The following is a 115,343-nucleotide window of genomic DNA, read 5'->3' on the forward strand; positions in this document are numbered from 1 at the left end:
TCCAGCCACCCAAGTAAGCGACCTGCTCGCCGACACGCCCAACCACAAGCTACCTGGGTCAGTTTACGTGAGCATGGATGGGTCAATTTATGTGAGCGGCGTAGCGTTTGATGACTCCATGCGGACACTGCCAGGGACGTGGGCATGTACGCAGTGTATCCACGGAAACTTTTGACCTTATTCGTGAAATCCGCCGATGCGCCGTGATGACTGGACAAAAATCACTTACCGTTAAACTTCGTGACGATTTACTTGCCTATCTACAGACCGAAGAGGCTGAGTTGATGAGACAAGTGGTCGATCAGCTCAATTTAAAAATCGAATTTAAACCAACGTCTTTAAAAACAGAAATGCTGCACGAAGCAGCATTTGAGGTCATATTAAACTAGATACCGACAGTTACTGGGCGCTTACGCTCCCAGCTTTTGGCACCCACACATCTCCCTCAAGCTTCTCCGGAGCAAAAAACACTGGCTTAGTGGGCTTAAAAGTAGCGCCTTCGGCCTTAATTTTGACCTTCGACCCTGATTTAACCTCAGCCACGTTCGACTCGTTAACCCGGGCCACTATCACGCCGGATTGAATGCTGATCACAGTCGCTTTGACCTCACCCTCCTTAGGATGACGATTGCCTGGATTAGCACGGATACCCCCCTCGGAGGTGGAGCTCTCTAAGGCTAATTGTGCGTTCTGAGCCGCCCGAATTTTCGTCTTTGCTACAGCTGCCAGAAAAGCTGTCTCATCGCCCGTGTACGTGACCGAAACAGATGTTGCGGACTCCTCTTTGACTTTTAAGCCCAAGGAGGCCCCCAGCTTAGTCTCCAGGGAATCTTTGACGGCTGCCGCGGAAAGTTTGTTGCCCTTGCCAATTTCCTTAGATGTATCAAGAGTAAACTGATACTCCCCGTCCTTGGTCTTCTTCCAAGCGCTGGCAAGACCTGCAGATGGTTTATCCCCATTTAACTCTATCAATGTACGAACCTCGGCCAGACCGGTAGACGAAAATGCTGCAATGACAAAACCAATGACTACACGACGCATTGAGGACCAAAACATCACCATACCTCCAAGAAATATTTATTAAGGGCTGACAAAAATGACTTTCTAAGGAAACTCTAAATAATAAACTGCTTCGTATCTCGCGCCGGTTAAAGTATTTTGCGGCCTGATATCCAAAACAACTTTCTTACCGATCATGCTCCGAAGTCCGTCTGGGACGTCAGACAGCGGCAGAGTACGACCATCGTCAGCTAAGAGAAAAAAAACGCCCTCCTTTTGCTGCAATTGTCCGACCACGGCAGTATTACCCGCTGGCGTCTTCAGGACGGTAAACGATCCCATTTCGAAGCACTTGGTTGCGCCTACCGTCTTTTCTCCGCCATAAATCTTCACAACCAAACTCTCAAGATTCATGATGCGCTTCGCCTTATCGCCCGGACAAAGAGGGACGCCAGAAAACTCACGCGGCTTGGTAATAGTCACTTGCTTAAATGGGGGATTACCCGTAACCCTCACTAATCCTTGCATCTGATCCGCCATTGCGGCCGGTGAACAAATGACGGTGATAAGTAAAGGTAGCAAGTTCGAAAACCTCATGGGTAATCTCCTTCACTTAATGCGTACGACAGAAGCCGCGATATTTTTTCTGTCACCACCGCAATCACATTGAAATATAATTTTATCAGCTGGATTTGTGACTGAGACATGGAGTGGGGCGGTCATGTAGTAGCTCATAGGATTCGGGACTGCCGGATCATTTTTAAGACTACCGTAATCTCCGGACTGATGTGTCGTCAATTCGGCGTAATTATTAAAGCGCATACCGTATGTCTGACCGGTCTTCCCGCCTAGATTAGTCACAGCTTCCACCGGGGCTTGCACCGTAAACTTGCTTGCCACCGTGCCACCTACGCTGACATTATCTAGGGCAAGGGAACCCAAAAAATTGCCGACCGTGATAGCCCAATCACCGCCGAACTGCTGCGCTAAATTTGCTGGTCCCGTTAGTGTGCTGCTCTTCACGACATCCTTAACAAACTTAAGTCCGTCACCACCGCTCGGCTCGCCGTTTTTATCAAAACTGACTCCACCTTTTTGGCTAGCGAGATAGTAAAGTAATGTGTGAGCAGCACTTCGCGCTAAAGGGGCACTGACGCCATCACCATAGTCGTTACTGCCAACCAAAAAAGGCGTTACACCATCGGTGTACCCTTGGAGAAATGGTAGCGCCCAAAATTTAAACCCGTCGGCACCGTAGCCAAAGAGATCCTCCATATAATGGGCTAGCCCCTCGTCAATCGAGACAGATTCTCCGTTTACAACAGCCGTACCCGCTGCGTTCATGCGATAATAGTGCAGAATCGCGTGCTGAAGCTCATGCGCCATAACCGAGTAGAACTGCCCCTTGAGCACCTCAGTCTGAGCGCTCTCACCAAATGAAGTCACCTTGGTAAAATCTGCCGCCACATAAATGATCGGATTACCCGCCGCTAATGATGTGTAGGAGACAAAAACTCCTGCCAAATTTAATGCAGTGTTTTGATCCCACACATCTTCATCACTCACGTCCACAAACGCAAATATCGGACGAAATTTGTAATTACCCTTAGTCGGGAAGTTGTCGGCATAAATCGCGGATGAAAATACGCGGACAATTTTTGAAGCTGCTGACTCAATGGCCTTCTTATCGGGGATAGTGACAGGATTTGAAATGTAAGCGATACAGAACTTACCATCTGGATCGCTGTAGTTTCCGACAAGGGGAACGGATTCAGTCGTTATACCATCAGATTTGGGGACTGCAATCGTGTTAACTGGACAATTGCCATCACTGAGATTGAAATCAGGTGCGAATCCCGAGGAACGGTGTTTTGCCATGTTTACGTAAAACGACGTAAGCTCACTATCGCTCTCACCGCCAACAAATCCAGACTTGGATGAGGCTTCTTTATCAAGTCGTTCAGCAAGCGCCCAAAACCAAGGCTCCTGGTTTAACCCTTTATTGGGGTCAAAATGATTGGCTAACGTGCGCTTATCGTGATCGCGCACAACACCCATGCGGGAATCATCACTAACGTCGATATCAGGGTCCCGCCCCATATCCGGTAGCAACCTAAGTGCAGCACCGGATGATACGCTCATCTTAAAGTTAAAGGACCGTGATTTTAGCGATCCGGAAACAGTATTTGGATCTCCCAGAATAAAAGGAGCAATCACAAATTCCTGACCAATAGCGCCCCTAGATAGATCAATGGTTACAGTGTCATTTGTAGCCTTCACGACACAGCCCTGACCCGCAGTAGCGAAGTCACAACTATTCACGTCCTGGGCGACCTCAGTCTTGGCGGAATCCTTCTTGCAGGCCCCAAAACCCGCGTAAATTACGAGTGAGAATACCAATCGATAAACTGCTATGGGACTAGCCGGTCGACTCATAAAACAGGCCTCCTACTGGATCAGCCTCCTATTGTCGCCTGCGTCTTAGCTAAAATCTACCGTGATCAGCAGATTAGCCCCAAATAGACTCTACTCAGGGCATTGGCCGAAACGACACAACCACTTTCAATGCTTCTGCATTGCTAGAGCTGGCTATCGACTTGACATCAAAAATCACCTTCCGTCCAAGAAGGTCTCTAGCCCCGCTTGGTAGTTCAGCCAACACTACTTCGGCACCGTCGTCGTCGGTAATGATGAACTGCCCCCTGCGACTTGTTAGTACACCCGTTATGATGGGACGCCCACTTGAAGCCTTCAGTACTCTGAAAGTATTGACCTGTAAACAATCGGCCTGTCCCGTAGTGGTCACCTTCCATTCACCATCAATCTGAATCTGAAGATCTGTTAGATGTCGGATTTTTTGTTCAAGGTCTGACTGGCAGATCACCGTGGTTGCCTGCTGAGGATCTGTGGTTTCGAGCAACGTTCTCGAGCGTAGAGCTGAACCAACTAAATGCACTGTGCCTTGAAGCGTTAGTGCAAACGCATCAGAACAAACAAAAAGGGCCAATACGGTTAAAAAAAGCCGACGAAATTTAGCAATCATTTGACCGCTTTCCCATACCGGCAACTGATATCCCCTAATTGGGTTGGATCAAGATTCTCGCGGCACGCTACCATCTGCAACTCTAATCTGGCTAAGCACTCATTTGCGGCGTCTGCAGTTAGTTTTAGGTCATCACTTAGTCCGTGGCCCGCATATGTGGCCGCTATACAACTTGCTGGCTTACCTCCCGGCTTGCATTCACCTGCGGCAATCGGACAATGCCCACCGGTTGCATCCGGGAAACACTGCAATTTTTTGAGTTTTGATGGTGGAAACTTCCGCGCGCAAGACTCTCTATGTAGCTTCAGTCGTCCAGCGCAATTATTCGTTGCCCAAACAACCAAGCGATCACTGGCCTCAGTCTTCTTTCCTTCGCCCGCAAGTGCGGCGCACATTACTGGTGCAAAATTCATAGGACAAACCGTATCCGAAGGCGGACACTCAGCATCTACCATATTTTTCGTGGCCAGAATGGTGTTAACGTCCTGTAAAACTATCTTTTCTACGACCTGCTGCTCGGACACGGGATCGGCCACAACCTCGGTATCAGGTGATGCGGTGCACGAACTAAATATCAATGCCGCAGAAATAATTAGCACTGGTGATTGCTTTGACATGGTTCTCTATGCCTCTTTTTTCAGCGGCGTCTTAGTAATGTTCTTTTCGGCGACTTTATCGTCAGACTTATCAGCTGGTTTTTTCTCTACCGGACTGCCCTTACCACCAAGATTCATGGGGAGTTCCATTAGAGGCTTAGCATCACTGATTGGTTGTGGTGCTTTTGTGGTCTCATTGCTTTTACCAACATCGATAGTTTCGGCTTTTTTAGCCACCGACCTGCGCGCCTGCTCATTGTGAGACTGCGACGTACCAACTGACGCCACATCACGCACACCCACTTTACCGATCGGCGTATGAAATGCTCCTCCAACATCATGGAGGTCTACACCTGTGACCTGGAGGGTACTTGTAATTTTTGTCGGAATAGGTTGGTTATTACGATCAGCTGCTACTATGTTGAATGTATAGGCACCATTGCTTAGTTTCTTACCATCCTTAGATAGCCCCTCCCACTCAAGCTTATTGTCCCCGGCTTGCATCGGCCCCAAATCCTTTTGAACTATAACTGCACCAGCAGAATCACGAATCTCAAGAGATGTTGTGATCGAATCCTGCTCAAGGCTCAAATTCGCATCCGTTACCATCCGCCCATTTTCAATCTGCAATTTACCATTGTTCAACTTAACTTCTTTGCCAACGAAGTTGATCAAATTAACAGCCCGACCAACCGCCTCGTCGGACTGCATTTTTTCAAGATTTTTATTTACATTCATCATCTGCTCGAGGCCGTGGAATTGAGCTAATTGAGCGGCCATTTCGGAGCTATCGTCTGGGTTCAGCGGATCCTGATTGCGCATTTGCGTCACAAAAAGTTTCAAAAAGGCGTCTTTATCCAGCTCATTTTGCGGCTTACGTAAATTCTGTGGATTTGACTTGTCCCGCATCATTTTAGCGAACTCTTCATCACTCTTTGCTGCGCGAAGATTATCACCATTTTTTTGGGCAGCTCGTTCGCGAGCTGTCTCATCATTCGAGTTGAGGAGTAAGTCACGGAAGCTTACTTTGTCCTTACTGCTCCCATCGGCAATCGACTCGTTGGGGTCTTTGACTGTGGCGTCGCTAAAATCCCGTGCCGCCGGTGATTCAAACGGTTTAATTCTCGCTTCTAGAGCCCCATTCATAACTGGCATACCCCCCGTGACCCAAGGATCACTCAGACTTAATCAAGCTCTTACTGCTATTTTTCCGCCATTGGCATTGAATAAACCACCCACTCCAGCGGTGTCCATGCGGATCGGTCCGGAAAATTGGCGACGCGTCAGCCCTTTAATCCCCTTGATGCCACGATCATCGGAACCGCGATCGCGATCACCAGTGCTCCTGCCACGTCCCTGATTCGCATTGCTATCAAACGCAGCGAACCCTCCAGATTGTCGACCGCTGACACCCACCTCAACATTACCTAAACGCACATTTTGTACAGATAAAGCGTTTTTAAGCTGATTCAACTCAGCCATCATTACTTCGCGGACACGGTCAGAACTGGTAATCACGCGCATATCGACCTGATCTCTATTCATATTTATAGCCATCTGCAGGGACCCGAGCTCCGACGAGCCCAAATCAAGCCTCACGGTACCGCCTCCCTCCTTGACCATCATGGTCGCGTGATTGAGGACTTTCTGCATGATTTGCGTTCGCTGCTGGGGACTCAGACCAGCTTCAGCTTGTTCGGTACGTTGTGTAAAAGCCGATGAGCCCTGTTGCGTACGCAAGGGCTGGGACTGATTACGTGCTGGCTGCACATCACCGATCGAATTCTCTTGCCCCGCCTGATTCTGAGATTGATTGTTGCTTGAACCATTTTCCTGACGACTTGAAGAATCACCACGATTCTGTAGAGCGACATTACCGATCGTTGACTGCAGGGGATCTTTGATCGTCGATGCGGGAATAGAATGATCTTTGTTTCCTGTGATTGTTACTAAGAGATCTTTGGCCACATCGGGACCGTTTGGTTTGTCAGCGAAAGATAACTGAGACAGTGTCGCACCTAGATTGCCAATCGACTGACCCGCGAGACTCTGCGGGGATTTGATGCCATATAAAATTGCATTTTCAATGGCTGATTTATCGGCCGCCTGCGTTGCCATTTTGGCAACATCGAAGCGGACCGTATCCATACCCTTCAGCTGATCACCCATCGTGGCAAATGCGTCAAAAGTGGCTCGCTTCAGTGCTGCAGGAGCATCACTCACGATGGCTTCTGGACGCCAATCACGCGGCAATTCCAATGGTTGATCTAGCACAATCCCATCCCGAGGTTCCGCGCTAATTTGTGCAAAGCGATCCGCACTGAGACTTGGGGTTCCTAACTGCGCAGCACCCGACTGTGCCGCCATTTGCATTTCAGCAAGAGCCACGCCAGGGTCCTCAGCCAAATCCTGGCCATTAAGCTGACGAACAAGATTTGCGATGACCGCGGTTTCTAGTTTAGGTCCCTCGATTTTAATCATCGGAGTTGATCCTGTGCCCTGCTCCTTTAGATCCGTAATCGGAATTGGCAGTGCAGTCTGCGCTTGCTGACCAGCTATAAGATTCGCAGCGTTCATAAGCGCGGCGGCTTGAAAACTCATTTCATCGATAACGGGGCGATCTTTGTTAAAGTCATTAAATTGACCCACTATTGATGTCGGTGCCCATTCGTTTGAAAATTGCGTCGTAAGATTCAAGTTATCTAAATTCATCGCCTCTAAAGGAAGCTTGGAAGCTACAGCTTTGATGGGAGCATTATCAGTTGTTTTTGGCATCTTAGGAGTCAAGGCCTGAGCTCGGTTCAAATATGGGAGCATGCCCTCTGTGAGCAGGTTTCCTTTCAATTGATTCAGCTCGGCAGCGACTTGCTGAGGATCAACACCTATCGCTTTAAGAAAATCGGCAGGTGCCATCATCTGGTCAGGTTCGATACCTAATTTCTGTACCTCAGTGATCAGGGTAACGGGCAAGCCTAAATTTCTCACGAGATTGAGTATCGAGGTCGGTTGAGCCATGAACTGGCCGATATCGTCTTGAACCAATGCCTGATTTAAAAACGGTGTGTCCGCCACTATAGTCGGAATCTGAGCTGGATCCATTGCATCTAGGCGTCCTGAAATAAAAGCCACCCCTGGAGCGGCAGCTATCGCGTCCTTTGTCGCCTCAGCCGCCTTCTTGACCGTCTGCGTCATTTTCTTCGGCTGGTCTGCACCTAAAGTTTTTTCTTTTTCACCCGATTCCTTCGATACGCGTGGATTTTTCACCTCTCGTTGATCGCGGCCAGTGTCACGTACTGGGGAACGGGCGAGCTCTTCTGCAAAACTGCGACCACCGTTGTCCTCTCTCCTTGGTGCTGGTGTTCCTTGTGGTGTTTTCGGAGCGGCACGCGCGATGTCCGCTGCTGAGGTTGAAAGGACTGATAAAGCAAGTGAGGGATTGCCGATGTCGTTGGCCACGATAGATCACTCCGGGTTAGAGGAGAGAGAACGGGTGAGAACACGTCACTGTGGTAGGAAAAAACTATGGTAGGTGGCTGATACAGAGCACGAACTGTGCCATGACCTGATAGTAATAAAATTGGGGACTTATAGAATAGAGAGATCCTTAAATACGGCAAAAAAGACTTAGACCAAGCTGTTTTTGCCTACCCAGTCACTGATGACTGCGGTCAATTCATCGGGTTTATCCGCCGGAATTTCGTGTCCGGCCCCCTCAATCTCAATCACTTCAGCCATCGGCAGCAACTTAGCTAATTTTTGGCTGTTTATGTTGGGTACAAACTGATCGTCGGATCCATAAACCACCAGAGTTGGGATCGAGAGTTTTTTCAGGCGCCTCTTCACCAAGAATCGCCCCGCCCCAAGCAACTGCTTTATGACGGTAACCGCGCCAAATCCATGCATCTCGGCAATTTCTGCATAAGCTTTCGAAAGTTCGGATTTATGTGCAGGATCTGAGGAAGGAGACACCAAGACATCGACGAGTGCCGCATGAAACCTCTCATCGCGATAACGCACTATTTGCGAAAGAACCAGAACACCCTTAGGCGAAAGGCGCAAGGTCCGCTGGCCCGCGATGCTCGTGTTCATCACAATCAGGGACTGGACTCTCTCGGGAAATTTTAGGCCAGCTGCTAACGCAACCATCCCACCAAGCGAAATCCCTGCCACATGCGCTTTATCGATTTGTAGATGATCTAAAACCTTAATGACATCATCAGCATTCGCAAAGAGGTCATCCCGCCATCTGTAGCGTTGATTTGACAATCCCATCCCGCGCAACTCAATAGTGATCACGCGAGCATGTTTGGCCAACTGTTGTTCGTATCCGAGCCAGTGCTTTACTGTGCGTCCGAGGCCACGCAGCAACACAACCGGCTGTCCGGACCCATGCACCTCGTAATAAAGTGAACCATCGCCAGATGCTACGATTCCCACAACGTTTACCTCTTGTCCTCGAGGAACTGAATTCGCTCAGATAACTTTCTCAGTTTAACCTGAAGTTCCTCCACTTGTCGCTGCGTCTGAGTTAAAGCAGACTCTTCCGCCTTTTTAATATCGGCCAGAATTCTATCTACTGCTACTTTTTGCTGAAGAGGCAAAGTCGCACGCAGCGCTTCGAGGTAGGCAATACTTTCCTGGGCACGAGCTAGACCCAAGGATTTCGCTGCTTCAAGACGAATATTAAGTTCACTGTCACGCAGTAGCTCATTGAGACGCTCTACGATGCGCGAGCGCTTAGCCTTTTCGACGTGAGGGGCTAACTTACCAAGACCCTGAACAGCTCCTGCACGGGCTCGGTAGGGCGCTTTTCCCTTCATGCTGTGCTCCAGCAAAAACTCGAGGTTTTCGGAAGATCTGGTTGCACCTAGACTGCGCAATGCGGCCGCCTGTTCTTGACCGTTTGTGCGTTCAACTTTCGTCGCAGCGATCTCGAGAGTTTTCATCGGTGCATCCTCACGTTGAGACGCAAGAGTACCGTAAGCCGCAGCAGTGGACTGTGGCCCCAAATCAGCGCGACCCAGACGCGATATCACGGCCTCCCGAATACGCTCATCACGGTAACAAGAAGCCGCCTCAAAGACGTCTGGCAACACTAAAGCGTCACGCTCACTGCCGATGATATCGATGATCGCCATCAGTGCTGTTTCCGAATTGGTATCCGCAAGTGCCCGCAGCATCTCTTTGCGCACCCCCCAGAAGTGCTCGGCACTGTATGCGTTGATTACGTCGGCTATGTGAGATCTTTTTCCCGATGCACACAGCTGCACACTCGCATGAATGCGACCTACAACATCATGCGCCGCCACCAGTTGCTTCTTTAGTAGTTTTTCGCCTGGGTCGAATTCCAACTTATGGAGAATCCTCGCCCTGGGATCAAAGCGGACCTGTTCGGGCTCCTCCGCCATAGGGACATCAAAACTATGCCTTGCTGCGGTGATTTTCACTTCACGCAGGTGAAGTTCGCCTTTCGTAACCCAGCCTAACTCCGTCGTTAGGGTAAACGGTGCCGTATCCTTTTGTGCCTCGACCTGCTTTTGCGTGATGTCAAAAGTTCCTAACTTCTTGTCAGCGTCGTAATTGAAGCTGACTTTGATGTCTGGATATCCGGGTCGGTAAATCCACTGGTCGAATAATTGCTGTAATGATCGACCGGAGTGCTTTTCCAGGATGCGCTGCCAGTCACTGGTTTCGACAACTTGCTCGCGGTGGGTCTCGAGGTAATCCGTCACGGCACGCCAAAATATTTGGTCGCCTACCTCCCAACGCAGCGTATGCAGCCGACAGGCCCCCCCAGGATAGAGGTGGCGATCATACATTTGCCATGACGAGGTGAAATGACGGGTCACAATCGGTCTAGTGTAGTGGTCGTCGGCTTCTGTGAAGTAAGATCTGGCGCTGCAGTAGAGGTCGTATAATTGCTCGTCACTACCACGTTTATCCTCAAGCCAGCATGTTTCCATGTAGGTGGCCCAAGACTCCTTCAGCCAAGCATGGGCAAAATCGCGACACACCACTAGATCGCCAAAGTAGGCGTGAGCCATTTCGTGGATGTTGACCTGGTCAACTAACCAAGCACCCTCGGCGGCTGTGCGTTCAGTCAGCATGAACTGATCGCTCCAACTCACCAGCGAGATGTTTTCCATGGCCCCGCCAAACTCGGGTAGTGCAAATTGGTAATACTTAGGGAACGGAAAAGGCACGCCCAGCTTGCCTGCGATCCATGTCAGCATCTCAACGGTGCGGCCAAATGTGCGTTCAAGATCCCGCGCAGTGAAGTCTTTGCACGCAAAATAAGCTACCGGAATCCCTTGAAAATCTCTATCTTGGAAGCGCAGAAGATCGCCAACGACAAAACAGATTAGGTAGCTTGGGCAACGCTCTTCAAGCCGCCATATCGCCGTTTTTTGGCCATGCTCACCTATTTCTTCGCTTACGAGCTTGCCGTTCGCTAAGATCGTGAACTGCGCCGCCGCTGTAATGGTGAATTCCAGAGATGTCCGTACGTTAGGCAGGTCCACACAGGCCAACCAATAACGCGCCAGTTCGGTCTCATGATCAGTAGCCGCAAAGTATGGCTTGAGAGGGTCCTCGGGGGACGGCTTCATGAAAAACAGGCCACTCGCCGGCTTATCTATCCGGTACTTAACCTCGACCATCCGGTGTTCGCCAACAACGAATGCATCGCTCCAGGTGACGCTGATCTTCGACCGATCGTACGTCCACCTTAGAGGATTGTTCGCTAGATCTCGGACCTCGATATCCAAGAAATCCACCCCGTCAAGCACCAGGCTCTTAACGCCGTCGACCCGGCCAAGTACGGTATGGACCACCCGAAACATACCTTGTTGCCCCTCGAGATCAAGGGTGGCCCAAATCTTTGTCGCAATCGGTTCGAGCTCCAGGCTAGGCGGATAGTGGGGCCTTGCCTCTTCACCTCCAAAGGCGCCCGCTGCTGCCAAATGTCCTAATCCGCGTCGGCAATGACAGTTGCCTTGATGGCCGAAACCCCGCGTGACGCCGTATGAAATTGACATCGACCCCGTGCTCCCAGATTTTGTTAAGGTAACCTTACTTTCTATCTGCTATACCGCGGCTATTGCGCGGGTGTCCATGCTTGGGTACTCGAATGCGGTACTGTCATGGGATTCCAGTTGACAGAACCGGCTTGATTAGTCAAATATGTGACCCTTCGCGAGGGGTATCCAGTTTCGGAGGAAGTTTCCTTATGTACGCGGTGATCGTCGCCGGCTCCCGGCAGTTTAAAGTAGAGCAAGGTCAGACTCTGACCATCGACCGGGTCCCTGGTAACCCTGGCGACAACTATAAATTTGACCAAGTCCTGATGGTCGGTGGTGAGACTGTTAAAGTCGGCTCTCCCACAGTGGCTGGCGCTTCGGTAGAAGCAACCATCAAGAGCCAAGGCAAGGGCGAAAAGGTTACTGTGTTCAAATACAAGCGCCGTAAGAATTACAAGCGTACGCATGGTCATCGGCAGCCGATCACCGTGCTCGAGATCAAAGCTATTCACGCTTAAGCGGGACGAATTAAGAGGGCGAGACCATGGCACATAAGAAAGCCGGTGGCAGTACAAAGAACGGTCGTGATTCCAATCCCCAGTATCGGGGCATCAAGGTTTACGGTGGCCAAAGTGTTACCGCAGGTAGCGTGTTAGTGCGCCAAGTAGGCGCTACTTTCAAGCACGGCGTTAACGTAGGTGTCGGCCGTGACTTCACGCTCTTCGCACTGGTTGATGGCACCGTTAAGTACGAGACCATCGCCGGTAACCGTAAGCGCGTAAGTGTGCATCCCCACGCCTAATGGGCTGGGGTCTTTGAGACAGCTACGATAGGCCTAGCCTGAGTTTCTTATGAACATGATGGCTGGGCCTTTTTATAAGCAGACAGAAATTCCCGCCGTTTTTACCGCTGACTTCCCACTGGCCAGACCCTTAACCTAGTAATCCCGCAAGCGACAAACATTATGAAGTTTATCGATAGCATTGAAATTCGGGTAAAAGCCGGCCGCGGCGGTGATGGTATCGTGAGCTTTCTGCGCTCCAAAGGAAAACCCAAGCTGGGCCCTGATGGTGGTGACGGTGGCACCGGCGGTGATGTTGTTATGGTGGGCACAAGACGCCTCAACACGCTGAGCTCACTGCGCTTCAGGGCCATTTACAGCGCGCAGGACGGTGGTAAGGGTGGTAGTAATCGCTGTCGCGGTAAATGCGGCGAGGACCTTGTGATTCCAGTTCCAGTGGGAACTGTGGTTTTTGATGATGCTACTGGTGAAAAAATTGGTGAGCTTCTCGATGAAGGCGAGGAGCTTCGCGTGGCTAACGGTGGCCGTCACGGACTCGGTAACGTACATTGGGTGAAGTCAACCCACCAAGCCCCTGAGGAGTTCCGTCCAGGTGGACCCGGTGAAGAACGCGACCTGAAACTTGAACTCAAACTCTTAGCTGATGTGGGTTTGGCTGGATTCCCAAATGCTGGCAAATCAACCCTACTCAGTCGCGTAAGTGCTGCGCGCCCTAAGATTGCTGATTATCCATTTACCACCCTGGTTCCGAATCTTGGTGTTGTAGAACTCACGAGTGACGACTATCAGCAGCGCGCCTTTGTTATGGCTGACGTACCGGGACTCATCGAGGGTGCGAGTGAGGGTCGTGGACTCGGCCTTCAGTTTCTAAAACACCTGGAGCGCACCAGCGTCATCGCCTACATGATTGACGTCTCTGATGAAGCAAGATTGCCAGCTGAAGCGCTAGCGATTCTCCAAGATGAATTGAGTAACTTCGGACCGGATTTGGCCACTAAACACAGCTTAGTTATTCTTACTAAATGTGAACTAATTGATGCGGAAGCTTTGCGGCGGGCGCGAGACGAGATAGTGGCTCTGGGACACGAGGCTCTGGCCATTTCAGCCGTCACTGGACAAGGACTAACCGAACTTAAAGATCGCCTTTATCGGTTAGTGAGCGAGATCAAGTTGCAACGCGCCCTAACTGCGGAACCGGCAGAATCCTATGTGTCCCCAAGCAACTTGCACTAACAAATCGCCAGAACTGATTGTGTACGGTGGATCGTTCGACCCGCCGCACAATGGGCATGTGCAGATGATTGAGGTTGCCCTGGGACGATTTCCCGAGGCTCAAATAGTCGTCGTGCCAGCCTATGCACCGGCGATCGCAGGTCAGGGATCCAAGACAGTCATAGCTCCATTTGCCACTAGGGTCGCGATGGCAAAACTCGCTTTTGCAATGATCGCTCCGCGGAGAGTCAAAGTCTCCTCCATTGAGGAGGAATTACCTACGCCAAGCTATACGATCCATACAATCCGGTTATTGGCGACAAATAACGACGACAAGCGACTAGCACTGTTAATAGGTCAGGATCAATTCGAAGCGCTGCCACGTTGGCATGAGCCTCAATCTATAGTCAGTATGGCTGATGTTATCGTGATTCCACGAGAGCATCAAAGCTCCGACCATCAACAACCCTTGGCCGACGTTGCGGCTACGGTCGGCGCGTCCTTGAACTTAGGATTAATATGGAATAGTAGCCGCGACTTAGCTACGACCGCAGACGGCACCCACATTTACCTTTTGCCCCATCCTGTTTGCGCGGCAACCAGCTCCGTTATTCGTCAGCAACTGCAGGCTAGTGAGCAGGTCACAGCGCACTGGCTCCCCGACGCAGTACAAACTTATATTGAAAAAAATCAACTCTATCGCCTTACCGAGGTTAACAAATGAACTCTCTTGAAATTGCACGGCAAGCCGCAGATGCCGCATTAGACAAAAAAGCTCAGCGCTTAGTGCTCCAAGACTTGAAGGGTTTATCGGATCTGTGTGAATACCAGCTCGTATGCTCAGGTGACAACGATCGCCAGACGCGTGCTATCGCCGACGGCATCGAAGAGCGTTGCAAAAAACTTGGTATTCGTCCTGTAGCAGTGGAAGGTAAACAAACAGGCAACTGGATTTTAATCGATTTTGGTTCGGTACTGATCCACGTATTTCTTGAAGGCCTCAGGGATTTTTACGCGCTGGAGAGCCTGTTCCCGAAGGCCAAATTTGTCCAACTACCCAGTATGGTTGTGCCAGCTTTGCCCAAAACCCCAATGGATGAACCTTCAGGTGATGACCGCGAGGACTTAGTTTGAAGGTTCGAGTCATTAAACTCGGACGTATCGCCTATCCGGAGATCAAGCAGCTTGGTGACATGTTCATTAAGCGTTCGGGCCCACTTGCAAGACCTATACACATCGAAAACGTTGAGCTGAAAGATGACGCTCAGGTTGAGGCAGCGCTAGAAAAACCGGCTACCTGTCATCCTGTGATTGCTTTGGACGAAGGTGGCCAGCAGTGGACATCGCAGGGGCTCTCTAATCGCCTGCAACAGCTTTTCGATGATCCTGCGATTAAGTCCGTCACGTTTCTAATCGGTGCGCCCCATGGACTCACGCCAGAACAGCGACGGCTCGCTAAATTCACATGGAGTTTATCTCAGGTGACGATGACCAGCGACATGGCTTGGTTACTCCTGTGGGAGCAAATTTACCGCGCTCTAAATATTCAAAAGGGTACGGGCTACCACCACGTTTGACTTCGTTAAATGGACGGAAACCTTTCCAGCAGTGACTTATGCTTGGCGATCAGGTCTTGAACACGCTTGAGTTCAACCTTGTTCTCCGGGCGCCCGTCGTGCTTCAAAGAGGTACCGACAATGAACCCGGAAGCATAAGGCATTAAGCCCTCAATGGTATCGACCGAGACTCCGCTCCCAATCAGCACCGGCGCTTTTTGGGCCGCTTGACGGACCAATTTGAGTTTATTGACGTCTACCGCCGCACCAGTTCCACTCCCGGAAACGATAACGGCGTCAGCAAGGCCTCGCAGTAGCGTATCCTTCACTTCGTCTGTGAGTGATCTCTCTGCAAGCGGAGCCGAGTGCTTCACATCGACATCTGCTAGAATTTTAATTCGTTGTGCGCCCGTGGCTGCCTGCTCGCGAAGGAGTACGTCTGCTATACCCCCGATGACTCCTTGATCAGTGACTCTAGCACCCGTGAGCACGTTCACACGGATAAAGTCGGAACCGGTTGCTAAAGCTATCCCTAGGGCACTCAATCCATCATTGCGCAGGACATTGATACCGAGTGGCAGGGCAACTTTTCTTTTAACCTCGACGGCAACTTTGGTCATCGCCGCCACGACAGTAGCTGACACTCGTCCGGGGAGAAAGGGGACATCCCCAAAATTCTCCATCATAAGTGCATGACATCCGCCAGTAGCCAAGGTTTCAGCATCCTCGATCGCACGCCCAACTATCTGATCAAATACTGAATGAGCCCGCGGAGAACCCGGTAAAGCACCAAGGTGAATCATGCCGACGATCGGTTTTAATCTTAGGAGATCATCAAACGACTTTAGTTTTGAGCTCATGTCATGCACCGCATTAAAGAACTAATTTAGACCTTCAGATCGCTAACCAAAAGTCACCGCCAGAGTCACAGTCGCGGTCGGATGCTATAGGCTAAATTTCTTGATGAAGCAACGGCTGCTAAAGCAAAGGGCGTACTACCGGTGGCAACCATCGCCCTTCAAGTATTGCCTCGGATGGCCAATAAGCTCTCAAAATTAGATTGAAATTCGCTTTTGGTGCCGGCAACCAGTTGGACTCAGGCGTCCCTGGAGGCACCTCGCTCGCGATATAGATATCGAGGGAACCATCCGCATTGTAGGCCAGAGCGTCCCGCCCGCCCAGGGCATACCTTGACAGTCGATTGGGAGCGAAGAAATGGGAGCTGTCATAGAGAGTTAAAGACCAAAAAGCATAAACTGGCGGAGTTTGGCCAGGCGTAAAATGAATGACATAGGCCCGCTCCCCGGTCAGAGGAACCCCATGACTATCCACCTCTGTGTATGGATAAAACGTATCAGCTGCAACACTGGCGCCCAGGCCCATTCTTGCCGCCACGGCACGCTCCAAATAGCGCGAACCGTAGGAACCTAGAAGATAACTAATTACCCATCCGTTGTTTTCACTACCACTGGCAGACAGAGCAGCTCGGTCAATGGATGCCAGACCTTGCTGCCGCCCCTTTTCGATAGCTGCCCATTTGTCCGCGTCTAGGGCGGTAGGATCAAAGTCGTGCCCCACAACGATTCCAAGAGGCTCAAGTCGCCGCACGATCGTAGCGTCCGAGGCTGCAGGTGGATTGGCTCGTATCGCTTTCGCTAAACGCTCGAGAAAAGCGGGAGCATCCATCCTTGCCAAGGCCTCAACAGGTGGCACATCAGGCAGAGAGACCATGGATGATGGCCAATTGCCACGTCCCGGCCTACCCCCAGCAAGCCAGGCGCTCAATTTGGTTAGCCCAAACCCATCTTGGATCTCATTTACGGCAGGTGTGTCAGCAGCGCCGTCACATTGGGTCCGCCCAACGATCCAGACCGTGTTGGTTGGTGCCTGAATCGCCTCAGTGTCCAAAGGCAGATCTCCAGCCCAGCCGGGCCCCACGATCGCGTACGCTCCTGTCTTTGTCCCTGTCGTGCGTTTACCAATAGTGGCGAAAACATTGGTCCAAGCGTCCATTATGGGCATCAGATAGTAACGATTATTGGTGTCAGGGACGCTCAAGATGATGGGTTCCTGGCGCAAATCCAGCCATGCCAATGAATACAAGGTGTCCACATTTGGGCTGACGATATCGCTCATTGCGTTGTCGGGCAATTGGCGGACATGGGCAAACTCGTTGATCGGTGCTCGTCCTTTTGTTGGGTGAGCCACAGAAGTCATCAGCTCCTTGGTCAACTCCATGAGGACCAATGGATAGGCATAGACGACCGCATCTTCCATGAGTCGAGCTGCTTCTTGGTTCTCCAATGAGCGCGTGGCGATGCTGGTCGTGGAGCCATACGCTGGTAATTGAGCGCCCGCCAAGATGGATAACAGCCAGTACTTCCCTAGTTCGAGGGACCAACCTCGCATGAGACTACCCTTCAAGCACAGACCTTAGTCATGCTAAATGATTCTTATATCTAGCGGTACATCGACTTTCGCTCGGTGGCAATAGAGAGTGTCAATCGACCGGAATCACCGCCCGCACAACGAGAGCCAAGTTAAACTGGAGGTAATCCCGGTCGACGACTTACTTTTAGCGAAAAGACGCAAGCGTAGCCAGTGACATGCACCTGCTACGCTTGATGTCATCCTTTTTGCTTGCGCGACAACCCAAATTAACGCGGTAAATCCTTGGTGGTCTCGATAATCTTGCTGACCAACCCGTACTCTACCGCCTCTTGAGCATTCATCCAGTAATCGCGAATGGTATCCTTCTCAACTTTATCAAGCGAGGTGCCGGTCTCCTTAGAAAGGAGCTTGTTGATCTTCTCGCGAGTCTTCAGAATCTCACGAGCAGTGATTTCAAGATCTGATGCCTGACCGTACACCTGACCGGGAATCAATGGTTGGTGAATCAGGAATTTGGCATTCGGCATTGAGAAACGTCGCTCTTTCTTGGCAGCAACATTGATCACAGTGGCGATACTTGCACAGAGTCCGGTGTTTATAATGGTGACGGGAGAGCTGATAAATCGAATGGTATCAAAAATGGCGAATCCGCTATTTACCTCGCCACCAGGGCTGTTTAGGTAAAGAGTGATGGGCTCTCCTGGCTTGTCATGCTCTAATGCGAGAAAATCTGAAATATAGCGTTTGGCAGTCTTTGCCGTAATGGCCTCGGAAATGAAGATGCAGCGTCGCTCGAGCAACTTAACTTCAGTGAACTGATCGGCCATGGCATCTGGCAACCCAGCCATAGAGTTAGGATCCGTGGAGCTACCGCCTGAAGTGACTATGTTGGACATTCGGCAATCCTCTTGTTGGCTATGGTTGATCACGGAGGTGCCAGAGCAGCGCCCCCTCATGCATAGGTAACTAGTTTAGAACGAAAAGGAAATTAAGGTAAAGTCCTGACGAGGAAGCGGCATCAAATCAGGCTTTGGGGGTCAACATCAATACGCATCCTGAGATCCCCGCCTAATTTTTGGAAGTCTCGGAGGAACCAACCCACCATGGTCCTCAGTGGACTCACTTGGGGGCTGCTGAAGATCAACTGCCGTCGATGCCTGCCTCTAATCGTCTCTATAGGGGGAACAGCTGGGCCCAACATCCGCACCTGAGCGAATAGCTCTGGCCTCCGAGCAGCGCCTTGCTCCAACCAGGATTCTATCTCAAAGGCCAGCTTGTTAAGACGAAGGAGATTAGCTGAATTCACCTCTACCGCAATCATCCGCACAAAGGGTGGGTACGCGTGGTTTTTACGAAAATCCAACTCATGTTTAACAAAGGCCGCATAGTCCTGGTTGATTGCTGCAGCGAGAACTGCGTGGCTAGGACGCATCGTCTGCATGATGACATGCCCAGAGAGTGCGGCACGGCCAGCTCTCCCTGCGCTCTGCACTAATAACTGAAACGCACGTTCACCCGCTCGAAAATCCGGAAGACCAAGTAGTTGATCAACTTCGAGCACCACGATCAGCGTTACATTTGGAAAATCGTGGCCTTTGGCTAAAATTTGCGTGCCGACTAGAATATCGATCTCGCCTGCACGGAATCTTTCCAGTGTCTGGGGTAGCAAATCTCGATCCACTACTGCATCTGAATCCAGGCGAACTACGCGCGCTTCGGGCACGTACTTTTTCAAGGCGTCCTCCGCCTTTTGGCTACCGTATCCTATAGCGACGTATTTTTGCTCAGGATGCTCTGCCATCAGAGCAGCAACCGCCTGGCTGGAATCACAGTAGTGACAGCGAAGCACAGTGCTTCGGGCATGCAGCGTCATGCTGATGCTACAGTGGGGACAAACTACGGGCTTTTTCTCGTAAACTGAGTACAGGTAGTAGGCGTACCCGCGGCGATTGACCAGGACGATAGCTTGCCGACCCGCCGCTAAATTCTCCTGCAAGGCTTTTACCACTGCAGGATGCATCGGAATTTCAGCATCATGGGCGGTTATGGGCGACGTGGACTGGCGACTGTCACCACTACTGACCAATATGCCACCTCGGCGTTGGCCCGTCTGCTCGGGGATGACCACACTAACTGTGGGTAAAGGTCGACCAGTTGCACGCTCTAGCATCTCGATTAAGGTGTACCGCCCACTCAATGCATTTTGATAGCTCTCAAGCGAAGGTGTCGCGCTACCCAACACAACAACCGCCTTTTCCATACGAGCACGGAGCACAGCAACATCACGTCCATTGTATGCAAGTCCGCTACTCTGCTTGTAGCTGGCATCGTGCTCTTCATCGACGATAATGAGATCAAGATTTTTGAAGGGACCAAATACGGCAGATCTTGGCCCAATAAGAATGCTTGCGGTACCATTTCTCACGCGATTTAGCTGAGCCCAACGCTCTCCGTCAGCCATGGCTGAGTGCACGACGGCAACGCGCCCCGGAAAACGCCTCGTAAAAATACGAGTCATCTGGGGAGTCAATGAAATTTCAGGTACAAGCACAAGAACCTGGCGCGGGACTGAAGTATCGCTGAGGATTTCATGAATCAGATGTAAATAAACTTCGGTCTTACCTGCGCCGGTGATACCGTGCAGCAAAAACGGCTGAGCCTTGCTAGGCTCGTGTAACGCATCCCTCATTGTCGCGACAGCTTTTTGCTGCAAAGGCGTCAACTCTGGGATGATTGCTTGCTCGCAATTCGCATCTGTGGGTTCGTTGTCCTGGTGGACAGTGTCTGTTTTACGTGCGGATATCGACGTGCCGGTGTCGAGCGTTATCAAACCACGACGTTTCAAAACCGAGATTTTTGCCATCTTAGTATCGATGTGGGGCTCGGTAAGCAGCCTTTTAAGGCGCGACTTGGCAGTGATCGCGGCCACCTCTGATTTTTTTGCGCCAAATAAGCTCAGCAAAATTTGACCTGACTGAGACGTTAGGTCTGCTCGCTCTTGAACACCGAGATCAGTGAGTCGCAATCTTTCACGCTTGGTCTTTTTATTTGCTGCGGGCAGCATGCCGCGCAAAACCTCACCAATTGGATGCATGTAGTACTGCGACATCCATTTGGCGATATCGATCACGATCTCGCTGTAGACTGGCTCAGAGTCAACAATTTCAGCCACTTCCTTGAGAGCAAAGTCACGAGATTGATCGGCTTCATAAGGACATGATGATAAGACTACCCCTACGACCTTCCGAACCCCGAATGGGACTAAGACACGGCAACCAGCAACAACGTGTATCGGTGCTTTATAGGTAAACGTTTGTGCCAGGGGGCTTGGGACCGCCACCTCTATCTGAAACATAATTGCCCGCAATCCTTGATTAATCGAGAATCTTAGCGGTTCAGGTGTGTGCCATCAGTCGGCCTCAAGCAGTTTACTCGCCTAAGTTTATAAAGCTAGGGACATTCGCTCTTGCTCCTTTGTCACTTCTGTTGTAGGTTTCCCGACTCTCGCAGGGTTTATCAGCGTGTGGTGCAGACCTTTATTCGGACGGCCCAGAAACCCTAACAAACAGAGTTCCATTAGTTGCTGGAGGCTGCATGGCTCCGAAGACAGGTAAGAAAAAACGTCGCCGCTTTATGTTGCGTAGAAAGCGCACACTCGATCCGACTACTCCGATCGATTTCAAGAAGCCTGATACGCTCAAGCGCTTCATAACAGATCGCGGCAAGATCATCCCACGTCGCATCTCTGGTGCGACCGCAAGCCAACAGCGCGCTATTACGACCGCTATCAAGCGGGCACGCTACTTGGCGCTGCTACCAAGCTCGGTCTCACACCGTCCTGAGCGCGGCTTCTCTGGTGAGATGGCTGCCGCTAATGCGGGTGGCGGATTCCGCGATGGCGGCCGTGGCCCAGGTGGCCCAGGAGGTCGTTTCGGTGATCGTGGTGGACGCGACTTTGATCGTGGTGGACGCGACTTTGACGGCGAAGGTCTAGAAGGCCGGGACGGCAAAGATGATGATGATTTTGGCGGCCGGGAGGACTGAGCCATGTCGAGGAAGTGCCTGAGTGGCAAAGGAATTCAAGTGGGTCACAGGGTGTCCCACTCCAATCGCAAGACCAACCACCGCTTTTTGCCTAACCTGCAAAAAAAGCGCTTCTGGTCGGACGAGCAAAAGAAGTTTGTGACGCTGCGCGTCAGTACAGCTGCGATTCGGACGATTGACAAGATCGGCCTAGACGCATTTCTGCGCCGCGTTACTCCAGCAGTTGCTGGTTAAGGAGGGATAGTCATGGGTCGTGGAGACAGTCGCCGCAGTCCACTAGCACGTCGCCGTAAGGCTTGGCGCCGCAAGAAACTGCGCCTTCGCGCAAAGCTCGAAGCTGCTAGCAAGGCAAGCAGCCCAGCCGCTAAAGCGAAGAAAAAGTAATCATTCGATTCTAATCTTATTAGACACCTGCCGATGGCAGGTGTCTTTTTTTACGACAAATCGACGACAATCGATTGCTAGCCCGTCTTAAAAGACCTGTGCTGACGCCACGATTTGATCTGATGCGCTGCTCCCTGACCTAGCACGGCGTGAAAACTTGCCCAAGAGAAGGCAGCTAGGGTCACCCCATTTGTACTCAAATGGCGCAGCCGTTCCATGCGCCGCCTCAGATACCCAGCATTGGCGGCAAGTGGCTGATTTTTAAACTCACTTAGGGCTACAGCTGCGGTCATGACGCATGCCACAAACATATTCCCCATGGCATGAGTGTTCACTCTTTTGTCCTCGAGAGCTTGGAGAAAATTTTTAGTTGCATGGCTGTCGAAGCCGAGCATCTGCGCCTGAACTTGAGCGTAAGTCTCTACGACCCTTTGGGGCTCAATCTTAGCCAACTTCATCAAGGCTTCGTTAGTTGCCGCTACGGCCTTCTCAATTTTTCGCGCTAGCTCTTCGACTTGAGCAAATGCTGGGTCGTTTTCCCAGGGAGTCATAGGGAAGGTTCCTCATCATCCGATTCAGTCCACACCGCTGTTCACAGCCTAGCAAATTGTACCGACTTAGACAGGCAGGTTTTGCAGTGTTAAGTCCGGAGCCGAGGAGCCGATGAGTGTTTAAGCGTGCCTGTACGACAAGGAGGTCTCAGGATGCATAACTTTACTGCGCTTCCCCGTTTTACCCTACTACTCGCGATCTGGATGTCACTAGCGGCCACCCCAACCTTAGCAGACTCACTTGGTATGACCTCCAAGTCAGAGCCATGGGTGACGGCGACTCACCTCGGATTTTCGGTGAACGATCAGTCATCCACTGGCTTTAAACTGACTGGCGGTACCATGGTCATGCTGGATCTGTCGCGCCCTATAGGCCGCCGTATGGACTTAGGAATCCGTACAATAGCCAGCGGGGCTAAAGCGAAAAATCAAGAATTCTATAGGCTTGGAGCTGGACCGATGGCTGCTTGGCGCGTGCACAACAATTGGAGTGTGCATGGTGCCATTACCAACTTTAATGAGACGGGCCTAAGACCTGGGGCAGATCTGAGTTATCGCTCAAGTGGCTTACAATGCTTGCTGGGCTGGGAGAGAATTTGGCAGCTGGAAAAACGCGTCGAACTGGTGGCAGGAAACTTTATAAGCTACCACACCGGAACTGTCTCGGAGACAGCGTCTATCTCGGCTCTCAAATCCGATCGGGCGACCTTCGGGCCACTACCCACGAAGAACTTTGGTATCGCGCACGGCGCTGAAATTGCTATCCGCCTCAGTATGTGAGGACTGCTCTTGACAGTGCGGGGGCGTCTTGCTAGAAGCAGACACTTCGCAAATGGGGACCGGCATGATGAATTAGCCGGCCTTTGGAGCAGTTATCTTAGCGTAGCCGAGAGGGAATCTGTGGCACATCATAAGTCAGCTATTAAGCGTATCCGTCGCAACGGCCGGGCAAAAGTCCGCAACAGCCAGTATCTTTCCGCAGTTAAAACTGCCGTCAAAAAGTTCCGCCAGGCAGTACTTGGTGCGGGTCAGGGTACTTTCGACAAGACTGAAGTAAGGCCGCTCTTTGTTAAAGCACAATCAGCTCTGAGCAAAGCCGCAACCAAAGGTGTACTACACGGCAACAACGCATCGCGTAGAATCGGCCGTTTAGCTGCAATGCTCCGTAGTGCTGAAGCAGGCCAAGTGGCTCAAGCTAACGTCAAGGCGACTAAGAAATCTGCGGCTGCACGACGTGCAGAGGCATCCTCTGATGCACCTGCAAAGGCTCCAGCTGCTAAGGCTAAGACCAAAGCAAGCTCAACTGCCGCAAAAAAACCGGCAGCTAAAACTAAAAAGTAATCCATAGTCCTCTCAGGGCCCTACCCGTGATCACCCTTTGGTTTCGGATTGGCCCTGAGTCAAAGCGAGTAGCCAAGCCGGGCAACAAGTCAAGGCTTGGCTTTTTCCGTTGCTTTTGCAGCCACCCAAAGGGCTTCAAGCTCGTTGCGTGTGGCGTGGCGAACATCGACCCCCTGCCTTGACGCTTCCGCCTCCAAAACGGCAAATCTCCGAAGAAACTTGCGATTGGCATCAAGCGTCACGACTTCGGGGTCTAAATCAAGATGACGCGCTAGTTGCACCATTGAAAAGTAAACATCGCCTAGCTCCTCGGCCACCTTATCTCGATCAACTTTTGCTTGCAGCAACTCTTGTTGTAGCTCATCGAGCTCGGCACGGACTTGGCCCAGCACCTCTCGCGGTGAGTCCCAGTCAAAATTGATTTTGCCAGCGAGCTTCCCTATTTTAGTGGCTTGAGAGAGAGCGGGTTGATGCGTCCAGGCCTCGGCGAAAAGTCCACGACTCTCACCCTTGTCGATCAACTTATTTTCGTCTCGCTTGATCTCTTCCCAGGCTTGACGGACCCCGCTTGCTGTCATGCCCTCATGCGAGGATTTACGTGCAAATACATGGGGGTGACGTCGACGCATCTTGGCATCGATCGCCTGGATGACTTCTACTAAGGAAAATTTGCCAGAATCCAAAGCAACCTGAGCGTTCAACACCACCTGAAGTAAGACATCGCCAAGCTCATCACAAAGTGCAGGGCTCTGGCCATCGCCCATGGCCTGAGCAGCCTCGTAGGCCTCCTCAATCATGTAGCGTCGTAAACTCTCGTGATTTTGCTGTAAATCCCAGGGACATCCACCTTCGGGATCCCGAAGTTTGGCAATTGTGAGGCAAAACTGACTGATCGCTTGCTGCACGGCCACTAGATCAGGTGCTTGAGCCTTGACAGAAAGCTGTATGTCCTCGGTCATTGATGGCCTACCTCGCGTTTGGTTATGAGGCTTGGTAAGTATTCCGGATTAGTTGGTAGGCCCAACAGAGTTATCACCGTATTTGCCACATTAGCCAACGTACGCTGACTAGACTCAGTCAATTGCCATGCGTCCGTGCCATGACCATATATTACCAACGGCACTGGAGCTAGGGTGTGAGAGGTCTTAGCTTTTGGACGCTTGCAACCTGGCTCTTGCCACTGGGGATAATCCGCCTCTTTACCATCAAACATCTCGTCAGCATTGCCATGATCAGCGGTGATAACCAGGATAGTGCCAGATGCGTCGGCTGCTGCCATCAAACGGGCGAGCTGGGTATCCACTGTTTCCACCGCGCTGATGGCTGCCGCAAGATCACCCGTATGTCCAACCATATCCCCATTGGCAAAGTTGATGCGACCGAAGTCAAAGCTACCAGCAGCCATCTTGGCGATAGTAACGTCGGCAATGGCGACCGCCTTCATCTCGGGCTTAGCAGCGAACTCACTTGCCGGATCCGAAGGTATTTCAACATAATCTTCTCGTGAAGGGTCAAATAGTCCACTGCGATTGCCATTCCAGAAATACGTGACATGCCCAAATTTTTGCGTCTCGCTGCATGCGAACTGGCGCACCCCAAACTTCAGTAGATACTCGGTCAAGGGGTGGTCAATAGCGGGCGGAGCAACAAGAAAATGCTCAGGTATATGCAGATCACCATCGTACTCCATCATCCCTGCATAGAAAACTTTGGGGACCCGTCCACGATCAAAATAGTGGAAATCCGACTCTGTGAAAGCCCGAGATATCTCAATAGCTCGATCACCACGGAAGTTAAAAAAGATGACAGCATCCCCATCCTTGATTACGCCCACAGGTTGCTGATCTTTCGCAACGACGAATGCCGGCAGATTTTGATCTGTTAGCTTTGAGTCCAGCCTAAATGTGGCGATGGCCTCCTCAATCGACTCAAAGGTCGGACCTTTACCGTGGACGTGGGTCTCCCACCCGCGCCGAACCATATCCCAGTCGGCGTTGTAGCGGTCCATCGTTATGGTCATACGCCCCCCTCCGGAGGCAACCTGCACATCGAACAGACTATCACGCAACTCATCCATAACTTGCCGCAATCGTTCGATATAGATCTCAGCAGTGGTGGCGCCAACGTCCCGTCCATCGAGCAAGCAGTGGATGCGCACCCGTCGGATGCCATCGGCTTTGGCCTGCCGCAACATGGCAAAGAGGTGTCGCTCATGAGAGTGAACGTTGCCGTCCGACAGCAGTCCCAAAAAATGAAGCGTATGGTCACCAGATGTTACCTGTGCGACTGCTTGGCGCCAAGTCTCACCGCGAAAAACTGTGCCGTCGGCCATTGCCATATTTACGAGTTTGGCCCCCTGAGCAAAGATGCGTCCTGCGCCTAGAGCGTTGTGACCCACCTCGCTGTTCCCGATGTCATCCTCTGAAGGTAAACCAACAGCAGTACCATGGGCCTTGAGTGTGGTGCTCAGTGGCATCGCTAACAGACGCCTGAGAGTAGGCGTCTGCGCCAAGGCCACGGCGTTACCGAACTGACTGTTTCTAAGTCCAATACCGTCCATGACCACACAGAGTACACGATGCTTGACCGCCGCCATCGCTAACTACCTCTCGTAAGCATTTTATTTTTGGCACAAGGTCTGCGCCCTCGCGTACAATAGCGAACAAGCTAATCTTGCTCCACATAAGGATGGTGTCCTCATGCTCAAAGAGCCAATCTTGATCGCCCTTAGTGTAGTCACGCTGTCAGCTTGTCGCACCACGGATAGAAAATCGCCAGCTCCCATTAGCGCTCCAGAGCGCCCGCGCAGCCTAGAGCTAGCTCACAGCGAGCCGACCAAATTTTATGCTCTCAACAAAGATGAGTCTCAAGCGACCTACCTCACCATGCTCAAGATCGAAATGGAGGCCGGTACCGAAGTACCCGCCGCCAAGCAGCATTCCGTGCGGGGAGTTGTTGAATGTCGCCAAATGGGCACCATACAAAATTGTCTACTAAGAGTCTCCCTAGCCGGCGACGAGTCTGCCCCGGTACAGCCACTCGACGCAAAGATGACGTCCCGAGCGCTGAATTTTGCTCTCGAACGGCGCCCCGACATCAAGGACGAGGGCGTCATCGTTTCTGACCTGATCTGTGATTATATAGGTAAGAAAAGCCCACCCTTTCAACTGGAGGACGTGCGCTGCTATTTCGATCAGCCCCGACTGCCAAACGAGGCCGTATTTGAGGGGAAAATTGCCCAGGAGTTGGGCGAAGCTATTCGCGGCGACGCCGTTTATGGCACCAACATAGTTCAGTTGAACGGCGCCCTTTTCTGCCACTGGCTGGCGGTATCAAAGCGTAGCGTTTGCATCACCAGAACTAACGTCAACGGGGTGCTTCAGGAGTCAGTGGTCGAGCTTAGTGCAGCTGCATCGTATACCGCGTCCCGCCGGCTGCGTCAGGCCGTGATAGATCAAAGCCACATTGGTAGTGTGGTCGTAGCTAAAGATCCGTCAATTGACGACAAATCTGCTATGCCACGTGAGTTAATGAGCTCTCTCGTATGCGTAGTCGACAACACGCGTATTGAGCTAGATGGCGAGCGTACCTATCTATGTCGTGCCCGCATTTGAGGAGTGGCCGCACTTGATTTAACGAAAGGCCCGTACCTCATCGATGACCCAGGTCAGCGACTCGGGCGGTGTGTGCGGCAGTAGTCCATGCCCAACATTAAAAATATGGCCCTTCAGTTTCAGTTCGCGAGCTTCCTGCAGAATTCTGCGAACACGCTCTCGCACGGTGGATTCTGGCGCGATCAAAATCTGAGGATCTAAGTTGCCTTGAACTGCGACGTCTAGACCTACATCCCGCAGCGTTTTACTCGCCGCGGTCAACGTGGTCCGCCAATCCACTGAGATCACATCAACGTCGAGACCGGCCAGATTAAACATACGGTCCGTACCCTGCCCTGGGAAGTAGGTCACCGGCACACCGAGAGTGCGAGCGTAAGCCGTCACCTTATTCGTCACGGGGAATACAAGATTACGGTAGTCAAAGCCGGTCAACTGGCCAGCCCATGTATCAAAAAGCATCAGTGCATCAGCACCACTCTTAACCTGCATAGCCAAATAGTCGCAGGTAACATCGGCGATAAGGTCAAGTAGTCCGGCAAAAACTGCCGGCTCTCTAAAAAGTAGGCGTTTCACCTCTGTGAAGGTCTTACTACCCCCACCCTCGATCATGTAGCTAGCCACTGTAAATGGAGCCCCGGCAAACCCAATCATGGTCTGGTCGGAACGCAAACCAGCTTTTGTTTTTGCAATGGCTTCACCGACATAGCCTAAATCCCTCACTGCGTCAGCCCGCTTCAGGCGGCCTAAATCGGTAGCCGATCTCACCGGCTGCGATAAAACCGGACCCTCGCCCTTATCAAAGGTCAAAGTTTGACCCATGGCAGTGCAGGGAATCAAAATATCGGAAAAAATAATTGCCGCATCAAGATCATAACGACGCAAGGGCTGCAGCGTCACCTCAGCAGCCAACTCCGGACTACGACATAAATCGACAAAAGCGACCTTGGATCTAACCTCCCTATATTCCGGTAGGTAGCGACCAGCCTGGCGCATGAACCAAATCGGTTGGCGCGTTGGAGTCAGGCCTCGAGCGGCAGCAACAAGTGGCTTCACAGTTGAGTTACTCATAATCAAGTCATCCGCAGGTTAGACAGCTGCATCCTAGCATGAGAAAATCATACTAGTATACCCTGTCCTCACCCCGCGCAGCCGCGCACTGCCTAAAGAATTCACCCGCTAAATGTCACAAAAACATCAAGCCATCGCTGCCGATGTGCCGGAAGATCAGTTGATTCAGCTGGTCGAGGCATATCAACATCGTGTCTTCAGTCTCGAGGCTGAACTACACGAGCATGCGCGAGGCGGTGCACTGAGCGAAGGTGATTATAAGCGACGCCTAAAAGCAGTGCATGATCTTCATGCCGACCTCCGAGAACTAGTGGGTTGGGCGCGCTCAGCAGTTGATAGCGACGTCACGCATCGTGATATCGGCTTGCCTATCATAGGTTCGTGTACGCCTGCTGAGGCCCGGGTCTGCGCGGTTTATCTCAAAGAAAAGGGCGCTCAGTTGAAATCTCTCCGCACCAAAGTGGAGCGAGTACATAAGTGGCTCGAGGATGCCCTGCGCGGGAACGTTGGCTCCGTCCGTCTAACGCTACGCTTGAGCAAATTACGACAAATGACCCTACAGACTGAGCAAAACACGACCGATCTGCGTGAACGCAGTGTCGTCTTAGCGCGCCAAGTGACCGAACTCGCCAACCAGACACCCAGGGGACGCGATCACGGACTGACCACGCTGAAGGCGCTTCAGTCTCTATTCAGGCGCATCGACACCTCCACGCAAAGGGTGGCTAAGCTCACGACGTCGATCAAGCGAGAGGAGCTCAAGACCCAGGAGATGCGCGCCTGGCTTCAAAAGGAAAGATCCGAACGTGCGGAGCGATGGCCGGCGATGGAGCCTCCGACACCACTTGCTATGTCCCAGTCCATAACCGGTTGCGGCATAGACCCCGCAAGCTGGCGAGTAAAAGGCCGTAAAGAGCTTGCCGTCGTTGAACAGTTTCACGCGACAGAAGTCATGCCAGTGAGCGGTGGAGCCCAAAAGGAAGCCGCTGCCATGGCCACGCGCATCCTGGCGGAGGTGCAGCAGTGAACCTCACGAGCTGGGATCAACAATTTGACAAACTCGCCGACGAGTGTGACCAGCTGCTCGATCAGCAAAGCCGCTCGCGCGTCGGTCATGATCGAGCTTTTACGCTGCGTAAAATAAGCATTATGCAAGAGCAAGATCTGCTTGAAGAGCAGATTGATCGCCTACGTCAGTTGGCCGGTCGCGATGCTTTTTTGCTCCCTCGCGAAAAAGCCCTCATGCACGGGGCACGGATCTTCGTGGATCGCATCACGGAATATGACTGCCTCAGATCCGATCTCTTGGCTCAGGGGCTTTGGTTTAACCTGCTGAAAACGCGGCTGCTCGGGAAAACAGTAACCCGGTCACAAGACTTTGACAACCTGGCCAGCGCTGACATTGTTGCTCTTTCCGTTCGCCAGCGCAGCCTGACCGCTACAGAAAACTACCTCGAAGCGAGGCTCGTACAGTTGGATCAAAGGCGGCGTGATTTGATGATTAGTTATCAACAGCTTGATATCGAGGATGCAAATCGTTGTGCCTCTGTCACCTATGCTACGCGCCTCGGCCCAGATCCAGTCTCTGCCTCCTCGAGCCCCCTGATGACTCAATTAAAGTTTTTCCTGGCAGCGGTCAAAGCTGATTCAGTAGCTAGGCCTGGCATTCATCAGCGCCTATTACAGCAAAAGGAGCGCCTTGAAGAGCGCACCTCTGGCATTTTGGCGCTTTGCCGTTCTTTCATCTTCAGATGTCTAAAGTTAGCCTCTCCAGCTCCCAAAGACCGGCCCCTAGACCAGGAAATCCTGAGTATAGGCCGTCGGCTTGGTCGTATAGATCGCCTTGCCACACGAACTGCAGAAGAACTTGCGGCCGCCTTGACCCTACCGGTGGACACAGCCAAGACGCCAATCCGCGTGCAAAAAACTCTGAAAACGAATAAAAAGAAGAAATAGACAAGTCAGTCCCTTAAAACCCGACTGACGCAGAATCGTCGTGATACTGCGCCTATTACACTTTACGGAGAATCGATTCCATGAGCATAGCGCCACTAACCACATTGACCAGTGATGAAGAACTATTTGTCAACGAGGTCGACAAATTTGCTCACACGCAAATTAAACCTCTGGTTCACAGCATGGACGAGACCGAGACGGCTGATAAAAAATTGCTAGGACAGCTATTTGAAATGGGGCTCATGGGCATCGAGGTCCCTACCGAATATGGTGGTGCTGGCGGCACCTTCATGATGGCAATCCTTGCCGTTGAAGCGCTCGCAAAGGTAGACCCGTCAATTTCTGTGGTGTGTGACGTACAGAACACCTTGGTCAATAATATCTTTCTGCGCTGGGGTAATCAGGAGCAAAAACAGAAATATTTACCAAGACTAACCAGTCGCGATATTGGTTCCTACTGTCTCACGGAGGCAAACAGTGGCTCGGATGCATTCGCCATGCAGGCGCGTGCCGTCGACCAAGGCGACCACTTCCGCCTAACCGGCAAGAAGGTGTTTATCACCAATGCCAAAGAGGCCAACATTTTCGTGGTATTTGCCAACGCCAAACCGGAGCTTGGTTACAAAGGCATTACTGGTTTCATCGTCGAAAAAGATATGCCGGGATTTGCCCTGGGCAAGAAGGAAGTTAAACTCGGCATCCGCGCCTCGAGTACCTGCGAGGTATTGCTCAACGACGTAAAAGTGCCCAAAAGTCACATCTTGGGTGAAGTTGGGGTCGGCTACAAAATCGCTATCGAAACGCTCAACGAAGGGCGGATCGGTATTGCAGCCCAGATGCTTGGGTTGGCCGAAGGCGCTTTGGCGGGGGCTCTCACCTACGCCAACCAAAGAGAGCAATTTGGCAAGAAAATCAAGGAGTTTCAAGGCATCCAGATGCAACTCGCCGAACTCGCCACCAAAGTCGAAGCCGCCAAGCTGATGGTCTACAATGCGGCAAGACTGAAAGATGCCAAAAAGCCGTTTATCAAAGAAGCCGCCATGGCCAAATACCTGGTCTCGGAAATTGCTGAAGAGGTCGCGTCGCGCGCTCTTGAGGTTTACGGCGGCTACGGCTTCATTAAAGAATTCCCTGCAGAGAAGTTTTACCGTGACGTGAAGATCGGCAAACTTTACGAGGGCACTTCAAACATGCAACTCACCACCATCTTCAAGCTTATCGATGCCAGCAAGTAAACGAACTGGGATTTGGTCCACGTGCCTTATTACCGCTGTGCTGGTGGGCCAGGCCTTACCAGCACAGGCTCATGATCCACGGTTAAGAGCAGATTTAATTGATTCTCTGGGCCCTATCATCTGTGAAGGTGAACATGAGGCTAAGCCCTCAAGGCTTTGGAAGCGTGGAGTATTCGACTCCCAGATTGATAGCCAGCTGTTAGCGGTCAAAAATGCGTCAGTCTCCCCTAGGGCGCTTTTAGCAAAACGAGCGCGCAGTATGGCTACGCTGCGTCATGCGGGCGGCTATTCCTACGGGCTATGTACCGACGGTACCCGCGGCTGGATTGCTAGTCTCCGCGCTCCAGCACCGGTAAATATTGGGCCCAAAGGGCCGTGGCTGCAGCTTCCGGAGTCGCTCCTGAATAACGAATGTAGCGGCTATCAGATTGATTTTGCCAGCGCTGACGACGCCCACGTGCGATCCATTGCCTCTGGCGTTACTAAACTCAACATGACAGATCTTGGTCGGGGCGTCATAAGTATTAGCTGTCAAACCAAGACTCCCAAATGGCGCGGCCCGGTCCTTTGGTACCTAGTTCCGGCCTCTCTACCGGAGGATTCTCAGGCGCCATTTTCTGATACGTTTTCGACGGGACCTAAGACTGACGTCTCAGCTTCGAAGCTCCTGCTCGCTTGGATAAACAAGGTGCGGCAGAATCAAAATTTGAGTCAGCTCCAAATCCATGCAGCCCTTAACGAGGCTGCTTACCGGCTCGCCGTCGATCGGTCGGTAGACCACAACCGCACCGCCCTGAGTGGGAGCTCAAATCTACTTGCGAAACAAGGGGTTAAGCTTTTGGCCGAAGATCGCGTTCGGGCTGAGAATTTAGCAACGATGACCTGGCTTCTTTGGTTTTCGCCTCGCCATCGCGCCTCGCTCCTGCGACCAGATGCCACCTTCATTGGTATCGATATCAGTACGGATCAAGGCCAAAGCTTAGGCATCCTCTTGCTAGGTAATCAGATGAATCAAAGCACCTGACAGTCGATAAATATATTAACCGGCTTAAATGGTAGAAAGAGTACGACGGCGGTTCTGTGCTCCTTCTGGCTTGCTGGTCCTGTTGAGTCATGCCTGACAAAGATATCCTGACCTTTTTCAAAGACCGCAAAGCGTCCACTGTCTTTGTGGTACATCAGAGCACGTACAAGATATGGTTTACGTCCGGCAAAATCCGTCGACCTTCCAGTGATTTGATTAACCTCAGGCACGGTCAGTTCGACCACCGAGGACTGCTCCAGTTTTTTCACAGCTACTGCCGGGTCCTGAACCGCAATCACATATTTATCATCGAGTTCCTGACTTTCAACCCAGCCCTCTCCCGCAAAATTGAACCAAGGCTCACGTCGTTTAGCCTCCTCGGCGAACTCCTTGTATAGGCCCTCATTTTGGTCTAGGCAGCGCTTAAGGTCGTTGCCCTGTCGTCCTGTCGGATTGCAAAACTCTGGACCACTGTAGCGACTTGGATCCGGATCAACGACACCGAGTTCGGAGGCTGAGGCTATTTTCCCACTGTCGTCTGACTTAGGGTGCGTACAACTCAGAATAATGCTGGCAAGGCAAAGGCTGAGAGATCCTAGACGCCACATGAAAATCTCCTGCAGGACAATCATTAGAGACTTGAGGCAATTTGTCCTTCAATTATGCCCCTAATCCTAATATCGCGCCATACTTGGGTCAAATGTGTCGATCCATGCCAATATACCACCACGGAGACTGACAGCTTGATCGTAGCCATGATCGCGCAGTTGGGCGACGGCCTGAGCACTGCGAGCGCCTCCTTTGCAATGGACGACAAGTGGCCGGTCAACAGCCAAATATTCAAGCCGCCGCGCTAGTTCACCAAGAGGGATGTGTTTACTACCCTCCAACTTGCAAATGGCGACTTCAGCTTCAGTGCGTACATCAATTAGCTCAAATGGTACCGCCGCTAGTTTCATGGCATGGAGATCTTGCACTGTGATTTCCATCTGATCTCCAGGCCCGCTGCTTGGGGCACAGGCAACTTCACATGTATTTACGGCCGCGATGCTAGGACAGTCACCGCAGAGGGGGCATCCATGGTCACGCGCTAGACTGAGCTCGGACCAGCGCATACTGAGGGCATCGTAGGTCAGAATCCGCCCGACAAGCGACTCACCGATGCCCGTCACGAGTTTGATGGCCTCGGTCGCTTGCACGGATCCGATCACTCCTGGCAATACCCCTAGAACGCCGCCCTCAGCACAATTTGGCACCACTCCAGCCGCCGGTGGGCGGGGAAATAAGCAGCGATAGCAGGGGCCGTATGGGGGATAAAATAGGGACGCCTGACCTGCAAACCGCATGATTGAGCCATAGACGTAGGGCCTGGCAGTGAGGACACAAGCGTCGGTCACTAGGTAGCGCGTCGCAAAGTTGTCGCTGCCGTCAATGACAAGGTCATAATCCCGGACCAAATCTACGGCATTTTCGACCGTCAGCATCTCTGGATGGGTCTCGATCTGTATATCGGGATTGATGGTCTCGAGCCGCCTTGCAGCGACTTCGACCTTTTTTTGACCGACCTCAGCGCTGCTGTAAAGCAACTGGCGCTGCAGATTTGACAAGTCAACATGATCGCCATCGCAAAGTCCCAAGGTACCTATACCGGCAGCCGCCAGATACATCGCGGCCGGTGAACCTAATCCACCAACGCCGACAATTAAGATACGGCTTGCCTTCAATCGGCTTTGGCCCACCAAACCTAGCTCTGGCAAAAGCACATGACGGCTATAGCGCGCCAATTCCGTTGAGTTTAGAGTTACGCTCTCAGCTCTTTGAGCAATTTCAGCGGCTACCCGGAACAAATCCGTACCTCTTCTTGATGGCATCGACCTGATTGGTTATGGCCGCCATGGCCGGGTCGTTAAACCCAAAAGTGAAGTAATCCACGTCATATGGCGTGCCATCTGGTCTAAGTGGCACCGCCTGCCAAATCATGGTTCCACTGTAACCAGCATCGTTGGCGGCCTTGTACATAGCACCGATCCACTTAGCGCGATCTTTGTAATAGCCATGTGCTTTGACTTTTTCCATAAATTTGCTGGTATCTGAGGGCACGTAAATACTGAAGCCAGTCTCCTCCATAACGATGGGCTTGCCGGCCGCATGAGCTATTTCAGCACGATTCTTGATGACCTGAGGTACGTACCAGGAGTCAAATTCCTCCTGTGGTAAATTCCAGTTGTCGGGATAAAGGTGCACGGTCGCAAAGGAGACGTTCGGAAGGCTAATATTACGGTCGAAATCAACGCCTTTCAGCCCGTTGTGAACCCAAGCATGTTTGCTCTGATCACCCTTGATTCGGTAACCCTCTTCACCCGTGGAGATGAGATGGTTACTGTCGATGCTGCGCACGTAGCTCGTTATCTCAGACAGCCAGTGGTTAACAATTTCTCCAGGCTTCCCATTGGCAAATGACTTACAGCTTGGGTCCAAATGACCAGATGTCTCGTAACCATCCTCAGTGTGGGGCTCATTGGCAACTTCAATCGCCATGATGCCAGGATCATTCTTGTAGGCAATGCCACTCACAGTGTTCACCCTATTTAACATCGTGGCCACATAGGCTTTGTAAGCCTTAATGACATCGGCATTGCAGTAAAAGCTTTGTTTAGACTCAGATTTAACCCCGTAGGCATGCGTCCACCACTCCATACCGCAGTAGGCGGGCTCGAAGTTGACGAACGGCAAAATCACTTTGAGGCCGGCGTTGCCGGCTGCAGCAATCACTCGATCTAGGTAGACGAGAGCCTGCTCCTCATATTCACCTTGGCGGTTAAGAATGGGCGGCGTGGCGTTACCTGAGTCAGGTAACCCGGCTTCCAGCATGCCATTGGTGGTACCACAAGCGAACCCCCAGAGGCGCAACACCCTCATGCCTGAGCCATGTATTTTTGACATAATATCGGTGACTTCCTGGTCCGTGTACAGATTATCACGGAGTCCAACCCGGTAGAAGTTGGTACCCTGAAAGACAAATGGTTTGCCCGCCAAGATAAAGTTGGTCGCCTCGACACGGACAAATTCTTGGCGTGGATCAGGGTTGGCAAGTGCTTGGGTTTGGTCAGTGCGCACGCGACTTGACGAACTCGTCTTGCACGCAAAGAGCACAGATACTGCAGCCAAAGCGGCGTGCATGGCAAAACTATTTCCCATCACATTAAACTCCATCGTGAGCCACGCAAGATCGGGGCATGCGAGGATAGGGCAGTTGATCGTGTGTCTATTCTAGCCCTATCAGGCTGGTCATGCTATCCAAGAAGCCTCCTTTGCCAATGAGGTAGAAGTGGCCATAACTATTGATCCTAGTGAACTTGCTAAAGACTTTCGTCGAGACGTCCGCGAGCGCTTATCGCAGCTTGGTCGTCGGCTCAAGTTGGTTGGCTTCCTCTCCACCAACCAAACACCATCAAAGACTTATGCCAGCTACACTAAAGCCGGTTGCGACGATGTCGGCATCGACTTTGAATTGACTGAAGTCCCCAAGCTAGAATTAGAATCTGCGATTGACCGTGCCAATTCCGACCCAAATGTGCATGGCATCATCGTCTATTACCCTATTTTCAGTGGCGAGCATGACCGGTACATCAAGGACCTAGTGGACCATCGCAAGGATATTGAGGGGCTGCATACCTATTGGGCCAAAAAGCTCTACCACAACGATCGTTTCGTCGATGCAGCGAAGAGCAAGAAAGCCCTGCTTCCCTGCACACCGCTTGCCATAGTCAAGCTCCTGACCAAGGCCAGAACCACATTGGGTTGCCAACCAGGAAGTCTTCGACCGCTCGCGGGAGCCACTGTCTCGGTATTTAACCGTAGCGAAGTCGTCGGGCGCCCACTCGCTGCAATGCTTGCCAATGACGGTGCCGAGGTTTACTCATTTGACGTCGATGGCGTGCTGAAGTTTTCTGGAGGTCTCGTCGAAGAAGCGAAGATTACCCGATCAGTCGCCCTCAAAGCCTCTGATATTGTCGTGACGGGAGTACCATCCCGGGATTTTGAGTTGGTTTCACCAACCGAGATCAAAGCGGGGGCTATTTGTCTAAACTTTTCGACCCTACGCAATTTCACACCCGACATTGGGGAAAAGGCGGGTGTTTTCATTCCGAGGGTGGGCCCTATGACTGTCGCTATGGCACTGCGAAACACCCTCAGACTGTATGAGAATTACCATGCCTGATACCATTGGAAGGATCAGTGTTTCAAGATATTTGGATACACTTGCAAGTGACTCACCCGCACCTGGTGGCGGTGCTGTCGTTGCCCTCATGGGAGCACAGGCAGCCGGTCTCTTAGCGATGTCTCTCCGCATTTCGGTACAAAGCGAGGCGACGCTAAAACAAGCCGCTGCCCTGGACGCTGTACGGACAAGATTCCTGGCCCTTGCCGATGCTGATGCCGCCGCCTTTAGCGCCGTCATGGAGGCTTATAAACTCCCTGCAGATACCGACGCGGCCAAATCCAAGCGGAAAAACTCCATTCAAGATGCTTTCCGCCAGGCAACCCAAGTACCGCTGCAAGTTATGAATGAACTGGTGGCTCTCTATGACGAAGCCGATGCCGTGGCTGCTGCGGTCAAAGCCACGGTGGCAAGTGATGTTGGTGTGGCAACTCAGCTGATTCACGCGGCGCTCAAATCGAGTCGCTACAACCTCTGGATTAATCTTAAATATATCCAGGATGACAGCTTTAAAACTGCGGTATCAACGCAATCCAGACTGATATTGTCGGCCAGCAAATCGCGGCGTAATCAGTTGCACCGCCGTGTTAAAAGCCTCATTCAGAAATAGCTTTAGCCTTAACCTGGAAACTGCAAGGCTTCACAGGTCAAAGCCAGCGAACGAAGTATGTTGCTATCACCATCGTAGTTCGACCCGTAGGCGTCCCCGCAGAAAGCGAGGTGAGCCGTGTTGAAATTCTTGGTATTTAACTTAGTGAGCCAGCGTTTATCCGTATGCCCAGGCGACTGAGCCCAGGCCACAGGCAACAATGCCACAAAGCTAGTCTCCGAAATCGCGCCAGGGTAAAGTTGCTGAAGCTTTTTTCTCGCTCGCTTCAGAGCCTTAACAGCCTTAACAACGGCCGGAGCTTGTAAGGACAACTCAAAATCAATCGTCGCCTGAAAATAAATGGCATCAGTGCCATCACGGACGATTTGCACCTTTTCCGCCGGGACTATGGTGACATCGGGGATAGTATCTAGCGCCTCGCTTGAGACTATACGCTCCGAGAGGACCACTGCACTCACAGGCTTCGTCTTACTTGCGACTTGCAGGAGTGCGGGCGGCCAAAGAGTGCGCTTCAGCCATGAGGTCGCCTGCCATGGTGGCTGTGCCACTACTAGCGATTTCGAGCAGAAGCTACCTTGCGCGCAGTTGATCCGCCACGTGCCCTCCCGCCAGTCTGCATCGACGATCCGATTGGCCAAGGTAACGGCTACGGCACTTTGAAAACTAGGTTGTTCGATCAATTGCCGTATGGATCGCGACCAGTCACCCGTATGCAACCTACCGCTATGAAACCCCGCACGCTGCGCCAGGGCCTCTGGCGCTGAATCCCAAACATCAGGGATACCAAAAGCCATACCGAAGTGCTCTAGTACAACCGCTGCTGGAGCCTTACGCGTCTGTTTCCAATAATGCGAAAGGGCGTAGGATTTAGGGGCCTTGGAGGGAGTTGACGGAGTAGGGGAGTCGTCCTCGGCCGCCGATTCCACTGATTCATCGTCATCATCGTCGACAGTAGCAGCCACAGCCCCCTGCCTTACAATTTCTTCGACCTCAGGCCAATGTTTAGCCGCTGCCAAGCCCCCAAGAATACGGGCTCCTTTGGCCGTAAACCACAAGTCTATGTTCTGATGCGCAAGACGATTGCCAGCTAGTACGGCCACAGTGTGTTGCCGTTGCCCGGGTAATGCCGCTTCATCAAGGCTGATGCCATGGCTCTCAAGGACTTCCTGCCAGGCGTTGAGTAAGGAATCGGAAATCGCGCTGAGGCCATAACCGGGGCGCGGAAGCTCAACTGTGCCCTGACGCAACCGTCCCCCGAGCACGGGCTCTTTGTCGATCAGTAAAATTTTAGCATGCGGGTTCGCTACGGCGATCTTGGCCGCAGCCATGATGCCGCTGATACCGCCACCCGCAACGATTACGTCGTATAAATTTTCTGCACCCGAGGGTGCGACTGCCGTTGGTTCCATACCTTCATCATTCCCATATCTTGCACTTTGTAGTCCAGCGTCTATTTGCAATCACACGCGCAGCGCTGTAAGGTTGACGGCTATAATTTGTGAGGTAGTGATGGCAGCATCTACTCTGGAAGTTGCTCTCAGCGCACAGGGACTAAAAAAATACTATGGTGAGCTGAAGGCGGTAGACGATATCAGTCTTACTGTTAACCATGGAAGCTGCGTAGCCCTGCTCGGCCCTAACGGAGCGGGCAAAACAACAACTGTCGAAATGCTGGAGGGACTGCTTCCCCCCGACTCTGGTGAGGTCCAGATCCTGGGTCAGTCACTGACCAAGAACAGGCGTCAAATTTTGGAGCGGATCGGTGTGGTCTTGCAGGAAACCACCCTATACAAACGTTACACGGTGACCGAGACCGTCGCGCTGTTCGCGAGTTTCTACAAAAACTCCCTAGCCCCTGAAGTGGTCATCAACCGCCTCCATCTCACTGACAAAAAAGACACTCAGCTGAGGCATTTGTCGGGCGGACAGCGTCAACGTGTATACCTAGCTTGTGCGTTAGTTAATGACCCCCAGCTACTTTTCTTGGATGAACCCACTACAGGACTTGACCCGCAGGCACGACGCGCCATCTGGGATTTAGTGGGTGAGCTCAAGAAGGAAGGCCGCAGCATCCTCCTGACGACCCATTACATGGATGAGGCCGAGGCACTGGCTGATCACGTTTTGATCATAGACCATGGTAAGGTCATTGCCGAGGGGACTCCGCAGCAGTTAATCCGCGATACCTGCGGTGACACGGTACAACAAATCAGACATGGAACGCTTGAAGATGTCTTCATCAAACTCACGGGCCGGAGCATACGTGAGAGCTGATATGCAGCCCATATCCCAGCTCGCCAAGTCACGGCACGGCAACGCCTTTCTGGAAATGTGCAAGTGCCGCTGGCGCGAGTTTAGGCGTGAGCCATCGGCTTTCTTCTTTGTCATATTCATGCCGATCCTATGGATGGCTATTTTAGGCTTTGCCTTCTCAGGCGCCAAAAAGGAACGCTACGGAGTTGGGTGGCTCAACACAGTGAGCGCTGATTCCAGGACCCAGAGCATTCATGATGCACTAGCTAGGAACGACCAAATTAGACTGATTGAGGGTGATGAAGCAGCGTTGAGTTTAAGTATGATTCGCGGTGAGATCCTTGTCTTGCTGGCACCGCCGACAGGCGGTAGAGATTGGCACTACCAATTGGACGCCAACAATCGCGAGGCCACTAGGGCAAAAACGGCGCTGGATGATATCGTTCAAGCTGCCGCCGGGCGCCAGGACGTGATTAAGGTGGCCGAGGATTATGTCAAAGTGCCAGGTACGCGTTATATCGATTTTCTAGTCCCTGGACTGGTCGCACTCAGCATCATGACTTCTAGCCTCTTTGGGGTAGGTGCCACAATCGTCGTCAATCGGCGCGAAAATTTATTGAAGCGTTACTTGGTAACCCCCATGCAGCCTACGGCGTATATCTTGTCCCATGTCGTAGGCCGCTCTTTCATTCTTATAGTCGAACTGGCAGCCATACTGGTCGCAGGATTTGCCATGTTTAGGTTTCAGATACAGGGCAACTTGATCAGTTTTATTTTTATTTCCGCATTAGGGGCAGCAACCTTCACTGCGCTAGCCATGCTCTGTGGCTCCAGGACAAGCAATATGGCCGTCATGAATGGCATGACTAATTTGATTAGTGTGCCCATGATGATCGTGGCAGGTGTGTGGTTTGCTCGTTCAAACTTTCCGGATTGGATCGCTGATCCAGCTGCTTTTTTGCCATTAACAGCCCTTGTTGATGCTCTCCGTCGAGTCGCTCTGGAGGGTGCAGGCTTGGCCTCCGTCACATCAAATATTATGATACTATCAGTCTACTTAGTCGGTGCCACATTGGCAGCGCGGCGGTGGTTTAAGTGGTACTAATTTCGCTCTGAGGGCGCCCACTCATGAAGGCATACGCAAAATCAAAGGGTTGGTGTGGATTTCAGCTGTGGGCATTGATGAGTCTAGCCGGACTCCTAGGCTTTTTACCCGATGGGTCATCTATTGCTCATGCTGAGGACAATACGCCGAAGCCGGTGCTAGTGAACTTCGACGACCACAACGCTCCCGTGATGTATCAGGAAAACGGAGCCGCCAAGGGACTATACCCCGAGATTGTAAGCGAAGTTTTTCGACGCCTGAATAAGCCGTATAGCTTTAATGCTATTCCGTGGAACCGCGCACTATCAGAAGCATACAGTGACCGAGCTGGTGTAGGTGGTGTTTACTGGAGCCAAGAGAGGGCGACGAAACTTGACTATTCAGCGCCAATTTATGTGGAAAAGTTGCTGGTATATGTGCGTCCTGAGCATAAATTTGTCTTCTCTAAAATAGAAGACCTGAAGGGTAAGAAGTTAGCAGTCACCATTGGCACGGTTTACGGTATCGAATTCGATGAAGCCAAAGCTAAAGGCTCATTAATCACAGAGGAAAACCTCGGTGACACGCAAAACTTTGAAAAATTGGCACAGGGTCGCGTCGATGCCGTAATTGCCTCGGAGATCGCTGGTTCCACCTTGCTACGTCAGACGAAATTAACTGACAAAATAGTAGCATTGAGCCATCCCGTATCCGTACTAACGGTTCACGTCGCCTTTGCAAAAGGCAAACACCTAGAACTCATTGGTCAGATTAACAAGCAACTTGCAGCTCTCAGAGCTGACGGTTCTTTAGAAAAACTATCTAAAAAATACAATGCTCAGCGATGAATTCATGAGCAAACGGAGACCTTTGGCCACGCTTTAAGCCAGTGACGCTTGCGCTTACCCGGCATAGTGGCAGGAATTTTCTCCCATACCCAGGCACTAGCATCTAGAGCGGCGCGCACAGGTACTGCGACGCTGTAGGTCATCATCAAACAGTGAGGCGTCACTACTTTCAGTAACCTCTCAAACCACCGTGCCTCCCACATGATTGGATTCTTGCCTGGAGAGAAAGGATCCTGCCAAACGTGGGTGTAACCACCTAGAATTGGGGAATTTGGGATTATCTGGGAGGATGCATCACCGATGCAGATGATCCATGTGGCCTTGGCACCTGTGATCGGATGCGACACCACTGCGGTCCAGGTGTTCTGGTCGACCTGAGCCAGTTTACGACAAAAATCTAAGCGCTCCTCAGGCCAATTACCCTGCCATGGTGCCTGGGCCGATGCCAGTGCTGGAATAAGCTCAGCATTAATCTCGAGGCTAACCAAGGCCACCTCACCCGCATGTGGCGCCATAGCCCAAGCCTCTAGAGTCGCCAGCGCCGTGTAGCCCAACCCTAAACCCACGTCCAGGATGCTCACAGCCTGTGCTGGTTCTTTGCTCCAGAGGTCTAAAACCCCGCTAGCAACCACGTAGAGATGGTGAGCCTCGGCCAGAGCTCCAGCCCGCGTATGGTAGCACTCTCCGTGCTCGTGATGGCTGAGTGTGTAACTGCCATCAGCAGTCGCAACTACCGTGCCTAAGTCCGAATGAAGTCGCTGACTTGAGTTTTCAGTGGTGGAATTCATGGAGATACCTTACGTGGAGCCTAATGGCGGAAGGAACCTCATTAGCCGATGCCACCAGATATGTGAAGAGATTTAGGAGAAAGCTGATGTACCGGCAACCACGGCTTGCCACCGGTCGGGTTCGTCTGATACATACTTCGTCTGGCCGCATCGGGGTGTAGCGCAGTTGGTAGCGCGCGTGCTTTGGGAGCATGAGGTCGCAAGTTCGAATCTTGTCACCCCGACCATCATTCTATGAATACGCCTAGCAAAACCTACGTCGATTGCCGACCCAGATATTTTTGCCACTTTTTGCCAGGTCAAATGCAATGTTGACGCGCCTCATCCAACGCTGACGTGGACCATAGGCCGGTTGATACTTTCGACGGCCATGTACAGCGCGTAAATTGTCTATGACTAAAAAGTCACCTGCCTCTAACACAACGTCAAGCTGCTTTCTGCTCACTTCGGCTTTGATTTCATCAAGTGCAGCCTCTGCTGCCGCGTCGGTCGCATACATGAAAGCCGGATCGATGCGGATGAATGGGTCGTTATCGGGACCCGTCAGGATGGCATCGGGTTCAGGCTCGGTTAGCATCTTTTCAATGCGGGAGAAATCGGCCGGTGAAAGTACCCATTGCGCGCTCTGGTTAAAGTCTGGACGATGCGACTTGTCGGGGACAATCACAAACCTTGGCTGGCGTAAAATTTCTCTAGTTTGCTGTGTCAGTTCGAGCCCAGACGCCGTACACACAGTAGTCACCGCACGCTCGTGGTTGCGGTAACAGTATAGCGCGATAAGATCAGCGCGCGATGGATGAAAAGCCTCTTCGTTGTGCCACTCGAGATCTACAGCGCTACCAGATCCGAGCTGCTCACACTCATCCTTTTTGTGGGGGATGACGTGACGAAAGTAGCGCCCGTTTTCCTGAGTATGCCAGCCGAAGATTTCACCAAATAGACTGGCGACTAAGGCATGACGGATCTCGATCTTCAAGATCCGCGGCTCGGCCCAAGCGTTGTCCCATGACTCCGGCGTAGGCATAAGCTCGGCCTCGTCCAACGGTAAACCCTTTAGTAACAGACACCGCTTGCCGCGGCCCATGCGATATTCGTACGCTAGGAGCCTTAGACTATCGGGTAAAGTCAGAGCTGCAAGCCCTACCGCATCACCAAACTCCTCGGACTCGACTGTCGAGAAACGGCCGGCTAGCTCATCAGCCAACGCATTTATAGCTGCGATTTCTTGAGGTGTGAAGTTTCTCAGAGTAATCATAGTAAATGCTCTATACAGTTGTTATGCCCACTTGCTGCCACGCATTTAGTGCCGTGCCGCAATCATCCTTTTTGATCAAGATAAAATCGCTGTCAAACGTCGAAACGACAAAGCAGCCAACCTTGGCATCCGCCAGGGGCACTGTAAGCCGCGCAATAATCCCTGTAAGGTTAAACGGAATGGGACCTTCTAAGTAAAAGGCCGCCCAAGACCCGCTGACCTGAATTCCGGGGCTCTGTAGTGCGGCCGTATCTGCTTCTCTTAGCACCAAAGAGTACTCAACTGCAGAGACCGTCAAGCTCCATAGAGGAGCCCCTGCCGGACAGGACGGTAGGGGAGAGGAGCTCAACGGTAGATGGACTACAGCATAATCGTCCGGGAGAGCCCTAAGACGCAGTTCATGAAAATTGTTGTAGCTTGCCACAGCTTGAACTCTCTTAGTTGATTATAGAATCGCCGTCACAAAAGTTATTATTATATTATTTTTTTAATAAATTCAATTTTTTTATTAAAAAAATTGGCGGCTTTAACTTTTAACCGCCCCCTCACAAATATTCAATTTTATTAGCTGGTTATGCCACTCTCTTTACCCAGACGAGCAATTTATCATCAGCGACATCAATCGCGTCTAGGGCTCGGCTACCGTTTGATTCCACAGCTCTCACCAAACTATCGATCTTCCGGGTATTGGTAATTCCGCCACGCTCAAAAACTCCATCAGTGCCGATCAACAACAGGTCGGCGTTGATGCGCCGAAATTCAACTTGAACGGGATGCAAATCTAGGTCATCGCTAAATCCAAGAATGTTGCCACGAGCCAATATACGGCCGTACTGCCGCATGCCAGAATCCATATAGGAATAATAGAGCGGCACATGGCCGCAGGAGTAATAAGTTAGCTCGTTTTCTGCGACTAATGCGAGACCGAGCGTAGCTGTATATGGCTCTGCATGGCCAAGTTTCCGAAGAGTCCGGTTGACCTTATGTAACCAGCTAATGGGATCAAATGTTGTCCCAGCCAATTCTTCAGACCACAGTGTATTAATGGTCTGAGCGACCATCGCAGCGCCGATTCCCTTGCCGGTGACATCTGCCACGGCGACAATAATTTCCTCCCGATTACTCACACGCGCACCTAGCCAGTCACCGCTTAGAATGCCATGACGACGCTCAAAATAGGTGAGCGAGGCGAACTTTGACCTCAATGTCTTAAAATTTGGTGCGAGAGACTGCTGCACTTTTTTGGCGAAAACGATCTCCCGTTCAATCGCCTCCATGCGCAGGCGTTCGTTACTAGCTTGGATCTCTGCCGCCTTCTTTTGCAGTGCAGCAAAATAAATACCGCGTCTCTGGTTCAAAATATGAACGTACTGCACAAACACCGCGAGGCCAAATAATGATGAAAACCACGCAATTGTTTCAGAGAGTCCATAACCAGCACCCCAAGCCAACATGCCAAACACTATACTTTCGCATGCGATGACAAAGGTCATACCGTTCAAAAACGGAGTCATGTAAATCATGTTCACCAAGACACCCAAATAAATTGCAGCTGCTACCATTTTATGAGCATGCGAAACATCGGCTGCAATATTTTGACGGAGGGCTACGGCGTGACCAATCAGAGCAATTTGAACTAGTAGGAAGTAGTACCATGGATTTGTCCATAGCGTGTTCAACTTACGCGCCCCTAGGATGAGCATCTGCGAACCGATAAGAATATATGTGGTTACAAGCGTTACTCTGGACGCCGGCGAGCCAAAGACAAATGTGGAGCAACACGCAAACACGAGCACTAAGGCAAGGTACACGTAAAATGAAACTTTGACTCCGTCTTCTCGGTCTTGCTGCCATTTGAGTTCAAAAGAGGCCACCCCCGACATGTTGAGATCGTCAGTACGATAGATTTTCTGCAGAATCTTCCGCAAATTTGCCGGGAACATAGGACAAAAACTCCGAACTGGCGGGTAAATCAACCCATGCTGGGCTGCCCCCTTACCGGAGTTTCGGCATGAAGTAGTGTCTACATTAATGGATGAAACACGACAATCTTGGATTTATTGCAGCGCATCTAGGCCCTTACCGGATAAACGATGGAGCTCCTCGGATAGCTCTTTCAGCGTCTTTTCCAGGTGTAACCATTGCTTTTCGGACATAGTGGGAGCTAAGGCTGATCTCACCGCTTTCCAATTTTCCGACCTTTTCCTGTAAAAGACAAAACTCTCAGTTGGTTCTACGACATCTAAGTTGTTTGCTCGTTTGATAGCCAATTCAAGGGTAGCTTGATCGTGTTTTTGCAATACTTCGATCCAGAAATCTCTCGATCTTTGACGCACTTTGAGTTCATCTTGTAAATCACTTTGTCTCCAAAGCATGCCATTCACGATGATGGTGCGCTGCTGATCGCTAAGATCCCCTATCAAGTACTCAAAGCGATCAAAAGTCGACTCGGCAAACTCGTCAAGGGCTCCGTCGAAATCACTCGCTCCCGCTAGCGCAGCTCTTTTGAGATTTTTATTGCCACGATCCATCATCTTAGCAAAATGGGCTATTTGGTCTGAGCTCAAGGATATGCCGACTTGAACCATAGTCGGTAAGAGCCTCGCGATGATAAGCCGCCTATCGTGCTCAAAGAGCTTGGCCCATCGATCAGTAGAATCTGCATCCAAACGCCTAGCTTGGGCATCCTTCAACTCGCCATCGAGCAAGTCGAGCAACGTCGGCATTCTTTCTCGCTTGAACCAAGCGACATTTTCTTTTACTGCAGTCTCCACTATTTGTTCCTGAGGATTTTCCAAGTCAAAGTACCGATCGATCTGATACTGAATGATCCAATCTATATGTTTATAGATCAGATTATTGACAAAACACGCTGAAAGCAGTGACGTAAGGACGATCATGGCAATTAGATGCCGCAGTACTTTCATCGGAATTCCCTACTAAACCAACATAATGTTTGGCACATCGTAGACAATAAACATTATCATGAAGTCCGAGTGACCGCGTAATTTCACTAATCTCTAAGTTACGAGTAAAGCATTGAAAAAGATTTGCGTATTTTGTGGCTCTGCCCAAGGTAATAACCCCGCTTACAAGCAGGCGGCAATAGCTCTTGGTCAAGTTTTATCCGAGAATGGTGTAGCTTTAGTCTACGGCGGAGCCCGGATTGGACTCATGGGAGTCATAGCAGATACCGTAATGCAGAATGGCGGTGAGGTGATTGGGGTTATTCCCAAAGACCTTGTCGACCGTGAGGTCGCTCATCACGGCCTGACCAAACTTCATGTCGTTGCGTCGATGCATGAGCGCAAGGCGCTGATGGCCGAGCTTGCCGATGGTTTTGTAGCACTGCCAGGCGGTTTTGGTACTTGGGAGGAAATCATAGAAGTACTCACGTGGGCCCAACTAGGTTTACACCAAAAGCCTTGTGCACTGCTGAACACTGCAGATTATTATCAGCCCTTGCTCAATATGGTTGATCACGGCCTGGCTGAGGGGTTTCTGACTCAAATCCACAAGAAATTATTGCTTAGTTCTAAAGATCCTGGCGACCTTTTGCGACAAATGTCAGCCTATAAGTGCCCCTCAGACGGCTCTTTGTTCGCACATTTAAAGGACAAGATCTGAGCGCTAGGCTGATTTTTCTTCAGTTTTCGGTATGACACTGACACCTTGGTCACTTTTCTCATTGATTTCGATAAATTGACGGACGAATCGACCGTTGTCCCAGATCACATCAACGATTGTTGTGCCCATTGGCAAGCGTTTACGAAGACCACCATCTGCAGGGTGAGCCACCCCATTGATAACAAGCTCCTTAGCGCCAGAAGCCTCCAGACTGAATTCGCGAGATCCATCGACAAGAGCATTTGGCAAAAAGGTCAGCGGCTCCAAAAAAGCGCACCGGAGGCGTGCACCATCAACGTCGAATTCTGCCGATTTAATGACGATAAAGCATGAGTAGTTACCAACTTTTCGGCCCCATCTCACCGAGGTCTCTAGATACCCAACCATACCAATCGCGGCAGCAGGCTCCGCCACCAATGCCCCCGTGAGGGCGCAGCCTCCACGCGAGAGATCCACCATAGTGGCAGACATAACATTGCCTGAAATGGCTGACCTGAGATCGCGCACAGCCGCGCTACCCTTGACAATATCGCGAGCAAAATAATGAATTTTTCGTTTTTCATCGTACTGCAATTCACAGCGCCTGATCGTGATGGCACCTGAGGTAATTTGATCTACGCCTTTTTTATCGATAAAGGTCACTGTAGCTGTGCTTTTAAGACCGATCCGGTGATAGAAACGCGGATTTATTGGAGCCAGATTAACACGATCGGCAAATACCTCTTTCGTGCGCGCTTGCACGAAATATTCTCGCGCTCCGTTTTTAAAAACCACGATCAGTGTCTGATTGTTGGTGACAGCTAATTTGCCGGCATTTAAACGAAGTGTATAGCCACCAGAGCCAAACTCTAGCTGACCGCGACCCACTTTTGACGCCTTGCTAATAACCAATGCTGGTTGAGGTGAGCGCATGGCTTCGTTGATCTCAGCATCATGAATCATCTCACTCAATGAGATCTGCCGCCGCAACGGACTGATCATGTTGCGGATCGATTCTTTATGAAGTTCGACAATTCGCTTTTCGCTCAAAAGCTGCGCTCCGAGTCACTGGTCGGTCACTTCCGACCTGCCCCGGTGAGTATCGGCAGGTTTGAGCAGCTACTTAATGCGCGGTAAATTTTATGCTTTGAAACATTATTACGGAGGCCCATAAATAGACTTCAAGATTCTGTAATAAATGACATAATCCATTTTTTATAGTTACGCACGTCGGTGTAAATACTACGCTCACGACAACGGTAGTCCCCCCCGCTTGCAACACCTACTACGAGCAGCTGGTCGTCTTTAACGAGATAAGCAGGCCCACCTGAATCCCCAAAACACGATCCCTTGAACTCTGGAGATCGAGCCTGCTCAGTAAATCTGAGCAGGGATAATTCTTGATCTACGGCCGTAAGGGGGATCGTTGCCTTTCTTAGGATACCCGCATCGGCCGCGTCAGCTTGGGTACTGCCAAAGCCAGCAATCACGAGCATGTCACCTGTATTCAAATTTGTATCGGGGCCAGCGATAGACGCTGACACCGCATCTCGCGGAGCTTCCGCGTAGAGTTTAACAATTGCAATATCATCCTCAGGCCGAGCCAAATCCGCCGCATCGACGGTTGGTATCGATATTCGTTCAAACCGGGCAAACAGCGCAGCATCTATGATTTGTCTGGGAGCACTTTCGCGACGTGTCCCAAATGTGACTTTAAGTCCCTGAACTTTCCCCGCTGCCGTAAAACAATGAGCCGCTGTGAGCACCCAGCGAGGACCGACTAAAACACCGCTACAGCCATTTGTGCTGTTATTTTCGCTATCCCAGACCAGTCCCACGGTGTGTTTAACAAGCTCGTCAGTCTCTACCACAGGCTGGCCACCGACAACCTTAAGAGCTGCTGTATCATTATTTACAGCACGGCAACCGATTAACAAGAGCAGGCTCAGCAGTAATGGACAGTTCATATTTAACCCTCCCCTCAGTGATTTTGTCCCCACTATTCCCATGCAACTAAAGGCTATGGTACATTTAGAGAATTCGACCGTATCAAATTTGGCAATTTAGCAAACACTGCCCCGAAGCTAACCAGGAAGTTTGGCCTGCAACACTAGCGAGGAGGTCGTCGTGCGCAACTATTTATCATATGCGATTACTCCTATCTTCACTATGATTTTGCTTTTGAGCTGCTCTGGTTCAGACGCTCAGTCAGCAGATAAGGAGCGTAGTTCGACCGATCGTCCTGGACTGACCCAAGACGTGCAGCAGTCCCAGCAATCGGCTCAAGCAGCATCTAGAGACTACTCAGGGCCTAAAGCGCAAGGACAATCTCAGTCTAACTCGCAGGATGAGGATTGTACCAAGGTAATAGACGCTTGCCCGGTCGCTGGCGGCATTACTTGGCAATGTAAAACGCGCTTTCTCCATGGTGTCAATTACGCCTGGCATAGCTTTGGCAGCGATTTTGGTGGGATTCAACAATGGGGTATGCCTGGTGTGAGCGGTATGCCCGAGGTCAGTAAAGAGCTCGCAGACATGAAAAAACACGGTAGCAACGTCGTCAGGTGGTGGATCTTTGCCGACTTACGCGGCGACGGTATGATGCTGGACGCCAATGGTACACCGGTCGGGCTTGGTGGCACATTCCTACAGGATCTGCGGCAGGCCCTAGATCTCGCGGCCGAACACGACCTCTATTTGATGCTAACTGTATTCTCGTTTGATGCATTTCGACCGACGAAGACTGTGAGCGGCCGCCTGTTTCCAGGCATCAAATCTATAGCTGTAGATAGTGCTAAGCGCCAAGCCCTTATGAAAAACGTCATAGCGCCCATGGCGGCAGCCGCAGAAGCTAGCCCTAATCGCAAGCGTCTCATCGCTTGGGATCTGATTAACGAACCCGAGTGGGCCATGAAGGGACCAAGTCTCCATGGTGATCCGGATTTTGAACCCATGAGCGACATCGAAGCTGTGAGCCACGAAGAAATGCAGACATTTCTGGCTGATCTCACCGCCACACTAAAGGCTAACAGCAGAGCCCTCATCACTGTTGGTGGATCGGCCATCAAGTGGAAGAACGCTTGGTCAAAGCTCGACCTGGACTTCTATCAGTTCCACATATACGACTGGGTGCACCAACAATGGCCGTATCACAAGTCACCTCGAGAGTACGGGATTAGTGGGAAACCGGTCGTCATGGGGGAGTTCCCCTTGAATGGACTGTCAGGGATTACAGTCAATGACCTGCTGACCAGCTGGTTTGAGGACGGTTATGCAGGTGGAATCAGCTGGTCGGTGACGGACCAAAATTTCAAATGGCATGAGAACAAAGGGGCTCATCTCCCCTTTGCTCAGACGCATGCGTGTGAGACTAGCTTTTGAGCGGCCCCGTGAATCACTTCCAGGTCTTGCCTGTCAGAATCTTAAAGTCTGCCTTCATATCGGCGTCTGAGTACTCGGACTTTTCGAAAGCCTGCATGCTGCTGCCGATTCCATTGCGAATTGCCGATTCCCACGCTGATTGCGCTTTTGTACTACCCTTTAGCGCAGAGGCTCCTTGCTTAGAGCTCCCATCCTTACCGTGGCATCCGCCGCACTGACCTACGTATGCCGTCGATAGGGTCGAAGCCGACGGGCTGGTGGGAGCAGGGCTCGGGGATGACGTCGATGCCGAACTACAGCCTCCTAGCACGAAAATCACGAAGAGATAGGTACCCGTAAATCGCATTGGCATGGTTGGTCTTCCTTTCCGGAATTCTACAGGGACGGTGCCGAACGCGCAGTCCCACTGAATCAGTCTGGGTATCGGCAGATGTGGGACAAATATTGAGGTGGCGTTGATGATTTTGGAATTTTTAGCCATCACAACGATTTAACTGACATTTTTTACTGTATCACCATGCTATAATCAGTTAGAAGTAGGACTCTACGGGTGATCACTTGAATAGTCGTACCTATGTAGCAATTTGGTTCACCATGCTAGCCCTGCTCGCAGGCAGCTGGCGCTGGCTCAATGCGGCCTTCGGCGATACCTTGCGCTATTGGCTCGGGTGGGGTGGGTTTGGCATCATTTGCATGACCAATCTCTACCTGCTACGCAAACGGTTACCTGTGCTCAAAAACGTCGGGCGCACGGCTGGGTGGCTCGATTTCCATATCCTTTGTGGATTAGTCGGGCCGAGTTTGATCGTTTTTCACTCCAATTTTAAGGTTGGGGGACTGGTAGCCATTAGCTTTTGGAGCATGATGATCAGCGCCGCTAGTGGCGTCGTGGGACGTTATTTCTACACGCAGCTACTCCAGCAAAGAGGCAGTCTGAAGAGAGATCTCAAGCGGTACGATGACGGCTTCCTGAAACTAAATACGATGGCACCTAAAATTTATACGACGGCGGCACTTGCGCACGCAAAGCATTCCGCTGTCCGTTTGGCATTCGGTGGTCATGAGATCGAAGACGTGCCGCAAAATCCGATCGTAGTTTTGGCTTACTCGATTCTAGGTGACATCCAGTTTTATACCAAACCCATAGCTGTCCCAGCCGAAACGTCTCGCGCAGTTCATCGTAAGTTTAAAGAGTACGGCATCATGCAACGCAAGTTGCTACTGCTCGATACATACAAACGATTGATGGGTTATTGGCACACCTTCCATGTCCCCTTTGCTGTTTTCATGTATGTGGTCGCTGTCATTCACATTATCGCTGAGCTTCTGTTTCGCGTTAAATAACGAACTTGTCGCAACATCACGGAGATCTGCACAATTTGGAATTAACGACATGGTCTTACCTCATCTCCGACTATTTTAGTGTGATTGCCGCCTTAATTTTGGTTCTCATGATGGTGCTCACGTACCGTCACACCAAAGCTAAACAATCTCAAGCTAGGGCCACTCTGGATGAAGCCAAATCCAAAAATCTAGCTGAGCCCTTCTCGCTGCACCCGAAAATCGACCCTAATCTATGTGCTGGTTGTGGCGCCTGCGTTCGTGCCTGCCCTGAAGGAGAAATTCTTCGACTAGTTAACAATCGCGCCGCTTTAGTCTCACCTACCAAATGTGTGGGCCACGGTGAATGCGAGGCTGCTTGCCCTTTTGATGCTATTAAGCTCGTTTTTGGGACAAAAACACGCGGCAAGGAAATCCCGCGCATCACTAGCAACTATGAAACAAATATATCGGGCCTTTATATCGCGGGCGAGCTGGGTGGAATGGGTCTCATTCGTAATGCGGTGCGTCAGGGTCGCAAAGCCGTAGAGCATGCATCTGCTCAGCTTCAACTCAGTCCCGATAAGTCCCCAGCTGACTATGACCTTGTCATCGTCGGTGCAGGTCCGGCTGGCATTGCCGCTGCACTAGCGGCCAAGGCTCGCGGTCTGAACTATGTATGCTTGGAGCAGGATCATTACGGTGGAACTATCGCAAATTTTCCAAGACAAAAAATCATCATGTCTCAACCTGCCGAGCTTCCCATAGTCGGACAGATGAAATTTCCACGCCATAAGGTCAGCAAAGAAGAATTAATCGCTCGATGGGAGATGATCCGTTCTGAGCAGGGTCTAGTCATTAAGGAGCATACAAAATTTCTGAATCTGATCAAGAGGGAGCCCAACTTTGAACTACAAACCTCAGATGGAGTGCTGACATCAAGGCGAGTAGTCCTTGCCACCGGCGTGCGTGGCAGTCCGCGTAAACTTGGCGTACCTGGGGAATCGCTTTCCAAAGTAACTTATAACCTCATCGAACCCGAGCAGTATCACGGGCGACATATCGCGGTCGTCGGCAGCGGAAACTCTGCTGCTGAGGCTGTGGATATGCTGTGTAAAAACAGTCTAGCCAATACCGTCTCCATGCTGGCTGTCACCAGTGGCTTCGACCGGTGTAACGAATCAAACGAACACCATGTGCGCCAGGCTGCAGCCGCGGGTCGCGTGAAGCTCTACTTCGACACAAAGGTTGAGGCGATTCGTGAGGGTTATGTGGATCTTTTAGTCAATGGTCAACGACAAACCCTAAAAAATGACTATATTTTCATTTTCATCGGTGCGGAGTTGCAAACCGCTTTTTTTAACCAATTAGGGATTCTAGTGGATAAAAAATTTGGCGAGCCAATAAGTCGCCATCCGAGTCGCGCATGAGCAGAGTTACTTATTTGACAGCACATTTTGTGATCTTGGTCGCAACTATCTATAGCCTAGCTGGATGTGGCTTTAGTAAACCTAAAGTTAGCAACGCTGATTGGATGTCACCACGCTTCGATCATGCTCGATTTAGCGAGACTTGCGCCACCTGCCACGAAAGTGATCGCCCTTCACCAGTTTACAAGACTGCCCATGGAAACGGCCTGGACTGCGTCTCCTGCCATCGCTACACGACGGATAAGACGTGGGGTTCCTATCTGCAGTATTCCCACTCACCAGCCCCCAAAAGCTGTACTTTTTGCCATGGTTCCATGCGCCCAGCACCGCCGCACACGCAGGAGGGTGACTGCGTAAACTGCCACAAGTTCCCTAACTGGAGGTCCGAGGCATAATGCACTGTCGGACCATCACTAAACTGATAATCGCTGCCTTTAGCATGAATCTTTGGGCGGCGGACGCCTTAGCGTATGACTATCACGGCTATCTATTGGGTGGTGGGTATATCGCTCGGGAACAATTTACCGCCGAAACGGCTGGTCTGACAAACAATGATCGCGCCGTTGTATCATCCCGCCTTACATTAGATGTGACAAAGATCTCTAGCCAACAGTATCAGCTATTTATCGACATCCGGGATCAACATGACTTCTTTGATAAGGTTGATGCCGAAAGGCTTGAGTTGCGTGGTCGTAACTCCTTGCGTCTGCGCCAATTAAATCTAAGCGATCCCGGCCACTCACATAAATACTTCTGGACCATCGGCCGTTTTTTACCAGGTGCTAACAATGTTGTTTTCAACGATGGTATCGAATCCGGTTTGCGCCTTAACCCAAACCATCGTGTCGGTGTTTTTGCCGGTTATAAGCCAAGAATTACCGATGAACCAGTCGCTGATATAGGGTCGGATCTATATCAGATTGGTGGCTATCACATTTATGAACTAGAGGGTGAGTCTTGGGATGAAGGCAAATATATCGCTAATTTTCTGATTTCAGGTCCGGAGTTTGCAAACGACCAAGGGACCGTCACCAATACCTGGATCAATCAGAGCCTTCTACATTTTGGTCCAAGACACAGAGCAGGTTCTTATCTCAACGTTTCAGGTCAAGATTCCCCGCAACTTGAAGAGGGGCGCCTAGAGTGGGACGAACGCTTTAATACTAAGCTCTCTGCTCGGATTAGTGCGTCGCATCTCGACCTACGCGCTTACCGTCACCAAAGGGACATACTGGAGCCGCTACCTGCGAGCCCCTATTCCCAGGCGAAGGGTTTAATTCAGTACCGTATGAACGATCAGGCCAGACTCGAGGGCACGCTCATACTTGGGCGGCGGACGATCGACTACTTAGACAAGCAAGAACTAACGCTGGGCGGCACTTTGACACGCTTTGCCACAGAGCATGCGCAGATCAGCGGGTACATCGGGACTAGACGCGGCTTTATTAGTCGCGATTTATTTATGAATTCCGTATTCAACTACTTTGCCACCCGATGGATGAGTGATGTATCACTGCGATTGACGCGTCAAAATCGTTATAATGGCATCGTCCTAAATCAATTGATTATTAGTAGTAATTTAGGTTTTTATTTGTCAAAGCGGATTCTAGTCTCGGCTGGTGGGGAACTTGCCGCCGATGAAAACAACAGAATCGCCAGCGGACTCCTCACGATTGGCTACCGATTCGGCACGCGAGAATTCACGCCTCTGCGCGACGTCGCGCCACCGAACGCGAGGTATTAAATGCATTTTTCAAAAATTATCGGGATACTGAGCATCATTGTTTTTGCATCACCAATTACTTTGGCTGCATCAAATTCAAAATCCTCAAAAAACAGTCAGGGGATTTTAAACAAATTGCTTGCCCCTGGCCCACTCTCCGCGCCCCACAAGGATCTCGAACACGCAAGCTGCCTGAGCTGTCACGCAGCGGCCAATGGGGTGCCAGACAAAAAGTGCCTTGACTGCCACAAGGACATCCGCAGGTCGATCGAGAAACCAAAATCCTTTCATAAACTGACTCAAAAACCCTGCTTAAGCTGTCATAGCGAGCATAAAGGTAGAGACTATGATTCCGCGATCATAGACAAGCTTACATTTGATCACAGTAAGACTGGCTCGCCACTATCAAAACCGCATGCCAAGCTTGCCTGTGAGGAGTGTCACAAAAACAAGCGCACCGATAAGGCACTACGTCCTGAAGATACGCATTATTTCGGACCAACGCCCAGCTGTAACAGCTGCCACAATAAAGACGACCCACATCAGTTTACGGGCAAGTTTCAATCTACAGACTGTAGCCAATGCCACCGCGACGATTCGTGGAAAGTCAACGGGATATACGACAGTATCAAACCCAACAAATTGCCGCCTCCCCCGCATTTTTTCCACAATATTGAGACTAAATACCGAGTCGATGGTAAGCATCTAGATGTAAGGTGCAACGAGTGTCACGTAAAGGTTGATCCTAGTGACACTAGAGGCAATGCTACTCGTCAATATTCATGGCCAGATTTAAATCAAAAAACATGCGAAAGCTGTCACAAGAATCCGCATATAGGTAAATTCCCACCCACTCTGATGAATCGCAAATGTAATGAATGCCATATCACCAGTAGTTGGACTAAACTGCCGCAGTTAGAGAAGAACTTTGACCACAATAATCTCACTAGGTTTGAACTTACCGGACGTCATCAGGACATCACCTGCGCCGCGTGTCACCTGCGCGATGGTCGTGACGTTTACAAATTTCAAAATGCATCAAGTGGATTTTGCACTAGCTGCCACAAGAATATTCACTCCGATCAGTTTCGCCCCGACTACCGAAGTGAAGCGTGTTTAACATGTCACGACACAACTAGTTTTACCAAGCTCAAGCCCTTCAATCACGATACGGAGACCCATTTCCGACTCACTGGCGACCACCTGCGGATCAAGAATCAATGCACCAAGTGCCACACCCCAACATCTCGTATTTTATCGGAAAAACCACGTAAATTTGCGGGAAAATTTATTTTTGCCAATCGCGAAAATGGTTACTGTACCGAGTGTCATACCAACGTGCATCTTGATCAGTTCCATCAAAAATATCGGGAACAGGCATGTTCACAGTGCCATACCACTGACACCTTCCTAACCCGGCTTCCTTTTGATCATGCGAGTACCGGTTACACAATTACAGGCAAGCATGCAAATCTGGAATGCCGCGAATGCCATAAGCCCACTTCAGTGAAATTCCCTTCGCCTTTACCCCGATACAAAAGTCAATTTATGTTCCCGGACCTTGCCAATCGCAATTGCGCCACGTGCCATAAGGATCCACATAATGGTAAGCTCGGAAGCCGCTGTATAAACTGCCACTCCGAGCAACACGCATGGTCATCGATCGATGATTTTCATAAAAATTATCTATTGGTGGGCGCGCATAATCTACTGAGCTGCGAGCAATGCCACGGACCCGACAATCATCGCCGATTAACAGGAGCCAGCGAACGCTGTGTTTTCTGCCACAAAAAGGATGACCATCATAACGGCGGGCTACCCGAGTGCGCTCAATGTCATACGCAGCAAAATTGGCAAATTCTGAATTTCTCGCATTCTTTGACTCAATTCCCCTTAACGGGCGCCCATCGTAGTGCAACGTGCAATGCCTGCCACAAAAGAGGGATATACGAGGGTACCCCGTACGATTGTCAAAGCTGTCACGCCAGGGATGCGCAAGGAGTGAGCTTCCCCAACCATGCGCTTGCTGGGTTCGAGGATTGTGGCAGTTGCCACAATCCATTCTCATTTAAATCAGGTCGCCGTTAGTGGTCTCTCAATGGACCCGACGAGTAAATGGCAACATGAGACCACCCAAAATTCCTAGGGTAAAGGCCCCCCCAAGGGCGTAGTAACTGTAGGGTCTCTTGTGCAATCTATCGTCAACGGCCTGCAGCTGACGTTTGGTCTCAGCTAGGCGAGACTGTGCTACTTCCGCCAACTTATGAGCCGTAGTAGTTGTCACAGCTCTACCCTCCTGAACCAAATCTGCTTGAAGACGTCCTAGATCCTCAATCATTTTATTGGCGTCTTGTCTCAGTAATTCCACATTTTTCCCGATAGTGCTGACAGGCATCATAGAAGAGCTCCTTTTGCCATAGGCGAGACCGGTATAGCCTCCCTTGTCAGTGGGCTTTCAAGCTTTGTGCCAGTCTCTTGCGGCTAAGTTGACTGTGGTTTTTGGCGCTTCATACGGCCAATCACAAGCAATGCTGCCTCGAACATCAGGTACATAGGAATCGCGAGTGCCACTTGAGACATAGGATCCGGGGAAGGAGCTATAACTGCAGCCGCTGTGAGAATTCCCACCAAAATGCCACCGCGATGTTTTTTAAGAGTGACCTCTTGAACGAGCCCTAGGCGCTCCACAAGTATGATCACAAGTGGTAGCTGAAAGGCTAAACCAAAGGCAATAATCATGAACACTAACATGTCCACGTATTCACCGACCGTGATGATTGCGTCAGCCTGATCACCACCAAAACCCACTAGCCACTTAAGCCCCACAGGTAGCATAACAAAATAGCAAAAGATCACTCCCAGCCCAAAAAGTAGCAGCGAACTTACAAAAAAAGGTATAGTCAGCCGATGATCTCGCTCAGGGAATGCCGAAATCATGAAACGCCAGATTTGGAAAAATCCGAGTGGTAACGCCAGCAAAAATGCGGCTACGAAGGCGACTTTCATATACGCCATCATCACCTCAAGGGGGCCGGTAAAATGCAGCACCTGCGCCTGTCCCGGCAGAGCGTCTGCCAGGGGAATCTTCAAAAAATTAATCAGATCCTGCGCAAAATAAAATCCGACAGCTACAAATACCAAGAATACAGACACCCATTTGACCAACATTGACCGCACTTCATCAACGCGTTTAAACAAAGTGCCAGCGCGACTTGACTCCAAATGAGCGATCAGTGACTGTACATTAGACATGACGCATAGCCTCGGCCACTACCATGCGACTTGCCCTCCGCGAGCAGAACCAGGCAGTCCCCGTGGCTAAAAGACTCAGCACCGTAGCGCTAATGATCCACGCGCCCACCGAGTAACGTACCCTCAAATTTATCGGCACCGAGAGTATACCAGCCTTGTAGGTCAAGCCAGCGTGATCAATAGCAAATGTAATCAAAATCGTGACCACCAATCCGATAATGCATGCGATCAAACTTAGACACGCTCCCTCAACCGAGAACATCCACACTAAATGCCGCCTTAAAAAACCCAGACTGCGCAACGTGCCGATCTCACGGATGCGCTCGTTGACAGATTTCATCATGGTGTTTGCGACAGACATAACACCAATCAAAACCACGATAGTCATAAAAAGATTACGGAATACATGAAGAATCTGTAGCCCCCCCATGACGTAGGACGTCATAGGATGATCTTCCCATCGATCGACCTGCAGGTTGAAACCTTTCGTCGCGATTGCCGCTCGCAAACGCGCGATGAACTGGTCTCGATTGTTCGGATTTTTTAATTGCACCGAGATCATCGAAATCTTGTCGGTATCAAGTAATCGCTGCGCTTGGGCCAAATCGACGCGGATGGCCCTCTTATCTGCTTCACGGAACCCAGCATCGAATAATCCGCTTACTGGTAAATCAATAGCATTAACCTGAGCCGCTTCCGTGGTGGCCGACAGCGTTACCCGCGGATGCTTGCAAAGAAAAGGTCTTTTCTCGGGGATATAATTACCGTCCTCGAGGATGAAGTTAGATCCATCGTATGTGGAATCACAGTCAATAAGGTGTCCAAGCCCCATGCCCAGACTAATCGACGGTTCTTTAACCTGATCAAGTGGTTCACCAGCCAATGTGTACCAGTACCAGCGATCACCGCGGACCTCTCCACCTTCTTTGACATCAATGGCATAACTTGTGAACACCGTATTATAAGGCCCTGCATTGACCATGCCTACCATATATAAAAATCTAACCCGACGGAGAAACTCCGGATCATTACGCAGGAACGACTCAACGAAATCCTGCTCCTCTTTGGTGATAGCATAGGCCCACTGGTCTTCAGCTGTAGCTTCACTTGCACCCACTTTTTGGATCACCAATTGACCCAACATGCCCCTAGTCGTAAAGCTATCTACGTTTCGCTCGTGTAGCTCTTTAAGAAAACCATCGAATAGCGAGACAGCCATGAATCCCGAGGCAATTGCCAATATCGTCGCCAAGCTGTGGCGCCAATTGCGAACCACATTGCGCCAGGCAAGGCGAGACATCTGCCTATAAACACTAAGTGACTGTGCCGCCATTACGTTATCTCACAAGGTTATTAATATTGAATTGACTGTCCGGATGATTCTCGGGTTTGGGATTGCTGTAAGTTATGACCGTATGGCTTCCCTGCTTAAGGGCATCAAGAATGTCCATCTCACTCACAAATTGCATGGATTTACCGTCGAGCGTGACCTTGTTCATGTACTTAAATAAGGCACTCTTAAACATATCTCCGCTAACTGTCAGAAACTCCGCCTTCAGACCCAAGTGATCTTTTTTCGAAATCCAGTAGCGTATGCCGTCATAGGTTACATTCTTGGCCTTCGCTTTAAGCTCAAGTTTAAAACAATCAACGGATCCGACTTTTTCCTCACCGATGACCTTACCCTCGTAGTCTCGGTAGTAGTTTGTCGAGGCGATATCACCATTGGCAGCCTGTCCCATCAGCTTCTGACGCGCTGAAATCGCAACCGGTTTCTTTAGCCCCGGTTTGAAAAACCATAGGTTGCGATCGTTGAAGAGCATAGTCTCGCCTTTGTTGCGGGCAGGCGAGATGGCCTCTGCCAGAGCATCAACCCCCTTGACTTTAACGAGGTAGTGAACCTTATTTTGCCCACCGTCTTCGAAGGTCTCGACATCGATCTCCCATGAGATACCGCCTTCCAGCGCGCCGCGTGCTTTATCAGAGTCCTTTAGCAAGTCGTCGGCAGAGGGAGGAGTGGCCGCCGCTGGAGCTGATGGGGTGCCTCCCTTAGCGTAAACCCGCGAGCTGAGGTTAGTCACACCCAGGACCAAGGATAGTAAAATAGTCTCCGCAACCATAACAAACCTCCGATTATCGGACCAATTTAGCGCTGTGATCCAAGCAGTAGTATTGCAATATTAGTTCTGACCACCTTGCGTACAGCCAGTACTGTTGTGATCAAGGCCAAACAGAGTGTTGCGATACCAGACTGCACAACAATTTTGACGTTTGGCACCAGCTTAAGAATCATGCCACCCGAGATACCTGGCGGGTTGTAAGTGATCCCCAGATTGTTTACGAGAAAGATCCCGATCGCCGCGACCAAGCCACCAGAGATAATGGAAAAAGTAGCCAGTAACAGCATTTCCATTTCAAACAGGCGACGAATCTGGCTGCGCGTGAACCCAATCGAGCGCATCATCCCGATTTCTTGGGATCGTTCGATAATAGTCATTGTGGCCGAATTAAAGATGGACAAAATTACAACTGCAGCTAGTACAAAGGAAATAAAAGTAACCATGACGTAAACAAACTGCATCGTTCCTGAATAAAACGGGGAAACTTCCTCATTCATCCAGGGATAAATATCCACATTTAGGCCGGCGGTCGCCAGACGCTCTTTTATAAGAGATATATTCTTTTTTAGCTGACTGGGATCCCTTAGCCATAGAGAGTAATAGGTAACACTGTTTGTGTCGTATAGGCGCTGTAGCTGGGCTAGAGAGGCCTCGACAGCCGAATTTGCTAATTCCGGAATCGCTGAAACAAAGGTCGCTACGACCTCTGCATCCTGTGCAGCCATCATTCCCGTCCAGCTTCCGGCAACTAGCTGCACATTGGTATCCGCAGCAATCTTTTCTTTCGCATCTGGTGCGGCGCAATTAACTACCACTACGGGGCGCTGATCTTTTGGCAATTCGCTATAAACAACGGTCTTGCCCAAAATTTTTGCCAAACCGGTAGAGATCACGATACCACCGAGTTGATCATCATAGTTCCACAGACCAGAGCCTCGGGCAAAATCTCGCAACCTAGGAATCCATTTGCGCATTTCGACATGATTACGCAGCTGCAGGTCAACTTGTGGGTCAATGCCCTTAGCCACAAAAGGCACAGTGCGGCAGCCGTTGCCAACAATACCGGCACCGATGAGCTGACCGCCGTGAATCTCAATATTGCTGATGTCGGCGACCACCTGTTTGATTTTGGCGATGTCGGCATCGTCTAGACTGTACTGCCGGGGCTTTGTTGAAAACTTATCTAGGCCATCTTTCTTGTAAATATTTATGTGACCAACACGATTCAAATAAACTGTATAAACTCTGAGGTGGTTTTCCGTCCGGTTGACAAAGCCGCCCAGGGCAATGAGGGCGGCAAATCCAGTCGCTATGGCGGCACCCGTAGCAAAGTTCCTACGGCGATTGCGACTCAAATTGCGCAGCGCTAGCTTCCATTTGCCAACACTCATGAGCGGATCACTCCGTCTTGAATGTTGACTATTCTCGAGACGCGATTCATGAGATTTGCGTCATGAGTGGAAAACAAGAACGTCACCTTACGGCGCGAGTTTAGCTCTAACATGAGGTCAATAATTTTTGCTGAGTTTTGCGAATCCAGGTTGGCCGTAGGTTCATCTGCCAATACTAAATCGGGATTGCCAGCCAAGGCTCTAGCTATGGCAACTCGCTGACGCTGACCGCCAGAAAGCTGATCGGGCCGATTCTTGGTATACGCACTCAGACCTACATCTGCCAAGGCCGATGCGACGCGCTCACTACGCTCTGCCACGCTGATGCTCGAGTTGATCAGGAGTGGCAACTCAACATTTTCCTCGACACTCAGGACTGGGATCAGGTTAAACGACTGAAAAATAAAACCAATCTTCTGATTCCGTAAATGACTCTTCGCATCGTCAGTGAGCTTAGTAACCTCAACACCATCGAAGCTGATACTTCCGGAGTCGGGGTCATCAATACAGCCAATCATGTTCAGTAAGGTGCTTTTTCCCGATCCCGATGCTCCAATGACGGCAGTAAATTCGCCGCGGTGAAGCTGCAGGCTAACGCCCCTGAGCGCTGACACGACAGTCTGCCCAAGTCGATAATTTTTGACGATACCTCGGAGCTCGACAAATGCTGCCCCCGGTTTTGTCACAGTACTCATCATTCCCTCCTGTCACCAATCGTGACGGTATGCAAGATACTGCATGGGAGCCGTGAAACCTTTTAGCTCCGAGTTACTTTTACCAGCACCCCCACCGACGGCGAGTGAGAGCGTCCCGTTACCTCCCATCTTGTAGTCGACACTGACATAGGACAGCGAGGATTTATCAAGTAGGGAGTAGACTGTTCTGGCCATGAACAGCAAATCATTAATTTTAAACATATCTGGAACATAGAGTGATGCATACGCATATCTTTGCCCGGTTATGTCCAGACCTGGAGCAAAATAACGCTTAAAATTGTCCAGCAGCACAGGTTGCTGCAGCGGATTGCGTGGATCTAGCGCAGCACGCGCCAGATCTCTTTGGGTCTTCGTATATCCGGCCTCGTTATAAACGTATTCGCCGCGCAAAATAGTCCCGTTAATGAAATCGTATTTCAACCCCACCACAGCGAGCGTGTAGACGTGCTTACTATCGAGTCTTGAGTGGCCAAAGGTTATCTGCTGCTGAACCCCCACTGGAGTGTTCTGACTATTGACAACTGGATACCACGCCTCTGAACCGCGCTGATGACTGGTATCACCGAAAAGCGATAAACCGTCAAAAAATGGCACTGAAACGTTAAAATACTCACCTATCCATGGAAGCCCATTCTTCTGACCGCCCATTACAAGACCAAGGTAGTCAGCGCCTGAATTCCAGCCATATTCCCCTTTGGCCAAAGCGCTCGGCACCCATTTCGTATCTGCATTAAAGATCAAGGCATCTTTGTCGTCCTCTACATCAGCCATGAGCACAGCATTGAGCTCCTTACCAGAACTCAAATTAAGGCGTGCAATACGCTTACCTCGCACCTCGTAGCGGATGTCACGGTTCGATGCAACATCATGAAATATCCGGTTACTCGGGCTAAAGGTCTCAGCCGCTCCCCACTGATAGACCTGCTTACCGTAGGTAAAAGTTACCGTATCGGAGACAGTCCACTGGACAAAGGCGTCGTTAAGATAAGACTGCAACTGACTAGTCTCAGGCTGCTGTTTATCATTTACCTTAGTGTAATCCTGCCTGTAAATGACCCGTGGCCTCACCACAAACTGGACATCGCTAGAGGTGATTTTGAAGTTTGGCCTCAGTAATGAGGCGTATGTTGTATTTGGAATTCTGAGTACCTGATTCTCAGGATTTAGCTCGTTTTTCGTATCTGGCGTAGTATGCTCGAGGGTATTCAGCCACTGTAGCCAGCCGCGAAATTCGAGTGGCTCCGCCTTGGCAAGCGCCCTGCTATTCATTAGCGGCACAAAAACACAAAGAAATATCGAGCGCTTTAACATTCGGCTGACCTTCCCTACGGCGTGCTTTTGTGTCCTGCCATGTGCGCAAGATAATCTATCAAATCTTCTAACTCTGAGTTAGGTAAAATGGCCTCGGGGAACGCACTCATCCGTGAACCCGGGTAGTAGCGAACCGATTGAGGATTACGCACTAAAGCTCGCAGGGTCTTCGGTTCAATGTATTCGGTTACATTTTTAGGGACGTTTAAGTCCGGTCCGACTTGCGCTGGCCCGGCCATGTTAACCGTATGGCAAGGAAAACAGTTCTTCGTGAAAGACGCGAAACCGCGAACGACAGATGGTGGTGCCTCAACTGCCGGAAAAATCCTTGGATATAGCCCCTGCAAACTTCCCTTGACTGTAAAAGCAGCAAGTTGAAACGGCCACTCCTCCTGAACCACCGCGGACAATTCAGGATGGTCCCAGACTAAATAGAAAGGACCTGCCGTTGATTTCCCACCTTTAACCTTCGGCCACGGACGCCGTGGGTCTTCAACTGCCACATAGGCGACAGACCGCCGTGTATCGGAATTCAAGATACGACTTTGACTAATGGTGGCGGCAAAGCCATCTGTACATTTAAATTCAATGACGGCATCGGGCGGTAAATTTAGCCCTGAGAATAAAGTTGCTATAGGAACAGCCTGATATTCCATGGGTCGCCCCGGATAGCTGGGATCGACTGGCACTTTGAGGACTTTGCGCTGAGGGTGATTCAGTAGCTCCGTCCTGGAGAATACCCGCTTGCTGGTGGACCGCACTTGAGCCGTCGCGTCTAATATCAACGTTGGCTCAGTGTCTCCTTTAGCGAAGAGGCCACTGCTCCACAGCGAAATCAATAATAATAAAAATCGGCTCATATATTAATGTTTTATCAAAAATATTTTTAATGATAAATTAAAATTTTATTCAAGCGTCTTTTTTGACCACACCTCACGCACAGCATCGTAATCAAAGAGCTCCACCGTCCGCCCCCAATCGCAAACTGTGTCTGATAGTTGCTTAGCAGGCTCACGCGGCAAGTGCGCGGCTACTGCGGCCACAACTTCTTCGTCCTCGAGGCTGCCCTCAGGTGCAGAATCTAGCATTTGAAGCACCATTCTGAAAATTCCCAGACCTTTCATGCGTGATGCCAAAAGATCATTGCGTTCAGCAACGCTGGCCTGCAGAAAGTGTTTACCCTCGGGAGTTAGTTTGACCAGATCACCTGGTGTTTCGATCAGCCCGAGAAGTTCCCCGCCCTTGACAACGGTGAGTGTTTGTCCCAGCTCATTGGACACGAACTCATTAAGGTCGAAGAGATCCATTTCATCGCCGTGATCATGAAGGATCTCCATCATACCTGTGATTTGACCCAGCGTGACTGCGGGTATGGGTGTAATGCGCTCGGCAACTGCGGCATGGGGGATCCGCGGCTCAACCGGAACATCCGGCAAATGCACAGCAGTCAGAATGTCATGAATGTGATCCACGAAGTCCTGAAACTCACGCGACCGGTATTCGCGCGGGTGACCTAAATCGTTCGACACAACCGCACGGACCCGTCCTGGATTCGCATCCATGATCACAATACGGTCACTCAGAAACACAGCCTCTTCGATCAAGTGGGTGATAAGCAAGACGCTACTCAGCCCAGATTTACCCTCACTCCACAGGCGATAAACCTCTGACCTAAGAGCCTCGGCAGTCATCACATCTAACGCCGAAAAGGGTTCGTCCAGACACAGGAGCTCGGGTTTACCCACAAGTGCACGGGCAAGCCCGACTCGTTGCTTCATGCCACCAGAAAGTTCCTTGGGAAAAGCTCTGTCAACACCACCTAGACCAACTTTTTCAAGTGTAGTTGCAATGAGATCGGACTCCTCAGAGCGGCTTAGTCCGCGGCCGTGGAGGCCCACCCGAACATTGTCCTCAACGGTCAACCAGGGGAACAGCGCGAAGTTTTGAAACACTAAGGAAGCACCTGGGTGGATCCCGTGTAGCTGTCTTCCGTGGCTGAAGACAGTGCCAGCACTTGGTTGGATCAGACCCACCAAGATGCGCAGTAGGGTACTCTTGCCGCAGCCAGAGGGGCCAAGAATACATACGACTTCGTTCGGCGAAATGGCTAGCGAGACATCTTGCAGGGCCATCCGCGCGCCCCCTGACTCCTCTGCATAGGTTTTGCTGATATTACGAGCCTCGGCAATGAGGTCTGCACGACTACCGGTTTCGCTAAATGGCTCTATGATCTTGATGGTCATGGTTCAACTCTTGCCAGTTAACATGAAGCGAGATCCCGCAAGGGCATAGAGCCGCTTCCAGAGCACTCGATTTATCACCACTAAGGCCAAAGACATGGTCAGCACCCCAGCGCATAGTAAAGGAAAGTTAGCATCTTCGGTCGATTTAGTGATCAAGGACCCGAGTCCAGGAGCTATCAGGGTTTGGTCTCTATAGTGAACAAATTCCGCAACAATGCTTGCGTTCCATGCCCCGCCAGCAGCAGTTACGAGTCCGGTTACTAGGGCGGGAAAAATGGCCGGTAGGTACAGCGTTCGCCATAAGGGCCATCCAGTAACGCCATACATTCTAGCAAGTTCCCGCAGGTCTCCGGGAATGGATTGTGCCCCAGCAATCACGTTGAACAGTATGTACCACTGGGAACCAACCAACATTAATACTGTGCAGCCAAACGCAAAATCTACTCCCAGCCACAACATAGCCATAGTCACCAGCGGGAACAGCATGGGAGCTGGGAAGGACGCAATCACCTGGACTACCGGAGACAGTTTGCGAGACAGGCGCCGCGATCGTCCTATGATGATTCCCGCTGGAACAGTCCACAGAGCACCCAGCAGGACGGCCGTGGTCGTACGTAGGAAGGTCATGCAAAGCGATATGAGCACCTTCAACCAGTCGTTGAGAGTCAATTCCCAGATTAACTGTGTCAGTTTGATCCCACCCCAAATTGCTAAGCCGCCAAAAGCTGAGGTGGCGAGCCAACCCAAGAGCGGTAAGCTATGCTCCCAGGCCGGAGCGCTAGTTCTCTTTCTTACTTGAGAGGTTTGATCCGCTGGCGCCAAAGCTGAGGGCTTCTCACGCCTAGCTGATTGCCGCCGGCGACGCCACTCACCGAATTGCATGAGCAAGCGGGAGCGCATAAGGATCGACAGTACAAACGACTCCTCACGTTCACCAGCCACCTCCTCTGACTTAAATCGTTCCGACCATACGGACAGGGGGCGCCAGATGAGCCAATCAGTAGCCACAATCATGAGCGCCATGGCCAATACTGCATAGGCCTGTGCCATGCGATCGCCCTTGTCAATGGCCTCGCTCATGTAAGAACCGATCCCGGGGAGGCGGAAGTCTCGGTCGCCTAGTCTAAAAGCCTCCGTGGTAGTGAGGAAAAACCAGCCACCAGCCATGCTCACCATGCTGTTCATCACGAGACCGATCATGCTGTACGGCGCCTCTAGGGTTTTGAAGGTTTTCAGAACGCCGAAATTGTGTAGGCGAGCAACCTCCCGAAGATCGACTGGGACAGACCGTACGGAGCCATAAAATGAGTAAGTCATGTTCCAGGCCTGGCCAGTGAAGATCATGATGATACAGGCAAGTTCCAGACCTACGTTGCTGTTGGGGAAGATCGCCACCAATCCCAGCACTAAGCCTGGCAGAAATCCCAATACCGGAATCCCTTGTAAAATATCCAGAATGGGGATCATCACGCGTTCGGCTCGTGGGCGCTTGGCTGCGACGGAACCGTAAAGGAGCGTGAAAGACAAAGACAAACCATAGGCCAGAAAACCGCGTGCCAATGATTTTAAGGAGTAAACGGGCAGGGCCCAGGGCGAAAGATCAATCTCGAGCGACTGATGCTCCAGAGGGGTTGCCGGCACGAGCCATTGACGTCCGAATTGGACCACACCAAAGACCAGCGCAGCCATGAAAAGCAGTAGCAGCACGTCAACTAGCCAACTGGCGCGATCGCCAGTCGCTGACTGATATTGCGTGCTACTTATTACCGCCATGTCCAACTCGATTGAAGTGACTGTGTGGAATACTGTAACCTATTAAAAACACTTGGATCAAGGCTAGCTCGATATCGCTTCCTCTACTCGAGGTTAAACAATTGAACAATCAAAAAAGTCGACGGAGACGATCGGTGACAGGAACCACCCCTTTATGACCCACGACCGACTGAGCAAAACACTGCAACTCTGTTGTCTACTGCTCGCTAGTTTAGCAGCTGCCACGCTCGCTGCACGGCAGATCGACCTCTCCACAGCAGATCTAGGCCGCCATTTAGCCAATGGTAGATGGGTGCTCGAAGACCGCGATGTCCTTTATTCCAATTTTTATTCGTATACCCATCCGCAGGCGCCATTCGTGAACCACCATTGGCTAAGTGGGGTGATCTTCTATGGCGTCCATGCACTAACTGACTTTGTAGGCCTATCGCTGTTCTATTGCCTATTGGTCGGCGGGGCTACTGCAGTCATCAGCTTCTCAGCATGGAGAGATATGCGCAGCTGGGTGGTCGTAGCGGCTACCCTCATAGCTCTGCCCATGATTAGCTACCGCACTGAGGTTAGGCCCGAGGGTATTAGTTTACTCTTAAGTGCAATCACCTACGGCATGATTAACGGGTATTCCCGCGGTCGACTAAAGGCTATTTGGCTCCCGGCACTACTGCCTTTGATGGTGCTTTGGGTCAACTGTCATATCTATTTCTTTTTTGGCCTACTGATCATCGGCGCGTTTACCGCCCAGGCTCTGCTGCATCTTTATTTCATTGTCGAACCAGTAGAGCGATCTGCAGCACTGCTCAAATTCAAATTGCTGGCCTTGTTACTACTAACGTCATGCATGGTAACGGTCATTAACCCCGAAGGATGGAACCTTGCTACCTATCCATTCAGAATTTTCAACAACTACGGCTATATGATCGTAGAGAACCAGGGCATTCCATTTTTCATTCGTCGCGGCATGCATTTCCCAGTGTTCGGGCCGGTGTACGTGGCACTATTGGTAATGTTCGTTCTCACTTTACGTGTCGCTATCAAGTGTGCACGCCGACTACCCTTTGCCACTACTGCTCTATGTGCGCTACTTGCACTCATGGCTCTCAGCGCTATACGCAATATCGCTATGTTCGGTTTATTCTTTGTCCCGACTGCATGCCAGACCTTGGCTGAAATCAAGTCCAGCCGATGGCGCAACGGGTTGATGGTATTGGCCACCTTGATGGCGACCTTTTCCTTTATTTTACCTACTGGTTCTCAATTCCTTTCCGAGATCGGTATAGGCCTCAAACCCGGCGCTCTTGACGCTGCAAACTTTTACGGGGCGCAAAGGCTAAAAGGCCCTTTATTCAACAACTACGATATCGGTGGTTATTTGATTTACTCGCTTTTTCCTGACACTAAGGTGTTCGTAGACAACCGACCTGAAGCCTACCCGGCAAGATTCTTGACCGAGGCTTATGTACCGGCACAAGAGGACAATACTAAATGGCAAGAACTAGATGCCGCCCTGCATTTCAATGTGATTTTTTTTAACTGGCACGACTACACGCCTGCGGGTCAAACCTTCTTAATTCATCGGATTAATGACCCCGAATGGGCGCCGATCTATGTGGATCCCTACGCACTAATCCTGGTTCGCCGCACGACGGAGAACCAGGATGTGATTAGTCGATTTGAAATCCCCAGAGATCGGTTTTCGGTAAAAAGTTAGTCTTACGCTAAAACACGTCCAAAGAGATATTGGTTCACAATATTCTCAACCAATTCCTGCTTAGCACTCTCTGGCGTGAACGCTGGTAGGTCTGCCGCATAATCTCTGAGCTGCGCGAGACTGACTTTGCCACGGCTGAAGTCACGACCAATTCCTGATTGGAAAGATTCATACCGCGCACCGCGAAGCTTACTAATTGCTCCACTTTCAATGAGATTAGCTGCTACTTCTAGCCCAAATGCGAAGTTATCCATTGCACCGATATGTCCAATGAAAAGATCCTCAACATCGGTGGAATTGCGCCTCACTTTGGCATCAAAATTGATCCCACCATGTACAAAACCGCCAGAACTCAGAATCACCATCATCGCTTCGACCGCATCATATACATTAGTCGGAAACTGATCAGTGTCCCAGCCGTTCTGAGCATCACCACGATTTGCGTCTATACTACCGAGCAGCCCCGAATCACTAGCCACCTGCAGCTCGTGCGCGAAGGTGTGGTTGGCCAAGGTTGCATGGTTCGCCTCAATATTTAGTTTGAAGTCCTTATCAAGACCATGATGCCGTAAGAAGCCGATAGTCGTTGCTGCATCAAAATCATATTGATGCTTGGAGGGTTCCATCGGCTTTGGTTCGATGAGAAAGTCGCCCTTAAATCCGATCTTGCGCCCATAATCCCGCGTCAAACTCAAAAATTGAGCCAAGTTATCCAGCTCGCGCTTCATGTCTGTGTTAAGCAGCGCATTATAGCCCTCACGACCGCCCCAGAAGACGTAAGATGTTCCACCTAGCTCTACCGTCGCAGCAAGAGCTGCATGGACTTGTGCGGCGGCGTGCGCGACCACTCTCATATCTGGATTGGTTGCGGCTCCGTTCATATAGCGTGGATGACTGAAAAGATTGGCAGTTCCCCACAGTAGCTTAACGCCAGTAGACTCCTGCATCTTCTTAGCGAGGCCAACCATTGTTTGTAGGTTCTTCTCACTCTCACTGATAGATTGACCCTCGGGTGCCATGTCCCGATCATGAAAACAGTAGTACGGTGTGCCCAGCTTCACAAAAAACTCAAATGCGGCATCAAGACGAGCCTTTGCCCGATCCATAGCATTAGCGCCCTGCTCCCATTTATGGTTTAGCGTGCCACTACCAAATGGGTCCGCGCCTTCTCCACAGAAACTATGCCAGTAGCAAACGGCAAACTTCAGATGTTCTCGGAGACTTTTGCCAGCGACCTTACGGTTTGCATCATAGTATTTGAACGCAAGAGGATTATCTGACTTTGGTCCCTCGTAGGCGATTTGCTTAACTGAGGGAAAATAAGACGCAGTGGAAGCCATGGGGACACCCTCCTGAAAAAAATTATCTATGCGCCCAACGGGCCTGCATCATTATGACAAGATCCTGGTAACGACGAAAGATCTCAGTATAGGTCGCAACTCTTTGCCTTTGAGGCGTGAAGATTCTTTCTCCGTTAAATTCTAGGTGACTGCTGACGATATCAGCAATGCTTGTGGCGCGGCCTCGACTGTGTTCAAGACACCACAGTGCCTGAAGGGCGGCACCAAAAGCAGCCGCCTCGCCATGAGGTGACACCTTGACTTCGAGATCTAATACATCCGCAATAATCTGTAACCACTCTTTACTATGGGCACCGCCGCCTGTCACGGTTGCTACGCGGCTGACTAAACCTTGCCGTTGCATGGATTCAAATCCCCAGCGAAGACTGAAGACTGTGGCCTCAACTACCGCACGCATTAAATTGCAAGCACTGGTATTAAGCGAAGTCAATCCGAAGAAAGTACCTGTTCCAAGGGGACACTCGGGGGTTCTTTCACCTCCAAAAAAGGGCAGCGCGACAATACCACCAGCGCCCACCTCACTTGCCTGCAGATTCCGATCAAACTGATCTAAATTTATGCCCATAGTTGCACGGACTAATTCGGTTGCAGAGGTACAATTAAGGGAACAAGCTAGAGGCAGGTAGCCACCTGTTGATGAGCAAAACGATGCAAAATCACCTTGATCAGAGACTGTTGGTGTTTCGGCATACGCAAATAGGGTGCCGGATGTACCCAAACTAATCGTGAGTGCCCCGGGAAACACAGCTCCAGTGCCGATGGCGGCCATCATATTGTCACCACCGCCGACTGCTACCATGACGTCTGCGGGGATCCCCAGCTCAGCCGCGATATTAGATTTTACGCAACCAATAGATTCGTAAGATGGACAAATGTCGGGTAGGGCAAGAAGGAGGTCTCTGCTGTCATCGATGGCACGGAGTACTTCCTTACTCCACTGGCGGCGCCGAATATCGAAAAATCCCGTTCCCGATGCATCGCCAGCTTCAGCTGTGATACGCCCTGTAAAGTAATAATTCAAATAGTCATGCGGTAATAAAATATGCCTCATCTCGTTATACGCAGTAGGCCTATTTTTTTTAAGCCACAGCAATTTAGACGCTGTGTATCCAGGTAGAATGGGATTACCGATCAACCTAATTACTGCCTCGCGCCCACCTAGAATGGCCTCAATCTCATCACATTCCGCTAATGTTGAAGTGTCGTTCCAGAGCTTTACGGGTGCCACGACTCGACCATCTTCGCCCAACGCGACCAATCCGTGCTGTTGACCCGATACCGCCAAAGCTAATGCTCGCTGTTTCTGGGTGCTCGGCAACGCAGCGAAACACTCCCTCAACCCGTCAAGCCACCAATCCGCGGCCTGCTCGCGGGCACCATCTTCACCGACAAATAACGCAAGTGAGCTACGAGCCGTGGCCACTTCGTGGCGCAACCGAAAGTCATAGAGCACTACTTTAATGCCCTGAGTCCCAAGATCAACACCAACGACAACTGATCGATCATCATATTTGTCAGACAAAATTCACCTCGGTGCGTCAAACCGGCTTCACCGTTCGAGCATAACACCGATTAGAGGGTGGGATCCTGTTTAAAGGTGTTGGTAGGCGAACAAAACTGCGCCACTGGTGCTGTGGACTCAGCCACGCATACTAGAGCGGCTGCCGCTATCACAGCACCCAAAGTTTCCAGACGCTTGTCTGCCATCATCAGCCCTCCACCGATAGCACCAGCTAGCGTGCAGCGGTGTTTCAAATCAAGTCCGGACGGTAATTTACATGCCTCGAAACTGATTTGGTTAGGCGACATATCCTCAGCCACGATGGGATCGGGGGTACACTTGGGCTGATTGTACTTGCCGCAGTTGCTGTTTACCGAGCGGCTTACCGTACCTATGGCAGCTTCTTGGTTTATGCGATCGATCTCGTCTTGAAGGTTCTGTTGCTCAATTTGAGGCCTCGCTTGTCGCTCCGGGATATTAAAATACTTAAATGCCCTCCCTACATTCTTTTCGATATCGTAGGGTGATACGTTCTTAGGATTTAAGCCTTGCATGCGCCAAAACGAACCCAGGGACCGCCAGCGTATCGCCAGTGCCTTAATCTTCGGTAACGTGACCATGAATTTGTCTTTGACGTTTTCTACCCTCATCACGCCATCTAACGTCAGCGCATCATTGACGACCCGACTCTCGACAGCATTGATGAACTCATGAAAATTGGCACTTGCGAGCTTTTGGATCCGATCCTCAAGCACAAGCCCAGGATCGACTCCCTCAGCGCCCCCAACGGTAAGACCGCCGTACAGCTGCTCCGCATTGACTTTGGGCGGAAGTGGCGCTTTCTGAGCGCCGCTGTCCCCGAACGTAGCCTCAGACGGTTTGCTAGTTTTCGACACCACGGACCCACCGGAACAGGCGCTGCTTGCAAGCAGAACCGCTGAGCTTATGATGGTTACCCACCTAGGTGTCGTCATAGATTGCCTCTAATATACCACTGTACGTAGTTGCTTATCGGCAGAATGACGCCCATACTTTAGTCGAAACACAACTTATTCGTTTTATTTTATTTAAATCGGATAGTTAAGACATGGGAAAGGTGAGGGCGTAGCCCACACCTACCACCACGCAAGCAACACGCCAGCTACCTCATAATACCAAGAAACTTCAGGGCCTTTTCAATCAGTTGACGCTGCTCTCGCGAAACTTCGCTCAAGTTGCAGAACTCATCTAGTTTCGCCCGCATCTGAGCGCCGCGCTTCAGTTTGAGTTTTGACTCGCGGTGAGCGGAAAATCGATCGATCAGTGCGTGTAGTTCGGACGTGGTTCTCTCTCCCGCTGCCAACATGTTGAGTAGGAAGCGGGTTGTAACCTTAGAACCCAATTCACGCAGACGTTTTTTTACTCCGCCGTCCCACGCCGAAGCTCGGAGATACTTGGCAACCGTACGCTGGTCGGCGTCGAGCAATGCGGCAATTTCATGCACCGACATACCTTGTCGGGCCAATAGACCGTAGCCGTCGGCCTTGTCGAGAAAATGTAGATCCTCTCGATTTATATTCTCAGCTAGACCAGCCAGAGCTCGATGCCGCTCAGACTTGAACTGCTTGAGCGCACACACGACCTCGGTTTGGCCCAGATGCTCTAAAGCAAGTAGTCGACGATGACCAGAAACACAGACGTAGCGCACACTGGAGTCGTCATGATCGCGCTCGAGTCTTACCTCTACCACCGGAGGATTTTGCAGCCCGATAGTCTCTATAGAGCTGATCAAGTTCTTGAATTCAGCTCCTTCGCTATCAATGTCCTGACGCAAGTTTTCGTCGCGATTGATTGACGCCAGCGGAAGCTGCAGAAACCCATTCATGCGGGCAATTGCGAGTGGAGAAACTTCAGCATCAAGTGGTTCATTTACTTCTTGCTGGAGCAGTAGACGCTCGGCTTCGGCTTCCGAAAGACGAACCAAGGAAACCTGAAGTTGCTCTCGTCCGAGTTCACTAGCTGCTAAGACTAGGTCGTGGAGCGACAATAGTTGGAATCGCAGATCCTCATCACTGGTGCCAATAATGTTAACTAAAGGTCGGCCAGGCTGAGCGGTAGGCGTAGCCTTCAGTATCTTTTTATAAAGATCGATACGTCCACTTTTACGCGCAGCGACCGTTGCTTGCTCACTAAGAAGCAGATCCTTGACTAAGATGGGACCCGGTTCCCCTTTCTCGGCGCGGATCATACATCGCTCGAACCGCGAGAGTGTCGGGGCACCTGCGTCTGGGACATCCCTATTCGGCATCACCGGGCGCACTCGTCCTGCAGCGCTCGCCCCCACACGCTTCGGCTCGGGTTGCCGTAGTAAAGCATCGACTGCCGCTAATGCTTTTGATTTGGCGCTGGACTTGGTCGGCTTAGGTGGAGGATTTTTTTTCTGGCGCTCGTTAACTTTTGACGGACTCTTTGAGTTTGCTCTTGGGTTCTTCTTGTTGCGCTCTATTGCCCGCATGGCTACCTCCTCAAATCAGATCGTTGGCGGAAGCCTCGGCTGTCGCCTCGGCCAAAACTTGCTCTTCGATAGCTGCAAAACTTATGGCGCACTCCGATTTAGCGGTGGCGCTTTTAGGCTTGAGTTTTGGATTGATCTCTTTAGCCAAAGCGACGAAGTCCTTTGCAACCTGGGAGCTGGGCTCAAAACTCACCACAGGTCTAGCCATGAGTTTAGACGAGGATAGTCTTTTCGATGCGGGGATCACGGTTTTAAAGACGGTATAGTTACCCTTCTTAGCACCAGATCTAATCTTGGCCTCAAGCTTGCGATGGGTGGCTTCAGCTTTGTCGTACTTAGTAACCAATACGCCGAGTAGAGATAAGCTGCGATTGTAGCGCTTTTTGATTGTTTCTATTTGGAGAAACATATCGGTTAAGCCGACGATGGGGTCCAACTCTGCAAAGAGAGGCACTATGTAGTAATCACTAGCAACCAGAGCACTTAGGGTGAGGCAATCCATGTCGGGGTGGGTGTCGAAAATAACGACATCATAATTTCCGATCGCTTTATCGTCTCGCCAGCTGTCGAAAAGGTACTCTCTTCCAAGCGCACTGTTGCGTGACTTAGCATAGTCGAGCAACGCTCGATGGCTCCCGATCAGATCGACGTTCTTCACCTCAGTGTGATTTATAGCCTCGAGCACGGTGCTTTTGTCGGTTAACACGGAGTATATATTACCCCCCGTTTCCCCTCTCGCCTGACCTAGACCAGTCGTGGCATTGCCTTGAAAATCCAAGTCAACCACGAGTACTTTTTTTCCCTGCCCCCCCAGAGCTGCAGCTAAATTGATGACAGCCGTTGTCTTGCCGACACCACCTTTAAGATTGGCAACAGTAATCATGGTGCACTTGCGTTTCATCGCGACAAGTCTCCCAGACAAAATGGTTTAACAAATTGTATTTGTTTTGAAGATGGTATCTGGGGTGAGATGAACTTGTAAACAGACAAAAGTGAAACCGTTTCACGCAAACCGCACAATGCGATCGGTGAAACGGTTTCACTCGAGGGTCATTATTTCTACCAAACCCGACAGCGGTTACGGGGATTCATTGCGGCACCTTCCTTGCATGAGAAGGCTTTGCTGAATTCGTCGTAGTTACTCAGGGGACCATTTACACGGTACCTTGCTGGGGAATGCGGATCAGTGGTGGCCCTTAGCCGCGCCATCTCTGGTCGCATCTTTTGACACCAGGTCTGGGCATAGCCAATAAAGAATTGCTGAGCGGGGGTAAAGTCTTCGATGGATTCAGCCTCTCTTGACGCCGTCTCTTTCCATGCTTCATAAGCTAGTCGAATACCGCCCTGATCAGCAATGTTCTCCCCCAGGGTCAATTTGCCGTTCACATGCAAATCATCGATAGCCACAAACTTCGAATATTGATCCACAATACACTCTGCACGACTGTCAAATTCTTTGCCTACCTTCGGGCTCCACCAGTCACGCAGATTCCCCTTAGCGTCGAATTTCCGACCCTGATCATCAAAGCCATGCGTTAATTCGTGCCCCATGACCATACCTATCCCGCCAAAATTTAAAGCTGCGGGACGGCCCTCTTGGTAAAATGGTGCCTGCAGAATTCCAGCTGGAAAAACCATCTTGTTGTTATCGGCGCTGTAGTAGGCATTGACCATGGATGGAGGCATGTGCCATTCTCCGCGATCGACCGGCCGTCCAATTTTATCAAGGTAAAATCTTGCATTGAAAGTTGCCGCACTTACCGCGTTGGCATAATAACTTTGCCTATTGATAGTTAGGCGCGAGAAATCACGCCATTTATCTGGATAACCGATCTGATTCACGATGGTATGAAGCTTTTGATCAGCTTGATCTCTAGTGGCTTGATCCATCCAGTCAAGTGCCTTAAGGCGCTCACCCATGGCGATCTCAATAGCTTTGATCATCTGTTGAGCTTCAACCTTCGCCTTTGGGCTAAATGTCTTAGCTACGAACACCTTCCCCAAGGGCTGACCCAAAGCTTCGAGTGTACTATTTACGCATCGTTTCCACCTGGGTTTGATCTGTGGCTGCCCCGTCAGAGTCTTGGCAACAAAATTAAAATCCTCCTCCACGAAGACCTTACTGAGTGCTGAAGCGCCCGCGTGCAGGCCGTGCCACCGTAGATACGTTCGCCACTGCTCGAACGTTAGGCTCTGCAGCAGCTTCTCGACACCGGCAAAGAACTTAGGGACGTCGACGTTGATCGCAGTGAGGCCGGGATACCCCAAAGTGGCAAAATAAGTCGTCCAATCGAAGCTGGGGGCTAACTTTACTAAACCATCCCGATCAAGTCGGTTATACATCGCATTGGGATCGCGGCGTACCACTTTATCTGCCGATACTTTTGCGAGTTCTGTTTCTATTTTGATTACGGTATCTGCATCTCTCACGGCTTGTTGATCACTCTCGCCGTACAGCTTCAGCATGGTTTGCACATGAGACCGAAACTTGGCTCGAATCTCGGCAAATCTTTTGGAGTCCGACAGGTAATAATCGCGATCTGGAAGGGTTAAACCACCTTGATCCGCATCCGCAATCATTTGCGACGAATCTTTATAGTCCTGCCCAGCTCCAAAACCAAAGATGGCTCCTGCGCCCTCTAGGTGATAGCGTGCTACCTGCACGGCCAAGGCTTTTTTATCTTTGATCACCTCAACAGCATCAAGACGGCGCTTTAGCGCACCAAGCGATTTCGTCTCAATGCCGTCTTCATCCATGCAGGATGCGTAATAGTCACCAATGAGTTTGGCCTCACGATCGCCGACGGGTAAATTGCCGGCGGCATACTGCTCAAGCGCGGATCTTAATAGTTCTTCGTTCTGCTTAGTTAATGTCGCAAATCCACGCGACCATTCTGGCCGATCGTCAGGTATTTGCGCTTGGTTTATCCACCCACCGCATGCGAACTGATAAAAGTCTTCACACGCATCAGTGGACCTGTCTAGATCGACAGGATCAATAGCTGCAGCCACAGCCATTGGTGCCTGCGAGGCGGACAATATTACACTAAGGGCTAGCGGTAGGGAGCTTAGTCCCAAGGGGCGATAACTGCTCAATTTCATGTACGACCAACCTACATAATGATGGAATTACATCTCGGGGTGTCACAGCACAGGACGATAGCAAAAATATCGGTGGGAATTAAACCGTCTTCATGCGCGAGAACATCCAGAGCGATCATAAAAATTATCCACTTTTTAAATTAAAATAAAAAAAACAGGTAGTTACAATACACCCCTGCGTTTAGCCTGTGCAAATGTGGTTGCCAAAGCTGCCCCTGGGGGTGATATGCACCTTTAGAGCAGAGGCCTGAGGCTATTATGAGCTGCAGCGATACCGTAATTGATTCATCGATTGCATGCCCCACTCAAGGCATTTGGGGACGCCGCATTGTCACGGCTGCCCTTGTCGCCATGGCATTACTATCCAACTACTTCCACATTCCGATCTTGTTTGGTGTCGATTTTATCTTTGGGAGCGTGATATCCCTCGTCGCCGCTGCTTGGATGGGCTGGCGCAGTGCCTTGGTCGTTGCCATCGCAGGATCTCTGATCACCTGGAATCTTTGGCACCATCCGTATTACATTTTTCTAGCTTCGTGCGAGGCTATATTTGTCGCGGTGACGTTTCGTCGTTTTTGGGACAACGTTTTAGTTGCTTCAACTATTTTTTGGCTGATTCCAGGTGCTTTAATTTTTGCCATTTTCTACGGCGTGCTCTTGCAACTTCAGCCATCCGCCATGCTCATGCTTTATCTCAAGCAAGTTATCAATGCCACATTTAATGCCCTTATCGCCAGCGGATTATTACTTGCCATCACTCTATTTAGACGGCCGAATACGCGCATTCCGCTACAGCAGGCTTGCTTTAATACATTAGTCGCTATTGTATTTGTCCCAGCTTTAGCGATTGTAGTAGCAATCAGCAATTCGAGGGTTCGTACTAGCCAGTCCAATCTGCTCGCCGCAACATCGAGTCAAGCCGAGAATATAGTTCATTTCCTTGAAATTTGGCGTAGCGAAAACCTCAATGTTGTAAACACACTCGCTAATGTTGCGACCCATCACAAATTAATGCCCTCAGGAACTCTGCAGCGCGAGCTCGGTATCATACATGACGCCAACCAGCGTTTTGCCGATATGTATATGGCAAATGCAGAAGCAACGACTATTGCCTTCGATCCCGCAACAGACTTTGATGGCAACTCCCTTATTGGCATCAATTTCGCGGACCGGGAGTATTTTCATGATGTGCGTCAAAACCTGGCTCCAGTTGTCTCCAATGTATTCACAGCACGTGGTGGTATCGACTTTCCAATAGTATGCTTCGTGATGCCGATTCTGACCAAAAATCACGTGGGAATCGATAAGTTTCGAGGTTATGTCCTGGCATCCGTCGACGCACGGCGGCTAAATCAAACTTTACGGACGATACTTGCAGATGATTCTTTCAAGTTCTCCGTCGTAGACCGGCAGGGACAAATCGTTACGTCCAGTGTTGATGGGATTGCATCACTGGATAAAGAGGCTGAGCATTTTGGTCCTGGAATAGACTCAATATCACAAGACTCATACCGAAAGTCACCTAAGTCGGATCACCGTGCCGCATACGCTTTATGGCAGGCTACTATATTTGGCACCGTGCGGAACGTCCCGTCACTCGGATGGCGGGTTCGTGTAGAGGCACCACTCGGCAAGTTCATGACAGACGCTGAGTCTTTTTACATGGAGGGGTTTGCCCAGCTTCTCTCCCTCACACTTGCTGGCATGTGCCTCAGCTTTTTGGCAGTTGTTTGGGTAAGTAGTCCCATACAAACCCTTGCTAAATCGACACGAGACATTTCCCAACATCCCCTTTCGGCCCGCAACCTAAAATGGCCGCGGACGCCTTTTACCGAGATCTCGGAACTGGTAGATAATTTTCAGTCCATGGCCAATAGTCTTCATCAAAGGTTCGTCGATTTAAATAAAGAGGTTGAGGAGCGCAAGGACGCCGAGCGCCGTCTACAAATTGCAATGGAACATGCCCAAGCTGCAAGTGTTGCCAAATCAGCGTTTTTAGCCAACATGAGCCACGAGATCAGAACTCCTCTTTCGGCAATTATTGGTTATTCGGAGCTACTTGCTCGGGAAAAGCCCGCCGAACCAGAATACCTAGGGTTCATCGATGCTTTGCTGCGCAACGGCAAACAGCTATCACAATTGGTAGATGACATCCTCGACTTGTCCAAAATCGAGGCAGGTCATCTCAAGCTTTTACCGGAGTGGATCGACATCAATGACATTATTGCAGGTGGCATTGATGTCCTAAGTCAAAGAGCTCTCAGCAAGTGTTTGGATTTCCGCGTCATAGGAGAGGGGAAATTTCCTAACCGCATATTTGTTGACCCAGTAAGAGTAAAGCAAGTTCTACTCAACGTTGTTGGTAACGCTATTAAGTTTACTGATCATGGCCATGTCGAAGTGAAGATCAAAATAACTCCAAGCGCTACAGACACCGCTGATTCATTACTGTCAGTTCTGATTTCTGATACTGGACCAGGCGTCGCTATCTCGGAAAACGGAGCTATTTTCGAACCATTCGTCCAAGCTGATTCATCATATTCTCGACGTCACGGCGGCACCGGACTGGGACTGACCCTGTCAAAGACTTTAACCAAGGCTCTAGGCGGGGACATCAATCTGGTGAAAAGTCGACTCGGTGTGGGAAGTGTCTTTGCTGTCACCTTTAAAATCAAAACTCCGCCTCAAAACGAGTGGCTAGGAAGTCTTACACTCGCCTGCAGCAGGGCCCCCCAGGTAAAACCAACAACAGAGCATGAAAAACCACTTATTAATCTGGATATCTTACTTGTTGAAGACTCGACGGATAATCGCGCCCTCATAAGTCGGATGTTAGTCCGCTACGGTGCGCTGGTCGTTTGCGCCAGTGGTGGTGAAGATGGAGTTAGGTTGGCTCGGGAAAAACCGTGGGACATCATACTCATGGACATGCAAATGCCAGGCTTAGATGGATATCATGCAACAAAAATTCTTCGCGAAGGTTCCTACAAAGGACCCATTATTGCCTTAACAGCACATGCCCTAAACGAGGAACAAGAGTTTAGCTTACAGGCTGGCTGCGATGCCCACGTTACAAAACCGATTAACTGGGAGTACTTAGTTGCAGTGGTTACGGGACTGGCACGAACTAATGGAAGGCGCGTTTGAAGTCGTACTAGAACGATGGGGTGGGTGATGGGAATTGAACCCACGAATGTCGGAATCACAATCCGATGCGTTAACCACTTCGCCACACCCACCATCGTGACTGCGAGAGCGCAGTTTGCTCTAAATACCCACCACCTGTCAACCAAAGGTTTAATCATTAATTTCATATGGTTGCTGGGGCAATGTCTTTACGGCTAGGGCTATAGCGCTTATTCCACAGGCAAAAGCTTGCCATTCTTCAATATAAAATTAAAGTGCCGCTCGTCACTCCAAACCAAGCCATCCTTTGAGACCGCAATTGTGACGGCAAATTCATCGCCATCGCTAACAGACTCATTTAGACGATCGTCCGCAACAGGACTAAGTGGTCCAGTCAGATAAAATTCAAAGTTTTTTTCACGGCTATCGAATGAGTAACCCTCGACTGGAGGTAAATCGATTACCTTTTCCACCAAAGTTAATTTTCCTAACTGGAGTTTCCCCCCCTCATCTACTCTGACAAAGACTTTAAGCGGACCATCTAAAATTAACTTTTTCACGCGCAAACTCACCATCACGTGTTTGTTCCGCTTTTCTAGACTTCGCGTTTTGTTGGGAGACTCGCCAGGTTCGGCAAGGCTTCTCACTGATGCTGGCAATTGATGCATCGCCACTTGTATTCTCTGGATATGAGGTCTATCAGTGGCCTCTCTTGGCTGGTTTAAATAGAATTTCGCTAATGCGGCTCGCGCCGTGGCGTAACGGTCGCCTGAAGGAAAAGGAGGGCCGGCCCGGTACACTTTGCCATTTAATAATCCATAATTTGCCTTAATACCGCCGGTGGCACCACCCTGGGGCTGAGCCGAGATAGTAACCTTGCGTGGAACCTTTGCTAATTCGGTCAAGTTCATTAGTCCACGGCCTAGCTGAACCGGATAATCAGTGTCAAAAAGGGCGCGGAATCCTGCCAATTTTTCCATCGGTGTGCTTAGGTTCCGTAGCGCCTGAAGCCGGCTGACGGCCGCAGAAATTTCCCCAATTGCGTCGAAGTCACTCCAACGCCAATTAAATAATTTGAGTGGATAGGCTGCTACGGCTCTCAACCAACGGGTGCGAAATAGCAAGGACTCGCGGACCGAGGGGTTGCTCCACTCGTCCGGATTTAAGTCAAATGCCGATGCCAGTGCTCGCCACATGCTGTTTTCATCGGCCTTGACGATGTGGTCAATCTGACTTGTTTGAATACTAACTGCGATCTCTGCGCCGAATCGACCGAGAAAGGTCGGAGGCACATGTGCATATGAGGCCTGATCCAAAGGAGCCATCAAATATCCGTTGCGCCGCCATTCTGCTTCTCTACCACTATCATGGCGCGGAAATTTAGGCAGATCCGCCATCGGCATGGCCGTCGCATACCTAAGTAAATCAACATATTCGAAGAAATTGTCGGTATCTACGTACTTATCTTGAATACTTAGAGTCATCGTTATGCGATATGGACTGTGACCAGGATCAAAAACATAAGAGATCTTTTCGGTGTCATCAGATGGATTTTTTTCAATGACTCGCTTTACTTTCATTTCAAGGATCTGCTGGGAGCGGATTTCATCATCGCCCACTAAAATATTCCATTTTCTATCGTTCACATTGAGGAATGCCTCAAGAATGTGAAACTTCCCTTCCGTGTCTGTGATCTCTACCTCTCCACTATTCAGAACCCTTTCCCGCTCTGTTTTAAATACCGCCATGTTAGGACCATTTGTACCCAAGGTTTCGTACCGATCTTGAGTTCTAGAGAAGTGAAACAAGACTCCGGTTTCTAACTTCTTTTCCTTTGCATCAAGAAATCTTTGCCAAGATGGCAAGAAGTCACCAAGCACCGCAGCTTCATAGGCAGCCTGAGCAGCGGGGTTACGCAGGTCATATTGATAAACCTGGTCAAAAGTTTTCACCAAGCTCTGCTCAAAATCGACATTAAGTGGCAGGACATTGACTGGAACCCCCATCCACATCCACAAATGATTCCAGGCTTCTGCCGCAAAAAGGCCTCGCAACATGAAATATCGCTGTCCGACAAAAGGCTGGATGGCCTGACCCATCTTTGACAAGTCGCTCACGCCGACCCACGCCACGTGATCACTATGTCTGAGCACATTAATCCGATGCTCCCCGCGCTTAAAAAGCGCATAAGGAATGCGCTCCACGAATCCGCCCATCCGAGCAAGGGCGTCGAGGGTTGGTTTGTCCACTAGACCGCCAAAATTAGGCGACAGTCTAATGCCACCGGTTAACGCGTAACTTCTTATAGATCCCACTGGCATGGTATAGAATTTGTCCACACTTGTGGGTAAAACAAACGGCGTTTCAACCTCTGTCAGTGGATCGTATAGTTGATTCTGATTGAAGGAGGGAGGGAGAATAGTCGCTAGAATCGGCACAAGTCCAAGCCAATTATTGATGAGACGCCGTGTAAAGCCCATATCTTGCTCTTTGGCAATTCTCATACCATCCGTTCGAATGTAAATCTGCATTGCCTCGGTAGCTGGATTAATACCTAAGCTCACCGGTACATCGTGGTAGTTCCACAAGACTCGATTGTAAACGGGACCAGTCTGAAATCGGTCTACGACAACAAAATAGCCCGCAGGCGCGGTAAATAGGCGCCGCCGATAGTTGAAATTATACCAAATAAAATCATTATAATTTAAATTAGTGTCGTTGTTCATTATGCTATAGAACAACGAGTCCATTAAAGTGTCGACAGAGTTATTGATTGCGTCAACACCAGCATTTAAATTGGCCTGTAGCGCTGGATTACGAAAAAGGAACTCGATGGGTGGCGCAAAAAAACCCTCCGCTTCAGCACCATCTGTTTTTTGTAGTGACTCGTTGGGATCAGAGTATTCAATTTTGACCTCATCATCCTCTGACGCTATGGCAACTTGATGCCAGCAAAAAAGAATTGTTATGCAAAGCCACCTCATAGAGCTGTCTCCATGGCAATGCTGAATGACCATAAGGACTGCTTGGTTTCATCGATTTTTCTCGTAAATCCGACGGCAAATTTGGCTAGTAGATGAGGGAAAAGAATAGGCCTATTTAAACTGAAGACTATGCGCCGAAAGCGTAGACGCTCGTCATCAAATTGGATAATCCAAGGCCCGGGTTTCTGCCATACACCCGTATAGGATACGCGAAGTAGCTGCTCAAATGGTGCAAGTTGTCCACTGGCAAACACCTGCCGCCTTACAAATTCAAAATTAGTTTGATCACCCTTACGATTTGTATTGCTCAGGGCCAATCCATAGCGTCGCTCGCCTGTATTTGCTGAATATAATGAAGCTATGATCCGTGTACCTTCCAATGCCGATACATCGAGAATCCCTCGTAAGCTCATAGCTATATCATCTCGCTTTTGGCTCAATCTTTCGGCTCTCAACTGTGAAAGATCATTGCTTGCAATGCCTACATCAAATCGAGAGCGACGCATATCGTCGAACGTGAGATACCCACCTAACAAAGGGGATCGCCAAAACAGGCGATTCTCAAGGTCCTGGTAGTACTGCGGAGCTTGAGATAGATCTAAACCAAACGGAATCCGCATGCGACCGAATGTCGCTCGAAAACGATTTAGTACGGGATTGCCAATTTGTATGACCGCGTAATCAACAAATCTCGCCTTTGAGCGAGTCTCGCCGTAGTTGAGTGCATAAACATCCCGCCACCGCCAAAGGCCATGGGCAGACACATAGGGTCCGGTAAAAACGCTCGCCGCAAAGCCTCCGTAGGGTATCCAATTACCAAGGCGGCGCGTTTCGGCATAGGTAGTCGCCTCAATACCTACGCCTCCCCTTAGGCAGCTCTGAAGTCCCAAACTAGAGGGACCAGGTGATGCTAGCGGATCGCGTCCAAGATCGCATTGCCTGATCAGCCATGGGTTAGCGTACACAAACTCGCAGGGAGTAGTTAGCCAGAGGGCAACACCGAGAATGATAGTGCCGATAAGACTTACCGTAGGAGGCATAACCAATGCAGTCCTTGATCGCTAACGCACCCATTATAAGACAATTTTATAGGTCGTTAACTATCATCCCCAACCATGGACCGCTATGCAATGAACTTATGATGACAGGCAGCCAACCAGAGCCTTAAAAGCATCGCCCCAAATGTCCGTCGCTAACAATTTACTTTTGATAAAATCGAGAGCTTCAAATCGACTTCGACGACTCTGGTAAGACCTGGCGGAGGTTAAAGCGTCAAATATGTCGGCTAGGGTCGCTATCTGCACCTCGGGTAACAGTTGATTTTTATCCAAGCCGTGTGGGTAACCTTGCCCACTGCGCTTTTCATGGTGGTGTAGGATGATCTCTTTTGCACTGATCGCAAGATTGCTTTGCTTCAAATCATCATACCCAGCTTGAGGGTGTGACCTAAGTATTGCCCACTCCGACTCAGTTAGAGCTCCGCCCTTATTAAGCAAGGTCGGAGGAACCTGTTTTTTACCAATATCATGAAAAATGCCTCCCAAAGCTAAGTCACGAAGGACCACAGGGTCACTCACCCCCATGGTGACAGCAATCGCTACTGTGTAGGCAGACACCCGAACACTGTGGTGATAGGTGTACAGATCGTGGTGGATGAGGTCACTCAACCCAAGCACTGATTGCGGATCCTCGAGCACACATTCGGTAAGGTCGCCTGCGATCTGATTGGCCTTGGCAACACAGGAGTCCGTCAGCTCCCCCTCGAATAAATACTGAGAGAACTTAGCTCCAACTTCCTCAATTGCTTTCATCCGCTCAACTGGAGCCAGTTCCCGACATAGCGCCGGCAACTTGCTACAAGCTTGGTACATCTTTGCCTTGCCGAGATCACTTTTACGGATGCGAAGGTGCTCGTGCCCACCATGCAGCAAACCGGTGAGTTCGTCACGTGACCAACGGTATCCCGGCCCACTGTAAAGCACGCTGTGATCGGCAACCTGAACGAAAAGATCAAAATCCGTGACTGAATTATCGATCAGGCTATCAACTGGATAAAGTTCAAATGACACGCACTTGTCTGAAGAAGCTGGGTGGTTCATGCGATTCCTCCACATTCCCAACCCAGCTTCGGTCGCAAATTAATAAACTTTACAGCTAAGGATCAAAACCCTTTCATATCAGTGACTTACAATGTCACTTTGCCTTCTTCAGGAATCGCTCCGAAACAAACTCACTCTCGGCGATCTTGCACCAACTCTTCTCACAACTAAGCGCCTCGACTTTATCGCCCTGGTTCAATTTGCGGACTACCGGATCGTCAGTGCTCGGACCCTTCCTGACATTTAACTGCTTTGGCTTCACTATGAAGGCAGCTACAGGACTCGGAACGGCATCTTTAGCAACATCAGTCGCAGGTTCGCTCTTCTCCGCACTGGCGGCAACTGCCTCAACAGTACCCACACCTGCTGGCTTTGCAACGCCTTCCCCCGAATCAGCTCCCGGCGCATCGGGGGCTTTGGCCTCAGTGGACACTGGTTCCTTTGCCGCTTGGTCATCATTTGAGCAAGACCAGGGCAGAATCAACGACATTAACAGTCCTAGCTTGATAAACATAGCGCGACTCCTAAATACAGCTGTGGGTTGGATTTTACGTTTCTAATTCACAAGCTTATTGCCACTAGATGCTGCGGTCAACTCACTGCTTGCGACTAATCCAAGCGTCTAGGGCAATGATACTCAGGATCACCAAGTTGGGTGTCCAAGCTGCAATGATTGGGCTCAGCGCACCTTGCAGTCCTAAAGCTCTAGCCGCACTCATCACAAACCAGTAGCTAATACCTACAAAGAACGCCATCAGCACCCCTCTGGCGGTCTCAGTGCTACGCTCGGAGCGATAACCAAACTTAAGTCCGATAAGGCTCACAACAAATGCTGCAAACGGATATGCCACTTTACCCTGTAACTCGACCCGAAAAGGGACTGTATCAACACCGGACTTATCCCCGCGATCCACCAATTCTCGAAGTTCAACAAAACTCATCTCGTTCGGTTTACGTCGATCTTTTTTCAACTTACTGGGATCTATGGGTAGTGCCATCACCGCAGCCCCATCGAAATGTACTCGGTCGACCTCTCCATTGCGACGGAAGTCGATACTTTTGATACCCTCGATAACCCAGGAGTTTGACACCGTTTGATATTCAGCCACGTCAGCGTGAATGGAGCTTTCAGGTCGAAAGTTTTTCTGTAACTGAACCACCTGAATCCGATTTAAGGTCTGCCGAATAGGATCGTATTCCTGAAAATTAAAAAGTCGGTTACCGCTACGCACCCACTTAACTGCCGAGGAGATTTGGTCATCTCTCCGACCTTGGATCTCCACTTCCTGGATATGATGAACCAAACGCGCCAAGCGAGGTGCCCATAACTCGCCAACTAAAATTGATAACAAACTTAGGCCCAACCCACCGAAAACTAGTGGTCTTCCTATCTGCCATGCTCCCATTCCAGCAGCACGCATGGCTGTGACTTCGTTGGTGCGACTCATCAGTATCATCGTGATGACCGACGCCAAAAGTGCGGCGATCGGCAGAGCTTGCACTATCTGTGATGGTATCTGATAAAGATAAAAACGAAAAATCAGTATTGCCGAAGGGTTATATTCAGCGAAATCCTTGGATGACTTATGAATGGCATCGAATAGTACAAACAGAAACACTGTCAGGATGACGGTTCCAATCACGAACTTCAAATAGTCGCGCAATATATAGAAAAATAAAGTCATGCTCGCTGATCTGCTATTTCCTCTATGGAGTCCAAACTCCACATCGCGCGTGCGCGCACAAAGGGTAGGCCTTTTTTCCCGCTCTCGACGGTACCCAGAACCCGCAACATTTTTTTCCTAAGACCAGCCGTACTTTCGTTTTCGAGTGCTAATTGCGATAGCACAACCAAAAGACGCCCAGACTGATCAGAGATCACCACATAGGTACCATTCGGACTCGCCTCTTCCACGAGGCCCTGAATAATGACCGACGAACGACTTAGGTTATCAAGCCCTAAATGCACACCTCTGATCAGCGCCACTTCTTCAGGCCGCTCAAACACCGTGCTTCCATATCTCTCAAAGACCCAGGCGTCCAATTCTTGCCAAATCTTACCACCGCCCGTACATCCCCCCAACAGGCAGGATACGAAAAACAGCATCTGCTGACGCCACATAGCGGGATCCCCATCTGGTAGTTCAAAACTGTAGTTTAACACAGATTAATGCGTAAAAACCAACCGCCGCCAATGGGATGCAAAAAAAGGAGCCCAGGCATCAACCTCAGGCTCCTTCACTTACTCTTTGTCTATGCTAAAACCGCCCGCAATCACTTACCGGGGTTTTTCGACTTAGGCTTAGCCTTCGGCTTCTCAGCAGATTCCGTACCGGCAACCGCGTAATCAACCAACTCAAGAAATGCCATGTCGGCGCCATCGCCAAACCGAAAACCCTTCTTTAGAATCCTAGTGTAACCGCCTGGACGATTCTTGAAACGCTCAGCGAGATCGCCGAACACTTTTGACACTGCATCGTCATTAAACAGGTAACCTGCCGCTTGACGACGTGCGTGGAGATCGCCCCTCTTACCTAGGGTAATCATTCGATCCACGATACCGCGCAGTTCCTTAGCCTTAGGCACCGTAGTCTCAATACGCTCGTGAAGCACTAACGACGTAGCCATGTTTCTCAGCATAGCCCTCCTGTGGGAGGACTCCCGACCTAATTTCCGATATCCGTTCAGGTGACGCATCTATCTTGCCTCTTATTGCTTGGGCTCATCATCTTGTTTACGAAGCGAACTGGGATCGAAGCCCTCGATCTTCATGCCTAGCGACAAGCCCATTTCACTCAAAATATCCTTGATCTCGTTCAGTGACTTCCGACCGAAGTTTTTAGTCTTGAGCATCTCAGACTCAGACTTCGTCACTAATTCACCGATATACTTGATGTTAGCATTCTCGAGGCAGTTTGCAGCCCTAACGCTTAACTCCAAGGAATCCACTGTCTTAAAGAGATTCTCATTCAGTGAAGGTCTCCCACTGGCATCAACCAGGGTTTTCACTTCCTCTTCCTCAGCTTCGTCAAAGTTTACGAAAATAGTCAGCTGTTCCTTCAGAATCTTAGCTGCATATGCAACTGCATCATCAGGTCGAACTGCGCCATTAGTCCAAACCTCTAAAGTCAACTTATCGTAATCGGTCATCTGACCGACCCGCGCATTGGAAACATTGTAGGCCACCCGACGCACGGGAGCGAAAATAGAGTCAATTGCGATAAAACCCGTAGCAAGGTCCTCGCTCCGATTACTGTCCGCAGAAACATAACCGCGGCCATGGCGCACGATCATTTCCATCTCGAGCTTACCCTCGTTATCGAGGGTCGCGATGACTTGATCAGGGTTCAAAACCTCTACTTCGCCATCAGTCTCAATGTCTCCGGCCTTAACAATTCGGGGGCCAGAGGCACTGATCTTCAACGTCGCGTCTGCTTCGCCCAAGTATCGCAAGCTGACCTGCTTGAGATTTAAGATCATATCCGTCACATCTTCCTTCACGCCTGCGACGGTCGAGAATTCGTGATCCACCCCTTGAATGCGCACAGCGACGATTGCCGCCCCGTTGATGCTCGAAAGTAGCACCCGCCGCAAACTATTCCCAAGGGTAAGCCCGTATCCACGCTCAAGCGGCTTGGCCACAAACTTACCGTATGTCTCGTTCAACACATCAGCTTCAAGGCTTTTCGGACGAATCAGATCTTGCCAGTTACGATGCATACATATCCCCGTTAAGACGCGAGTAGGAAACCCAGTGCTAGCCCGGTCGCCTCAGGTTACTTAGAGTAAAGTTCGACGATCAAGCGCTCTTTCACCGGCAACTGGATGTCATCACGCGTTGGATTTGAAACCACCTTGCCAGTGCCTTTAGCGTGATCGACCTGAAACCACTGCAGCCCTGCTCTACGTCCGTATAGCTCTCCGGACAGCTGGAACTGAGCTTTCTTGCTACTCTTCTCAGCCAGTGAAACCACGTCGCCAATCTTAAGCCGAGCACTCGGTATGTTGCAACGCTTTCCGTTCAGCAGAACGTGATTGTGCCGAACAACCTGACGTCCCTCGTTACGGCTGCGGGCAAAACCCATGCGGTAAACAACGTTATCCAAACGCAACTCAAGGTTACGGAAAAAGATGTCGCTGGTAACGCCGCGTTCAGCTACGGCCTTACTGAAAGTCAGGCGGAACTGCTTCTCCAGAACACCGTAAACTCGCTTCACCTTCTGTTTCTCACGAAGCTGAGAGCCGTACTCAGACACCTTAGCGCGGCGCTGGCCATGCTGACCCGGCGCGTAACCCTTCCGATCGAACGCGCACTTGTCAGTCAAACAACGCTCGCCCTTTAAGAATAACTTGGTACCTTCACGACGGCAAAATCTGCAAACTGGACCTGTATACCTGGCCAAAGCCAATCCTCCACTAACGGACTAATACTTAAACTTAAAGTGTATCAATTAAACCCTACGACGCTTGGGGGGACGGCAACCATTATGCGGAATGGGAGTCACATCCTTCAAAAGCGTTACCTTCATGCCAACTGCAGCGATTGCTCTCACCGCACTCTCTCTACCCGCACCAGGACCGTTGACCAATACAGCCACAGATCTCATACCAGAGTCCATCGCGCGGCGAGCAGCTTCCTCTGCAGCCACCTGTGCGGCGAACGGAGTACTTTTACGCGAACCTTTGAACCCCTTCGCCCCAGCTGTCGACCAGGAGACTACTTCACCATTCACATCCGTAAAGGTTACGATGGTGTTATTAAAAGTAGCTTTGATGTGAGCAACACCGGTTGGCACGTTGCGTTTTACTTTTTTCTTTTTAACCACTGGCTTCATCGGCCAATTTCCTTATCGAAACCAACGCCCGGCAAGGGCGCCGTGTTATTTAGCTGTCGGAGCTTTCTTCTTACCAGCGACGGTCTTACGAGGACCCTTCCTAGTGCGAGCGTTCGTCTTGGACCTTTGACCTCGCACAGGCAACCCACGCCGATGGCGAATACCGCGATAACAGCCCAAGTCTACCAACCGCTTGATGTTCAATGCTATCTCACGACGGAGATCACCTTCCACGGTATAGGCATCGAGAGCCTTACGGATTTCGTTAACTTGATTCGGATCCAGATCACCAGCTTTCATATTTGGGTCAAGACCCGCAGCTTCAACGATCTTCTTGCTTACGTGCCGACCCACGCCATAGATGCTCTGAAGCGCAATATCAATGCGCTTTTGGTTTGGAAGGTCGACCCCTGCAATACGTGCCATTCTCCACACTCCTCAGTCGGTCAGAATCTTAGCCCTGACGTTGCTTGTGCTTTTTGACTTCACAGATGACGCGAACCACACCGGCACGGCGAATCACCTTACACTTGTCACAAATCGCTTTTACACTCGCGCGAACTTTCATTGTTCCCTCTCACTGCCTCTATTTGGTCCGATAGACGATCCGACCACGAGTCAGATCGTACGGAGAAATCTCAAGCTTCACCTTGTCACCGGGTAGAATGCGAATGAAGTGCATCCGCATTTTGCCACTTATATGAGCAAGCACTTCGTGCCCGTTTTCGAGCTGCACTTTAAACATGGCGTTAGGCAACGGCTCTTTCACCGTACCTTCCACTTCGATAACGTCTTCTTTTGCCATGTCTAACTAATCCAATCCGCCAATCATTTTTGATACTTAGGGCACCACGAAGAACTGATCTCATGCGCGGGACTGCAAATTCCGCGGTACACTACATTAACTAAATCTTAAGAGCAAGCGTTGCCTGCTGCCTTTTCTATATACCTCGAATTGCTGCTTGAAGCACCTTGTACACTGACTCTGGCTCACCAGTTCCGACAACCTCGCGAAAGACACCCCTACCTCGATAAAAATCCAAAACCGGTCGCGTGGTCTTTTCGTATATATCCAACCTGACAGCAACACTGGAGGCCTTATCATCAGGACGCTGCCCAAGCTCTCCCCCGCAGCGATCACAGACACCGGCAACCTTACTCGGCTGCTCCTCAACGTGGTAACTGGCCCCACAGCTGGAACATACCCGGCGTCCACTGAGGCGGGATATTAACTCTTCTCGTGGAACATCCAGAAGAATCGCTGAAGTCACCGGATGGAAAGCCTTCAGCGTCTCAAGTGCCTGAGCTTGCGCAATGTTACGAGGATACCCGTCCAATAGAACCGTCTCCGTCGCAGGAATAGCGCCCAATTCCTCCTTCAGGATCCTGAACAAGAGATCGTCAGAAACAAGCTCCCCGCGCTCCATCACTGCTGCAGCGAGTTTACCGATCTCCGTTCCCGCCCTTACATGCTTACGTAGCGCATCACCTGTCGATAACTTGCGGTAGCCTTCTCGATGGGCCAGCAAATCTGCTTGTGTTCCCTTCCCAGCTCCAGGAGCTCCAGTTAGAACAACAATCACTAGCGGGTCCCCCCAGTTCTGGAACGGATGGCAGTGCCCTTTAGGAATGCATCGTAACGCAATGACTGGCGGTGTGCATCGATCTGGCGAAAGGTCTCGAGAGCGACCCCGACGACGATCAGTAGGCTAGTACCACCGAAATAAAACTGCACATTGAATTGACTTGTCAGGATTGCGGGAAGCACACACAGTCCTGCTAGATAAATCCCACCCGTGAGAGTCAAACGGCTAACGACCCTGTCTAGGAACTCTGCGGTTCGTGCACCAGGGCGGATACCGGGGATAAAGCCGCCATGCTTTTTAAGATTCTCAGCGATGTCATCAGCCTTGAACGTGATTGACGTGTAGAAGAACGCGAAAAACACAATCATTAGTACGTAAACTAAATTGTAAAACCATCCGCCCGGATTAAACAGCAATCCAAAAAAACTGCCTACTGCCGACTCGGGCCAAAGACCCTGAATCGTCACAGGAAATTGCAAAAGAGAGCTTGCGAAGATCGGCGGAATGACCCCAGCGCTATTCACGCGCACGGGGAGATGCGAACTCTGTCCACCGTAGACTTTTCGCCCAACTTGCCTTTTCGCATACTGAATTGGGACTTGCCTTGCGCCCTGTTCTATAAATACCACCCCGGCGGTAACAGCTAAACACACACCTAAGATGAGTAGCACCCTTGCGGCGTCCAGCTCTGCAGAAGAATACTGCTTGTAGGTGTTCGTAATGACGCTGGGAATGGTGGCGACAATACCGGCAAAGATGACTAGAGACATACCGTTGCCAACACCACGCTCAGTGATTTGCTCACCGAGCCACATGATGAATGCTGTTCCGGCCGCGAGCGAAATCACTGTAATGGCCTTCCACCCGAAACCTGGATTTAGCACCATGCTACGCCCGCCGAACGCCGAACCCTCCAGGGTATTGGCAATCATAACGCCCTGAACGATTGCTAATACCACCGCTCCGTATCGCGTGTACTGCGTGATCTTCTTCCGACCGGCATCGCCCTCTTTAGAGAGCTGCTCGAGATGTGGCACAACCACGGTAAGGAGCTGAGCGATAATCGAAGCCGAAATGTATGGCATCACACCGAGGGCGCACACGCTGAAACGCTGCAGCGCACCACCGGAAAACATATTGAACATGCCGAATAGGTTGGCGCCTTGCCCCTTGAAGAAATCAGCTAGGGCCGCAGTGTCAACGCCCGGAATCGGGATGTGGACACCAATTCTGTACAAAGCCAGAAAACCCAAGGTAAATAGGATTTTCTTCTGTAAGTGATTGAGCGTTCCCTCTGGCAGCTTCGCAATCCGTTGACCCACGCCAAACCCCCCTGCGCCTTAAGCTCTAGTTAGACAAGTTGTCCCGTTAGCTTAAGGGTTCCACCGGCTTTTTCAACTGCAGCCTGAGCCGAAGCACTTGCGCGATCAACCAAGATGTCAAGCTTTTTGCCCAACTCGCCGCGGCCCAGCAGCTTAACCGGAAGCTGAGACCAACGAAGGAGTCCGGCCTCGTTCAGTGCCTTAGCATCGACTTTTGTACCGGTAGCAAACACGTTGAGAGCCTCGAGGTTCACGATGTTGAACTCAACCCTCTTAGCATTTGTAAACCCACGCTTTGGTAAGCGCATGTAGAGCTTCATCTGGCCACCCTCGAAACCAGGGCGGACGTTACCACTCTTACGAGCTCGCTGGCCTTTGTGGCCTTTACCCGCAGTCTTACCTAACCCTGAACCGATACCACGGCCTAGTCTCTTACGGGTCCGGTGTGAACCGGCAGCGGGACTTAAGTTACCAAGCGAAGCGACTTCGCCATTTTTCGAGGTAGCCATCTATTTTGCCCTCACGCCTTCAGCTCAAAGCTGACTAAATGCTTAACTTTATTAACCATACCGCGGATACAGTTATTATCCTTGTGTGTCACCGACTTGCCCACCCGGCCGAGGCCTAGGGCCTTGACAACCTTCCGGATACTCTCAGGTTCACTGATTAAACTGCGTTTTTGACGTACGACTATCTGTCCCACGAGGACCACTCCTTACGCTTTTTTAGCCTTTGGGTCCCGAGCGGACTTGGCCTTTTTCTTTGTATCAAATTCAGACCGCTTCTGCTGAGCATGACTTGGGTCGACGCCCTTACGAGCCGCGTATTCCTCGATCGTCATCAGTTGTTGCAGGCCATCAATGGTTGCACGAACAACACTGCCGGCATTCTTCGTGCCATGCACCTTACAGACGATATCCCGGATACCCGCTAGCTCTGTAATAACCCGAACGGCTCCACCTGCGATAATACCCTTACCCTTTTGAGCGGGATGCATAAGGACGATACATGAGCCGTAACGCCCCTCTACTTCATAAGGGATGGTCCCGTCAAAAGTCGGGATACGAACCATATTCTTCTTAGCCTGATCCGATGCCTTGCGAATCGCGTCCGGCACTTCACCAGCTTTGCCAAGACCGTAGCCCACGCGATCCTTGCCGTCGCCAACTACCACAAGTGCGCTGAAGCTAAAACGACGTCCACCTTTTACTACTTTCGCAACGCGAGCAATATGGACCACGCGATCTTGTAACGCATCGGCTTCTGCTTTTTGTTCCCTTGCCACCTTTTACCCTCACTATTAAAGTGAAATTCCTGAACCAAATTAGAACTGCAGGCCACCATCGCGCGCGCCATCGGCCAGAGCCTTGACCCTACCGTGATACGCGAAGCCGTTCTTATCGAACACAACAGCGCCGATATTTTTTGCCTTGCAGCGCTCTGCCAGGGTTTTGCCTAGTTCCTGACACACCTCGACATTAGCCCTTCGATGGTTGCCCCTCTCGAAGGAACTTACGCTCGCCAGAGTGACCCCATTTAAATCATCGATGACCTGAGCGTACACATGCATATCGGACCTAAACACCGACAATCTGGGGCGCTCGGAAGTTCCACCGCCGATTTTCTTGCGAATCCTCTTCTTACGCCGCTCGCGGAGCACTGACTTTTGGGCTGTCTTGGACATGACTATATCTCGTTATGAAAGGTATCAGTTTATTTTTTACCGGCAGCCTTGCCGACCTTGGTTGCAATATGCTCGTCTTCGTAGCGAACACCCTTACCGTGATAAGGCTCCGGTGGGCGAAACCCTCTGATCTTAGCAGCGACCTGACCAACCATTTCCTTGTCGGCACCGCTAACCACGATCGTCGTTTGTGCGTCAACCTTTAGCTCGATGCCTGCAGGTGGATCAAACACTACAGGATGGCTGTACCCTAGGCTCAGCGACAGGCCTTTTCCTTGGCTAGCCGCGCGATAACCAACGCCAACCAGTTTTAGGCGCCTGCTGAAACCTTCAGTTACACCTACGACCATGTTATTGACCAGGGTGCGTGTCAAACCGTGGAATCTAGCTGCGTCCTCGGCCTCGGGACGCGGGACAAAAGTCAGGCTCTGCCCGTCAACCTTGACATCAATATCACCGTGCAGTGCCCTGCTCAGGGTGCCTTTGGGACCCTTAACGCTGATGGTCCGCCCGCTTAGCTTAACTTCAACGCCTTTTGGTAGGCTGATTGGCTTCTTTCCAATGCGTGACATATCTCTTCCCGCCGTCTGTGTTGCTTAGTAAACCGAACAAATGTATTCGCCACCGACACGCTCGGTGCGCGCCTGACGATCGGTCAGGAGGCCCCTCGATGTCGATACTATGCCGAATCCGAACCCGTTCTTCACGAAGGGTATGCCGTCGGCAGCAACGTAGTACCTACGCCCTGGACGACTCTTACGCTCAAGACCGGTAATTACACCCTTGCCGTCGTCCGAGTACTTTAGCGCAATCTTAAGTACACCCTGCTGGCCGTCGCGTACGCACTTGTAGGCGCGAACATACCCTTCCTCTTTTAGAAGATGAGTGATGCCAATTTTGATCTTGGAAGCAGGCACGGTTACTACCTCGAGCCCAGCACGCTGTGCATTGCGAATGCGGGTTAGAAGGTCTGCGATTGGATCGGTGATGTTCATCGAACGGAAACTCCGAATTACTATGATCTTGGTGGTTATCGTTACCAGGAGGCCTTCGTCACGCCTGGCAGATGCCCTTTCAGGGCAAACAGCCGGAAACAAATCCGGCATATACCGAACTTGCGATAGACAGCCTTTGGACGACCACAATTGTTACAGCGTGTATACGCACGAGTCGAAAACTTCAAGCCGCCTTTGACATCGCGCCACTTGAGCTTCTTCTCCTTCATTTCTTTGCGCAACGCTTCCTTCCGCGCGAGCACTTTGCGGTTTACCTTGTTGCACTTCTCAATGGAGGCTAGCCTCGCCATTCACGACACTCCTGTCAAAACCCGCTCAGGCTTTCCTGAAGGGAAAATTGAATTTATCAAGCAAAGCCTTCGCCTCGACGTCGTTCTTTGCGTTGGTGACTATGGTAATTCCCAGGCCGCGAATACGATCCACCTTGTCGTAGTCGATTTCGGGGAATATGATCTGCTCTTTAATACCGACGTTGTAGTTACCCCGGCCATCGAACGCCTTTGCCGAGAAACCGCGGAAGTCGCGAATACGCGGAACGGCAATATTGATGAAGCGATCCAAGAACTCGTACATCCGGTCACCGCGGAGAGTGACAGCTGCGCCGATAGGCATACCCTGACGCAGTTTAAAAGTTGCGATGCTCTTCTTCGCCTTCGTCATCACAGGCTTCTGACCGGTTATCGCGGTCAAATCAGCCACTGCACCCTCTAGGGTCTTGATGTTCTGAGTCGCATCGCCTTGACCGATGTTTACAACGATCTTTTTGAGAACAGGTACGCGCATCGGGTTTTTGAGCCCGAGCTCCTGCTTCAAGCCGGATACTTGCTCTTTATACTTGGTTTTTAATGTGGGCTCGTACTTCACCTTGTACCTCTCGTACACTGTCTTATCAGAGTCGGATGCTTATTGATTAGAGAACTTCAGGGGCTAGGGAGGCGATTCTGCCATAGCCCTTAACACGGACTTCCCGCGCTACCGGCCCGAAAATCCGCGTCCCAACGGGCTCATTTTCTTTGCCTTTGATAAGGACGCAGGCGTTCTCATCAAACCGAATCGTTGACCCGTCATCCCGTTGGATTTCTTTACTCGTGCGGACCACTACAGCCTTGTGCACGGTGCCTTTTTTTACCTTGCTATTGGGCAGCGCTTCTTTGATCGAAACAACGATTATGTCTCCGACCGAAGCGTAACGCTTCTTGCTTCCACCAATGACTTTGAAGCACTTAACGCGCCTCGCGCCAGAATTGTCCGCACTCTGCAGTACTGTTTCCATCTGAATCATGACTGTCTAATCCCCATAGCCGTTGGCTACCCAAAGGCCGATTATTCTTCACCTTTTTTAACGATTTGCAGGAGCGCAAACTTTTTCCGAGCGCTCAGAGGACGCGTCTGGGTGATCAGCACCACATCACCAGCACGAGACTCGTTCTTCTCATCGTGGAACATCAACTTAGTCCTACGACGGATAAACTTTCCGTAGCTGACGTGCTTGACCAGGTGCTCAAGAGTACCAACCCTGGACTTGTCCATCTTGTCGCTGGTGACAACGACGCGAACCGGTCTACTTTTCTTTTCTCTGTGATCTTTTTCGCTCACGTTCGCCTACCTGTTACTTCTTAGTTGCGACGGATTTTTTGGACTTGCTTGCTGGACGCACGCCAACAACTGAGCCGCCGAGTTTGCTTGCATGTTGAAGAGTCAACACTCTCGCCAGATTCTTCCGCAATGCCCGAACCTTACCGGTGTGCTTCCCTGGCCCTGAGTATATGTCCATACGAATATCATGTAGCTGACTACGGATATCCTTTTCGGCTTCGCGCAGTTTGGCTGCATCGAACCCTTTTAGCTCTTCTTTTTTTAACTTATGCAATTCCATGAATCACCTAACCTCGAGTTTCGACCTAATCCCGACTTACGCCCAGGGATCGAGCCCACGGATAATCAATTTCGTCCTTAAAGGCAACTTAGAAGCTGCAAGTGACAGAGCCTGTGTCGCAGTTTCTTTGTCTACACCCTTCATCTCGTAGATAATACGGCCAGCGCGAATGCGAGCTTCGTACCGCTCGACACTACCCTTACCGCCACCCATCCGTACCTCAGCCGGCTTCTTGGATACCGGGAAGTGAGGGAATACCTTGATCCAAACTTGGCCGCCGCGTTTGATGTGGCGGGTCATCGCAATACGAGCCGCCTCAATCTGACGAGCAGTAATCCGGCCATTTTCAGTAGCCATGATACCAAAGTCACCAAAGGCAAGATCCGCACCCTTTTGGGCGTGACCCTTAATACGGCCCTTCTGGGACTTCCGGTATTTCATTTTCTTAGGCGCGAGCATCTCTACTTATCTCCTTAGATCATTGAACCGTATCGAAGACCTCGCCACGGAACACCCATACCTTGACACCGATCAAACCGTAGGTAGTTAACGCCTCAGCAGTTGAGTAATCGATATCCGCTCGTAAGGTGTGCAGTGGCACCCGACCTTCCATGTAACGTTCAGTACGCGACATGTCAGCGCCGCCCAATCGACCCGAACACTGAATCTTGATACCCTTGGCACCGGCCTTGGTGGCCGCCGAAATCGTCTTCTTCATGGCCCGCCGGAATGATACACGGCGCTCTAACTGCTGCCTGACGCTGTCTGCTAACAGACGCGCTTCGAGGTCTGGTTTCTTGATCTCGAATACGTTGAGAACAGGTTCCCCTGACGAAATCTTGCAAATTTTCGTCAATTCAGCTTTCAACGACTCAGCCCCAGCGCCTTTCTTCCCAATAATGATACCGGGTCGGCTCGAGTGAATATTAATCGTCAGATTCTTCGCAGCTCGTTCGATCTCGATACGGGCTATGCCTGCCGAATCGAATTTCTTATTGATGAATTTGCGGATCCGGACATCTTCCATCAGGTTAGATGGGTAATCACGTTTTGCCGCATACCAGCGAGAAGACCAGGTCCGAGTAGTACCTAGACGAAAACCGATTGGATTTACTTTCTGTCCCAAAGCCTCACCTTTCCGTTACGTGAGTCATTCTAGTCCGATTAAACTTCTGCCAACTTAATGGTGACATGCGATGTACGCTTCTGAATCCCCGTTGCCCGACCCTGCGCTCGAGGCAACCAACGCTTCATCGACTCACCACCGTTGACGAAGCCTTCCGAGACGACAAGCCTATCCACATCAACCGTTGACTTATTGGTGGCGTTCGCTACGGCGGACTGAATCATCTTGTAGACCACAGGCGCAGCGCGCTTGTTCGTCACTTTCAGAAGATCCAATGCATACTGAACCGGCTTCCCCTTGACGAGGTTGACGACCAGCCGCACTTTTCTCGGCGCGATTCTCAGATTCCGCAGTACTACTTTAGAAGCCTCTGCCATGGCCCGTATTCCCTTCTTAAACTTATGCCGCAGGAGAGCCGCCGGCCTTTTTGACCTTACGGTCGCCGGAGTGGCCCATGAATGTGCGAGTCGGCGCGAACTCACCGAGTTTGTGACCGACCATGTTCTCTGTAACGTAGACGGGGACGAACTTCTTGCCATTATGCACAGCAAAGGTCAAGCCGACAAAATCCGGAAGGATCGTCGAACGACGCGACCACGTCTTGATTGGTTTCTTGTCCTGCCGAGCCTGATCAGCCTTTTTGAGCAGATACTGGTCGAAATAAGGACCTTTTTTAATTGAACGAGCCAAGGATAACCTCCAGCAAATCCGCTATCTTCAGCCGCCAGTTTTCTTCTGACGACGACGAATGATGTCTTTATCGGTACGTTTATTTTTCCGTGTTTTATAACCCTTAGTTGGCACTGCCCAGGGGGACACTGGATGGCGTCCACCGGAGGTCTTGCCTTCACCACCACCATGGGGGTGATCAATTGGGTTCATCGCCACACCGCGAATGGTTGGCCGAATACCCATATGCCGTGCCCTACCAGCTTTACCTATGCTCACATTCGCGTGGTCTAGGTTACTGACTGCACCCACCGTTGCCATACAAGTCTCTTGTACCCGTCGCATCTCACCGCTTGGCATCTTCAGCTGCGCCCAACCATCCACACGACCGACTAACTGGCAGCTCGCGCCAGCTGAGCGCACCATCTGTGCACCGCGACCAGGCTTCAGTTCGACATTGTGAATGTCGGTACCGAAGGGAATAGATTTTAGCGGCATCGCGTTGCCAACCTTGACGTCAGCCTTGTCCGAGGCGACGATCTCCATGCCTTTTTTTAGCTTATCAGGAGCAAGAATGTAGCGACGCTCTCCGTCCTTATAGAGAACACGCGCAATGAAAGCTGTCCTATTGGGATCGTACTCAACCGTCTCAACAACGCCGACCACATCCAGTTTGTTACGCTTCCAATCGATAACCCGGTATTTTACGCGCTCGCCACCGCCTTGGTGCCGCGTCGTGATACGACCGTGGTTGTTACGACCTGCGTGCTTCTTTTTCGACTCAACCAGTGACGACAACGGCTTAACTTTGTCCAGGTCACTGTAATCAACGACCGACATACCGCGGCGGCCAGGAGATGTTGGATTATATTGTTTAATTGCCATTTGACGATCAACCTCTTTAAAAATCAAGCCTTGGAGGTGCTTACAGCGCCTCAAATACCCCAATCTTGGCCCCAGGAGCTAAGGTAACGACAGCCTTCTTAGTGTTGTTACGCTTAGTAACTTGATTCCCGCGCTTTTTAACCTTACCGCGGTTGACCAGGGTCTGCACCGCCGTCACCTTCACGTTGAACAGACTTTCAACGGCCTTGCGCACATCTTGTTTGGTGGCCTTGGGGGCAACTTTGAATGAGTATTTATTGTTTTTTTCGCGTTCTTTGTCGCTCTTTTCAGAGAGCAAAGGCTTTACGAGTACATCATACGGATTCACGTTTCTTCTCCTCGAACCGTTGCTGCAGGGTAGTAAGAGCTGTTTCGCTGATGATGAGATTTTCGTAGCGTAGGACGTTCGCAGCATTCAACTCAGTGGGCAGAAGAGCTGCTGCACCATGGATGTTGCGAGTGGACTTGTAAAGGACATCGTCCTTACGTTCGTCAGCCAGAAGTGCCTTCGCCGTCTTAAGATTCGATAGCACGCCGAGCACGTGTTTCGTGCTGTACTTACCAATCGAAAAATCATCTACGACGAACAACTTCCCGTTGCGAGCCTTATCTGACAACGCGATCTTTAGGGCTAATTGGCGTACACGCTTACTCGTATACTGTCGGTAGTCCCTTGGTTGTGGGCCATGGGCTTCACCGCCGCCTGGCATATGCGGGTTCCTCATCGAGCCTTGGCGCGCACCGCCAGTTCCCTTTTGCTTGAAAGGCTTCTTGCCACCGCCAGAGACCATGGCTTTCGTCTTAGTGGCGTGAGTGCCCTGTCGCTTATTGGCCTGATAGGCCTTCACTACAGAGTGAAGCACAGCGCCATTCATTTCAACATTGTAAATCTCGTCCGGCAGCTGGATTTTCTTTAGGGCCTTACCGGCGATATTGTAGACTTGTATTTCCATATCGATTTCGTCCCCTGTACTTACTTCTTAGGCGCAGCTGTTTTGCTGGTTTTTGCCTTGATCGACGGTTTGACTATGAGGAAGCCGTCGCGGTGTCCAGGCACAGACCCACGAACTGCAACTACGCTGTTGGTCTGATCAACATCCAACACCTGAAGGTTTTGGATAGTAGTCTGCGTGTTACCTTCTTGGCCCGGTTGGTGGCGATTTTTGAATACGCGACCCGGTGTGGAACGCATCCCAAGTGACCCAGGACGACGGTGGAAGCGCGACCCGTGGGTCATCCGACCGACAGCGGAATTCCAACGTTTGTGTGCGCCTGAAAAACCGCAACCCTTGCTGATACCGGTGATATCAACAGCACTCACGCCTTCAAAAAACTTCCCGAGCTCGATGGTAGCCCCGACAGCGAGATCACCGGTCGCATCGACGCGAAACTCTTTAAAGCGAGTGAAATTGTCCTGAACACCTACCTTGCGCAGGCGTGTAGTGTCCGACTTGCTTAGATGCTTCTCTTTTTTAGCAAGGTAGCCAACTTGATACGCCACGTAACCGTCGCGCTCTTCAGACAAAATCTTTGTCACCTTTTGGGTTTCCAACTGTAGCAAAGTCACTGCAGTCATATGCCCTTCGGCGTCTACCATGCGGGTCATCCCGATTTTTTTGGCAATGAGTCCGGCTGTCGTCATTCCTTCAACCTGTCACTTGTGTCTATCGATCACTGGTAATGGCAGTGATCGGGGTTAATACTTTGTCTGCCCACTAGGCACCCAAGGGGTCTTAGTAAAGCTTTATCTCCACGTCCACACCAGATGCTAGATCCAGCTTCATGAGCGCGTCGATTGTTTGTTGCTTTGGCTCTAGGATGTCGATCACACGCTTGTGCGTCCTGACCTCAAACTGCTCACGAGACTTCTTGTCTACGTGCGGGCTCCGAAGAACGGTGAAGCGGTTAATCCCAGTTGGAAGCGGGATGGGTCCTGCTACACGAGCTCCAGTCCTTTTTGCACGCTCTACAATGTCGGCTGCAGATTGATCGAGCAGGCGGTAATCATAGCCTCTTAGACGGATGCGAATCTTCTGGCTTTCCATAGTTTCCGGTTTCCCACTCAGTTAGCGGAAAGGTATCATATGACCTGTTATTCTTATGGGTAAGCTTATTGAGAGGGCGTATTAGCGAAAGGCACTACCAGGTAGTGTTTTCGGCATTGGCTTGCTCGCAGCAGGCTTACCTGAGGAGTAGGCTTGTAGATCAGATGGGCGGATGTGTCAATGCTTAAGCTTGAATTTTTGAGTGTCTCACTGTTGATTTTTTTATCTTCGATTTCTCTCGTGAGATGTGTCAGTCATGAGCGAGTTGAAACTAACGAATCCAAAAGCTTTAATTTGGGTTCCGTAAAGCCTGGCCAGCGATCAGAGTACGTGGTGTTACCTGGTGGTCGGACATACGCCGTTCTTAAGACCCAGCCCCCTACTGGGTTTTTTGTTGCTGAGATCAAACTATACGAAAAAGACACGGAAATTAGTTCGTCGCTCTGGTTGGATGCCCGCCGCAATGGGGAGCGATCTTTCACAATGATTAGCGAAAGCTTACCTGTGACGGAGCTTGATAGTTCCCGGCCGCGGTTGACCTGGTTGGGGGATATCTGGCGTGGCAATGACCGGCAATGGTTAGCACCCGAACGTAAGGATGTTCAGGCCGTTGTAGTCCACAGGATAACTGTGAGTCACTCCGGGAGCCCCGAAGAGGCTTGTCCCGTGCTGATGTTTGGTGGCGAAAGCGAACTATATACTGTAAGCAGAGGCGGTGATGGTCAGTCCACGATCGAACTTGTTCAAGTGTCTTCCGCTATGCGAAGTCGTGATCAGGCCGATGCTCTGATGAGGGGCAGCTGTATCACGCCCGAGATTGACAAGCCATTCGGCCTTCCAGCTCATCAACGAGCAGGACGAGTCGGCCGGGGTAGTCGCGGATCAAAACTTGTTTGGTCAAAAATCGAGACTATTGCCAGATTTTAGCGCGACCTCGGGTCATTGACGATCGTTCAATCCGGAAGTACATCGACCTTAGTGCGCTGTCTCTGCTCAGACAGCCACCGGCGCGTTTGCTCGAGTAGCTCATGCGCCCTAAGCTCGTTCTCTAACTGCCTTTTTTTATTCTGAAAATCGCGACTTCCGGAGAATTTCTTTTCCTCTAGCAAAAAGATGTGAAAGCCAAGTGCCGTCTGCACTGGCTGAGTAAACTGCCCGGCATCGATAGACTCCACCGCAGACTTTATCGCTGTCATCAGATCTTTGGCACGAACTGGCGGCATTAAACCGCCAGTTTGCCGCCCAGTCACCTCGTCCGAATATAGCTTAACAGCTTCGACGAATTGCATACCATCTGTGATCTTTTGGTGCACCTCCGCCGCTAACCGCCTTTTGGCCTCTACGACTGCTGGAATGGCACCAGCCGGGACATTAATCACCACCTGACGTAGTACTAGCTCCATCAGATCGGCAGCGGCACCGGCACGCTTTAAGTAGTAAGTTTCGACATCTTTATCCGTTATCTTGATCAAGGGTGCGATGACACGGCCCTGAAATTTACGCAAAATCATTTGATCTTTAAAGTCACGCTTGTATTCCTCGTAGGTTGAACCCGTCTGACGCAGATGGTCTTGCAACCCTTCGCGGTTCAATCCCCGCACTTCCAGGAATCCCTTGATCTCCTCGGTAACTTCGTCGTCACGGACGTCTAATTCGAGCTCCTTAGCACGGCTTAGAACCAGCTTGAAATTAATCGAGTCCTGCAAGGCACGCTCATATGCTGGTGCCGACTCTTCCAACGGGAATTCAGAAACGACCACTAATGGCCCTTTGTCTACCTTTTGTTGCACTTCACTGTAGAGAATCGGGCGGCCATCAACTACGGCAACAACCTTGTCTAGGAGCACCTCCGTAGCGCTGGCAGTACTTGATGTGCCGGCTGCAAAGCCGGACGGCACTAAGGCGAAAAACATGACAAAATTTAATAAGAGTCTCATGTAGCAGTCACTCCTAGACCCAGTTGTGCGCAACCAAATAGAGGATAGAGAGCAACGCGATAACGTGCAACTAAAGGGTGGCGTCCGATTTACCAAACAGCTTTTGGAGTCGTCACATCGATTGCGGCCAGCGCTTTTTCGACCCACTTACCATAAATTTCCTCTTGCCGCACCCGTCGTACCGTACACTCAATTTGATGCCTAACTTCCTGAAAAGACTTCTGCTGTTTTGGTAAATGCTGCATCACTTGGATGATATGATAGCCATAATTGGATTTGAGTAGCTCGCTGATTTCGCCAGTTTTAAGGTGAAAAGCCACCTCAAACACCGCAGGCATGGAGCCTTTAGAGAAAGGCCCGAGTACTCCACCATTGACTCCCTCTGGAGCGATGGAGTACTGCCTGGCCAACGCTTCAAAATTTGCGGCATTTGCTTGTGATTTTAGTGTCTTGGCGGACGCCTCGTTGGCGGCAAGAATGTGACGTATCTTCACCTGTTCCTGCAATTTGAAATCAGCCATGTGGTTTTTGTAGTACTCGAGTAGGTCCCGTTCTTCGATCTTAATCTCAGCAAAGAGACGTTCTTGTAAATACTGCGACAAAATACTGCGTTCACAAAGTCTAGCTTTCAAGCGATCGCGATCGAAGCGGGTAAGGCCAGACTCGTTAGGCCTAACAGATTCCTGCCACTCGGCTAGGCATTTACTGTATCTAGTTGGCTGCTCGTAATCGAAGCCATGATCACGCTTTAAAAAGGCAAAAAGTAGTTTTCTCTCAATAGCGGTTCCAATCAGCGCTCGCTTCAGAGGGGTGAGCTCTTGGACATAGCGGTCGCCAAGATCAGGTATCAGCGTCAGCGCATCAGTTTCCGTTACTGCGTCAACATGCTGTTTAAATTCCCATTCTATATCTTCCTGGCTGATAGTCTCTTCACCAACCTTTATGAATGAGTAGGCTCCCAAGTGCTCAGCGCCCGGCGCAGGCTCGGCCATAGTCTCTCGTTCGAGTGGTGCGGTGACCCCACTATTCTTGACACGCCAACAATACGCACCCAATCCAAAACAAATAGAATAAGCTATTAGATACGAAGACTTACGCATATAGCCGCAACCCATTATTAAATAGCTGAAAAAATGCTGTGTGCCTCTAGTTTAGCACATGAGATTGCGATTAGCCCGGCAGGCTAGCTACCAAAGGGGCGATCAATTTCGCTATTTCAGCGAGGAGTTTATCTTGTTCGTCGATAGATGGGTTTGCCGGGATTTCTAGGTAAAGTAGAAGTCGGTGATCGGGGCCTAACTTGTAACGTCCAGGCTGCCGCGAAATTGTCCCAAGTATCGTGTCGATCACTTTGTCTGCAAGTGGGGCGAATTTAATCTCACACACCCCTTTTCCGGCTGTGACCCTAAGAGCCCCGATTGCCTTCAATTGCTGTTTTAATCTCGCCACCTTAAACAACAGGGCCGCCGGGGAAGGCAAGGCGCCATAACGATCTTGAATTTCCTGTTTCAAATCCCGCAACTCCTGTTCGGTGTCGCAGGCAAACAATTTTTTATACATTTGTAGGCGCTGAGGCTCTGACTGGATGTAGCTAACAGGTATCAATGCGGCTACAGGTAGCTTGATCTCAGTATCAATGCGATCAGATACCACCTCTCCGCGCAGCAGCTGAATTGCGTCCTCGAGCATTTCTGTGTAGAGCTCTAATCCAACCGCAGCCGCATGACCGGATTGCTCGCCGCCAAGTAAATTGCCTGCACCGCGCAACTCGAGATCGTGACTAGCAATTTGAAACCCAGCCCCTAATTCTTGATGAGCAGCTAGAACATCTAGTCGCCTTCTGCTGTCGTCCGAGAGGCTTTCCTCAGGCGGGGTTAGAAAGTAGGCATAGGCTTGTTGATTGGATCGTCCGACACGTCCTCGAAGTTGGTAAAGTTGCGCGAGTCCAAAACGCTCCGCATGGTTCACAATCAGAGTATTCACATTTGGCATATCTATGCCCGACTCAATGATAGTCGTGCATAAAAGCACCTGAAATCGTTGCTCAATAAAGTCGAGAATCACGCGCTCCAGTTGGTGCTCGGCCATTTGCCCATGGCCTACACGAATGTCGATTTCAGGGACAATCGCCTTGAGAAAGAGTCTTACCTGTTCAATGTCCTCCACTCTATTGTGGACAAAAAACACTTGTCCTCCACGACGAATCTCCTGCTCCAAGGCCTCCTTGATCAAAGTTTCATCAAAGCGCGCAATATATGTTTTTACCGCCATCCGATCATGCGGCGGTGTAGCTATAATGGAAATATCCCGCATACCGATCATAGCCATATGTAAAGTTCGCGGAATCGGCGTTGCCGTTAACGTCAAAACGTGGGCACCAGCGCGGAGTTCCTTAAGCTTTTCCTTGTGACTGACGCCAAATCTTTGCTCTTCGTCGACAACGAGTAGGCCAAGCTTTTTCGGTTTCACATCTTTAGAGAGGAGTCGATGAGTCCCAATCAAAACGTCAATCGCCCCCGCTGCGAGACCTTCGGTCGCATCTCTTATCGCTGACGGTGAAACAAATCTATTTACTTGAGCTACGCGAACACCATGGGGCTCAAGGCGCGACTTGAATAGTCGGTAGTGCTGATAGCAAAGCACGGTAGTTGGAACCAGAACCAGCACCTGCGCCCCTTCCAGCACGGTACGCATGGCTGCACGAAGTGCTACCTCTGTCTTGCCAAATCCGACATCACCGCATACTAGGCGATCCATGGGTTTACCAGCCGACAAATCGGCTTCGATATCATGGATGGCGCGAAGTTGATCCTCCGTCTCGTCATAGGCAAACTTCGCCTCAAACCTAAGGTACTCGTCGTCTGCGAGACCAAATGGCTTGATGCTTGCTAGGCTGCGTTGAGCATGGAGGCGCAGTAATTTATCTGCCATGTCCTGAATCGCGCCCTTAGCTTTTGCCTTGCGTCGCTCCCAACCAAGACCACCGAGCTTATCCAAGCTGTGGATACCTGAGGTCTCACCACCACTGCTATACCGTTGCAATAAGCTGAGTCGATCAACCGGCAGGTAAACCTTGTCACCACCGGCGTACTCTATGAGCAAAAAGTCGTTGTTAAGACCAGCTACTGAAAGCGTCGTTAATCCTGTATAACGACCTATGCCATGTTGAACGTGAACAACCAAATCACCAATTTTCAAGTCAGCAAATGAATTTAAATAATTCTGCAGCTTCTGCGAGGCGGGCTTGGGGCGGCGCGGTGGAGCTCCGAAGAGCACTTGTTCGGGTAAGATGAGAGTCGCCTGATCTTCGAGCCAAAGGTGAGAGGAGAGTGAGCCTGGACCGACATAAATGCCGGGCAATATGTTTGAACCCTCAGCGACGAGACGCAAAATTTCAGGCTCGACAGTGGGGTCAAACCCTCTGTGTGCAAGTAAATTTAGCATACGCTCACGCTGCTCATCGTGCTGAGCAACTAGGACCACGATTCCATGATGGTCCGTAAGCACACGAGTAATCAGCTCGAGCCACTTGTCGAAAAGCTCCGCACCCTGAGACTTATTTACGGGGGCACCGGGCAGGACAAATCTTGCCTCTAGCCGTAAAAATTCTGCCGTGTCCGATGCATAGGGATTGCCGCATTCAATCACACGACTGCGCACCGATAGTTCTTCCAACAATCCGCTAGGCGAAAGAAAATGCTTTTCTGGTGCCAGTGATCCGAGGCGCTTGGCCTTGTCTGTAGCGAAGTGCTCAGAAATACCATGAAAAAAATCATCCAATACGTTTTTACATGCTTCAATCGACTGAGGGAAAAACAGAGTCGCCAATGGGGGAATAGTTGCAAGCGTCGATATTGATGTCGATCGAAGCAGCGGAGCAAACATATCAAAACCGTGAAATTTGACTCCTTGCTGAAATTGATTGGTTAAGCCGTCACGATCTACAGGAGCGACTTCGTGCTCCACAAGATGGCTAAATAAGACTTGAGTTTGTTGTTTGCGCAATGCAGCAGGCATCAGCACTTCGTCGGACGGGGCAATCAACGCCCTATCGATAGTTCCCTTGGACTTCTGATCTGTTGGGTCGAAAACGCGGATCGAAGACAAAACATCCCCAACGAACTCAAGGCGAAGCGGTAGCGCCTGATTAGCAGGGTAAACGTCAACAATACCTCCCCGAATAGCGTACCCACCTTCCTCATTGACGGCCGCACCGAGTAAATAGCCAAGATCTTCTAATTGGGCGATCAATATATCCTGGTCAAGTTCCATACCAGTAACCAAGGAAAGGCTGGATTCAACTACACTAGTGACGGGTAACGTTAGTTGGGCCAAAGCCTGAAGAGTTGTCACAACTATCAGTGGACTTCGAGCGTCTCGGAGTTGCGCCAGGGCATAAACGCGTTGGCGGCGGGATAATGCATGATTGATGAAGCGATCATTGCCATACGAGGAAAAAAAAGGCAGAACTGCCGTTCGGAAATCAACCCCGCTTGAGCTCATAACTCCAGCTAGATTCCCTGCAAAATTGAGCCACGGAGACATGTCTTTTGCACTCGGGACGACTAGAAGAAGCGGGGCATTGTACCCTGAGCGGTCGCAGGTCAAACTAGTCGTGATAAGCTCAGTTAGTGCCTGAGAAGCTCCAGCTAACTGAATGCGCCGCCCTTTGTTGAGACAGGCTCCGACGCCTTCCAGCAGACCACGGTATCCAAAAACTGAACTCATGGACCAACTTAATCGATGTAGTTACCGTTTTTTATCTTATCGATAATGATCTTTTCCATCATCTGAGGGTCTCGAGGATCGACCGAAATAAATGACTGCTGTTCACAGCGGCGTTTATTTTTGACGAGCCAATCCAGAATGCCACGCAGCTCTTTGTTTCGTTTGTCTTTAAAGAATGGATCATTGCTCAATGCGTCTCGGGCCTTTTTAAGAGCCCTCGCCTCTTGTAAGTCGCTCTCTTTTACTGGGTAGTCCACCAGATCGTACTTGGCTATGTCCTCTGGCAAGACCCCCAAAAACTTCACCTCTGGCGCGCAAAAATCAGAGTTCCGTATTAGCGACGCTGCAGATCCAGCTCTTAACGTCCGATAAATGTTTTGCATCGTGTAAGCGTCAAGATCACCAAAAAAGAATAGCGGTACTCGCAACTGCTCTTGAATTCGTTTGACCCAAGCCCTTACTGCATTAGACGGCACTCCCTGTGCACCAATAAGAATGGAGTTGTGTCTCTTGGTAAAGCCATTAGCCACCAGAGTATTTGCCGTGCCTTGAGACTCAATGATCAGGCAGAAATCAATTTTTTCTTTTGCCCGAAGTGTCAGATTCTGCGGGCGGTTTTTCGGTTGATAGGGCGCAGTGCCGAGGGTCGAAAGGTCTATCGTCGACTGAGTGCCGTCTAGCTCGGTTTCAACCACAACTAGCTGTTTCGAGTAGGTTTGACCACCGCGATCATCGGCAACGCAGTTTAGCTCCTCACGATATGCCTCCATCATCTCGCAGATGAAATCGATTACGGAATCAGACTCATCTTGATCCTGGAAGTCTAGCGGCCTCAGCTTTGTCTCATGCTTTACTAGGCCTTTAGCGACGTAATAGAGCTCACGCTTAGTATTGATGTTAGCGATCTCGACGTTTCTGAGGAGAATTTCGAGCATGAAAATTGCTCGTGACATTTTTTTGACTGAGCTTACGTTAAGTTCCGAGGACACCTTTTTATTGCCTGGGGTTAAGTAGCCAACCTTCGGACTATATTGGGAATTATCTAAAGAACACTTTGTGGCAGTAAGCACGGGCCTTTTTGCCTTCTCTAAATCTGAAAGCATGCGCTCACATAGTTCTGTGCCCATCGAAATGATTTCAGATTGTTTCTTAGCTACGCGCTTTGCTGATTGTTGAACTTTTGCCATATCAAACTTTTCCCTTGCCAGACTTGGCTGCTGGCTTCACTGGCGCTGGAGCGGCAGCATCAGTTCCCGTGAACTGTTCGTCCTGATCCAAACCCTCGAAGAATCCGGCCAAACGCGATTTTTTCTCCTCAAGGTAACTGGCCAAACGGCCCTCCGCATCTGCCAGATCTTTTTTGATTCCTTTTGTGTCTTTTTCAAGAATCCTCGCAAGACCCGCAGTAGCTGCCTGCTTCCTTTCGTCTGAGGCTCCGAGGATTCTGCCCAATGTCTCCACCAAGATCGGACCGAACTGTTCGATGTGCTGGACCCTTTGCTCCAATTCACCGGCCTTGTGTTCGCGACTGAGATAACGTGAGAGGCGCTGACCCGTCTGCATGAGTGCACGCCGCAATTCCTCAACAAGCTCGTCAGACGCATCGATTGTTTCTTTCGATGCATTCTTAAACTTGATGAAGGGAGACACGACGCTTACAGCCACAATGTAGGGGCCTAAAGGCAAACCATTTTTGGGCTGCTTAAGACCATATGACCTCCAATTTACTGAGGTAATAGCCTTAACTATGGCGCAGGAGGCTTTATCAAACTGGAGCGGCACACGGTTAGCAAATCGTAGGACCTGCACTTGCTCCTCGTTATCTTCTCCGCGTCGCTCCCGTAAACGGGCAATCGCTACCTCTACCTGCAACGGTTTGAAATCACAAATGACTGGTTTACGCGAAAGAACAGCGAAAAAGTCTATATCTCCAATGCGCCTAATACTCAGTGCCAGTCCATCCTCACCGACCGACAACACGGATGTGGTGGCTGGTGGCAGCAGGTCGACCGCTTGTATGGCAGAAAATAAAGCCTTGAACTCATCATCAGGTAACGAGTCAACAAAACTGTCTAGCACCTTACGCTTGAGACCCTTTTGGCTCACTAGGTCCTGCAGAACCTTATCTGTGACACGTGAAAATCCCCTTTTCAGCCATACACTTGTCTTCATCCTGCCAAATAGACGGGCGTGCGACATGAACTCACCAAGCTTCATCGTGTGAGGATGGGGTTCGGTTGCTTGAGGCACAACGGGTACAGTGTTGACTACTCGATCGACGGACGCTGAGGGCACATCACTAATTTCGTAGTGTAAAGTCATGTGTGGATTTAACAGGATTGTGCTGCGTATGTAGTTCAGCAGGCCACCTTCACCGTTAAGCTGGATCCTTCCATCAAGCTTAAACTCGATACTTGTGCCGTGTGGACTTGACCATTCCACCGTTCCTTTGTCGCGCAGAATTCCTTTGTTATTCTTCAGGTCCATATCAACTACACACGTAAATGCCTTGCGTGCACTTTTTGTCTTTGTAACTACCCTGGCGCCGGTAGCCGTGGTCTGCATGGCCCAAGTAGTCGCGGCTGAAATCCCGATTCCTTGCTGACCGCGAGAACAGCGGCCACGTCCGAATTTAGATGACGCTAGGTATTCTCCGAATACTTTGGCGACATCATCCGGATCGATTCCCGGACCATTGTCTTCCACGTATATTCGAATTTGATCGGTATTTTTTAGTGTCCCAGGTCCAAGCTTTTCAACTTGCAGACGAATCTCAGGTAAGATCCCGGCATCTTCACATGCATCTAACGAGTTGTCTAAGGCCTCCTTTAGCGTTGTGAGAACCGCTTTCACCGGCGACGAAAAACCAACCTGCTGGAGGTTTTTGGCGAAGTACTCCGCTGTGCTACTCGTCGTAATCTGTTTCGCCGACTTACGAACGCGGGAGATTACTTCGGCCGAGGCATCGACCTCTGCCGCCAATTTTTTTGTAACCTTTTTGACCTGTTTTTTAGCCATGGACTCTAAATTTCAGTATAGAGGTTAATCCAACAATAAGCTCGCTTACTTCGGACCGTGGCGTAATAGGTCCTCAATCTTAGGCTCAGGCTTCCAGTATCCTGGCCCCTTCATCACCTTACCTCGGTGATCGTAAATGGGCTGACCATCTTCTCCTAACTTGGAAAAATTCGATTGCATGATCACGTCTAGGATACGACCCAGCGGTAAGCCCCAGCGACGCGCTTCGCTAGCGCAGTACACCACCAAATCACCAAGCCAGTCGCTTAGCTCGGTAAGAACTGCTAGACGCTTATCGTCATCCAAAGGCTGGCCATCCCCGAGCAACGCCTCGTACTTACCCGCTAGATCAAGGCCCTCATTGACTTCCTCAGAGATGATGTCGTGAAATTGGCGCAGGCGCTCAGGTCCAAGCAACGTCGGCTCGACGTTCGAATCTAACTGGTACATGGCATTGAAACGCTCGATGTGATCAAAAAAACTGATGTCTGGCATATCGTGAGATCCCTCTTGGCCTGAACTGTGACTACCCACTGTGCCACGGCCTGGGACTGTGATGCAAGTAAACCCACCGGCTAGAAACTGACCTCTGGTTTGGCCTCGCGAGTAAGAAGCCCCATGACGGCTTGGGCAATCGGCTTGTTTTCGTAAAGCACTCGATAGACCTCACTCGTGATAGGAGCATCAACGTGGAGCTTCAAGGCCAGATCATGAGCCGCTTTTGCGGTTGCAACCCCTTCGGCAACGCCAATCTCAGCAAGCACTTTGTCGATAGGTTGGCCCAGCCCCAGCCGATGGCCCACACTGAAATTACGGCTCTTTTCTGAGGTACATGTCAGGAATAAGTCTCCGACACCACTAAGCCCATTAAAGGTGATGGGATTGGCACCTAGCGCAACACCGAACCTCATAATTTCAGCCAGTCCACGCGTGATCAGCGCCGCCCTACTGTTCATCTGAAAGCCAATGCCGACGCAGGCTCCGGCGGCAATCGCCACCACATTTTTCAAGGCACCCGCTACCTCCAATCCCACGGGATCATCGCTGGTGTAGACACGAAAGTGGGCAGAGTGAAAAAGCGACTGGACTCTCTGAGCGCTTGCTTGTGAGTAGCTTGCTGCTGTTACTGCAGTGGGCTGCCGGGACATAATTTCGCTAGCGAAGCTTGGACCGGAAAGAAATGCGGCACGCTCCCCAACACTTTCTCCGAGCACCTCCCCAATGATCTGGCTAGGTAGTTCAAGGCTGCCAACCTCAAGGCCCTTCGCCGCACAAATCAGCAGTAGGCCGGGGCGCCAGAAGGGCGCAATCTGGGTTAAGACCTCCCGCATAGTCTGCGTCGGGGTCGCATGGATGACGACATCCATCGCATCCACGGACGCCTGATCAATTATCTTGGTTGCTCGTAACCTTGATGATAAGTTAATGGTACTGAGATACTTAGGATTTTTGTGTGCTTGGTTAATTGAGTCAACGACCTCTTGCGAGCGGCTCCATATGGTGACATGGTAGCCCTTCTCAGCTAAGTGTTGCGCGAGACAAGTGCCGAAGTTGCCGGACCCTAGCACCAGAACCTTGTCGCCGAGTCTTTCTGTCATTATGCTTTCCTCCGTTTTTGAGTTGTAATTTGAGACGTTTGTTTTGGCTAAGATAAGATAAGGTATAAAACTCCATGAACCCGTACCTGCCAGTCCTGATTGTACTGCTGCTCGGTGTCGGCTTGGGCGGTATCCTGAGTGGTCTTGCACACTTTGCAGGCCCGAGGAAACCCAATCGCATCAAGGAAGAACCTTACGAATGCGGTGTGCCGATCGTCGGCGAGAAGGACAAGATGAGCGTGAAGTTTTACCTCACGGCCATCTTGTTCATTCTATTCGATATCGAGACCGTTTTCCTGTATCTCTGGGCCATAACCTTCAGAGACCTGGGGTGGTTCGGCATCGCTGAGATCATTGTCTTCCTGATCGTGCTCTTTGGCGGTTACATCTACGTCGTTAAACGCGGAGCACTGGAATGGGATTGAACGAGCTGATTGCACTTCTGAGTAGTGACACGGCTATTCAAATAATAGCCTCGGTGG

At 50.6% G+C, this 115,343-nt stretch carries 119 protein-coding genes and 2 tRNA genes (1 of these 121 running past the window's edge); 33 read left to right on the forward strand and 88 right to left on the reverse strand.

Annotated elements, in window-relative coordinates:
* The first annotated feature begins 110 nt into the window (after window positions 1–110).
* Window positions 111–389 (forward strand): hypothetical protein, encoded by a 279-nt coding sequence (locus tag FJ146_03815; GenBank protein MBM4251072.1) that lies wholly within the window; start codon window positions 111–113, stop codon window positions 387–389.
* A gap of 10 nt (window positions 390–399) precedes the next feature.
* Here FJ146_03815 and FJ146_03820 read toward each other — a convergent pair whose 3' ends face one another.
* From FJ146_03820 to FJ146_03860, 9 genes are all read right to left on the reverse strand, one after another.
* A complete protein-coding gene (locus FJ146_03820) occupies window positions 400–1,056 on the reverse strand; it encodes a hypothetical protein (protein ID MBM4251073.1) in 657 nt (218 codons plus the stop codon).
* A gap of 48 nt (window positions 1,057–1,104) precedes the next feature.
* Window positions 1,105–1,596, reverse strand: a complete 492-nt coding sequence (locus FJ146_03825) for a hypothetical protein (GenBank protein ID MBM4251074.1) — start codon at window positions 1,594–1,596, stop codon at window positions 1,105–1,107.
* A 12-nt stretch (window positions 1,597–1,608) separates the two neighbouring features.
* Window positions 1,609–3,435, reverse strand: coding sequence for a hypothetical protein (locus FJ146_03830; GenBank protein ID MBM4251075.1), 1,827 nt, complete (start codon window positions 3,433–3,435; stop codon window positions 1,609–1,611).
* Window positions 3,436–3,529: 94 nt separating this feature from the next.
* Entirely contained in the window at window positions 3,530–4,042 is a 513-nt protein-coding gene (locus FJ146_03835; GenBank protein ID MBM4251076.1) for a hypothetical protein, read from the reverse strand.
* Window positions 4,039–4,659, reverse strand: coding sequence for a hypothetical protein (locus FJ146_03840; GenBank protein MBM4251077.1), 621 nt, complete (start codon window positions 4,657–4,659; stop codon window positions 4,039–4,041). Before FJ146_03840 ends, FJ146_03835 begins: the two co-directional genes overlap by 4 nt.
* 6 nt (window positions 4,660–4,665) lie before the next feature.
* Entirely contained in the window at window positions 4,666–5,793 is a 1,128-nt protein-coding gene (locus tag FJ146_03845; GenBank protein MBM4251078.1) for a flagellar hook assembly protein FlgD, read from the reverse strand.
* 33 nt (window positions 5,794–5,826) lie between these two features.
* The gene (locus tag FJ146_03850; protein ID MBM4251079.1) at window positions 5,827–8,094 is read right to left on the reverse strand and encodes a hypothetical protein; all 2,268 of its coding nucleotides are present in this window, start codon (window positions 8,092–8,094) and stop codon (window positions 5,827–5,829) included.
* A 168-nt stretch (window positions 8,095–8,262) separates the two neighbouring features.
* On the reverse strand, window positions 8,263–9,075 hold the full coding sequence (locus tag FJ146_03855) for an alpha/beta hydrolase (GenBank protein MBM4251080.1): 813 nt from the start codon (window positions 9,073–9,075) through the stop codon (window positions 8,263–8,265).
* Between the two features lie 5 nt (window positions 9,076–9,080).
* Window positions 9,081–11,675 carry a hypothetical protein gene (locus FJ146_03860; GenBank protein MBM4251081.1) on the reverse strand — a complete coding sequence of 865 codons (2,595 nt, stop codon included), beginning with the start codon at window positions 11,673–11,675 and terminating at the stop codon, window positions 9,081–9,083.
* Between the two features lie 191 nt (window positions 11,676–11,866).
* Here FJ146_03860 and rplU point away from each other — a divergent pair, with 191 nt between their 5' ends.
* The 6 genes from rplU to FJ146_03890 all read left to right on the forward strand — a co-directional run bounded on the left by rplU (window position 11,867) and on the right by FJ146_03890 (window position 15,248).
* A complete protein-coding gene (gene rplU, locus FJ146_03865) occupies window positions 11,867–12,175 on the forward strand; it encodes a 50S ribosomal protein L21 (GenBank protein ID MBM4251082.1) in 309 nt (102 codons plus the stop codon).
* 26 nt (window positions 12,176–12,201) lie between these two features.
* Window positions 12,202–12,459: a 50S ribosomal protein L27 gene (locus FJ146_03870; protein ID MBM4251083.1), complete on the forward strand. Its 258-nt coding sequence runs from the start codon at window positions 12,202–12,204 to the stop codon at window positions 12,457–12,459.
* A gap of 162 nt (window positions 12,460–12,621) precedes the next feature.
* Window positions 12,622–13,692 (forward strand): GTPase ObgE, encoded by a 1,071-nt coding sequence (obgE, locus tag FJ146_03875; GenBank protein MBM4251084.1) that lies wholly within the window; start codon window positions 12,622–12,624, stop codon window positions 13,690–13,692.
* Complete coding sequence (gene nadD / locus FJ146_03880; protein ID MBM4251085.1) at window positions 13,667–14,395, forward strand: nicotinate (nicotinamide) nucleotide adenylyltransferase; 729 nt, start codon at window positions 13,667–13,669, stop codon at window positions 14,393–14,395. The genes obgE and nadD overlap by 26 nt, the downstream gene beginning before the upstream one ends.
* Complete coding sequence (gene rsfS / locus FJ146_03885; GenBank protein MBM4251086.1) at window positions 14,392–14,805, forward strand: ribosome silencing factor; 414 nt, start codon at window positions 14,392–14,394, stop codon at window positions 14,803–14,805. Before nadD ends, rsfS begins: the two co-directional genes overlap by 4 nt.
* The gene (locus tag FJ146_03890) at window positions 14,802–15,248 is read left to right on the forward strand and encodes a 23S rRNA (pseudouridine(1915)-N(3))-methyltransferase RlmH (GenBank protein MBM4251087.1); all 447 of its coding nucleotides are present in this window, start codon (window positions 14,802–14,804) and stop codon (window positions 15,246–15,248) included. The genes rsfS and FJ146_03890 overlap by 4 nt, the downstream gene beginning before the upstream one ends.
* 5 nt (window positions 15,249–15,253) lie before the next feature.
* Here the strand turns inward: FJ146_03890 and FJ146_03895 are convergent, their stop codons facing one another.
* The 4 genes from FJ146_03895 to priA all read right to left on the reverse strand — a co-directional run bounded on the left by FJ146_03895 (window position 15,254) and on the right by priA (window position 20,973).
* Window positions 15,254–16,087 carry a BtpA/SgcQ family protein gene (locus FJ146_03895; GenBank protein MBM4251088.1) on the reverse strand — a complete coding sequence of 278 codons (834 nt, stop codon included), beginning with the start codon at window positions 16,085–16,087 and terminating at the stop codon, window positions 15,254–15,256.
* 118 nt (window positions 16,088–16,205) lie between these two features.
* Window positions 16,206–17,636: a DUF1254 domain-containing protein gene (locus FJ146_03900; protein MBM4251089.1), complete on the reverse strand. Its 1,431-nt coding sequence runs from the start codon at window positions 17,634–17,636 to the stop codon at window positions 16,206–16,208.
* 248 nt (window positions 17,637–17,884) lie between these two features.
* On the reverse strand, window positions 17,885–18,574 hold the full coding sequence (locus FJ146_03905) for an ATP-dependent Clp protease proteolytic subunit (protein ID MBM4251090.1): 690 nt from the start codon (window positions 18,572–18,574) through the stop codon (window positions 17,885–17,887).
* A gap of 62 nt (window positions 18,575–18,636) precedes the next feature.
* A complete protein-coding gene (gene priA, locus FJ146_03910; protein ID MBM4251091.1) occupies window positions 18,637–20,973 on the reverse strand; it encodes a primosomal protein N' in 2,337 nt (778 codons plus the stop codon).
* Window positions 20,974–21,251: 278 nt separating this feature from the next.
* Here priA and rpsR point away from each other — a divergent pair, with 278 nt between their 5' ends.
* Both rpsR and rpmB read left to right on the forward strand, forming a co-directional pair.
* The gene (gene rpsR / locus FJ146_03915; protein MBM4251092.1) at window positions 21,252–21,662 is read left to right on the forward strand and encodes a 30S ribosomal protein S18; all 411 of its coding nucleotides are present in this window, start codon (window positions 21,252–21,254) and stop codon (window positions 21,660–21,662) included.
* Between the two features lie 3 nt (window positions 21,663–21,665).
* Window positions 21,666–21,896 (forward strand): 50S ribosomal protein L28, encoded by a 231-nt coding sequence (gene rpmB, locus FJ146_03920; protein ID MBM4251093.1) that lies wholly within the window; start codon window positions 21,666–21,668, stop codon window positions 21,894–21,896.
* Between the two features lie 227 nt (window positions 21,897–22,123).
* Here the strand turns inward: rpmB and FJ146_03925 are convergent, their stop codons facing one another.
* Window positions 22,124–22,597, reverse strand: a complete 474-nt coding sequence (locus tag FJ146_03925; protein ID MBM4251094.1) for a hypothetical protein — start codon at window positions 22,595–22,597, stop codon at window positions 22,124–22,126.
* A gap of 153 nt (window positions 22,598–22,750) precedes the next feature.
* Here FJ146_03925 and FJ146_03930 point away from each other — a divergent pair, with 153 nt between their 5' ends.
* The gene (locus tag FJ146_03930) at window positions 22,751–23,377 is read left to right on the forward strand and encodes a hypothetical protein (protein MBM4251095.1); all 627 of its coding nucleotides are present in this window, start codon (window positions 22,751–22,753) and stop codon (window positions 23,375–23,377) included.
* 120 nt (window positions 23,378–23,497) lie between these two features.
* On the forward strand, window positions 23,498–23,938 hold the full coding sequence (rpsT, locus tag FJ146_03935; protein MBM4251096.1) for a 30S ribosomal protein S20: 441 nt from the start codon (window positions 23,498–23,500) through the stop codon (window positions 23,936–23,938).
* An 89-nt stretch (window positions 23,939–24,027) separates the two neighbouring features.
* Here the strand turns inward: rpsT and mazG are convergent, their stop codons facing one another.
* Window positions 24,028–24,897: a nucleoside triphosphate pyrophosphohydrolase gene (gene mazG, locus FJ146_03940; GenBank protein MBM4251097.1), complete on the reverse strand. Its 870-nt coding sequence runs from the start codon at window positions 24,895–24,897 to the stop codon at window positions 24,028–24,030.
* Window positions 24,894–26,534 (reverse strand): 2,3-bisphosphoglycerate-independent phosphoglycerate mutase, encoded by a 1,641-nt coding sequence (locus tag FJ146_03945; GenBank protein ID MBM4251098.1) that lies wholly within the window; start codon window positions 26,532–26,534, stop codon window positions 24,894–24,896. The genes mazG and FJ146_03945 overlap by 4 nt, the downstream gene beginning before the upstream one ends.
* Before the next feature lie 103 nt (window positions 26,535–26,637).
* On the opposite strand from FJ146_03945, the gene FJ146_03950 reads away from it, so the two are divergent.
* The gene (locus FJ146_03950; GenBank protein MBM4251099.1) at window positions 26,638–27,552 is read left to right on the forward strand and encodes a hypothetical protein; all 915 of its coding nucleotides are present in this window, start codon (window positions 26,638–26,640) and stop codon (window positions 27,550–27,552) included.
* A gap of 18 nt (window positions 27,553–27,570) precedes the next feature.
* On the opposite strand, the gene hemE is transcribed toward FJ146_03950, so the two are convergent.
* Window positions 27,571–28,620 (reverse strand): uroporphyrinogen decarboxylase, encoded by a 1,050-nt coding sequence (hemE, locus tag FJ146_03955; GenBank protein ID MBM4251100.1) that lies wholly within the window; start codon window positions 28,618–28,620, stop codon window positions 27,571–27,573.
* Between the two features lie 112 nt (window positions 28,621–28,732).
* Here hemE and FJ146_03960 point away from each other — a divergent pair, with 112 nt between their 5' ends.
* From FJ146_03960 to FJ146_03975, 4 genes are all read left to right on the forward strand, one after another.
* Window positions 28,733–29,647, forward strand: a complete 915-nt coding sequence (locus tag FJ146_03960) for a hypothetical protein (GenBank protein ID MBM4251101.1) — start codon at window positions 28,733–28,735, stop codon at window positions 29,645–29,647.
* Window positions 29,644–30,576 carry a hypothetical protein gene (locus tag FJ146_03965; protein ID MBM4251102.1) on the forward strand — a complete coding sequence of 311 codons (933 nt, stop codon included), beginning with the start codon at window positions 29,644–29,646 and terminating at the stop codon, window positions 30,574–30,576. The genes FJ146_03960 and FJ146_03965 overlap by 4 nt, the downstream gene beginning before the upstream one ends.
* Window positions 30,577–30,656: 80 nt before the next feature.
* The gene (locus tag FJ146_03970) at window positions 30,657–31,811 is read left to right on the forward strand and encodes an acyl-CoA dehydrogenase (GenBank protein MBM4251103.1); all 1,155 of its coding nucleotides are present in this window, start codon (window positions 30,657–30,659) and stop codon (window positions 31,809–31,811) included.
* Window positions 31,798–32,835, forward strand: a complete 1,038-nt coding sequence (locus FJ146_03975) for a CAP domain-containing protein (GenBank protein ID MBM4251104.1) — start codon at window positions 31,798–31,800, stop codon at window positions 32,833–32,835. Before FJ146_03970 ends, FJ146_03975 begins: the two co-directional genes overlap by 14 nt.
* On the opposite strand, the gene FJ146_03980 is transcribed toward FJ146_03975, so the two are convergent.
* The 3 genes from FJ146_03980 to FJ146_03990 all read right to left on the reverse strand — a co-directional run bounded on the left by FJ146_03980 (window position 32,823) and on the right by FJ146_03990 (window position 36,048).
* On the reverse strand, window positions 32,823–33,443 hold the full coding sequence (locus FJ146_03980; protein ID MBM4251105.1) for a hypothetical protein: 621 nt from the start codon (window positions 33,441–33,443) through the stop codon (window positions 32,823–32,825). The two genes, FJ146_03975 and FJ146_03980, sit on opposite strands and share 13 nt — an antisense overlap.
* Window positions 33,444–33,509: 66 nt before the next feature.
* Complete coding sequence (gene moeB, locus FJ146_03985) at window positions 33,510–34,706, reverse strand: molybdopterin-synthase adenylyltransferase MoeB (GenBank protein MBM4251106.1); 1,197 nt, start codon at window positions 34,704–34,706, stop codon at window positions 33,510–33,512.
* Window positions 34,663–36,048, reverse strand: coding sequence for a hypothetical protein (locus tag FJ146_03990; protein ID MBM4251107.1), 1,386 nt, complete (start codon window positions 36,046–36,048; stop codon window positions 34,663–34,665). The genes moeB and FJ146_03990 overlap by 44 nt, the downstream gene beginning before the upstream one ends.
* Before the next feature lie 121 nt (window positions 36,049–36,169).
* Here FJ146_03990 and FJ146_03995 point away from each other — a divergent pair, with 121 nt between their 5' ends.
* Together FJ146_03995 and FJ146_04000 are read left to right on the forward strand one after the other, a co-directional pair.
* On the forward strand, window positions 36,170–37,057 hold the full coding sequence (locus tag FJ146_03995; protein ID MBM4251108.1) for a bifunctional methylenetetrahydrofolate dehydrogenase/methenyltetrahydrofolate cyclohydrolase: 888 nt from the start codon (window positions 36,170–36,172) through the stop codon (window positions 37,055–37,057).
* Window positions 37,038–37,667 (forward strand): cyclodeaminase/cyclohydrolase family protein, encoded by a 630-nt coding sequence (locus FJ146_04000; GenBank protein MBM4251109.1) that lies wholly within the window; start codon window positions 37,038–37,040, stop codon window positions 37,665–37,667. The genes FJ146_03995 and FJ146_04000 overlap by 20 nt, the downstream gene beginning before the upstream one ends.
* Window positions 37,668–37,675: 8 nt before the next feature.
* On the opposite strand, the gene FJ146_04005 is transcribed toward FJ146_04000, so the two are convergent.
* Entirely contained in the window at window positions 37,676–39,076 is a 1,401-nt protein-coding gene (locus tag FJ146_04005; GenBank protein MBM4251110.1) for an FAD-dependent oxidoreductase, read from the reverse strand.
* Between the two features lie 100 nt (window positions 39,077–39,176).
* Between FJ146_04005 and FJ146_04010 the strand changes: the two genes are divergently transcribed.
* From FJ146_04010 to FJ146_04020, 3 genes are read left to right on the forward strand one after another with little or no spacing between them, the layout of a single operon-like run.
* Window positions 39,177–39,941, forward strand: a complete 765-nt coding sequence (locus tag FJ146_04010) for an ABC transporter ATP-binding protein (GenBank protein ID MBM4251111.1) — start codon at window positions 39,177–39,179, stop codon at window positions 39,939–39,941.
* The gene (locus FJ146_04015) at window positions 39,883–41,025 is read left to right on the forward strand and encodes an ABC transporter permease (protein ID MBM4251112.1); all 1,143 of its coding nucleotides are present in this window, start codon (window positions 39,883–39,885) and stop codon (window positions 41,023–41,025) included. The genes FJ146_04010 and FJ146_04015 overlap by 59 nt, the downstream gene beginning before the upstream one ends.
* Before the next feature lie 23 nt (window positions 41,026–41,048).
* Complete coding sequence (locus FJ146_04020) at window positions 41,049–41,852, forward strand: transporter substrate-binding domain-containing protein (GenBank protein MBM4251113.1); 804 nt, start codon at window positions 41,049–41,051, stop codon at window positions 41,850–41,852.
* Window positions 41,853–41,854: 2 nt separating this feature from the next.
* Here the strand turns inward: FJ146_04020 and FJ146_04025 are convergent, their stop codons facing one another.
* Complete coding sequence (locus FJ146_04025) at window positions 41,855–42,640, reverse strand: hypothetical protein (GenBank protein ID MBM4251114.1); 786 nt, start codon at window positions 42,638–42,640, stop codon at window positions 41,855–41,857.
* A gap of 151 nt (window positions 42,641–42,791) precedes the next feature.
* On the opposite strand from FJ146_04025, the gene FJ146_04030 reads away from it, so the two are divergent.
* Window positions 42,792–42,867 (forward strand) — tRNA-Pro (locus tag FJ146_04030).
* Window positions 42,868–42,884: 17 nt separating this feature from the next.
* Here the strand turns inward: FJ146_04030 and FJ146_04035 are convergent.
* From FJ146_04035 to FJ146_04050, 4 genes are all read right to left on the reverse strand, one after another.
* Window positions 42,885–43,895 (reverse strand): hypothetical protein, encoded by a 1,011-nt coding sequence (locus tag FJ146_04035; GenBank protein MBM4251115.1) that lies wholly within the window; start codon window positions 43,893–43,895, stop codon window positions 42,885–42,887.
* A gap of 10 nt (window positions 43,896–43,905) precedes the next feature.
* A complete protein-coding gene (locus tag FJ146_04040) occupies window positions 43,906–44,319 on the reverse strand; it encodes an ACT domain-containing protein (protein MBM4251116.1) in 414 nt (137 codons plus the stop codon).
* A 148-nt stretch (window positions 44,320–44,467) separates the two neighbouring features.
* Complete coding sequence (locus FJ146_04045) at window positions 44,468–45,838, reverse strand: serine/threonine-protein phosphatase (GenBank protein ID MBM4251117.1); 1,371 nt, start codon at window positions 45,836–45,838, stop codon at window positions 44,468–44,470.
* Window positions 45,839–45,952: 114 nt separating this feature from the next.
* Window positions 45,953–46,822, reverse strand: coding sequence for a hypothetical protein (locus tag FJ146_04050; protein MBM4251118.1), 870 nt, complete (start codon window positions 46,820–46,822; stop codon window positions 45,953–45,955).
* Window positions 46,823–46,934: 112 nt separating this feature from the next.
* On the opposite strand from FJ146_04050, the gene FJ146_04055 reads away from it, so the two are divergent.
* Window positions 46,935–47,522 (forward strand): TIGR00730 family Rossman fold protein, encoded by a 588-nt coding sequence (locus tag FJ146_04055; protein MBM4251119.1) that lies wholly within the window; start codon window positions 46,935–46,937, stop codon window positions 47,520–47,522.
* Window positions 47,523–47,525: 3 nt separating this feature from the next.
* Here the strand turns inward: FJ146_04055 and FJ146_04060 are convergent, their stop codons facing one another.
* Both FJ146_04060 and FJ146_04065 read right to left on the reverse strand, forming a co-directional pair.
* Window positions 47,526–48,551, reverse strand: coding sequence for a hypothetical protein (locus tag FJ146_04060; protein MBM4251120.1), 1,026 nt, complete (start codon window positions 48,549–48,551; stop codon window positions 47,526–47,528).
* A gap of 131 nt (window positions 48,552–48,682) precedes the next feature.
* A complete protein-coding gene (locus tag FJ146_04065) occupies window positions 48,683–49,510 on the reverse strand; it encodes a trypsin-like serine protease (GenBank protein ID MBM4251121.1) in 828 nt (275 codons plus the stop codon).
* A gap of 118 nt (window positions 49,511–49,628) precedes the next feature.
* Here FJ146_04065 and FJ146_04070 point away from each other — a divergent pair, with 118 nt between their 5' ends.
* Window positions 49,629–50,882, forward strand: a complete 1,254-nt coding sequence (locus FJ146_04070; protein ID MBM4251122.1) for a hypothetical protein — start codon at window positions 49,629–49,631, stop codon at window positions 50,880–50,882.
* A 13-nt stretch (window positions 50,883–50,895) separates the two neighbouring features.
* Here FJ146_04070 and FJ146_04075 read toward each other — a convergent pair whose 3' ends face one another.
* Window positions 50,896–51,363, reverse strand: coding sequence for a cytochrome c (locus FJ146_04075; GenBank protein ID MBM4251123.1), 468 nt, complete (start codon window positions 51,361–51,363; stop codon window positions 50,896–50,898).
* 77 nt (window positions 51,364–51,440) lie between these two features.
* Here FJ146_04075 and FJ146_04080 point away from each other — a divergent pair, with 77 nt between their 5' ends.
* From FJ146_04080 to FJ146_04095, 4 genes are read left to right on the forward strand one after another with little or no spacing between them, the layout of a single operon-like run.
* The gene (locus tag FJ146_04080; protein MBM4251124.1) at window positions 51,441–52,226 is read left to right on the forward strand and encodes a hypothetical protein; all 786 of its coding nucleotides are present in this window, start codon (window positions 51,441–51,443) and stop codon (window positions 52,224–52,226) included.
* A gap of 35 nt (window positions 52,227–52,261) precedes the next feature.
* Window positions 52,262–53,632 carry a 4Fe-4S dicluster domain-containing protein gene (locus FJ146_04085; protein MBM4251125.1) on the forward strand — a complete coding sequence of 457 codons (1,371 nt, stop codon included), beginning with the start codon at window positions 52,262–52,264 and terminating at the stop codon, window positions 53,630–53,632.
* Entirely contained in the window at window positions 53,629–54,027 is a 399-nt protein-coding gene (locus tag FJ146_04090; GenBank protein ID MBM4251126.1) for a cytochrome c3 family protein, read from the forward strand. Before FJ146_04085 ends, FJ146_04090 begins: the two co-directional genes overlap by 4 nt.
* Window positions 54,027–55,376: a hypothetical protein gene (locus FJ146_04095; GenBank protein MBM4251127.1), complete on the forward strand. Its 1,350-nt coding sequence runs from the start codon at window positions 54,027–54,029 to the stop codon at window positions 55,374–55,376. The genes FJ146_04090 and FJ146_04095 overlap by 1 nt, the downstream gene beginning before the upstream one ends.
* Before the next feature lie 2,074 nt (window positions 55,377–57,450).
* Here FJ146_04095 and FJ146_04100 read toward each other — a convergent pair.
* The 10 genes from FJ146_04100 to FJ146_04145 form a co-directional block, all read right to left on the reverse strand.
* On the reverse strand, window positions 57,451–57,753 hold the full coding sequence (locus FJ146_04100) for a hypothetical protein (protein MBM4251128.1): 303 nt from the start codon (window positions 57,751–57,753) through the stop codon (window positions 57,451–57,453).
* An 83-nt stretch (window positions 57,754–57,836) separates the two neighbouring features.
* Window positions 57,837–58,607: a twin-arginine translocase subunit TatC gene (gene tatC / locus FJ146_04105; protein MBM4251129.1), complete on the reverse strand. Its 771-nt coding sequence runs from the start codon at window positions 58,605–58,607 to the stop codon at window positions 57,837–57,839.
* Entirely contained in the window at window positions 58,600–59,940 is a 1,341-nt protein-coding gene (locus FJ146_04110; GenBank protein MBM4251130.1) for an ABC transporter permease, read from the reverse strand. The genes tatC and FJ146_04110 overlap by 8 nt, the downstream gene beginning before the upstream one ends.
* Window positions 59,941–59,944: 4 nt before the next feature.
* Entirely contained in the window at window positions 59,945–60,727 is a 783-nt protein-coding gene (locus tag FJ146_04115) for an outer membrane lipoprotein-sorting protein (protein MBM4251131.1), read from the reverse strand.
* Between the two features lie 26 nt (window positions 60,728–60,753).
* Window positions 60,754–62,118 carry an ABC transporter permease gene (locus FJ146_04120; protein ID MBM4251132.1) on the reverse strand — a complete coding sequence of 455 codons (1,365 nt, stop codon included), beginning with the start codon at window positions 62,116–62,118 and terminating at the stop codon, window positions 60,754–60,756.
* On the reverse strand, window positions 62,115–62,813 hold the full coding sequence (locus FJ146_04125) for an ABC transporter ATP-binding protein (GenBank protein MBM4251133.1): 699 nt from the start codon (window positions 62,811–62,813) through the stop codon (window positions 62,115–62,117). The genes FJ146_04120 and FJ146_04125 overlap by 4 nt, the downstream gene beginning before the upstream one ends.
* A gap of 12 nt (window positions 62,814–62,825) precedes the next feature.
* Window positions 62,826–64,145, reverse strand: a complete 1,320-nt coding sequence (locus FJ146_04130; GenBank protein MBM4251134.1) for a hypothetical protein — start codon at window positions 64,143–64,145, stop codon at window positions 62,826–62,828.
* A 14-nt stretch (window positions 64,146–64,159) separates the two neighbouring features.
* Complete coding sequence (locus FJ146_04135; GenBank protein MBM4251135.1) at window positions 64,160–65,005, reverse strand: c-type cytochrome; 846 nt, start codon at window positions 65,003–65,005, stop codon at window positions 64,160–64,162.
* 45 nt (window positions 65,006–65,050) lie between these two features.
* A complete protein-coding gene (locus FJ146_04140) occupies window positions 65,051–66,388 on the reverse strand; it encodes a nitrate/sulfonate/bicarbonate ABC transporter ATP-binding protein (GenBank protein ID MBM4251136.1) in 1,338 nt (445 codons plus the stop codon).
* A 3-nt stretch (window positions 66,389–66,391) separates the two neighbouring features.
* Entirely contained in the window at window positions 66,392–68,161 is a 1,770-nt protein-coding gene (locus FJ146_04145) for an ABC transporter permease subunit (protein MBM4251137.1), read from the reverse strand.
* Window positions 68,162–68,315: 154 nt separating this feature from the next.
* Here FJ146_04145 and FJ146_04150 point away from each other — a divergent pair, with 154 nt between their 5' ends.
* Window positions 68,316–69,869 carry a hypothetical protein gene (locus FJ146_04150; protein MBM4251138.1) on the forward strand — a complete coding sequence of 518 codons (1,554 nt, stop codon included), beginning with the start codon at window positions 68,316–68,318 and terminating at the stop codon, window positions 69,867–69,869.
* 2 nt (window positions 69,870–69,871) lie between these two features.
* On the opposite strand, the gene xylA is transcribed toward FJ146_04150, so the two are convergent.
* From xylA to FJ146_04180, 6 genes are all read right to left on the reverse strand, one after another.
* Window positions 69,872–71,209, reverse strand: coding sequence for a xylose isomerase (xylA, locus tag FJ146_04155; protein MBM4251139.1), 1,338 nt, complete (start codon window positions 71,207–71,209; stop codon window positions 69,872–69,874).
* A 22-nt stretch (window positions 71,210–71,231) separates the two neighbouring features.
* Window positions 71,232–72,755 carry a xylulokinase gene (gene xylB, locus FJ146_04160; protein ID MBM4251140.1) on the reverse strand — a complete coding sequence of 508 codons (1,524 nt, stop codon included), beginning with the start codon at window positions 72,753–72,755 and terminating at the stop codon, window positions 71,232–71,234.
* A 47-nt stretch (window positions 72,756–72,802) separates the two neighbouring features.
* A complete protein-coding gene (locus tag FJ146_04165; GenBank protein MBM4251141.1) occupies window positions 72,803–73,705 on the reverse strand; it encodes a hypothetical protein in 903 nt (300 codons plus the stop codon).
* 167 nt (window positions 73,706–73,872) lie between these two features.
* Window positions 73,873–75,225 (reverse strand): hypothetical protein, encoded by a 1,353-nt coding sequence (locus FJ146_04170; protein ID MBM4251142.1) that lies wholly within the window; start codon window positions 75,223–75,225, stop codon window positions 73,873–73,875.
* 10 nt (window positions 75,226–75,235) lie between these two features.
* Window positions 75,236–76,126: a hypothetical protein gene (locus FJ146_04175; GenBank protein MBM4251143.1), complete on the reverse strand. Its 891-nt coding sequence runs from the start codon at window positions 76,124–76,126 to the stop codon at window positions 75,236–75,238.
* Between the two features lie 158 nt (window positions 76,127–76,284).
* Window positions 76,285–78,327 (reverse strand): M13 family metallopeptidase, encoded by a 2,043-nt coding sequence (locus FJ146_04180; GenBank protein MBM4251144.1) that lies wholly within the window; start codon window positions 78,325–78,327, stop codon window positions 76,285–76,287.
* 258 nt (window positions 78,328–78,585) lie between these two features.
* Here FJ146_04180 and FJ146_04185 point away from each other — a divergent pair, with 258 nt between their 5' ends.
* The gene (locus tag FJ146_04185; GenBank protein MBM4251145.1) at window positions 78,586–81,474 is read left to right on the forward strand and encodes a response regulator; all 2,889 of its coding nucleotides are present in this window, start codon (window positions 78,586–78,588) and stop codon (window positions 81,472–81,474) included.
* A 16-nt stretch (window positions 81,475–81,490) separates the two neighbouring features.
* Here the strand turns inward: FJ146_04185 and FJ146_04190 are convergent.
* From FJ146_04190 to rpsJ, 36 genes are all read right to left on the reverse strand, one after another.
* Window positions 81,491–81,566 (reverse strand) — tRNA-His (locus FJ146_04190).
* Window positions 81,567–81,683: 117 nt separating this feature from the next.
* A complete protein-coding gene (locus FJ146_04195) occupies window positions 81,684–84,437 on the reverse strand; it encodes a hypothetical protein (GenBank protein MBM4251146.1) in 2,754 nt (917 codons plus the stop codon).
* On the reverse strand, window positions 84,434–85,477 hold the full coding sequence (locus tag FJ146_04200; GenBank protein ID MBM4251147.1) for a hypothetical protein: 1,044 nt from the start codon (window positions 85,475–85,477) through the stop codon (window positions 84,434–84,436). Before FJ146_04200 ends, FJ146_04195 begins: the two co-directional genes overlap by 4 nt.
* A 96-nt stretch (window positions 85,478–85,573) precedes the next feature.
* On the reverse strand, window positions 85,574–86,551 hold the full coding sequence (locus FJ146_04205; GenBank protein MBM4251148.1) for an HD domain-containing protein: 978 nt from the start codon (window positions 86,549–86,551) through the stop codon (window positions 85,574–85,576).
* 79 nt (window positions 86,552–86,630) lie between these two features.
* Window positions 86,631–87,050: an SH3 domain-containing protein gene (locus FJ146_04210; GenBank protein MBM4251149.1), complete on the reverse strand. Its 420-nt coding sequence runs from the start codon at window positions 87,048–87,050 to the stop codon at window positions 86,631–86,633.
* A gap of 82 nt (window positions 87,051–87,132) precedes the next feature.
* Window positions 87,133–88,221, reverse strand: coding sequence for an LPS export ABC transporter permease LptG (gene lptG, locus FJ146_04215; protein ID MBM4251150.1), 1,089 nt, complete (start codon window positions 88,219–88,221; stop codon window positions 87,133–87,135).
* Entirely contained in the window at window positions 88,218–88,658 is a 441-nt protein-coding gene (locus tag FJ146_04220; GenBank protein ID MBM4251151.1) for a hypothetical protein, read from the reverse strand. The genes lptG and FJ146_04220 overlap by 4 nt, the downstream gene beginning before the upstream one ends.
* 152 nt (window positions 88,659–88,810) lie before the next feature.
* A complete protein-coding gene (locus FJ146_04225; GenBank protein MBM4251152.1) occupies window positions 88,811–89,233 on the reverse strand; it encodes a 50S ribosomal protein L17 in 423 nt (140 codons plus the stop codon).
* A gap of 12 nt (window positions 89,234–89,245) precedes the next feature.
* On the reverse strand, window positions 89,246–90,256 hold the full coding sequence (locus FJ146_04230; protein MBM4251153.1) for a DNA-directed RNA polymerase subunit alpha: 1,011 nt from the start codon (window positions 90,254–90,256) through the stop codon (window positions 89,246–89,248).
* A 56-nt stretch (window positions 90,257–90,312) separates the two neighbouring features.
* Window positions 90,313–90,939, reverse strand: coding sequence for a 30S ribosomal protein S4 (gene rpsD / locus FJ146_04235; protein MBM4251154.1), 627 nt, complete (start codon window positions 90,937–90,939; stop codon window positions 90,313–90,315).
* A 48-nt stretch (window positions 90,940–90,987) separates the two neighbouring features.
* The gene (gene rpsK / locus FJ146_04240) at window positions 90,988–91,371 is read right to left on the reverse strand and encodes a 30S ribosomal protein S11 (protein MBM4251155.1); all 384 of its coding nucleotides are present in this window, start codon (window positions 91,369–91,371) and stop codon (window positions 90,988–90,990) included.
* 45 nt (window positions 91,372–91,416) lie between these two features.
* Window positions 91,417–91,797, reverse strand: a complete 381-nt coding sequence (gene rpsM, locus FJ146_04245; protein ID MBM4251156.1) for a 30S ribosomal protein S13 — start codon at window positions 91,795–91,797, stop codon at window positions 91,417–91,419.
* Window positions 91,798–91,825: 28 nt separating this feature from the next.
* Window positions 91,826–91,939 carry a 50S ribosomal protein L36 gene (gene rpmJ / locus FJ146_04250; GenBank protein MBM4251157.1) on the reverse strand — a complete coding sequence of 38 codons (114 nt, stop codon included), beginning with the start codon at window positions 91,937–91,939 and terminating at the stop codon, window positions 91,826–91,828.
* A gap of 18 nt (window positions 91,940–91,957) precedes the next feature.
* The gene (gene infA / locus FJ146_04255; GenBank protein ID MBM4251158.1) at window positions 91,958–92,176 is read right to left on the reverse strand and encodes a translation initiation factor IF-1; all 219 of its coding nucleotides are present in this window, start codon (window positions 92,174–92,176) and stop codon (window positions 91,958–91,960) included.
* A gap of 136 nt (window positions 92,177–92,312) precedes the next feature.
* Entirely contained in the window at window positions 92,313–93,017 is a 705-nt protein-coding gene (locus FJ146_04260; GenBank protein MBM4251159.1) for an adenylate kinase, read from the reverse strand.
* Window positions 92,954–94,267, reverse strand: a complete 1,314-nt coding sequence (gene secY / locus FJ146_04265; protein MBM4251160.1) for a preprotein translocase subunit SecY — start codon at window positions 94,265–94,267, stop codon at window positions 92,954–92,956. The genes FJ146_04260 and secY overlap by 64 nt, the downstream gene beginning before the upstream one ends.
* Window positions 94,268–94,308: 41 nt before the next feature.
* Window positions 94,309–94,788 carry a 50S ribosomal protein L15 gene (locus tag FJ146_04270; protein ID MBM4251161.1) on the reverse strand — a complete coding sequence of 160 codons (480 nt, stop codon included), beginning with the start codon at window positions 94,786–94,788 and terminating at the stop codon, window positions 94,309–94,311.
* 11 nt (window positions 94,789–94,799) lie between these two features.
* Window positions 94,800–94,982 (reverse strand): 50S ribosomal protein L30, encoded by a 183-nt coding sequence (gene rpmD, locus FJ146_04275; protein ID MBM4251162.1) that lies wholly within the window; start codon window positions 94,980–94,982, stop codon window positions 94,800–94,802.
* A gap of 12 nt (window positions 94,983–94,994) precedes the next feature.
* The gene (locus FJ146_04280; GenBank protein MBM4251163.1) at window positions 94,995–95,564 is read right to left on the reverse strand and encodes a 30S ribosomal protein S5; all 570 of its coding nucleotides are present in this window, start codon (window positions 95,562–95,564) and stop codon (window positions 94,995–94,997) included.
* A gap of 39 nt (window positions 95,565–95,603) precedes the next feature.
* Window positions 95,604–95,963 (reverse strand): 50S ribosomal protein L18, encoded by a 360-nt coding sequence (locus FJ146_04285; GenBank protein MBM4251164.1) that lies wholly within the window; start codon window positions 95,961–95,963, stop codon window positions 95,604–95,606.
* A gap of 29 nt (window positions 95,964–95,992) precedes the next feature.
* Entirely contained in the window at window positions 95,993–96,535 is a 543-nt protein-coding gene (locus tag FJ146_04290; GenBank protein MBM4251165.1) for a 50S ribosomal protein L6, read from the reverse strand.
* A gap of 24 nt (window positions 96,536–96,559) precedes the next feature.
* The gene (rpsH, locus tag FJ146_04295) at window positions 96,560–96,958 is read right to left on the reverse strand and encodes a 30S ribosomal protein S8 (GenBank protein ID MBM4251166.1); all 399 of its coding nucleotides are present in this window, start codon (window positions 96,956–96,958) and stop codon (window positions 96,560–96,562) included.
* 41 nt (window positions 96,959–96,999) lie between these two features.
* A complete protein-coding gene (locus tag FJ146_04300) occupies window positions 97,000–97,188 on the reverse strand; it encodes a type Z 30S ribosomal protein S14 (GenBank protein MBM4251167.1) in 189 nt (62 codons plus the stop codon).
* A 106-nt stretch (window positions 97,189–97,294) separates the two neighbouring features.
* Window positions 97,295–97,843 carry a 50S ribosomal protein L5 gene (gene rplE, locus FJ146_04305; GenBank protein ID MBM4251168.1) on the reverse strand — a complete coding sequence of 183 codons (549 nt, stop codon included), beginning with the start codon at window positions 97,841–97,843 and terminating at the stop codon, window positions 97,295–97,297.
* A 46-nt stretch (window positions 97,844–97,889) separates the two neighbouring features.
* Window positions 97,890–98,261: a 50S ribosomal protein L14 gene (gene rplN / locus FJ146_04310; GenBank protein ID MBM4251169.1), complete on the reverse strand. Its 372-nt coding sequence runs from the start codon at window positions 98,259–98,261 to the stop codon at window positions 97,890–97,892.
* Window positions 98,262–98,302: 41 nt separating this feature from the next.
* Entirely contained in the window at window positions 98,303–98,575 is a 273-nt protein-coding gene (gene rpsQ / locus FJ146_04315; protein ID MBM4251170.1) for a 30S ribosomal protein S17, read from the reverse strand.
* A 13-nt stretch (window positions 98,576–98,588) separates the two neighbouring features.
* Entirely contained in the window at window positions 98,589–98,855 is a 267-nt protein-coding gene (rpmC, locus tag FJ146_04320; protein MBM4251171.1) for a 50S ribosomal protein L29, read from the reverse strand.
* A gap of 36 nt (window positions 98,856–98,891) precedes the next feature.
* The gene (rplP, locus tag FJ146_04325; protein ID MBM4251172.1) at window positions 98,892–99,314 is read right to left on the reverse strand and encodes a 50S ribosomal protein L16; all 423 of its coding nucleotides are present in this window, start codon (window positions 99,312–99,314) and stop codon (window positions 98,892–98,894) included.
* Between the two features lie 19 nt (window positions 99,315–99,333).
* Entirely contained in the window at window positions 99,334–99,981 is a 648-nt protein-coding gene (rpsC, locus tag FJ146_04330) for a 30S ribosomal protein S3 (protein ID MBM4251173.1), read from the reverse strand.
* 38 nt (window positions 99,982–100,019) lie between these two features.
* Window positions 100,020–100,358 (reverse strand): 50S ribosomal protein L22, encoded by a 339-nt coding sequence (locus FJ146_04335; protein MBM4251174.1) that lies wholly within the window; start codon window positions 100,356–100,358, stop codon window positions 100,020–100,022.
* Between the two features lie 22 nt (window positions 100,359–100,380).
* A complete protein-coding gene (gene rpsS / locus FJ146_04340; GenBank protein ID MBM4251175.1) occupies window positions 100,381–100,671 on the reverse strand; it encodes a 30S ribosomal protein S19 in 291 nt (96 codons plus the stop codon).
* A gap of 27 nt (window positions 100,672–100,698) precedes the next feature.
* Window positions 100,699–101,535 carry a 50S ribosomal protein L2 gene (rplB, locus tag FJ146_04345; GenBank protein ID MBM4251176.1) on the reverse strand — a complete coding sequence of 279 codons (837 nt, stop codon included), beginning with the start codon at window positions 101,533–101,535 and terminating at the stop codon, window positions 100,699–100,701.
* A 40-nt stretch (window positions 101,536–101,575) separates the two neighbouring features.
* A complete protein-coding gene (locus tag FJ146_04350; protein MBM4251177.1) occupies window positions 101,576–101,863 on the reverse strand; it encodes a 50S ribosomal protein L23 in 288 nt (95 codons plus the stop codon).
* Window positions 101,850–102,488: a 50S ribosomal protein L4 gene (rplD, locus tag FJ146_04355; GenBank protein ID MBM4251178.1), complete on the reverse strand. Its 639-nt coding sequence runs from the start codon at window positions 102,486–102,488 to the stop codon at window positions 101,850–101,852. Before rplD ends, FJ146_04350 begins: the two co-directional genes overlap by 14 nt.
* Window positions 102,489–102,508: 20 nt before the next feature.
* Window positions 102,509–103,177, reverse strand: a complete 669-nt coding sequence (locus FJ146_04360; GenBank protein ID MBM4251179.1) for a 50S ribosomal protein L3 — start codon at window positions 103,175–103,177, stop codon at window positions 102,509–102,511.
* A gap of 91 nt (window positions 103,178–103,268) precedes the next feature.
* A complete protein-coding gene (gene rpsJ, locus FJ146_04365) occupies window positions 103,269–103,580 on the reverse strand; it encodes a 30S ribosomal protein S10 (protein MBM4251180.1) in 312 nt (103 codons plus the stop codon).
* Window positions 103,581–103,874: 294 nt separating this feature from the next.
* On the opposite strand from rpsJ, the gene FJ146_04370 reads away from it, so the two are divergent.
* The gene (locus FJ146_04370; GenBank protein ID MBM4251181.1) at window positions 103,875–104,507 is read left to right on the forward strand and encodes a hypothetical protein; all 633 of its coding nucleotides are present in this window, start codon (window positions 103,875–103,877) and stop codon (window positions 104,505–104,507) included.
* 26 nt (window positions 104,508–104,533) lie between these two features.
* Here the strand turns inward: FJ146_04370 and FJ146_04375 are convergent, their stop codons facing one another.
* From FJ146_04375 to FJ146_04405, 7 genes are all read right to left on the reverse strand, one after another.
* The gene (locus FJ146_04375) at window positions 104,534–105,517 is read right to left on the reverse strand and encodes a hypothetical protein (protein MBM4251182.1); all 984 of its coding nucleotides are present in this window, start codon (window positions 105,515–105,517) and stop codon (window positions 104,534–104,536) included.
* 89 nt (window positions 105,518–105,606) lie between these two features.
* A complete protein-coding gene (locus FJ146_04380) occupies window positions 105,607–106,632 on the reverse strand; it encodes a hypothetical protein (protein ID MBM4251183.1) in 1,026 nt (341 codons plus the stop codon).
* Window positions 106,633–106,687: 55 nt separating this feature from the next.
* On the reverse strand, window positions 106,688–110,245 hold the full coding sequence (mfd, locus tag FJ146_04385; protein MBM4251184.1) for a transcription-repair coupling factor: 3,558 nt from the start codon (window positions 110,243–110,245) through the stop codon (window positions 106,688–106,690).
* Window positions 110,246–110,253: 8 nt separating this feature from the next.
* Window positions 110,254–111,372, reverse strand: a complete 1,119-nt coding sequence (locus tag FJ146_04390) for a DNA topoisomerase VI (protein ID MBM4251185.1) — start codon at window positions 111,370–111,372, stop codon at window positions 110,254–110,256.
* Between the two features lie 61 nt (window positions 111,373–111,433).
* On the reverse strand, window positions 111,434–113,263 hold the full coding sequence (locus tag FJ146_04395; GenBank protein ID MBM4251186.1) for a DNA topoisomerase VI subunit B: 1,830 nt from the start codon (window positions 113,261–113,263) through the stop codon (window positions 111,434–111,436).
* 45 nt (window positions 113,264–113,308) lie between these two features.
* Window positions 113,309–113,713: a pyrophosphatase gene (locus tag FJ146_04400; GenBank protein MBM4251187.1), complete on the reverse strand. Its 405-nt coding sequence runs from the start codon at window positions 113,711–113,713 to the stop codon at window positions 113,309–113,311.
* A 125-nt stretch (window positions 113,714–113,838) separates the two neighbouring features.
* A complete protein-coding gene (locus tag FJ146_04405; GenBank protein MBM4251188.1) occupies window positions 113,839–114,861 on the reverse strand; it encodes an NAD(P)-dependent glycerol-3-phosphate dehydrogenase in 1,023 nt (340 codons plus the stop codon).
* Window positions 114,862–114,935: 74 nt separating this feature from the next.
* Between FJ146_04405 and FJ146_04410 the strand changes: the two genes are divergently transcribed.
* Both FJ146_04410 and nuoH read left to right on the forward strand, forming a co-directional pair.
* Complete coding sequence (locus tag FJ146_04410) at window positions 114,936–115,286, forward strand: NADH-quinone oxidoreductase subunit A (GenBank protein MBM4251189.1); 351 nt, start codon at window positions 114,936–114,938, stop codon at window positions 115,284–115,286.
* A protein-coding gene (nuoH, locus tag FJ146_04415; GenBank protein MBM4251190.1) for an NADH-quinone oxidoreductase subunit NuoH crosses the window boundary here: on the forward strand, window positions 115,277–115,343 show its beginning. It continues 1,049 nt past the right edge of the window; 67 of the gene's 1,116 nt are visible here — the first part of the coding sequence; its start codon is at window positions 115,277–115,279; its stop codon lies beyond the right edge, outside the window. Before FJ146_04410 ends, nuoH begins: the two co-directional genes overlap by 10 nt.

This window comes from Deltaproteobacteria bacterium, from assembly GCA_016874735.1.
Classification (GTDB): domain Bacteria; phylum Bdellovibrionota_B; class Oligoflexia; order Oligoflexales; family CAIYRB01; genus CAIYRB01.

What these genes read in the sequence shown, in the direction of transcription:
- FJ146_03815 (MBM4251072.1), top strand. Translation starts at nt 111, where the DNA reads ATGACTCCATGCGGACACTGCCAGGGACGTGGGCATGTACGCAGTGTA.
- FJ146_03820 (MBM4251073.1), bottom strand. Translation starts at nt 1,056, where the DNA reads ATGTTTTGGTCCTCAATGCGTCGTGTAGTCATTGGTTTTGTCATTGCA.
- FJ146_03825 (MBM4251074.1), bottom strand. Translation starts at nt 1,596, where the DNA reads ATGAGGTTTTCGAACTTGCTACCTTTACTTATCACCGTCATTTGTTCA.
- FJ146_03830 (MBM4251075.1), bottom strand. Translation starts at nt 3,435, where the DNA reads ATGAGTCGACCGGCTAGTCCCATAGCAGTTTATCGATTGGTATTCTCA.
- FJ146_03835 (MBM4251076.1), bottom strand. Translation starts at nt 4,042, where the DNA reads ATGATTGCTAAATTTCGTCGGCTTTTTTTAACCGTATTGGCCCTTTTT.
- FJ146_03840 (MBM4251077.1), bottom strand. Translation starts at nt 4,659, where the DNA reads ATGTCAAAGCAATCACCAGTGCTAATTATTTCTGCGGCATTGATATTT.
- FJ146_03845 (MBM4251078.1), bottom strand. Translation starts at nt 5,793, where the DNA reads ATGCCAGTTATGAATGGGGCTCTAGAAGCGAGAATTAAACCGTTTGAA.
- FJ146_03860 (MBM4251081.1), bottom strand. Translation starts at nt 11,675, where the DNA reads ATGTCAATTTCATACGGCGTCACGCGGGGTTTCGGCCATCAAGGCAAC.
- rplU (MBM4251082.1), top strand. Translation starts at nt 11,867, where the DNA reads ATGTACGCGGTGATCGTCGCCGGCTCCCGGCAGTTTAAAGTAGAGCAA.
- FJ146_03870 (MBM4251083.1), top strand. Translation starts at nt 12,202, where the DNA reads ATGGCACATAAGAAAGCCGGTGGCAGTACAAAGAACGGTCGTGATTCC.
- obgE (MBM4251084.1), top strand. Translation starts at nt 12,622, where the DNA reads ATGAAGTTTATCGATAGCATTGAAATTCGGGTAAAAGCCGGCCGCGGC.
- nadD (MBM4251085.1), top strand. Translation starts at nt 13,667, where the DNA reads ATGTGTCCCCAAGCAACTTGCACTAACAAATCGCCAGAACTGATTGTG.
- rsfS (MBM4251086.1), top strand. Translation starts at nt 14,392, where the DNA reads ATGAACTCTCTTGAAATTGCACGGCAAGCCGCAGATGCCGCATTAGAC.
- FJ146_03895 (MBM4251088.1), bottom strand. Translation starts at nt 16,087, where the DNA reads ATGAGCTCAAAACTAAAGTCGTTTGATGATCTCCTAAGATTAAAACCG.
- FJ146_03900 (MBM4251089.1), bottom strand. Translation starts at nt 17,636, where the DNA reads ATGCGAGGTTGGTCCCTCGAACTAGGGAAGTACTGGCTGTTATCCATC.
- FJ146_03905 (MBM4251090.1), bottom strand. Translation starts at nt 18,574, where the DNA reads ATGAGGGGGCGCTGCTCTGGCACCTCCGTGATCAACCATAGCCAACAA.
- priA (MBM4251091.1), bottom strand. Translation starts at nt 20,973, where the DNA reads ATGTTTCAGATAGAGGTGGCGGTCCCAAGCCCCCTGGCACAAACGTTT.
- rpsR (MBM4251092.1), top strand. Translation starts at nt 21,252, where the DNA reads ATGTTGCGTAGAAAGCGCACACTCGATCCGACTACTCCGATCGATTTC.
- rpmB (MBM4251093.1), top strand. Translation starts at nt 21,666, where the DNA reads ATGTCGAGGAAGTGCCTGAGTGGCAAAGGAATTCAAGTGGGTCACAGG.
- FJ146_03925 (MBM4251094.1), bottom strand. Translation starts at nt 22,597, where the DNA reads ATGACTCCCTGGGAAAACGACCCAGCATTTGCTCAAGTCGAAGAGCTA.
- FJ146_03930 (MBM4251095.1), top strand. Translation starts at nt 22,751, where the DNA reads ATGCATAACTTTACTGCGCTTCCCCGTTTTACCCTACTACTCGCGATC.
- mazG (MBM4251097.1), bottom strand. Translation starts at nt 24,897, where the DNA reads ATGACCGAGGACATACAGCTTTCTGTCAAGGCTCAAGCACCTGATCTA.
- FJ146_03945 (MBM4251098.1), bottom strand. Translation starts at nt 26,534, where the DNA reads ATGGCGGCGGTCAAGCATCGTGTACTCTGTGTGGTCATGGACGGTATT.
- FJ146_03950 (MBM4251099.1), top strand. Translation starts at nt 26,638, where the DNA reads ATGCTCAAAGAGCCAATCTTGATCGCCCTTAGTGTAGTCACGCTGTCA.
- hemE (MBM4251100.1), bottom strand. Translation starts at nt 28,620, where the DNA reads ATGAGTAACTCAACTGTGAAGCCACTTGTTGCTGCCGCTCGAGGCCTG.
- FJ146_03960 (MBM4251101.1), top strand. Translation starts at nt 28,733, where the DNA reads ATGTCACAAAAACATCAAGCCATCGCTGCCGATGTGCCGGAAGATCAG.
- FJ146_03970 (MBM4251103.1), top strand. Translation starts at nt 30,657, where the DNA reads ATGAGCATAGCGCCACTAACCACATTGACCAGTGATGAAGAACTATTT.
- FJ146_03975 (MBM4251104.1), top strand. Translation starts at nt 31,798, where the DNA reads ATGCCAGCAAGTAAACGAACTGGGATTTGGTCCACGTGCCTTATTACC.
- FJ146_03980 (MBM4251105.1), bottom strand. Translation starts at nt 33,443, where the DNA reads ATGTGGCGTCTAGGATCTCTCAGCCTTTGCCTTGCCAGCATTATTCTG.
- moeB (MBM4251106.1), bottom strand. Translation starts at nt 34,706, where the DNA reads ATGCCATCAAGAAGAGGTACGGATTTGTTCCGGGTAGCCGCTGAAATT.
- FJ146_03990 (MBM4251107.1), bottom strand. Translation starts at nt 36,048, where the DNA reads ATGGAGTTTAATGTGATGGGAAATAGTTTTGCCATGCACGCCGCTTTG.
- FJ146_04000 (MBM4251109.1), top strand. Translation starts at nt 37,038, where the DNA reads ATGAGAATTACCATGCCTGATACCATTGGAAGGATCAGTGTTTCAAGA.
- FJ146_04005 (MBM4251110.1), bottom strand. Translation starts at nt 39,076, where the DNA reads ATGGAACCAACGGCAGTCGCACCCTCGGGTGCAGAAAATTTATACGAC.
- FJ146_04010 (MBM4251111.1), top strand. Translation starts at nt 39,177, where the DNA reads ATGGCAGCATCTACTCTGGAAGTTGCTCTCAGCGCACAGGGACTAAAA.
- FJ146_04015 (MBM4251112.1), top strand. Translation starts at nt 39,883, where the DNA reads ATGGAACGCTTGAAGATGTCTTCATCAAACTCACGGGCCGGAGCATAC.
- FJ146_04020 (MBM4251113.1), top strand. Translation starts at nt 41,049, where the DNA reads ATGAAGGCATACGCAAAATCAAAGGGTTGGTGTGGATTTCAGCTGTGG.
- FJ146_04025 (MBM4251114.1), bottom strand. Translation starts at nt 42,640, where the DNA reads ATGAATTCCACCACTGAAAACTCAAGTCAGCGACTTCATTCGGACTTA.
- FJ146_04035 (MBM4251115.1), bottom strand. Translation starts at nt 43,895, where the DNA reads ATGATTACTCTGAGAAACTTCACACCTCAAGAAATCGCAGCTATAAAT.
- FJ146_04045 (MBM4251117.1), bottom strand. Translation starts at nt 45,838, where the DNA reads ATGTTCCCGGCAAATTTGCGGAAGATTCTGCAGAAAATCTATCGTACT.
- FJ146_04050 (MBM4251118.1), bottom strand. Translation starts at nt 46,822, where the DNA reads ATGAAAGTACTGCGGCATCTAATTGCCATGATCGTCCTTACGTCACTG.
- FJ146_04065 (MBM4251121.1), bottom strand. Translation starts at nt 49,510, where the DNA reads ATGGGAATAGTGGGGACAAAATCACTGAGGGGAGGGTTAAATATGAAC.
- FJ146_04075 (MBM4251123.1), bottom strand. Translation starts at nt 51,363, where the DNA reads ATGGCTAAAAATTCCAAAATCATCAACGCCACCTCAATATTTGTCCCA.
- FJ146_04090 (MBM4251126.1), top strand. Translation starts at nt 53,629, where the DNA reads ATGAGCAGAGTTACTTATTTGACAGCACATTTTGTGATCTTGGTCGCA.
- FJ146_04095 (MBM4251127.1), top strand. Translation starts at nt 54,027, where the DNA reads ATGCACTGTCGGACCATCACTAAACTGATAATCGCTGCCTTTAGCATG.
- FJ146_04100 (MBM4251128.1), bottom strand. Translation starts at nt 57,753, where the DNA reads ATGATGCCTGTCAGCACTATCGGGAAAAATGTGGAATTACTGAGACAA.
- tatC (MBM4251129.1), bottom strand. Translation starts at nt 58,607, where the DNA reads ATGTCTAATGTACAGTCACTGATCGCTCATTTGGAGTCAAGTCGCGCT.
- FJ146_04110 (MBM4251130.1), bottom strand. Translation starts at nt 59,940, where the DNA reads ATGGCGGCACAGTCACTTAGTGTTTATAGGCAGATGTCTCGCCTTGCC.
- FJ146_04115 (MBM4251131.1), bottom strand. Translation starts at nt 60,727, where the DNA reads ATGGTTGCGGAGACTATTTTACTATCCTTGGTCCTGGGTGTGACTAAC.
- FJ146_04120 (MBM4251132.1), bottom strand. Translation starts at nt 62,118, where the DNA reads ATGAGTGTTGGCAAATGGAAGCTAGCGCTGCGCAATTTGAGTCGCAAT.
- FJ146_04125 (MBM4251133.1), bottom strand. Translation starts at nt 62,813, where the DNA reads ATGAGTACTGTGACAAAACCGGGGGCAGCATTTGTCGAGCTCCGAGGT.
- FJ146_04130 (MBM4251134.1), bottom strand. Translation starts at nt 64,145, where the DNA reads ATGTTAAAGCGCTCGATATTTCTTTGTGTTTTTGTGCCGCTAATGAAT.
- FJ146_04135 (MBM4251135.1), bottom strand. Translation starts at nt 65,005, where the DNA reads ATGAGCCGATTTTTATTATTATTGATTTCGCTGTGGAGCAGTGGCCTC.
- FJ146_04140 (MBM4251136.1), bottom strand. Translation starts at nt 66,388, where the DNA reads ATGACCATCAAGATCATAGAGCCATTTAGCGAAACCGGTAGTCGTGCA.
- FJ146_04145 (MBM4251137.1), bottom strand. Translation starts at nt 68,161, where the DNA reads ATGGCGGTAATAAGTAGCACGCAATATCAGTCAGCGACTGGCGATCGC.
- FJ146_04150 (MBM4251138.1), top strand. Translation starts at nt 68,316, where the DNA reads ATGACCCACGACCGACTGAGCAAAACACTGCAACTCTGTTGTCTACTG.
- xylA (MBM4251139.1), bottom strand. Translation starts at nt 71,209, where the DNA reads ATGGCTTCCACTGCGTCTTATTTTCCCTCAGTTAAGCAAATCGCCTAC.
- FJ146_04165 (MBM4251141.1), bottom strand. Translation starts at nt 73,705, where the DNA reads ATGACGACACCTAGGTGGGTAACCATCATAAGCTCAGCGGTTCTGCTT.
- FJ146_04170 (MBM4251142.1), bottom strand. Translation starts at nt 75,225, where the DNA reads ATGCGGGCAATAGAGCGCAACAAGAAGAACCCAAGAGCAAACTCAAAG.
- FJ146_04175 (MBM4251143.1), bottom strand. Translation starts at nt 76,126, where the DNA reads ATGAAACGCAAGTGCACCATGATTACTGTTGCCAATCTTAAAGGTGGT.
- FJ146_04180 (MBM4251144.1), bottom strand. Translation starts at nt 78,327, where the DNA reads ATGAAATTGAGCAGTTATCGCCCCTTGGGACTAAGCTCCCTACCGCTA.
- FJ146_04185 (MBM4251145.1), top strand. Translation starts at nt 78,586, where the DNA reads ATGAGCTGCAGCGATACCGTAATTGATTCATCGATTGCATGCCCCACT.
- FJ146_04195 (MBM4251146.1), bottom strand. Translation starts at nt 84,437, where the DNA reads ATGAGGTGGCTTTGCATAACAATTCTTTTTTGCTGGCATCAAGTTGCC.
- FJ146_04200 (MBM4251147.1), bottom strand. Translation starts at nt 85,477, where the DNA reads ATGCCTCCTACGGTAAGTCTTATCGGCACTATCATTCTCGGTGTTGCC.
- FJ146_04205 (MBM4251148.1), bottom strand. Translation starts at nt 86,551, where the DNA reads ATGTGGAGGAATCGCATGAACCACCCAGCTTCTTCAGACAAGTGCGTG.
- FJ146_04210 (MBM4251149.1), bottom strand. Translation starts at nt 87,050, where the DNA reads ATGTTTATCAAGCTAGGACTGTTAATGTCGTTGATTCTGCCCTGGTCT.
- lptG (MBM4251150.1), bottom strand. Translation starts at nt 88,221, where the DNA reads ATGACTTTATTTTTCTATATATTGCGCGACTATTTGAAGTTCGTGATT.
- FJ146_04220 (MBM4251151.1), bottom strand. Translation starts at nt 88,658, where the DNA reads ATGTGGCGTCAGCAGATGCTGTTTTTCGTATCCTGCCTGTTGGGGGGA.
- FJ146_04225 (MBM4251152.1), bottom strand. Translation starts at nt 89,233, where the DNA reads ATGCGTCACCTGAACGGATATCGGAAATTAGGTCGGGAGTCCTCCCAC.
- FJ146_04230 (MBM4251153.1), bottom strand. Translation starts at nt 90,256, where the DNA reads ATGCATCGTAACTGGCAAGATCTGATTCGTCCGAAAAGCCTTGAAGCT.
- rpsK (MBM4251155.1), bottom strand. Translation starts at nt 91,371, where the DNA reads ATGAAGCCAGTGGTTAAAAAGAAAAAAGTAAAACGCAACGTGCCAACC.
- rpsM (MBM4251156.1), bottom strand. Translation starts at nt 91,797, where the DNA reads ATGGCACGTATTGCAGGGGTCGACCTTCCAAACCAAAAGCGCATTGAT.
- rpmJ (MBM4251157.1), bottom strand. Translation starts at nt 91,939, where the DNA reads ATGAAAGTTCGCGCGAGTGTAAAAGCGATTTGTGACAAGTGTAAGGTG.
- infA (MBM4251158.1), bottom strand. Translation starts at nt 92,176, where the DNA reads ATGGCAAAAGAAGACGTTATCGAAGTGGAAGGTACGGTGAAAGAGCCG.
- FJ146_04270 (MBM4251161.1), bottom strand. Translation starts at nt 94,788, where the DNA reads ATGGCTACCTCGAAAAATGGCGAAGTCGCTTCGCTTGGTAACTTAAGT.
- FJ146_04285 (MBM4251164.1), bottom strand. Translation starts at nt 95,963, where the DNA reads ATGTCCAAGACAGCCCAAAAGTCAGTGCTCCGCGAGCGGCGTAAGAAG.
- FJ146_04290 (MBM4251165.1), bottom strand. Translation starts at nt 96,535, where the DNA reads ATGTCACGCATTGGAAAGAAGCCAATCAGCCTACCAAAAGGCGTTGAA.
- rpsH (MBM4251166.1), bottom strand. Translation starts at nt 96,958, where the DNA reads ATGAACATCACCGATCCAATCGCAGACCTTCTAACCCGCATTCGCAAT.
- FJ146_04300 (MBM4251167.1), bottom strand. Translation starts at nt 97,188, where the DNA reads ATGAAGGAGAAGAAGCTCAAGTGGCGCGATGTCAAAGGCGGCTTGAAG.
- rplN (MBM4251169.1), bottom strand. Translation starts at nt 98,261, where the DNA reads ATGATTCAGATGGAAACAGTACTGCAGAGTGCGGACAATTCTGGCGCG.
- rpmC (MBM4251171.1), bottom strand. Translation starts at nt 98,855, where the DNA reads ATGGAATTGCATAAGTTAAAAAAAGAAGAGCTAAAAGGGTTCGATGCA.
- rplP (MBM4251172.1), bottom strand. Translation starts at nt 99,314, where the DNA reads ATGCTCGCGCCTAAGAAAATGAAATACCGGAAGTCCCAGAAGGGCCGT.
- FJ146_04335 (MBM4251174.1), bottom strand. Translation starts at nt 100,358, where the DNA reads ATGGCAGAGGCTTCTAAAGTAGTACTGCGGAATCTGAGAATCGCGCCG.
- rplB (MBM4251176.1), bottom strand. Translation starts at nt 101,535, where the DNA reads ATGGCAATTAAACAATATAATCCAACATCTCCTGGCCGCCGCGGTATG.
- rplD (MBM4251178.1), bottom strand. Translation starts at nt 102,488, where the DNA reads ATGGAAATACAAGTCTACAATATCGCCGGTAAGGCCCTAAAGAAAATC.
- FJ146_04360 (MBM4251179.1), bottom strand. Translation starts at nt 103,177, where the DNA reads ATGACGACAGCCGGACTCATTGCCAAAAAAATCGGGATGACCCGCATG.
- rpsJ (MBM4251180.1), bottom strand. Translation starts at nt 103,580, where the DNA reads ATGGAAAGCCAGAAGATTCGCATCCGTCTAAGAGGCTATGATTACCGC.
- FJ146_04375 (MBM4251182.1), bottom strand. Translation starts at nt 105,517, where the DNA reads ATGAGACTCTTATTAAATTTTGTCATGTTTTTCGCCTTAGTGCCGTCC.
- FJ146_04380 (MBM4251183.1), bottom strand. Translation starts at nt 106,632, where the DNA reads ATGGGTTGCGGCTATATGCGTAAGTCTTCGTATCTAATAGCTTATTCT.
- mfd (MBM4251184.1), bottom strand. Translation starts at nt 110,245, where the DNA reads ATGAGTTCAGTTTTTGGATACCGTGGTCTGCTGGAAGGCGTCGGAGCC.
- FJ146_04390 (MBM4251185.1), bottom strand. Translation starts at nt 111,372, where the DNA reads ATGGGCACAGAACTATGTGAGCGCATGCTTTCAGATTTAGAGAAGGCA.
- FJ146_04395 (MBM4251186.1), bottom strand. Translation starts at nt 113,263, where the DNA reads ATGGCTAAAAAACAGGTCAAAAAGGTTACAAAAAAATTGGCGGCAGAG.
- FJ146_04400 (MBM4251187.1), bottom strand. Translation starts at nt 113,713, where the DNA reads ATGTACCAGTTAGATTCGAACGTCGAGCCGACGTTGCTTGGACCTGAG.
- FJ146_04405 (MBM4251188.1), bottom strand. Translation starts at nt 114,861, where the DNA reads ATGACAGAAAGACTCGGCGACAAGGTTCTGGTGCTAGGGTCCGGCAAC.
- FJ146_04410 (MBM4251189.1), top strand. Translation starts at nt 114,936, where the DNA reads ATGAACCCGTACCTGCCAGTCCTGATTGTACTGCTGCTCGGTGTCGGC.